At 71.4% G+C, this 114,221-nt stretch carries 94 protein-coding genes, 1 tRNA gene and 1 pseudogene (2 of these 96 running past the window's edge); 49 read left to right on the top strand and 47 right to left on the bottom strand.

Translation table 11 applies throughout. The annotated features are described in order from the left end of the window. The 7 genes from DK427_RS07090 to DK427_RS07060 form a co-directional block, all read left to right on the top strand. A protein-coding gene (locus tag DK427_RS07090) for a flagellar hook protein FlgE (RefSeq protein ID WP_342772543.1) crosses the window boundary here: on the top strand, window positions 1-1,679 show its 3' portion. 289 nt of this gene lie to the left of the window's left edge; the window shows 1,679 of its 1,968 coding nt (coding positions 290-1,968); its start codon lies off the left edge, out of view; its stop codon occupies window positions 1,677-1,679. Between the two features lie 41 nt (window positions 1,680-1,720). Continuing rightward, a complete protein-coding gene (gene flgK, locus DK427_RS07085; RefSeq protein WP_109950646.1) occupies window positions 1,721-3,622 on the top strand; it encodes a flagellar hook-associated protein FlgK in 1,902 nt (633 codons plus the stop codon). 3 nt (window positions 3,623-3,625) lie between these two features. Next, window positions 3,626-5,716 carry a hypothetical protein gene (locus DK427_RS07080; protein WP_109950645.1) on the top strand — a complete coding sequence of 697 codons (2,091 nt, stop codon included), beginning with the start codon at window positions 3,626-3,628 and terminating at the stop codon, window positions 5,714-5,716. A 194-nt stretch (window positions 5,717-5,910) separates the two neighbouring features. After that, complete coding sequence (gene tsaA, locus DK427_RS07075; RefSeq protein WP_109950644.1) at window positions 5,911-6,408, top strand: tRNA (N6-threonylcarbamoyladenosine(37)-N6)-methyltransferase TrmO; 498 nt, start codon at window positions 5,911-5,913, stop codon at window positions 6,406-6,408. Beyond that, window positions 6,405-7,448 (top strand): iron ABC transporter substrate-binding protein, encoded by a 1,044-nt coding sequence (locus DK427_RS07070; RefSeq protein WP_109950643.1) that lies wholly within the window; start codon window positions 6,405-6,407, stop codon window positions 7,446-7,448. The genes tsaA and DK427_RS07070 overlap by 4 nt, the downstream gene beginning before the upstream one ends. Beyond that, window positions 7,445-8,452: a FecCD family ABC transporter permease gene (locus DK427_RS07065; protein WP_109950642.1), complete on the top strand. Its 1,008-nt coding sequence runs from the start codon at window positions 7,445-7,447 to the stop codon at window positions 8,450-8,452. Before DK427_RS07070 ends, DK427_RS07065 begins: the two co-directional genes overlap by 4 nt. Next, complete coding sequence (locus DK427_RS07060) at window positions 8,449-9,225, top strand: ABC transporter ATP-binding protein (RefSeq protein WP_425452564.1); 777 nt, start codon at window positions 8,449-8,451, stop codon at window positions 9,223-9,225. The genes DK427_RS07065 and DK427_RS07060 overlap by 4 nt, the downstream gene beginning before the upstream one ends. A gap of 289 nt (window positions 9,226-9,514) precedes the next feature. Here the strand turns inward: DK427_RS07060 and DK427_RS07055 are convergent, their stop codons facing one another. The 5 genes from DK427_RS07055 to dctP form a co-directional block, all read right to left on the bottom strand. Then, window positions 9,515-10,543, bottom strand: a complete 1,029-nt coding sequence (locus DK427_RS07055; protein ID WP_109950640.1) for a 5-oxoprolinase subunit C family protein — start codon at window positions 10,541-10,543, stop codon at window positions 9,515-9,517. Beyond that, on the bottom strand, window positions 10,540-11,280 hold the full coding sequence (locus DK427_RS07050; protein ID WP_109950639.1) for a 5-oxoprolinase subunit B family protein: 741 nt from the start codon (window positions 11,278-11,280) through the stop codon (window positions 10,540-10,542). Before DK427_RS07050 ends, DK427_RS07055 begins: the two co-directional genes overlap by 4 nt. A 163-nt stretch (window positions 11,281-11,443) precedes the next feature. Further along, window positions 11,444-12,796, bottom strand: a complete 1,353-nt coding sequence (locus DK427_RS07045; protein WP_109950638.1) for a TRAP transporter large permease — start codon at window positions 12,794-12,796, stop codon at window positions 11,444-11,446. Then, on the bottom strand, window positions 12,793-13,500 hold the full coding sequence (locus tag DK427_RS07040; protein ID WP_109950637.1) for a TRAP transporter small permease: 708 nt from the start codon (window positions 13,498-13,500) through the stop codon (window positions 12,793-12,795). The genes DK427_RS07045 and DK427_RS07040 overlap by 4 nt, the downstream gene beginning before the upstream one ends. Further along, window positions 13,497-14,519, bottom strand: coding sequence for a TRAP transporter substrate-binding protein DctP (gene dctP, locus DK427_RS07035; RefSeq protein WP_109950636.1), 1,023 nt, complete (start codon window positions 14,517-14,519; stop codon window positions 13,497-13,499). Before dctP ends, DK427_RS07040 begins: the two co-directional genes overlap by 4 nt. A 197-nt stretch (window positions 14,520-14,716) precedes the next feature. Between dctP and DK427_RS07030 the strand changes: the two genes are divergently transcribed. Next, window positions 14,717-15,373 carry a GntR family transcriptional regulator gene (locus DK427_RS07030; RefSeq protein WP_109950635.1) on the top strand — a complete coding sequence of 219 codons (657 nt, stop codon included), beginning with the start codon at window positions 14,717-14,719 and terminating at the stop codon, window positions 15,371-15,373. A gap of 13 nt (window positions 15,374-15,386) precedes the next feature. Here the strand turns inward: DK427_RS07030 and DK427_RS07025 are convergent, their stop codons facing one another. From DK427_RS07025 to DK427_RS07015, 3 genes are read right to left on the bottom strand one after another with little or no spacing between them, the layout of a single operon-like run. Then, window positions 15,387-16,508, bottom strand: a complete 1,122-nt coding sequence (locus DK427_RS07025) for a glycosyltransferase family 4 protein (RefSeq protein WP_245930829.1) — start codon at window positions 16,506-16,508, stop codon at window positions 15,387-15,389. After that, the gene (locus DK427_RS26990; RefSeq protein ID WP_109950633.1) at window positions 16,505-17,539 is read right to left on the bottom strand and encodes a glycoside hydrolase family 5 protein; all 1,035 of its coding nucleotides are present in this window, start codon (window positions 17,537-17,539) and stop codon (window positions 16,505-16,507) included. The genes DK427_RS07025 and DK427_RS26990 overlap by 4 nt, the downstream gene beginning before the upstream one ends. Then, entirely contained in the window at window positions 17,526-18,938 is a 1,413-nt protein-coding gene (locus DK427_RS07015) for a lipopolysaccharide biosynthesis protein (protein WP_162559719.1), read from the bottom strand. Before DK427_RS07015 ends, DK427_RS26990 begins: the two co-directional genes overlap by 14 nt. Before the next feature lie 285 nt (window positions 18,939-19,223). Here DK427_RS07015 and DK427_RS26985 point away from each other — a divergent pair, with 285 nt between their 5' ends. The 4 genes from DK427_RS26985 (at window position 19,224) to DK427_RS06995 (ending at window position 24,407) form a co-directional block, all read left to right on the top strand. Next, window positions 19,224-20,030: a WecB/TagA/CpsF family glycosyltransferase gene (locus DK427_RS26985; protein ID WP_109950631.1), complete on the top strand. Its 807-nt coding sequence runs from the start codon at window positions 19,224-19,226 to the stop codon at window positions 20,028-20,030. Between the two features lie 20 nt (window positions 20,031-20,050). Next, complete coding sequence (locus tag DK427_RS07005) at window positions 20,051-21,886, top strand: serine aminopeptidase domain-containing protein (protein WP_245930828.1); 1,836 nt, start codon at window positions 20,051-20,053, stop codon at window positions 21,884-21,886. A gap of 22 nt (window positions 21,887-21,908) precedes the next feature. Then, the gene (locus tag DK427_RS07000) at window positions 21,909-23,003 is read left to right on the top strand and encodes a glycosyltransferase (RefSeq protein ID WP_162559718.1); all 1,095 of its coding nucleotides are present in this window, start codon (window positions 21,909-21,911) and stop codon (window positions 23,001-23,003) included. A 222-nt stretch (window positions 23,004-23,225) separates the two neighbouring features. Next, window positions 23,226-24,407: a site-specific DNA-methyltransferase gene (locus DK427_RS06995; RefSeq protein ID WP_281276980.1), complete on the top strand. Its 1,182-nt coding sequence runs from the start codon at window positions 23,226-23,228 to the stop codon at window positions 24,405-24,407. 21 nt (window positions 24,408-24,428) lie between these two features. On the opposite strand, the gene DK427_RS06990 is transcribed toward DK427_RS06995, so the two are convergent. Both DK427_RS06990 and DK427_RS06985 read right to left on the bottom strand, forming a co-directional pair. After that, window positions 24,429-25,280 carry a formate/nitrite transporter family protein gene (locus DK427_RS06990; RefSeq protein WP_245930827.1) on the bottom strand — a complete coding sequence of 284 codons (852 nt, stop codon included), beginning with the start codon at window positions 25,278-25,280 and terminating at the stop codon, window positions 24,429-24,431. Window positions 25,281-25,326: 46 nt separating this feature from the next. Continuing rightward, the gene (locus tag DK427_RS06985) at window positions 25,327-26,067 is read right to left on the bottom strand and encodes a competence/damage-inducible protein A (protein ID WP_109950626.1); all 741 of its coding nucleotides are present in this window, start codon (window positions 26,065-26,067) and stop codon (window positions 25,327-25,329) included. Window positions 26,068-26,158: 91 nt separating this feature from the next. On the opposite strand from DK427_RS06985, the gene sfsA reads away from it, so the two are divergent. After that, the gene (sfsA, locus tag DK427_RS06980) at window positions 26,159-26,875 is read left to right on the top strand and encodes a DNA/RNA nuclease SfsA (RefSeq protein WP_109950625.1); all 717 of its coding nucleotides are present in this window, start codon (window positions 26,159-26,161) and stop codon (window positions 26,873-26,875) included. A 36-nt stretch (window positions 26,876-26,911) separates the two neighbouring features. Here the strand turns inward: sfsA and DK427_RS06975 are convergent, their stop codons facing one another. Continuing rightward, on the bottom strand, window positions 26,912-27,739 hold the full coding sequence (locus DK427_RS06975) for an FkbM family methyltransferase (protein WP_109950624.1): 828 nt from the start codon (window positions 27,737-27,739) through the stop codon (window positions 26,912-26,914). Between the two features lie 129 nt (window positions 27,740-27,868). Between DK427_RS06975 and DK427_RS06970 the strand changes: the two genes are divergently transcribed. Further along, the gene (locus DK427_RS06970) at window positions 27,869-28,633 is read left to right on the top strand and encodes an alpha/beta fold hydrolase (RefSeq protein WP_109950623.1); all 765 of its coding nucleotides are present in this window, start codon (window positions 27,869-27,871) and stop codon (window positions 28,631-28,633) included. Window positions 28,634-28,757: 124 nt separating this feature from the next. Here the strand turns inward: DK427_RS06970 and DK427_RS06965 are convergent, their stop codons facing one another. From DK427_RS06965 to DK427_RS06935, 7 genes are all read right to left on the bottom strand, one after another. Further along, window positions 28,758-29,633, bottom strand: coding sequence for an RNA polymerase factor sigma-32 (locus DK427_RS06965; protein WP_109950622.1), 876 nt, complete (start codon window positions 29,631-29,633; stop codon window positions 28,758-28,760). 342 nt (window positions 29,634-29,975) lie between these two features. Further along, entirely contained in the window at window positions 29,976-30,572 is a 597-nt protein-coding gene (locus tag DK427_RS06960; protein WP_109950621.1) for a CarD family transcriptional regulator, read from the bottom strand. Between the two features lie 462 nt (window positions 30,573-31,034). Further along, window positions 31,035-31,373 (bottom strand): ferredoxin FdxA, encoded by a 339-nt coding sequence (fdxA, locus tag DK427_RS06955; protein ID WP_109950620.1) that lies wholly within the window; start codon window positions 31,371-31,373, stop codon window positions 31,035-31,037. Between the two features lie 222 nt (window positions 31,374-31,595). After that, window positions 31,596-31,922, bottom strand: a complete 327-nt coding sequence (locus DK427_RS06950) for an RNA-binding S4 domain-containing protein (RefSeq protein ID WP_109950619.1) — start codon at window positions 31,920-31,922, stop codon at window positions 31,596-31,598. 42 nt (window positions 31,923-31,964) lie between these two features. Further along, window positions 31,965-35,381: a helicase-related protein gene (locus DK427_RS06945; RefSeq protein WP_204165282.1), complete on the bottom strand. Its 3,417-nt coding sequence runs from the start codon at window positions 35,379-35,381 to the stop codon at window positions 31,965-31,967. 120 nt (window positions 35,382-35,501) lie between these two features. Beyond that, complete coding sequence (locus tag DK427_RS06940; RefSeq protein WP_109950617.1) at window positions 35,502-35,810, bottom strand: hypothetical protein; 309 nt, start codon at window positions 35,808-35,810, stop codon at window positions 35,502-35,504. A gap of 4 nt (window positions 35,811-35,814) precedes the next feature. Further along, window positions 35,815-36,744 carry a DUF3108 domain-containing protein gene (locus DK427_RS06935; protein ID WP_109950616.1) on the bottom strand — a complete coding sequence of 310 codons (930 nt, stop codon included), beginning with the start codon at window positions 36,742-36,744 and terminating at the stop codon, window positions 35,815-35,817. A 306-nt stretch (window positions 36,745-37,050) separates the two neighbouring features. Here DK427_RS06935 and rpmB point away from each other — a divergent pair, with 306 nt between their 5' ends. Next, window positions 37,051-37,356 carry a 50S ribosomal protein L28 gene (gene rpmB, locus DK427_RS06930; RefSeq protein WP_109950615.1) on the top strand — a complete coding sequence of 102 codons (306 nt, stop codon included), beginning with the start codon at window positions 37,051-37,053 and terminating at the stop codon, window positions 37,354-37,356. 326 nt (window positions 37,357-37,682) lie between these two features. Here rpmB and DK427_RS06925 read toward each other — a convergent pair whose 3' ends face one another. From DK427_RS06925 to DK427_RS06895, 7 genes are all read right to left on the bottom strand, one after another. Next, complete coding sequence (locus DK427_RS06925) at window positions 37,683-37,994, bottom strand: ETC complex I subunit (protein ID WP_109950614.1); 312 nt, start codon at window positions 37,992-37,994, stop codon at window positions 37,683-37,685. Between the two features lie 211 nt (window positions 37,995-38,205). Beyond that, window positions 38,206-38,958: a gamma-mobile-trio protein GmtX gene (gmtX, locus tag DK427_RS06920; RefSeq protein WP_109950613.1), complete on the bottom strand. Its 753-nt coding sequence runs from the start codon at window positions 38,956-38,958 to the stop codon at window positions 38,206-38,208. A 9-nt stretch (window positions 38,959-38,967) separates the two neighbouring features. After that, the gene (locus DK427_RS06915) at window positions 38,968-41,250 is read right to left on the bottom strand and encodes an AAA family ATPase (protein ID WP_109950612.1); all 2,283 of its coding nucleotides are present in this window, start codon (window positions 41,248-41,250) and stop codon (window positions 38,968-38,970) included. Continuing rightward, the gene (locus tag DK427_RS06910) at window positions 41,247-41,777 is read right to left on the bottom strand and encodes a hypothetical protein (protein ID WP_109950611.1); all 531 of its coding nucleotides are present in this window, start codon (window positions 41,775-41,777) and stop codon (window positions 41,247-41,249) included. Before DK427_RS06910 ends, DK427_RS06915 begins: the two co-directional genes overlap by 4 nt. 2 nt (window positions 41,778-41,779) lie before the next feature. Beyond that, a complete protein-coding gene (locus DK427_RS06905; protein ID WP_109950610.1) occupies window positions 41,780-44,956 on the bottom strand; it encodes a VPA1269 family protein in 3,177 nt (1,058 codons plus the stop codon). A gap of 6 nt (window positions 44,957-44,962) precedes the next feature. Then, complete coding sequence (gene gmtY, locus DK427_RS06900) at window positions 44,963-46,414, bottom strand: gamma-mobile-trio recombinase GmtY (protein WP_109950609.1); 1,452 nt, start codon at window positions 46,412-46,414, stop codon at window positions 44,963-44,965. Window positions 46,415-46,874: 460 nt separating this feature from the next. Then, a tRNA-Pro gene (locus DK427_RS06895) sits at window positions 46,875-46,951 on the bottom strand. 245 nt (window positions 46,952-47,196) lie between these two features. Between DK427_RS06895 and DK427_RS06890 the strand changes: the two genes are divergently transcribed. Further along, window positions 47,197-47,904 carry a glutathione S-transferase N-terminal domain-containing protein gene (locus DK427_RS06890; RefSeq protein ID WP_109950608.1) on the top strand — a complete coding sequence of 236 codons (708 nt, stop codon included), beginning with the start codon at window positions 47,197-47,199 and terminating at the stop codon, window positions 47,902-47,904. 178 nt (window positions 47,905-48,082) lie between these two features. Here DK427_RS06890 and DK427_RS06885 read toward each other — a convergent pair whose 3' ends face one another. The 4 genes from DK427_RS06885 to DK427_RS06870 all read right to left on the bottom strand — a co-directional run bounded on the left by DK427_RS06885 (window position 48,083) and on the right by DK427_RS06870 (window position 54,100). Next, window positions 48,083-48,949 (bottom strand): MBL fold metallo-hydrolase, encoded by an 867-nt coding sequence (locus DK427_RS06885; protein WP_109950607.1) that lies wholly within the window; start codon window positions 48,947-48,949, stop codon window positions 48,083-48,085. Window positions 48,950-49,096: 147 nt separating this feature from the next. Next, complete coding sequence (locus DK427_RS06880; RefSeq protein ID WP_109950606.1) at window positions 49,097-52,309, bottom strand: efflux RND transporter permease subunit; 3,213 nt, start codon at window positions 52,307-52,309, stop codon at window positions 49,097-49,099. 107 nt (window positions 52,310-52,416) lie between these two features. After that, window positions 52,417-53,580: an efflux RND transporter periplasmic adaptor subunit gene (locus DK427_RS06875; RefSeq protein ID WP_109954050.1), complete on the bottom strand. Its 1,164-nt coding sequence runs from the start codon at window positions 53,578-53,580 to the stop codon at window positions 52,417-52,419. A gap of 199 nt (window positions 53,581-53,779) precedes the next feature. Then, on the bottom strand, window positions 53,780-54,100 hold the full coding sequence (locus DK427_RS06870) for a rhodanese-like domain-containing protein (protein WP_109950605.1): 321 nt from the start codon (window positions 54,098-54,100) through the stop codon (window positions 53,780-53,782). Between the two features lie 253 nt (window positions 54,101-54,353). Here DK427_RS06870 and ggt point away from each other — a divergent pair, with 253 nt between their 5' ends. From ggt to DK427_RS06845, 5 genes are all read left to right on the top strand, one after another. Continuing rightward, window positions 54,354-56,126 (top strand): gamma-glutamyltransferase, encoded by a 1,773-nt coding sequence (gene ggt, locus DK427_RS06865; protein WP_109950604.1) that lies wholly within the window; start codon window positions 54,354-54,356, stop codon window positions 56,124-56,126. Between the two features lie 144 nt (window positions 56,127-56,270). Then, window positions 56,271-57,044, top strand: coding sequence for a lysophospholipid acyltransferase family protein (locus DK427_RS06860; RefSeq protein ID WP_109950603.1), 774 nt, complete (start codon window positions 56,271-56,273; stop codon window positions 57,042-57,044). A gap of 135 nt (window positions 57,045-57,179) precedes the next feature. Next, complete coding sequence (locus DK427_RS06855) at window positions 57,180-57,617, top strand: hypothetical protein (protein ID WP_109950602.1); 438 nt, start codon at window positions 57,180-57,182, stop codon at window positions 57,615-57,617. A gap of 131 nt (window positions 57,618-57,748) precedes the next feature. Beyond that, window positions 57,749-58,858 carry a DUF2125 domain-containing protein gene (locus tag DK427_RS06850; protein ID WP_109950601.1) on the top strand — a complete coding sequence of 370 codons (1,110 nt, stop codon included), beginning with the start codon at window positions 57,749-57,751 and terminating at the stop codon, window positions 58,856-58,858. A 100-nt stretch (window positions 58,859-58,958) separates the two neighbouring features. Then, complete coding sequence (locus DK427_RS06845; RefSeq protein WP_162559717.1) at window positions 58,959-60,167, top strand: acyltransferase family protein; 1,209 nt, start codon at window positions 58,959-58,961, stop codon at window positions 60,165-60,167. Between the two features lie 21 nt (window positions 60,168-60,188). Here DK427_RS06845 and DK427_RS06840 read toward each other — a convergent pair whose 3' ends face one another. Together DK427_RS06840 and hisC are read right to left on the bottom strand one after the other, a co-directional pair. Then, complete coding sequence (locus DK427_RS06840; RefSeq protein ID WP_109950599.1) at window positions 60,189-61,118, bottom strand: prephenate/arogenate dehydrogenase family protein; 930 nt, start codon at window positions 61,116-61,118, stop codon at window positions 60,189-60,191. Continuing rightward, entirely contained in the window at window positions 61,111-62,229 is a 1,119-nt protein-coding gene (gene hisC, locus DK427_RS06835) for a histidinol-phosphate transaminase (RefSeq protein WP_109950598.1), read from the bottom strand. The genes DK427_RS06840 and hisC overlap by 8 nt, the downstream gene beginning before the upstream one ends. Window positions 62,230-62,502: 273 nt before the next feature. Between hisC and DK427_RS06830 the strand changes: the two genes are divergently transcribed. From DK427_RS06830 to DK427_RS06820, 3 genes are all read left to right on the top strand, one after another. After that, window positions 62,503-64,194: a methyl-accepting chemotaxis protein gene (locus tag DK427_RS06830; RefSeq protein ID WP_425452561.1), complete on the top strand. Its 1,692-nt coding sequence runs from the start codon at window positions 62,503-62,505 to the stop codon at window positions 64,192-64,194. Between the two features lie 115 nt (window positions 64,195-64,309). Then, window positions 64,310-65,614 carry an MFS transporter gene (locus DK427_RS06825; protein WP_109950597.1) on the top strand — a complete coding sequence of 435 codons (1,305 nt, stop codon included), beginning with the start codon at window positions 64,310-64,312 and terminating at the stop codon, window positions 65,612-65,614. A 26-nt stretch (window positions 65,615-65,640) separates the two neighbouring features. Continuing rightward, window positions 65,641-66,531: an amidohydrolase family protein gene (locus DK427_RS06820; RefSeq protein WP_109954048.1), complete on the top strand. Its 891-nt coding sequence runs from the start codon at window positions 65,641-65,643 to the stop codon at window positions 66,529-66,531. A gap of 31 nt (window positions 66,532-66,562) precedes the next feature. Here DK427_RS06820 and DK427_RS06815 read toward each other — a convergent pair whose 3' ends face one another. Then, the gene (locus DK427_RS06815) at window positions 66,563-67,240 is read right to left on the bottom strand and encodes an RraA family protein (protein WP_109950596.1); all 678 of its coding nucleotides are present in this window, start codon (window positions 67,238-67,240) and stop codon (window positions 66,563-66,565) included. A gap of 95 nt (window positions 67,241-67,335) precedes the next feature. Here DK427_RS06815 and DK427_RS06810 point away from each other — a divergent pair, with 95 nt between their 5' ends. Beyond that, a complete protein-coding gene (locus DK427_RS06810; protein WP_109950595.1) occupies window positions 67,336-68,652 on the top strand; it encodes an MFS transporter in 1,317 nt (438 codons plus the stop codon). A 19-nt stretch (window positions 68,653-68,671) separates the two neighbouring features. Here DK427_RS06810 and DK427_RS06805 read toward each other — a convergent pair whose 3' ends face one another. Then, complete coding sequence (locus tag DK427_RS06805; RefSeq protein WP_109950594.1) at window positions 68,672-70,195, bottom strand: D-alanyl-D-alanine carboxypeptidase family protein; 1,524 nt, start codon at window positions 70,193-70,195, stop codon at window positions 68,672-68,674. A 263-nt stretch (window positions 70,196-70,458) separates the two neighbouring features. On the opposite strand from DK427_RS06805, the gene queE reads away from it, so the two are divergent. After that, the gene (queE, locus tag DK427_RS06800; RefSeq protein WP_109950593.1) at window positions 70,459-71,091 is read left to right on the top strand and encodes a 7-carboxy-7-deazaguanine synthase; all 633 of its coding nucleotides are present in this window, start codon (window positions 70,459-70,461) and stop codon (window positions 71,089-71,091) included. A 90-nt stretch (window positions 71,092-71,181) separates the two neighbouring features. Here queE and DK427_RS06795 read toward each other — a convergent pair whose 3' ends face one another. After that, window positions 71,182-71,730, bottom strand: a complete 549-nt coding sequence (locus DK427_RS06795; protein ID WP_109950592.1) for a GNAT family N-acetyltransferase — start codon at window positions 71,728-71,730, stop codon at window positions 71,182-71,184. A gap of 148 nt (window positions 71,731-71,878) precedes the next feature. Next, window positions 71,879-73,045, bottom strand: a complete 1,167-nt coding sequence (locus DK427_RS06790) for a type III PLP-dependent enzyme (RefSeq protein ID WP_109950591.1) — start codon at window positions 73,043-73,045, stop codon at window positions 71,879-71,881. Window positions 73,046-73,828: 783 nt separating this feature from the next. Between DK427_RS06790 and DK427_RS06785 the strand changes: the two genes are divergently transcribed. Then, on the top strand, window positions 73,829-74,329 hold the full coding sequence (locus DK427_RS06785) for a GNAT family N-acetyltransferase (protein ID WP_109954047.1): 501 nt from the start codon (window positions 73,829-73,831) through the stop codon (window positions 74,327-74,329). Window positions 74,330-74,412: 83 nt separating this feature from the next. On the opposite strand, the gene DK427_RS06780 is transcribed toward DK427_RS06785, so the two are convergent. Next, window positions 74,413-74,652: a hypothetical protein gene (locus DK427_RS06780; protein WP_109950590.1), complete on the bottom strand. Its 240-nt coding sequence runs from the start codon at window positions 74,650-74,652 to the stop codon at window positions 74,413-74,415. 297 nt (window positions 74,653-74,949) lie between these two features. Here DK427_RS06780 and DK427_RS06775 point away from each other — a divergent pair, with 297 nt between their 5' ends. The 3 genes from DK427_RS06775 to glcF all read left to right on the top strand — a co-directional run bounded on the left by DK427_RS06775 (window position 74,950) and on the right by glcF (window position 79,118). Beyond that, window positions 74,950-76,392, top strand: coding sequence for a lipopolysaccharide biosynthesis protein (locus tag DK427_RS06775; RefSeq protein ID WP_109950589.1), 1,443 nt, complete (start codon window positions 74,950-74,952; stop codon window positions 76,390-76,392). Window positions 76,393-76,510: 118 nt separating this feature from the next. After that, window positions 76,511-77,686, top strand: a complete 1,176-nt coding sequence (gene glcE / locus DK427_RS06770) for a glycolate oxidase subunit GlcE (protein WP_109950588.1) — start codon at window positions 76,511-76,513, stop codon at window positions 77,684-77,686. A 91-nt stretch (window positions 77,687-77,777) separates the two neighbouring features. After that, entirely contained in the window at window positions 77,778-79,118 is a 1,341-nt protein-coding gene (glcF, locus tag DK427_RS06765; RefSeq protein ID WP_109950587.1) for a glycolate oxidase subunit GlcF, read from the top strand. A gap of 21 nt (window positions 79,119-79,139) precedes the next feature. Here the strand turns inward: glcF and DK427_RS06760 are convergent, their stop codons facing one another. After that, window positions 79,140-80,114 (bottom strand): MBL fold metallo-hydrolase, encoded by a 975-nt coding sequence (locus DK427_RS06760; protein ID WP_109950586.1) that lies wholly within the window; start codon window positions 80,112-80,114, stop codon window positions 79,140-79,142. A gap of 84 nt (window positions 80,115-80,198) precedes the next feature. Between DK427_RS06760 and DK427_RS06755 the strand changes: the two genes are divergently transcribed. The 4 genes from DK427_RS06755 to DK427_RS06740 all read left to right on the top strand — a co-directional run bounded on the left by DK427_RS06755 (window position 80,199) and on the right by DK427_RS06740 (window position 83,626). Next, on the top strand, window positions 80,199-80,975 hold the full coding sequence (locus tag DK427_RS06755) for an AraC family transcriptional regulator (protein WP_245930826.1): 777 nt from the start codon (window positions 80,199-80,201) through the stop codon (window positions 80,973-80,975). A 50-nt stretch (window positions 80,976-81,025) separates the two neighbouring features. After that, the gene (locus DK427_RS06750; protein ID WP_109954046.1) at window positions 81,026-82,135 is read left to right on the top strand and encodes a branched-chain amino acid ABC transporter substrate-binding protein; all 1,110 of its coding nucleotides are present in this window, start codon (window positions 81,026-81,028) and stop codon (window positions 82,133-82,135) included. A 224-nt stretch (window positions 82,136-82,359) separates the two neighbouring features. After that, window positions 82,360-82,635 (top strand): translation initiation factor IF-1, encoded by a 276-nt coding sequence (gene infA / locus DK427_RS06745; protein ID WP_066922146.1) that lies wholly within the window; start codon window positions 82,360-82,362, stop codon window positions 82,633-82,635. 70 nt (window positions 82,636-82,705) lie between these two features. Next, window positions 82,706-83,626 (top strand): DMT family transporter, encoded by a 921-nt coding sequence (locus tag DK427_RS06740; protein ID WP_109950584.1) that lies wholly within the window; start codon window positions 82,706-82,708, stop codon window positions 83,624-83,626. 6 nt (window positions 83,627-83,632) lie between these two features. Here the strand turns inward: DK427_RS06740 and DK427_RS06735 are convergent, their stop codons facing one another. Further along, window positions 83,633-83,938, bottom strand: coding sequence for a hypothetical protein (locus DK427_RS06735; RefSeq protein WP_109950583.1), 306 nt, complete (start codon window positions 83,936-83,938; stop codon window positions 83,633-83,635). Between the two features lie 113 nt (window positions 83,939-84,051). Then, on the bottom strand, window positions 84,052-84,804 hold the full coding sequence (locus DK427_RS06730; protein ID WP_109950582.1) for a class I SAM-dependent methyltransferase: 753 nt from the start codon (window positions 84,802-84,804) through the stop codon (window positions 84,052-84,054). A gap of 112 nt (window positions 84,805-84,916) precedes the next feature. Between DK427_RS06730 and DK427_RS06725 the strand changes: the two genes are divergently transcribed. The 6 genes from DK427_RS06725 to DK427_RS06700 all read left to right on the top strand — a co-directional run bounded on the left by DK427_RS06725 (window position 84,917) and on the right by DK427_RS06700 (window position 90,160). Next, the gene (locus tag DK427_RS06725; RefSeq protein WP_109954045.1) at window positions 84,917-85,522 is read left to right on the top strand and encodes a sulfite oxidase-like oxidoreductase; all 606 of its coding nucleotides are present in this window, start codon (window positions 84,917-84,919) and stop codon (window positions 85,520-85,522) included. Beyond that, a complete protein-coding gene (locus DK427_RS06720) occupies window positions 85,515-86,246 on the top strand; it encodes an FAD-binding oxidoreductase (RefSeq protein WP_204165281.1) in 732 nt (243 codons plus the stop codon). The genes DK427_RS06725 and DK427_RS06720 overlap by 8 nt, the downstream gene beginning before the upstream one ends. 104 nt (window positions 86,247-86,350) lie before the next feature. Further along, window positions 86,351-87,604, top strand: coding sequence for a glutamate carboxypeptidase (locus DK427_RS06715; RefSeq protein WP_109950581.1), 1,254 nt, complete (start codon window positions 86,351-86,353; stop codon window positions 87,602-87,604). Between the two features lie 76 nt (window positions 87,605-87,680). Continuing rightward, window positions 87,681-88,361, top strand: a complete 681-nt coding sequence (locus DK427_RS06710) for a haloacid dehalogenase type II (RefSeq protein WP_109950580.1) — start codon at window positions 87,681-87,683, stop codon at window positions 88,359-88,361. 170 nt (window positions 88,362-88,531) lie between these two features. Next, window positions 88,532-89,380, top strand: coding sequence for an FkbM family methyltransferase (locus DK427_RS06705; protein ID WP_109950579.1), 849 nt, complete (start codon window positions 88,532-88,534; stop codon window positions 89,378-89,380). A 168-nt stretch (window positions 89,381-89,548) separates the two neighbouring features. Continuing rightward, complete coding sequence (locus DK427_RS06700) at window positions 89,549-90,160, top strand: CatB-related O-acetyltransferase (protein WP_109950578.1); 612 nt, start codon at window positions 89,549-89,551, stop codon at window positions 90,158-90,160. Between the two features lie 345 nt (window positions 90,161-90,505). Here the strand turns inward: DK427_RS06700 and DK427_RS27635 are convergent. From DK427_RS27635 to DK427_RS06670, 6 genes and pseudogenes are all read right to left on the bottom strand, one after another. Continuing rightward, window positions 90,506-91,159, bottom strand: a pseudogene (locus DK427_RS27635) (transposase family protein); the annotation flags it as partial. 308 nt (window positions 91,160-91,467) lie between these two features. Beyond that, window positions 91,468-92,454 carry a glycosyltransferase family 8 protein gene (locus DK427_RS06690; RefSeq protein ID WP_109950576.1) on the bottom strand — a complete coding sequence of 329 codons (987 nt, stop codon included), beginning with the start codon at window positions 92,452-92,454 and terminating at the stop codon, window positions 91,468-91,470. Window positions 92,455-92,475: 21 nt separating this feature from the next. Then, the gene (locus DK427_RS27325) at window positions 92,476-93,372 is read right to left on the bottom strand and encodes an LbetaH domain-containing protein (RefSeq protein WP_162559715.1); all 897 of its coding nucleotides are present in this window, start codon (window positions 93,370-93,372) and stop codon (window positions 92,476-92,478) included. Next, window positions 93,369-94,559 (bottom strand): acyltransferase family protein, encoded by a 1,191-nt coding sequence (locus DK427_RS06680; RefSeq protein WP_109950575.1) that lies wholly within the window; start codon window positions 94,557-94,559, stop codon window positions 93,369-93,371. The genes DK427_RS27325 and DK427_RS06680 overlap by 4 nt, the downstream gene beginning before the upstream one ends. A 69-nt stretch (window positions 94,560-94,628) precedes the next feature. Further along, window positions 94,629-94,898: a hypothetical protein gene (locus tag DK427_RS06675; RefSeq protein WP_109950574.1), complete on the bottom strand. Its 270-nt coding sequence runs from the start codon at window positions 94,896-94,898 to the stop codon at window positions 94,629-94,631. A gap of 236 nt (window positions 94,899-95,134) precedes the next feature. Next, a complete protein-coding gene (locus tag DK427_RS06670; RefSeq protein ID WP_162559714.1) occupies window positions 95,135-96,439 on the bottom strand; it encodes a polysaccharide biosynthesis/export family protein in 1,305 nt (434 codons plus the stop codon). A gap of 218 nt (window positions 96,440-96,657) precedes the next feature. Between DK427_RS06670 and DK427_RS06665 the strand changes: the two genes are divergently transcribed. Next, the gene (locus tag DK427_RS06665; protein WP_162559713.1) at window positions 96,658-97,785 is read left to right on the top strand and encodes an alginate lyase family protein; all 1,128 of its coding nucleotides are present in this window, start codon (window positions 96,658-96,660) and stop codon (window positions 97,783-97,785) included. 252 nt (window positions 97,786-98,037) lie between these two features. Then, complete coding sequence (locus DK427_RS06660) at window positions 98,038-99,990, top strand: M10 family metallopeptidase C-terminal domain-containing protein (RefSeq protein WP_109950571.1); 1,953 nt, start codon at window positions 98,038-98,040, stop codon at window positions 99,988-99,990. Window positions 99,991-100,045: 55 nt separating this feature from the next. Here the strand turns inward: DK427_RS06660 and DK427_RS06655 are convergent, their stop codons facing one another. Together DK427_RS06655 and DK427_RS06650 are read right to left on the bottom strand one after the other, a co-directional pair. After that, entirely contained in the window at window positions 100,046-101,290 is a 1,245-nt protein-coding gene (locus DK427_RS06655; RefSeq protein ID WP_109950570.1) for a glycosyltransferase family 4 protein, read from the bottom strand. 14 nt (window positions 101,291-101,304) lie between these two features. Next, window positions 101,305-102,618, bottom strand: a complete 1,314-nt coding sequence (locus DK427_RS06650) for a nucleotide sugar dehydrogenase (protein WP_109950569.1) — start codon at window positions 102,616-102,618, stop codon at window positions 101,305-101,307. Window positions 102,619-103,247: 629 nt separating this feature from the next. Here DK427_RS06650 and DK427_RS06645 point away from each other — a divergent pair. From DK427_RS06645 to DK427_RS06620, 7 genes are all read left to right on the top strand, one after another. Then, a complete protein-coding gene (locus DK427_RS06645) occupies window positions 103,248-104,702 on the top strand; it encodes an undecaprenyl-phosphate glucose phosphotransferase (protein WP_109950568.1) in 1,455 nt (484 codons plus the stop codon). Between the two features lie 65 nt (window positions 104,703-104,767). Continuing rightward, window positions 104,768-106,255, top strand: coding sequence for an O-antigen ligase family protein (locus tag DK427_RS26120; protein WP_162559712.1), 1,488 nt, complete (start codon window positions 104,768-104,770; stop codon window positions 106,253-106,255). After that, window positions 106,215-108,566, top strand: coding sequence for a GumC family protein (locus tag DK427_RS06640; RefSeq protein WP_162559711.1), 2,352 nt, complete (start codon window positions 106,215-106,217; stop codon window positions 108,564-108,566). Before DK427_RS26120 ends, DK427_RS06640 begins: the two co-directional genes overlap by 41 nt. Further along, on the top strand, window positions 108,563-110,785 hold the full coding sequence (locus tag DK427_RS06635; protein WP_109950566.1) for a polysaccharide biosynthesis tyrosine autokinase: 2,223 nt from the start codon (window positions 108,563-108,565) through the stop codon (window positions 110,783-110,785). Before DK427_RS06640 ends, DK427_RS06635 begins: the two co-directional genes overlap by 4 nt. Before the next feature lie 23 nt (window positions 110,786-110,808). Continuing rightward, on the top strand, window positions 110,809-111,987 hold the full coding sequence (locus tag DK427_RS06630) for a glycosyltransferase family 4 protein (protein WP_109950565.1): 1,179 nt from the start codon (window positions 110,809-110,811) through the stop codon (window positions 111,985-111,987). Window positions 111,988-111,995: 8 nt separating this feature from the next. Further along, window positions 111,996-113,507, top strand: a complete 1,512-nt coding sequence (locus tag DK427_RS06625) for an oligosaccharide flippase family protein (protein WP_162559710.1) — start codon at window positions 111,996-111,998, stop codon at window positions 113,505-113,507. Window positions 113,508-113,518: 11 nt separating this feature from the next. Further along, window positions 113,519-114,221, top strand: partial view of a glycosyltransferase family 2 protein gene (locus tag DK427_RS06620; protein WP_162559709.1) — the 5' portion only. The gene runs 227 nt beyond the window's last position; only the first 703 of its 930 coding nucleotides appear in the window; the start codon lies at window positions 113,519-113,521; its stop codon lies off the right edge, out of view.

Here is a 114,221-nt window from a genome sequence, read left to right as displayed (position 1 = left end):
GCGTGCGGTGCCCGCTCAACCCTCGGCACGGCATCGCGCGTCCGCTGCACGGACAGGTCAATTCAGCCGAGCGATCGGCAGATTCTGCCGGCCCACGCGGCCCGTCTCGTCGACCGCCCGATGCTCGTGCCAAATATTACAACAGGTTAGGGTCTGGTACGGATCTTGGTATCACTGCTCCTCGACAGTGGCATACAGCTCGGAGATCACCGGTCGTGGACATCTTTTCCGCACTGCAGACGTCGGTCTCCGGACTCAAATCGCAGTCCTACGCCATCGGCAACATCTCGGGAAACATCGCGAACTCGCAGACGACGGGCTACAAGCGCATCGACACGAGTTTCGTGGACCTGATCGCGGACCAGACTCCGGGCCGTGAATCGGCGGGCTCCGTCTTCGCGCAGGCGCGGCTCACCAACGCGATGCAGGGCAACGTCATCGCGACGCAGACGCCGACCAACATGGCGATCCAGGGCGACGGCTTCTTCGTGGTGCAGAAGCGCACCGGCGACGCCAACGGTCAGACCGCCTTCACGGGCACCGACATCTTCACGCGCCGCGGCGACTTCTCGATCGACAAGGAAGGCTACCTCGTCAACGGCGGGGGCGCCTACCTGCTCGGCCAGAACATCGATCCCGCCACCGGCCAGTCCAGCACGCAGCAGCCGATCAAGCTCGCGCAGACCACGCTGGCCGCGAAGAAGACCAACACGATCAATTACGGCGCGAACCTGCCGCTCGCGCCGGTGACGGCGACCTCCGCCATCACGAAGAACTACCTGTACCAGGCGAACGGTGCCACCGACGCCGCGAAGGCGACCGCCCTCGCCACGCAGGTCGTCATTCCCACCAATGCCGGCGAAGGCAAGACTTCAGCGACGCCGCTCTCCATCGCCAACAGCACCGCAGATCCGAAAGCCGTCTCGAACTTCATCGACGGCAGCGTCTCGGGACCGAAGATCACCGTGTACAGCGGCACGGGGGCGCCCCTGTCGCTCAATACGCGCTGGGCCAAGGTCCAGGACGCCCAGGAGGCCGGTCCGTCGAACACACCGCCGAAGAAGGACGCGGTCTGGAACCTGTTCTACGCCGCCGACACGACGAAGGCGGAGAGCGACACGACCTGGATCAATGCCGGGACGGCGGTGACCTTCGACGGTTCGGGCAAGCTGATCCAGCCGGCCGACGGCATCCTGCCGATCAACAACATGAAGATCAACGGCGGCGACGTCGGCAGCGTCAACATCAAATTTAATGCCTCGACCTTGACCCAGTTCGCCTCCTCGACCGGCGACGTGCGCACGGATGCCCTGAGCCAGGACGGCTACGGCGTCAGCACCATCAACGACGTGTCGATCACCTCCGAGGGCAAGATCGTCGGCACGTTCTCGAACGGGTCCGTGGTCACGCTGGCGAGCGTGGCGATCGCCCGCTTCACCAACCCGGACGGCCTGAGCCCGGATTCGCAGGGCAACTACAAGGCCACCGACGATTCCGGGCCGCCGCTGGCGGGCCTCGTCGGGTCGAGCATCCAGGGCGGCAGCGTCGAGCAGTCGAACACCGACATCGCCGACGAGTTCTCTAAGATGATCGTAACGCAGCAGGCCTACTCTGCGAACACGCGCGTCATGTCGACCGCCCAGCAGATGATGTCCGACCTCATCAACATCGTCCGCTGATCCTGCGGCAGGCTTGAGGGCGGGCGACGGGAGCGGAGGCGATGGGACTCGACGCGGTCAACACGGCGACGGCCGGCCTGCGGGCGACGCAGGCCTCGATCGCCCTCGTCTCGCAGAACGTCGCCAACGCGGGTACGGCGGGCTACGTCAAGCGCAGCACGAGCCCGGTCGCCCAGGGCCTCAACAATGCCGGGGTGGCGACCGGCGCGATCACGCGCAATTTCGACCTCGCCGCCCTGAAGCAGTTGCGCCTGGAGACGGCGGGCTCCGGCTACACCGGCACCAAGGCCGACATCCTCGGACAGCTCGAGAAGCTCTACGGCGTGCCCGGCGACGCCACGGCGCTCGACGGCGTGCTCAACGGCTACACGCAGTCGCTGCAGACGCTGGCGATCAACCCGACCTCGGCAGCGGCGCGCAGCAGCGTCGTCGATGCCGCCCAGGCGCTCGCCACCAAGATCGGCGGCATCGCGCAGGGCGTGCAGGACCTGCGCACCGGCATCGAGAACACGCTGACCGGCCAGGTGCAGGACGCGAACGCGCTCCTCGACAGCATCGCCCGGCTGAACGTGCAGGTGCAGACGGCGGGGGACGGCGGCACCCGCGCCGCGCTGGAGGACCAGCGCGACCAGCAGATCAACAAGCTCGCCGGCTACATGGACCTGCGCGTCACGAGCGAGCGCGACGGGTCCGCAACGGTGATGACCGCCTCGGGCATCACCCTGGTCGATCGCGGGGTCGCCGCGGGCCTGAGCTTCGACGGGCGTCCGACGCTCACCGCGAATGCCAGCTACGACCCGCCCGAGACGCGCAGCGTCGGCACGCTGATCGCCACCCTGCCGGGCGGGGCCCGGATCGCGCTGAGCGACGAGGGCCGGCTCTCCGCCGGCACGATCGCGGCGAATCTCGAACTGCGCGACACCCTCCTGCCCCAGGCGCAGCGCCGCCTGGACGATCTCGCGGCGGGCCTCGCCACCGCCACCACCGGGCGGACGGTCGCCGGCACGGTCGCGACGAACCCGCTCACGAACCGGGAGGAGACGACGCTCGACCTCTCCGGCATGAAGCAGCCGGGCGACCGGATCACCCTGCAGGTCACGGGCCCGGACGGCGCCAGCCGCAACGTCATCCTGGTCGCCTCGGCGTTCGACTCCAAACCCCAGGCCGCCGCCCTCAGCGACGACGCCACCGCCTTCGTCCAGACCGTCCGGATCACGCCCGGCACGCCGCCCTCCCTCCAGGCGATCAAGGACGCGCTCGGCGGCCTCTCGGACGCGGCGACCGCGCGCGGCTACCCCGCCGCCGCCGTCCCGAGCCTCGACGCGGCCGGGACCGCGGGCGCGCTCACCCTGTCGGGCGGCACGGGCTGGCGGGTGGTCGGCGGCACGGCGAGCGTCACGGTCCCGCAATCGATCTCGGACGCGCAGACCTACCCGGAATTCGCGCTGTTCGTGGACGGCAGCGCCAAGGGATTGTTCACCGATTCCCTGGACAACGGCGCCCAGCGCACGGGCTTCGCGCAGCGCCTGGCCGTCAACCCGGTCGTGAAGGCGGACACCGCGGTGCTGACCGCCCTGGGCGGAAGCGCCACGGGCGCCGACGCGACGCGGGCGAACTTCGCCTACGGCGCGCTGACGCAGACCGAGCGGACCTTCTCGTCCTCGAGCGGCATCGGCGGCCTCGCGGCCCCCTACAGCACCACGCTGGTCAAGTTCGCCCAGGACGTGATCGCCGCGCAGGGCTCGGCCTCGGCGCAGGCCCAGACCATCGACAGCGGCCAGGGCGTCGCCCTCTCGGCGGCGCAGAGCCGCTTCGCGGAGGGCGCTGCGGTGAGCATCGACGAGGAGATGTCGAACCTCATCGCCCTGCAGCAGGCCTACACCGCCAACGCGCGCGTGCTCACCGCTGCGCGCGACATGCTCGATACCCTGCTCCGGATGTAGCGCATGACCACGCTCCGCCCCTACGCCGCCGGCGCCTACGTGACGCAGCGGAACACGCAGCAGATCCTCGACCTCAAGAACCAGCTCGGCACGCTCACGACGCAGCTCTCGACGGGGCGCACAGCCGAGACCTACGGGGGTCTGGGGGTCGGGCGCACCACCAGCCTCACGGCGCACGCGACGCTGAGCGCGCTCGACGGCTACGACGCGGCGATCGGCTACGGCCAGACCCGCGCCCAGCTCGCCACCAGCAGCCTCACGGCGGTGATCAATTTCGGCACCGAGCTGAAATCGAACCTCGCAAACGGCCTCGTGCGCAGCTCCAGCGGCACGATCAACAGCGCGACGCTCGCCCGCAACGGCCTCGACGCCGCGGTCGACGCCCTGAACCAGACGGGTGCCGGCATCTACATCTTCGGCGGCCGCGACAGCGAGACGGAGCCGGTCGTCGATACGCAGACGATGCTCAACGGGGACGGCACGAGGGCCGGGGTCGCCAAGCTCGTCGAGCAGCAGCGGAATGCCGATCTCGGGGCGGACGGGATGGGCCGGCTCGCCACGACGCCCGTCGCCACGACGCCCGTCGGCACGACGTTCACCCTCCGCGAGGACACGAACGCGGAGGTGCGCGCCAATTTCGGGTTCACGCTCGTGGGCGCGCCGGTGACCACCGGCACGGCGCTGACCGCCAGCTACACGCCCGCCGACACGACGGCGAACCTCACCGCCCCCGTCGGCGAGGGCCAGCGCTTTCGCGCGCTCGTCCAACTCGCCGACGGCAGCAGCCGGTCTGTCGAGTACTACGCGACGAACGGGACCGCCCCCTCCGGCACGACGGCCTTTCCGGTCAGCGGAAACCTCGCGACCGACACCACGAAGCTCGCAGCCCTGCTGCCGTCCGGCGCCAGCCTCACCGGCGTCCAGTCCGTCACGCCGCAGGTGACCTTCGATGCCGAGCCCAGGGAGGGGCAGAGCTTCCGCGTTGTCGTGAACCAGCCGGACGGCAGCCAGAAGACGATCGACTTCCACGCGACCGCCCAGCCCGGCCTCGGCGATACGACCGCGTTCGCGCTGCCTCTGCCCGGCGCCACGGCGGCGGAACGGCAGGCCGCCGCCGCGACGCAGCTCCAGCGTCTCCTCGCACCGGGAACCCTGGCCAGCGTCCAGAGCGCGCAGACGGATGCGGCCGGGGCGATGCTGAAGAACGCGGCCGGAGAACCGATTCCCCTGCTCCGGCTGACCTTCGCGGCCGGCAGTCCCGCGACGGTCCAGATCGGGCTTCTGACGACGCAGCCCGCCGTGGGCGACAGCATCACGCTCAAGCTCGCCCTGCACGACGGCACCACGACCTCGATCACCCTGACGGCGCGGGCGAGCGGCACGCCCGATAAGCCCGGGACCTTCGCGATCGACGCCGCCGGCCCCGCCGCGACCGCCGGCAACCTCAAGGCCGCGCTCGACGCCGCCGTGAAGCTCGCCTCCGGATCGAGCCTCACCGCCAGCGCCACGGTGCGGGCGGCGGCGGACTTCTTCGACGGCTCGTCCATCCCGGGACTCGCGGCCCGGCGGATCAACGACACCGGGACCGGCTACACGCAGACGCCGCAGGACACGACGGTGCAATGGTACCGGGGCGAGGACGCCGCGACCGACCCGCGCGCCACCGCGACGGTGCAGACCGGCGCCGGCAGCACCGCGCAGATCGGCGCGCGGGCGAACGAGGCGCCGCTGCGCGCGGTGCTGGCCGGCATGGCGGCGGTCGTGCTCGGCACGCCCGCGAGCACGGACCCGGATTCCAACGCGAAGTGGCAGGCCATGGCCGACCGCGCCTCCACGCTCGTTCGGGCGGTGAGCACCAGCCCCAGCATCCAGGAGATCGTGACCGATCTCAGCCTCTCCAACACCGCGATGAGCAACGCCCAGACCCAGAACCGCGCCACCCGCAACATCATGGAGAACGCGATGGCGGGGGTCGAATCGGCCGACACGACCGAGGTCACCACGAAGCTCCTCGACCTGCAGAACCGTCTCCAGGCAAGCTATCAGGTCACCGCGACGCTCTCGAAGCTCTCCCTCGTCAACTACATGTCGTGATCTCGATCCCGACCATCGGGATCGCGAGCGCGAACGTCGGGCGGATCCACGCCCGCGGCGCGGCCGGTCCGCGCGCTTCCCATCGGCCGGACCGAGCGGCTATAGAGGCGACCCGTGCGCGTGCAGGCGCCGCCCACGGGACCGCGAGCCGGGATGCCGGCCTCACGGCCGCGCCGGATCGGGGAGTGCTGGGGATGGTGCGCCTGAACGAGATCCGGGCCGGCGAGGTCGCGGTGGACCTGCCGCCCGCGACCGATGCGGGCCTCATCTTCATCGGCACCATCCGCACCCCCTGGACCGACCGGCTGGCCTGCCCGCGCCAGGGCCGGCTCGACGGGCCGCTCTGCCGCCTCGAGATCGCCGAGCCCTTCGCCCCGGCGCTCGCCGGGCTGGAGCAGTACGCGGAGGTCGAGGTGCTCTACTGGCTCGACCGCTCGCGGCGCGACCTCGTGCTGCAGAGCCCGCGGCACGACGGCAGCGCGCGCGGCGCCTTCTCGCTGCGCTCGCCGGTGCGTCCGAACCCGATCGGCACGGCCCGCGCCCGCCTCGTCGGGATCGAGGGCGCCACCGTCCTCGTGCAGGGGCTCGACTGCCTCGACGGCACGCCGCTCATCGACCTCAAGCCCGACCGCTGCGCCTTCACCCCGCTCGCCCCGCCCCAGCCCGGCGATTTCGAGACGGGCCCGGCATGAGCGGGATTCCCGGCGCGCCATCCCGACGCACGCTCCTCATCGGCGCGGCCGCGCTCGCCGCGGGCGGCGCGCGCGCGGCCCCCGCGACCCTGCGCGACGCCACCGGGCGCGACCTGCCCGTGCCGGCCGCGGTCGCCCGCGTGTTCCCGGCCGGGCCGCCGGCCGCGATCCTGCTCTACACCCTGGCCCCCGACCTGCTCCTCGGCTGGCCCCGCGCGCTGCGCCCGGACGAGCGCGCGCTGCTCCTGCCCGAGATCGCCGCGCGGCCCGAGATCGGACGCCTCACCGGTCGCGGGAACACCGCGAACCTCGAATCGGTGCTGGCGCTCGCGCCCGACCTCATCCTCGACGCGGGCTCGACCTCGGAGACCTACCTGTCGCTGGCGCGCCGCGTCGAGGCGCAGACCGGCGTGCCCTACGCGCTCCTCGACGGAGCGCTCGCGCGGACGCCGGAGACCTACCGGGTGCTCGGCCGTCTCCTGCGGCGCGAGGCGGCGGGCGAGGACCGGGCCGCGGCGGCGCAACAGATCCTCGACCGGGTCGCGACGCGGGTCGCGACCGTGCCGGCGGAGCGGCGCCCGCGCGTCTACGCCGCGCTCGGACCGCGCGGCCTGCAGACGGGGCGCGGCGGCGCGATCAACGTCGAGAGCCTGGATCTCGTGGGCGCCCGCAACGTCGCGGGCGAGGCGAGCGGCGGGCTGGCGACGGTCTCGGTGGAGCAGGTGCTCGCCTGGGACCCCGACGCGATCGTGGCGACCGACGCCCGCTTCGCCGCGGGCCTGCGCGGCGATCCGGCCTGGGCGTCCTTGCGCGCGGTCCGGGAGGACCGGGTCCACCTCGCGCCGCACCTGCCCTTCGGCTGGCTCGAATCGCCGCCCTCCGTGAACCGCCTCCTCGGCCTGCTCTGGCTCGGGCACTGCCTCTACCCGAACCTGTTCCCGGAGGATCTCGCGGCCGAGACCCGCGCCTTCCACGCCCGCTTCTACGGCCGGCCGATCGACGCCGCGGAGGCCGCCCGCATCCTCGCGGGGCAGGGATGAGCCCGCGCGCGGGGCTCGCTGCGGCGTTGGCCTTCCTTCTCCTGGCGGTGCTGCTGGCGCTCGGCGTCGGGCGCTTCCCGCTCTCGCCGCTCGATCTCGCCCGCGCGCTCTGGGCCGGCCTGACGGGCACGCCCTCCGGGCTGCCGCCCGCGACGGGCGCGGTGCTGTTCCAGGTGCGCGGCCCGCGGGTGCTGGCCGCCCTGCTCGTCGGCGCGGGGCTCGCCGCCGCCGGCACCGCCTTCCAGGGGCTGTTCCGCAACCCGCTCGTCTCGCCGGACCTGCTCGGCGCCTCGTCCGGCGCGGCGCTCGGGGCCGTCGCCGGCATCCTGCTCGGGCTGCCGATCCTCGGCATCGAGGCCCTGAGCTTCGCGGGCGGGCTCGGCGCGGTGGCGGTGGTCTACGCCATCGGCGCCACCTTGCGCGGTGGCGACGCGGTGCTCACCCTGGTCCTCACGGGGATCGTGGTCGGCTCGCTGCTCGGGGCCGGCATCGGCCTCGCCAAGTACCTCGCCGATCCCTACAACCAGCTGCCCGCCATCACCTTCTGGCTCCTCGGCAGCCTCGCGGGCATCGGCCTCGGTGACCTGCTGCCGCTGGCCCTCGCGGTGCTCGCCGGCACCGCACTGCTGCTGGCGCTCCGCTGGCGCATGAACGCGATGTCGCTGCCCGACGAGGAGGCCCGCGCGCTCGGCGTCCCCACCGGGGTGCTGCGGGCGGCGATCGTGGTGGGTGCCACCCTGGTGACGGCAGCGAGCGTCGCCGCGGCGGGGATCGTGGGCTGGGTCGGCCTCGTCGTGCCCCACCTCGCGCGCCTCCTCGTCGGCCCGAGCTTCCCGCGCCTCCTGCCGACCGCCGCGCTCCTCGGCGGCGGCTTCCTCCTCCTCATCGACACGCTCGCGCGCACGATGGCCCCGGTCGAGGTGCCGCTCGGCATCCTCACGGCGGTGGTCGGGACGCCCTTCTTCATCGCGCTGCTCGCGCGCACCCGCGGCGGATGGTCGTGACGGAGGCGGCCCCGGTCCTCGCGGCGTGCGGACTGGTCGTGGGCTATCGCGGTCGGCGCGTCGCGGGAGCGATCGACCTCGCCCTCGTGCCCGGCCGGGCCCTGGCGCTGCTGGGCCCGAACGGCGGCGGCAAGACCACGCTGCTGCGCACCCTCATCGGCCTGCTGCCGCCGCTCGCGGGCGAGATCCGGCTGGAGGGCGCCCCGCTCGCCGCCCACGCCGTCGCCGAGCGGGCGCGGCGCATCGCCTACGTGCCGCAGGCGGGGGGACAGGCCTTCGGCTTCAGCGTGCGCGAGACGGTGCTGATGGGGCGGCTCGCCCACCAGCGAGCGCTCGCGGGGCCGGGTCCCGCCGACGTCGCGGCGGCCGAGGCCGCGCTCGCCCGGCTCGGGATCGCGCATCTGGCCGAGCGTCCGGTCACGCAGGTCTCGGGCGGCGAACGCCAGCTCGCCCTGATCGCCCGGGCGCTGGCCCAGGCCCCGCGGCTCATCGTGCTGGACGAGCCGACCGCGAGCCTCGATTTCGGCAACCAGGGCCGGGTGCTGGCTGAGATGCGGGCGCTGACAGGCGCGGGCCTCGCGGTGCTGTTCACCACGCACGACCCGAACCAGGCGCTGCGCCACGCCGACGACGTCGCGATGCTGGCGGACGGGCGCCTCGTCGCGAGCGGCCCCAGCGCCCGCACGATCAACCGCGCCAGCCTCGCGACGCTCTACGGCTGCGCCGTCGAGGAGGTCGCGGGCGGCGGGCGGCAGGCCTTCCTGCCGGGCTGAGGGGCGGCCTGTCGGATCCCCGGCCCCAGAGCGGTGTCGGCCGCCAGCTTCGGCGCGGTGCCACGGCAGCCTGGAGACTCAGGGCTGCGTCCGCACCCGCGGTCCCGATCATCCCGTGGCGAGAGCCCGGCTTCCGAAGTTCATGGCCTTGTCCCGCAAGAGCACCGACGGATCTATCGATACGTGCGCAACCCACAGGGCGTAATACGTTCGCTCACCCGAGCAACCTCGCGGCGAGACTGGAACGCCGCGAGCCGGAGGCGATGTGCGGGCCCCACCCGAAGCGGGCTCAGCCGACGACGCCGTCGATGAGGTTGCGGCCGAGCAGGAACTCGGAGCTGAACGCGGTCCGCACCACCGGCTCCAGGACAACCGGCGGCTCCAGCGCGGCGGCCTCGGCCCGGCGCGCCTCAACCGCCTCGGCGTGGCTGACCGCGCGGAAGCGCAGGCGCGTGCCGGCCTGGCCTTGAGCGAGGCGGCCGAGATCGGCCCCGATCACGGTGGCGATCTTGGGGTAGCCGCCGGTCGGCTGCCGGTCGGCCATCAGGACGATCGGCAGACCCTGGCCCGGCACCTGGATCGCCCCCGGGGCGACGCCGTCCGAGACGATGTCGTGCCCCCGCGCGTGGACGAGCGGCGTGCCGTCGAGGAAGCAGGCCATGCGGTCGCCCCGCGGGCTCACCGTCCAGTCGCGGTCGAGGAAGGCCGCGACTTCGGCGGGCGCGAACGCGTCGTCCTGCGGCCCGAGCACGACCCGGATCGTGCCGGGCGGCCGGTCGAGCCAGGGCGCGCGCAGCATCGCCGGCTCGCCGAGGGCGGCGCGGGCCTCGGCGACGGTGAGCCCGTCGCCGGGTGCGAGCGCGCGCCCGTCGAGGCCGCCGAGCCGCGAGCGGGTATGGGTCGCGGTCGAGCCCAGCACCGGCGGCACGTCGATGCGCCCGGCCACCGCGAGGTAGCACCACGCGCCGGACCGCCCGGCGCGGATCGAGAGCGTCGTGCCGGGCCGCAGGGTCAGCGCGACGGCGGGCGGCAGGGCCCGGCCGTCGCCCTCGATCCGGAAGGCGCCGCCGGCCAGCGCGACGTCGAGGGGCGCGCCCTCGGCGGCGACCGTGAGGCCGCCGAGCCCCACCTCGATCGCGGTCGCGCCCGGAGGATTGCCGAGCGCGCGGTTCGCAGTCGCGTGCGCCAGCGGGTCCATCGGCCCGGCCGGGGTGATGCCGTAGCGCATGGCGCCGTAGCGGCCCCGGTCCTGCAGGGTGGCGCCGCCCCCGGCCGCGGCGATGCGCAGGACGGGCGGCCCGGACGCGGCCCCGCTCACGCGGCCCTCCCGGCGACGACCTCGCCCGCGGCGGCCCGCCGCTCCAGGCCGGCGAAGGCGGCCGCGTCCACCGGCTCGAACCGGATCGTGTCGCCGCTCTCGATCAGGAAGGTGGGCGCGCGCTCCGGTGCGAACAGGCGCTCGGGGGTGCGGCCCACGACGTACCAGCCGGTCGGCATCGGCACGGTGCCGATGGCGGCGAGCCCGCCGCCGATCATCACCGCCCCCGGCGGGTGCGGCGGGCGCGGGCTCGGCCGGCGCGGCAGGGCGAGTGCCTCGGGCAGGCCGCCGAGATAGGCGAAGCCCGGAGCGAAGCCGTACATGTAGACCCGGTAGGCGGCCCCCGCGTGCAGCGCCGCCAGCTTCGCCGCCGCGAGCCCCGCCAGGGCGGCGGCCTCCTCGATGTCCTCGGCGAGCGCCGGATCGTAGCAGCAGGGCATCGTCCAGAGCCGCCCCCTCCCCCGCAACGCCCCGCGCCGCGCGAGCCGGTCCTCCACTGCCGCCACGAGGGCGTCGCGCGCGAGGACGAGCGGGTCGTAGTGGATCATCAGCGAGCGGTAGGTCGGCACCGTCTCGGCGAGGCCCGGCGGCGGGTCGGCGGCGAGCGCGGCGTCGAGGGCGAGAACCCGGTCGTTGATCGCGGGATCGACCGAGGCGCCGAACTCCACCACCAGCGCCGCCTCGCCCGCGTCGAGGAAGCGGGGCGGGCCGGGCGGTTCGGGATCGGGTGTCGTCATGAGGCGCCTTCGCGGGGACAGGTCCGGACCCGGCCGGGTCCGCCCGGCGCTCGGACGCCGGGCGAAGCCCCATCCTGCCCGCTCGCAGGCCGCGCGTCATCGCGGCGAGCGGATCCAGGCGCTCGCGCATCCCTCCCCCGCGGGCGGAGGAGGGATGCGCCCCCTACCGCGTCGTGGGCAGGAGGGTGTCGGGCAGCCACATGGCGATGCCGGGCACGAGGCAGAGCACGAGGATCGCCACCGCCATCAGGATCACGAAGGGCAGCGTGCCCCAGATGATGTCGGAGAGCGGGATGTCGGGCGCGATGTTCTTGATCACGAAGATGTTCAGGCCCACCGGCGGGTGGATCAGCCCCATCTCCATCGTGATCGTCATCACCACGCCGAACCAGACCAGATCGAAGCCCGCCGCCTTCAGGGGCGGCAGGATGATCGGCGCCGTCATCAGGATGATCGAGACCGGCGGCAGGAAGAAGCCAAGCGCGATCACCAGCGCCAGGATCGTCAGCAGCAGAAGCCAGGGCGAGAGCTGCATCGCCACGATCGCGGCCGCCGCGGCCTGGGAGATGTGCAGGTAGCTCATCACGTAAGCGTAGAGCAGCGACATGCCGATGATCAGCATCAGCATGGTCGATTCGCGCAGCGTCGCCGTCAGGATCGGCCCGACATCCTTCGTGCGCCAGACGCCATAGATGATCGCGATCAGGCCCAACGCCAGCAGGCCGCCGAGCCCCGCCGTCTCGGAGGGCGTGGCGTAGCCGCCGTAGAGCGCCACCATCACGCCCGTGAGCAGCACCACGAAGGGCAGCACCCGCGGCAGCGTCGAGAAGCGCTCGGACATGCTGTAGCGCTCCTCCGCCAGGATCGGCGAGGCCGGCCCTCCGGCCGCGTAGGCGGCTTTCGCCACCTGGTACTCGTGCCGGAAGCGGTAGACCGACCAGGCGGCGAACAGCCCGACGAGCAGCAGGCCCGGCCCGATCCCGGCGAGGAACAGCCGGCCCAGCGACTGCTCGGCGGCCACCGCGTAGAGGATCATGGTGATGGAGGGCGGCAGCAGGATGCCCAGCGTGCCGCCGGCCGCGATGATGCCGGCGGCAAATCCCGGCGAGTAGCCGCGCTTGCGCATCTCCGGGATGCCGGCCGAGCCGATGGCCGAGCAGGTGGCGGGCGAGGAGCCGGCCATGGCGGCAAAGAGCGCGCAGGCGAAGACGTTGGCGATGCCGAGCCCCCCGGGGATGCGGTGCATCCAGGCGTGCATGGCCGAGTAGAGGTCCTGGCCCGCCTTCGAGCGCCCGATGGCCGCGCCCTTGAGGATGAAGAGCGGGATGGAGAGGAGCGTGATGGAGGCCATCTCCTCGTAGACGTTCTGGGCGACCGTATCGAGGGAGGCGCCGGGCATGAAGGCCAGCATGAAGACCAGCGCCACCGCGCCCAGCGCGAAGGCGATGGGGATGCCCGACAGCATGGCGGTGAGGGTGGCGCCGGCATAGAGGGCGCCGATGGCGGCCACGCTCATCGCTTGGCTCCTGCGTTGGGGTTGGCTGCGGCGACCGTGGTGCCCATGGGATCAGGCCCCTGCGGTGTGAGGTCGGGGCGGGCGCGCTGGTCGCGGTTGATGTCGGCGGCGACGCCGATCTTGGGCTCGGCCCAGCCCGCGGCCCGCGGCCCGCGGGCCAGTGCGGCGACGACCTGCAGGGCGAGTTGCAGGCAGAGCAGGCTCATCCCCAGCGCCATCAGGGTGTAGGGGATCCAGAGCGGAGGTCCCCAGGTCGATTGCGAGACCTGCCCGTCGACCCAGGCCTCGTGGTCGAGCGCCCAGCTCTTCCAAGTGAAGAACAGGCAGAAGGCGAGGCTGACGCAGTCGACCAGGATGAGGCGGACGCGGTTGACGGAGGCCGGCAGGAGGCCCGTCAGCGCCTCGATGGCGACGTGCCCGCGCTTGGCCTGGACGGCGGCGGCGGAGCCGAAGGTGGCGCCGATGATAAGGAAGACGGCCATCTCGTCCTGCCACTCGGTGGGCTCGTGCAGGACGTAGCGGATGAGGACGGAGTAGCTCAGCACGAGGCAGGCGGCGACGAGCGCCAGCCCACCGAGGCCGAGGATGAGGCGGTTGAGCAAGCCGATGGCGTGCTCGACGGCGCCGAGGAGGCCGGGTGCGCGCGGGGCGGAGCCCGCCGGCACCTCGGCGGCGGCGGAGGCCGCGTCGAAGCCGTGGCTCACGACACCTGCTCCGCAAGCTTCAGGAGTTCCGCGCAGGTCGCGCTCTTGTTGGCGTAGTCTTTCCACGCCGTGTCGCGCGCGATGGTCCGCCAGCGGCCCATCGTCGGCTCGTCGAGGTTCTGCACCTTGGCGCCGGCCTTGCCGAACAGCTCCTCGACGCGCGTGTCGTCGGCCTTGGCACCCTCCTGCCCGAAGGATTCCAACTCCGCACCGACCGCCATGATCAGGTCCTGTTGGTCCTTCGGCAGGCGGTCGAACACGATCTTGGACATCATGATCGGCTCCAGCATGAACCAGTAGGAGCGCTCGCGGCCCGAGGTCAGGGACTTCGACAGCTCCTCCAGGCGGAACGAGATCAGGCTGGTGGAGGAGGTGATCACCGCGTCGCAGGCGCCCGTCTGCATCGCCGCGTAGGACTCGTTCGAGGGGATCGAGAGGGTCGCGGCACCCGCCTGCTTCATCATCAGGTCCATCTCGCGCGAGCCCCCGCGGACCTTCAGGCCCTTGGCGTCCTCGGGCGCGTAGAGCGGGCGCTCGCGGCTCGCGACCCCGCCGGCCTGCCAGACCCAGGAGACGAGGACGATGCCCTTGGCCTCCAGGATCTCGGTGAGCTTGCGGCCGACCGGGGCCGCCTTCCAGGCGAGCGCCTGCTGGTAGGAGGTCACCAGCGCCGGCATCAGGCCGATATTGGTCTCCGGCACCTCGCCGCCCGCGTAAGGGCTGGGATAGAGCGACAGGTCGAGCGCGCCTTTGCGCATGGCGCCGAACTGGGCGTTCGTCTTCATCAGCGAGGAGCCGGGATAGACCTGCACCTCCAGCGCGCCCTTCGAGCGCTCGGTCACCGCCTTCGCGAACTTGCGGCACATCCGATCGCGAAAATCGCCCTCGTCGATCGTGCCGCCGGGGAACTGGTGCGAGATCTTCAGCGTGGTCGCCGCCTGGGCCGCGCCCAGCCCGAAGCGGAGGAGGGCCGGCGCGGCAAGGCCCGCGGCGAGCAGGGTACGGCGTGTCGGCGTCATGGGCTTCTCCCGCACCGCACAAAGGCGGATCTGTATTTATTGCAGCGCGTCACGTATATTTGATACGCTACTTGATATGGAAGAAAGACCGTCTTGTATATTTTGTCAACGCATCCCTAAGATGGAGTCCCGGTCCAGTCGCGTCGGCAGATTCGCGACGGAAGCGGCTCGAGGGGCGTCGATCAGGAGCGGCTGGAATGAGCCAGGCACAGCGTCTCCGGCAGGTGATCGAGGAGGAGATCGTGGCGGGGCGGCTCGCCGCGGGCTCCCGGCTCGACGAGGTGCAGCTCGCCGAGCGCTTCGGCGTCTCGCGCACGCCGATCCGGGAGGCGCTGCTCCAGCTCGCGGCGACGGGCCTCGTGGAGACCAAGCCGCGCCGGGGCACGGTGGTCAGCGCACCCTCGGCGGACCTCCTGCTCGCGATGTTCGAGACGATGGCCGAGTTGGAGGCGGCCTGCGGGCGCTTCGCGGCGCGCCGCCTCGTCCCGGCGGACGAGGCGGCGCTGCGGACGGCGCTCGCCGCCTGCGCGGCGGCGGCGGCCTCGGGCGACACGGAGGCCTATTACGCGGAGAACTACACCTTCCACACGGTGATCTACCGGGCGAGCCGCAACGCCTTCCTGAGCGAGCAGGCGCACACGCTGCACCGACGGCTGGCGCCCTACCGGCGGCTGCAGTTGCGGGCGCGGCACCGGCTCGGTCAGTCGCTCGCCGAGCACGAGGCCGTGGTGGCGGCGATCCTCTCCGGCGACGCGGCGACGGCCGCCGAGCGCCTGCGCGGCCACGTGGTGGTGCAGGGCGACCGCTTCACCGACCTGATGATGAGCCTGCGGGCGATCGGCGACGCGGCCTGATCGGAGCGGAGCGTCAGGCCGCCCGCCGCACCGCGGCGTAGGTGTCGAGATAGCGGGCCGCGACCCCGGCCCAGGCGTAGCGGGCGAGATCCTCGGCGGGCGGATGCCCCCGCGCGGCGAGCCCCGCATAGGCCCCCCGCACCGCCCGCGCCGCCGCGTCCGGATCCGAGAAATCGCAGAGCGCGATGCCGGGATGGCGGGCGGCGAGGTCCGTGAAGGAGGCGTTCGGGTGGACGACCGGCACCAGCCCGGCGCTCATCGCCTCGATCAGAGCGATGCCGAAACCCTCGTACTCGGAGGCCGAGACGAAGAGGCTCGCCCCCCCGATCAGGGCCCGCACCCCGGCGGCGTCGAGCCCGGCATGGACGCTGACCGCCCCGGCGAGGCCCGCCTCGGCGATCCGCGCCTCCAGGTCCGCGACGGAGAGGTCGGAGGGCACGCCGACGATCCGGAGCTGCCATCCGGCCTCCTCCGCCCGGAGCGCCCGCATCAGCGCGATCAGCCGGTCGAGGCGCTTGTTGTGCGAGAAGCGGCCGAGCGTCAGCAGGGTCCGGCAGGGGGCCGGGCTCGCGGCGCCCGCGAACTTGGCGAGATCGACGCCGTTCTCGATCACCGGCACGCCCCGCGGCACGATCGCGGCGAACTGGCGCGCGTCGCTGTCGCTGCAGCCGACCACGGCGCCGTAGGCGCGGGCGGAGAGCCGGGTCGGGCCGTGGAACCAGACCCGCTTGAGCCCGGCATGGGCCTGCGTGTGGAAGAAGCCGCCATGGGTGGTGGCCACGAGCGGCAGGCGGTGCAGCGGGCGCGTGAGCGCGAGCGCGTCGAAGAAGAAGTCGATGGCGTGGACGTGGACGATGTCGGCGCCCTTCAGCCGGCCGAGGAAGCCCGGCGCCAAGGGATAGCGCGACGAGCCGCGGAACGGCAGGCGCTCGACCGCGATGCCGTCGATCCGCTCCCGGGCCGCAAGCCGCAGGCCCGGTTCCGAGAACAGGCGGTCGAGGGTCAGGACCCGGACGTCGTGGCCCAGGCGCACCTGCTCGCGGGCGAGATTGGCGACGAAGTCCTCCAGGCCGCCACGGTTCGGCAGGAACTGGCGGACGACGTGCAGGACGGCGAGGCGGTCCGGGCCGATCACGGGCGGCCCCCGCAGCGCGGCGCGGCGCGGGCGGCGGCCTCGATCACGGCCGAGACCGGGCCCGCGCCCGGCTCGATCCGGAAATGGTAGGCGGGCGGCCACCAGTTGCCCGCGCCCCAGGCCGCCCAGCCGACCCATTGCGCGGGATGGGCGTTCACGTGCGCAAGGACGGCGGCCAAGTGCTCGGGGCAGCCGGCCTGCGCCGAGGCGCCGACCTCGCCGAGATAGGCCCGGACCCGGTTGCGCGCGAGCCAGCCCGTCAGGCGCTCGACGGCCTGCAGGGCGTCGGCACCGCGCGGACAGGCGGCCGAGGTGCCCGAGAAGTCGGCGTCGAGATACTGGTGCACGTCGTAGGCCGCGTTCTCGCCCGGATCGACGAGGTGGAGCATCGTGCGGGCATTGTTGCCCAGCGGGGTGTCGGATTCCCAGCTGTGCGCGCCGGTCCAGCTCGTGCCCGGCACCAGCACGAGTTGGCGGGCGCCCGCCTCCCGGATCGCCGCGACCGCGGCGTTCGCGGCCGGCAGCCACTCCGCCACCGGGATGTCGTGCGGCTCGTTCATCAGCCCGAAGGCGACGAAGGGCTCGCTGCGGTAATGGGTGGCGAGCCGGCGCCAGACATCCGCGAAGGCGGCCGCCGTCGCCGCGCCCGTGCCGATGCGGTCCGGCCCGTAATAGGCGAAGTTGTGGAGGTCGATCACCGTGCGCAGGCCGGCGAGCTTGGCCGAGACCACCGCTGCGTCGAGGCGCAGCAGCTCCGCCGCGTCGAGGGGCTCGCCGAGCCGGGGCTGCAGCCGCTCCCAGCGCACGGGCAGCCGCACGCCCGTGAGGCCGAGGGCGCCGAAGCGCGCGATCGTCCGCACCGAGGGGTAGGCGTAGTCGGTCGCGTGGCGGCCCGGCACGGTGCCGAATTCCGGCCCGCTCAGGTTGACCCCGCGCAGGCAGGCCGGCTCCGCGGCCCGCGCTCCCGCCCCGCCGAGCGCGAGGCAGAGGCCGAGCGCGGCGGCGCGGCGCAGGGGCTCAACCCGCCGCATGCGGTGCGGCCTGGGCTGCGACCTGGGCTTTGACCTGGACCGGGGCCCGGGGCGCGGCCTCGGGCGCGCGTCGTCCGCGCGTGCCCGGCAGCGACCACAGGATGGACGTGGCCATGTTGTCGATGCCCCAGCGCCGCCGCACCCAGACGACCACCAGCAGGTTGTAGCCGAGCGTCAGCGCGAGGTTCGCGCACGCGACCCCGACGATGCCGAGAACGTCGGCGAGGCCGCAGAGCACGAGCCCGTAGATCGAGAACAGGACGGCGTTGCTCACGAGCAGGAAGCGCTCCCCGCCGCCGATCATCAGCAGGGACACGCCCGGACCGAAGAAGGCGGCGGCCACGGAGGAGATGCAGAGCACCAGCAGGACGTCGAGATGGGCGACGAAGTCCGGCTTGAACAGGGCCAGCGCGTAGGGTCCCACCACGAGCATGCCGAGCGCGCCGACGACCGAGATCAGGAAGCTCGCCAGCGAGAGGCGGCTGATCAGGCGCTGCAGCCCCGACCAGTCCGCGGCCTGGATCCGCGCCGCGACCATCGGCAGGCCGACCGTGTCGATGGCCGCAACCGGCAGGAGCAGCAGCGTCGCGTAGCGCAGGGCGACGAAGTAGAAGGCGGCCTCCTCCATGCCGAGCACCGCGCCGACGATCACCGTCTCCAGATAGAGGGAGACCGCGTGCAGGGCGTTGTTGGCGGTGAAGAACAGGCTCTGTGAGCGCCAGGCCGCCCGCTCCTCCGGCGCGGCCCGCGCCCCGCCCGGCCGCAGGTCGGGACCGTGCAGGCGGGCGAGGTGGACGGCCTGGAAGGCGGTGGCGGCGACGAGCAGCGCGAGGACCAGCTCCATCGCCTCCGTCGCCCCGTAGAGGATGCCCGCGATCGAGCCGAGGCAGAGCACCGCCGCGCAGCCGCCCCGCCAGACGATCTCCCGGGGCAGGAGCGCCAGGGCGAAGCGGCGGTGGATGCGGAAGAGGTTCTGCAGGTACTCGCTCACCGCGAACACCGCCGCGAAGGCGAAGGCGAGATGGAGGCGGTCGTAGGGGTCGGGCAGGCTCTGCTCCGCCACGACGACCACCGCGCCCACGCCCAGGAGGAGCGCCAGCGCGCGGCCGAGCCAGACGAGGTTGTGGCGCACGAGCACGCCGTTGGCGCCCGCCGCCGTCCCCTCCATGCGGTAATGCTTCAGCAGCAGGTTGTGCTGGCCGAGCACGGCGACGAGGCCCAGGCCGCTGCCGATCGAGAACAGGAAGACGTAGACGCCGTACTCGTAGGTGCTGAGCAGGCGGCTCGCCGTCAGCAGGGTCACGAAGCCGAGGATCGCGCTGCCGAAGCGCGTGAGGAAGGCCGTGGCGAAGTGGCCGGACAGGGCCGAGCGCCGGATCGTTGCGACGAGCTTATGCATCGGGACGCCAGCGTCTCCGTGTCGGGTGACCGCTCGGACGCGGCCCATTCCGTTACGGGTATCACCGGCCGGGCTAGCGGGGGATTAACAGGACATCCCGAAAAACGGTGCCATCCATCACGTCTTCGACAAGGCCTTGGAATGGCACGACAGGTCATTAACCACGGCGCGCAGTAATCAGTCTCACAAGCTCCGGGATAAGCTCTCTTCTACCGACGGACGGCTAGATTGCGCGGAACAGACCGCCCCGCAACGCGCCGTCTTACGGCGGCATCGGAGAGAACGATGTCCGAGTCCCAAGCCGATCCCGGCACGTGGCCGGGCGACCGCTTCGAGATCGACGCGGTCGCCATCCGCGACCTGTCCCGCGCCGCCGCGTTCGAGCAACTGCGCGCCGCCATGAACCAGGGACAGCAGGTCGCGCTCGGCTTCTGCAACGCCAACATGCTGCTGAAGGCGCTCTGCTCGGCGAGCTACGCGTCGACGCTCAAGAACCTCGTCCTTCTCAGCGACGGGATCGGACTCGACCTCTGCTCGCTCTTGTTCCGGGGCCGCTTCTTCCGGGAGAATCTGAACGGCACGGACTTCGTCCCGGCGCTGCTCGGGGGCGATGCGCGGGGGCGGACCCTGTTTCTCCTGGGGGCCAAGCCGGGCATAGCGGAAGCTGCGGCGCGCAAGCTCGCCCTGCTGTATCCCCAGCACCGGGTGGTCGGCACCCGGCACGGCTACTTCGCGCCCGCCGAGACCGACGCCGTGATCGCCGAGATCAACGCGGCCGCGCCGGACATCCTGCTGGTGGCGCTCGGCAACCCGGATCAGGAGACCTTCATCGCCGAGCACGCGCACCGGATCGACGCGCGGCTCCTGATGGGCGTGGGCGCGCTCATCGACTACACGGCGGGCGCCGCCGTGCGGGCGCCCGCGCCCGTGCGGTTCCTGCGGCTCGAATGGCTCTACCGTCTGCTGCGGGAGCCGCGCCGGCTCGGGCGCCGCTACACGATCGAGGCCGCCCTGTTCCTCAGCCTGATCGTCCGGCTGCGGCTCGCGACGCTGCTGCGGGCACGCCGCGCCGCGGCGCTGAGCACGTCCTGACCGGATCGCGGAGCCGTCCCGTGCCACAGACCGACGCCACGCCCTCCTGCCCCGGCGCGGATCCGGAGATCCCGGTCGCGATCGAGGGGCTGCACGGTTGGTTCGCACCCGGCTCGCGCCGTCGCGGGGTCCTGCTGTGCGGAACCTACGGCTTCGAGCAGCTCTGCGCCTACCGGTCCTGGCGCGACCTCGCGCGGACGATCGCGGGCTCGGGATGCGCCACCCTGCGGCTCGACTATCCGGGCCAGGGCGATTCGGTGGACGCGCGGCCGGAGGAGGACGAGGTCGCCGCCTCGATCCGGGCGATCCGGCGCGGTATCGCCTTCCTGCGGACGGAGGCCGGCGCGGACGAGATCGTGCTCGTCGGCCTGCGGCTCGGCGCGACGCTCGCGGCGCTCGCCGCGCGCGAGGGCGGCGTCGATCGCCTCGCGTTGCTGGCGCCCTTCGCCACCGGCAAGTCCTACCTGCGCGAGATGGCGATGCAGGCGCGCCTGCTCGACATCCTGCCCGACAAGACCCCCATCCCGCAGCCGCCCGGCTCGCTCCTCGTCGGCAGCTTCCATCTTGGGGCGGACACGCTCGCCGCGCTGAAGCGGATCGACGTCGTGGCGGAGCCGGGGGCCGCGCCCCCGCAGGTGCTGCTGCTCGGCGCCCGGACGGACGCGCTCGCCGCGTATTACCGCGGTCTCGGCGGCGCGGTGGAGACGGGCGAGTTCCCCGACCTCACACAGCTCGTCTCGGACCCGCTCTTCGCCAGGGCGCCCGAGGCGACCTTCGCGGCGGTCCGGACCTTCGCCTGCGCGGGCGCGTCGCCGCAGGCGGCGCCCATTCGGCCGAGGCCGTCCTTCTGCCGCATCGCGGGCGATGGCTGGCTGGAAGAGACCGCGCGGTTCGGACCGGGTCTCGCGGGCACCCTGTGCGAGCCGCAGGGCGCCCAGCCGGGAGCACCGGCCGTGCTCTTCGTCAATTCCGGCCGGAACGTACGATCGGGCCAGGGCCGGCAGACGGCGCAGCTCGCCCGCAGGCTCGCCGCGGCGGGCATCGCCTCCCTGCGCTTCGACGCGCGCGGCATCGGCGACAGCGCCGACCAGCCCGCCGGCGGCGTGCCGATCTACGCCGAGGAGGCGGTCGACGACGTGCGCGCCGCGCTCGGCCACCTCGCCGCCCGCCAGACCGGGCCCCTCGTCGTGCTGGGCACCTGCAGCGGCGGCTATCTCGCCTTCCGCGCGGCCTGCGACGACGCCCGACCGGCGGCGGCGGTCCTGGTCAACCCGTTCTGCTTCGACCTGAAGCCCGGCACCGACGTCGAGGCGATGATCCGCGACGCCTTCCGCGGCACCGTGAGCTACGCGGCGCGGGCGCGGCAGGGCCGGTTCTGGCGCCGGATCCTGAGCGGCGAGATCCGTCTCGGGGCGGTGGCGCGGGCGATCTGGCGCGACGTGCGAGCGATCGCGGCGCGCGTGGTCGCGCGGCTGCTGCCCGGCCGCGACACCGTCAACGGCCGGATCGCCCGGCTCCGCAGCCGCGGGGCGCGGATCAAGCTCGTCTACAGCGCGGGCGACATGGGCATGCCCGCCCTGCGGGCCCATCTCGGCTCGCCCTCCGGCCGCGCGGCTGCGCGGCTCACGCGCCGGCTCGGCTACCCGGTCACGGTGCTGGACGGCGTCGATCACAGCCTCAGCATGCCGGCCGATCAGGACCGCCTGTTCGCGATCCTGATGCAGGTTCTGCAGGACGTCCGCGAGCAGGCCGGCCTCGCCCGCGCCTCCGACCGGCGGCCGAGCCACGGGCAGGGGGAGGCCCGGGCGCGCTCGGGCAGGCACGGCGCGGCATCGGCGGGTGCGGTGCTGGTTTAGGTCTGGCGGGCGGGAGCGGCCGATGACAGGCGGAACCATGGTCGGGCAAGGTACGGCCCACGGCACGGCACAGGACGCCGCGCCGGCTTCATCCGCCCGCGCCGCGCAGGGCGCGGCGGACCGCGCCGTGGTGGCGGTCACGGGCCGGCCCGGGGCGCGCTGCGGGGTCGCGGACTACGCCGACAAGCTCCGCGCCGTCGTCGCCGCCCGGGGCGTCGATGTACGGCTGGAGCGCCTGCCGCGCTGGTCGCTCGGCGCGCTGCTGCGGATCCGAGCGCGCTGCGGGCTCGGCGGGCGGGGCGTGCTGCACATCCAATACCCCTCCCTGGACATGGGCAATTCCCCGGCGGTCGGCCTCGCGCCCCTCACGATCGGCGGCAGGCGGCTCTACCTGACGCTGCACGAGTTCTCGATCTTCGGGCGGGCCCGGAAGCTCTACATGCTGCCCTTCGCCCTCTCGCGCGCGACGGTAATCTTCTCGAACGCCTTCGAGCGGGCCGCCTTCGAGCGCTTCTTCCCGATCCGCCGCTGCCGAACCGATGTGGTGCCGATCGGATCGAACATCGCCGTGGGCGCCCCCGCCCCGGAGCGGGCGCGGGCGCTCGTCTATTTCGGCCAGATCGGCCCCGGGAAGGGGCTCGAGGCGTTCCTCGACGTGGTCGGGCGGCTACGCGCCGCGGGCGAGGACCTCGACGCCGTCGTCGTCGGCTCCGCCCCGGACCGCGCCTGCCCGGTTTTCTGGGAGGTCGCGGAGCGGGCGGAGGCGCTGGGCCTGCGCCTCGTGCTGGACGCCGAGCCGGACCGAGTGTCGGAGGAGCTGTCGCGGGCGCGCGTCGCCCTGCTGCCCTTCCCGGACGGGGTCAGCGAGAAGCGCGGCTCGGCCATCGCCTGCCTGGAGCACGGCCTGGCCGTCGTCACCACCCATTCGGACAAGACGCCGGACTGGCTCCGGGACGCCACCGTCCGGCATGTCGGTGTCGCCGAGACGGCGGAGCGGGTCCGCACCCTCCTCGACCGCCCCGAGGCGGCGGCTCCGGACCTAGACGCGGCGCCCTTCCGGGCCCTGCGCTGGCCCGACATCGCCGAGCGGCACGCGCAGCTCTACGGCTTCCGCTGAGGGGGAGGCCGGCGGACGGGACCACAGAGGCCAAGACCGGCGAGACCCGGAAGAGAAGCGCAAGATACGGGACAGCACAGGATCGCCCGACGGTCCGCGTTGCGCGGGCACCCGGCAAAATCTGCAGCCCCAGATCGGGACACGAACCGGAAATACAGCAAACCCGGCCTTTACCCTGTCGGCGGCATGGTCCCCTGGTCAGTCGCGTAACCGGTGTTTGCCATGGCTTCCCCGCGTACCGTGGTCGCTGGCGCACCCGCCCGGAAACAGGTCTCGCGTACCGGGCGGACGCCGGCGCCACGGATGGGTCTCGTACCCGCCCAGCGCCTACCCCTCGACGAGGTTCTCATCGGCGACTGCGTCGCCCGGATGAACGCCCTACCGGCGTCGTCCGTCGACTGCGTCTTCGCGGACCCGCCCTACAATCTCCAGCTCGGCACGGCCGGCCTGCTCAGGCCCGACCAGAGCCGCGTCGACGCGGTCGACGACGACTGGGACAAGTTCGATACGTTCAGCGCCTACGACGCCTTCACGCGCGAGTGGCTCTCCGCCTGCCGCCGGGTGATGAAACCGAACGCGACCCTCTGGGTGATCGGGTCTTACCACAACATCTTCCGGGTCGGGAGCGCGTTGCAGGATCTCGGTTACTGGATCCTGAACGACATCGTCTGGCGCAAGGCCAACCCGATGCCGAACTTCCGGGGAAAACGCTTCACCAACGCCCACGAGACTCTGATCTGGGCCTCGCGCTCGGCCGAATCGAAGGGCTACACCTTCCACTACGAGGCGCTGAAGGGGGGCAACGAAGACCTCCAGATGCGCTCGGACTGGTTCATCCCGCTCTGCACGGGCGAGGAGCGCCTGAAGGACGCGGACGGTCAGAAGCTGCACCCGACGCAGAAGCCCGAGGCTCTGCTCGCCCGCACGCTCCTGTCCGCGACCAATCCCGGCGACGTGGTGCTCGACCCGTTCTTCGGCACGGGCACCACCGGCGCGGTGGCCAAGCGCCTCGGGCGCCGCTTCATCGGCATCGAGCGCGAGGAGGCCTATGCCGAGGCCGCGCGCGCGCGCATCGCCGCGGTGACGCCGCTCTCGCAGGCCGCCCTGATGGTGGCGCCGGCCAAGCGCGCCGAGCCGCGGGTGCCCTTCCTCAGCGTGATCGAGGCGGGCCACGTCCGGCCCGGCGAGACGCTGACCGACGAGCGCCGCCGCTTCAAGGCGACGGTGCGTCCGGACGGCCAGCTCGGCGTCGGTCCGGTCGCCGGCTCGATCCACAAGATCGGCGCCCTGGTCCAGGGCCTGCCCGCCTGCAACGGCTGGACCTTCTGGCACGCCGAGCGCGACGGCCGCCCGGTGGTAATCGATGCCTTTCGCGAGCGGATGCGGGCGGCGATGGCCGGCTGAGACGACCAGACGCGGCGGCCTTCAGGCCTTCCCGTCCGCTTCCTTGCCCTCCTCGACCTCGGGCGCGACCTGCCCGAAGTTGAGGACCGCCACAAGGGCGACGCCGCCGAAGACGTTGCCCAGCAGCGTCGGCACGAAGAAGCGGAACGCGTAATCGTGCAGCGAGGCCGCGCCCGTCATCACGAGGTAGAAGGCCTCGACCGAGCCCGCCACGATGTGCTCCAGGCCGCAGAGCGCGACGAGCCACGTCATCAGCACGATGACGAGGGTCGCGGCCGTGCCGGTCGCGGGCAGGATCCACACCATCAGCGCGATGATCCAGCCGGCGAAGATCGCCTTGACGCAGGTCGGCCAGAAGTCGAACGCGACCGTGAGGTGGCTGATCTCCGCGAAGGCCGCGTGCAGCTCGGGCGGGAAGGCACCCGCATGGACGATCACCGCGGCGACGGCCGCGGTTGCCAGAACGTTGCCGGCGAGCACGATGGCCCAGAGCCGGGCGAGGCGCCACGCGGTCTTCGGCGTGCGGTCGTGCAGCAGCGGCAGCACCGGCGTGATGGTGTTCTCGGTGAACAGCTGCTGCCGGCCCAGGATCACCACGAGGAAGCCGACCGCGTAGCCCATGCTGCTCAGGGCCTTGGACCATTCCGCGGCCGGCAGGTGCGCCTTCAGCGCCCCCGGCACGATCAGCGACAGGGCGATGCTGAGGCCCGCCGCGAAGGCCGAGAGGAACAGGGCACCTCCGTGCCGGCGCAGCTCCTGGTCTCCGTTGCGGCGGATGACCTCGTGCAGGACGTAGGCGTCGGGCCGCCCGATCGAGCGGACGATGTCGTCGAGCGCCTCGCGCTCGTCCGCGCCCTCGCCCCGCTCGCTCATGCCGCCTCCCCCGCTCGCCGGTTGCCCCATCCAGGAAAGGTGCGCGTCAGGCGGAAAGTTCGGCCACCAGCGTCTCGATCTCGGCGCGGGCCGCACCGAGCGCCGCCGCGTCCTTGGTCCGGACCACGATGCGGTTCCGGAAGCCGCCCTGCGTCATCGACGGGTAGGAGCCGATCGACACACCCGGATGCCGACCCGCGATCTCGCCGAGACGGGCGGCGTAGGTGCCCTCCGCCAGCCCGCCCGCCTCGATCGTCTCGGAGAGGACCGGCGCGCCGCGGGCGAGCCCCGGCCCGATCTGGTCGAGCATCGCCTGCATGATCGACGGCACGCCCGCCATGACGAAGACGTTGCCGATGTGGAAGCCCGGCGCCTTCGAGATCGGATTCGGGATCAGGTCCGCCCCGTCCGGGATCCGGGCCATGCGCAGGCGCGCCTCGTTCAGGTCCTCGGGCTTGTGCCGCTCCAGGAGCATCGCCCGCGCCCGCGGATCGACCGCGATGCCGACCCCGAAGGCCTCGGCCACGCAATCGGCCGTGATGTCGTCGTGGGTCGGCCCGATCCCACCGGTGGTGAACAGGTAGGTGTAGCGGGCGCGAAGCTGGTTCACCGCCTCGACGATCGCCGCCCCGACATCCGGCACGATCCGCACCTCGCGCAGGTCGATGCCGATGGCCGTGAGGTAGTCGGCGATGGTGCCGATGTTCTTATCCTTCGTGCGCCCGGACAGGATCTCGTCGCCGATCACGAGGATCGCGGCGGTGACGGCGTCTGGATCTGTGCTCATGCGGCCCTCGGGATGATCCGGCGCAGATAGCGCGCCGGAGAGCCCGCGGCCACGGCCTTCCCGCGGGCGCGCGTGCACCGTAAGCGGGGGCATGCAGTTCCCCTCCCCCCTCGTCGAGGGCCGGCTGGTGCGGCGCTACAAGCGCTTCCTCGCCGACGTCGCGCTCCCCGACGGCACCGAGCTCACCGCGCACTGCGCCAATCCCGGCGCGATGCTGGGGCTGGCCGTGCCGGGCGCCCGCGTCCTGCTCTCGGTCTCCGACAACCCGGCGCGCAAGCTCCGCCATTCCTGGGAGCTGGTGGAGGCGGACCTGCCGGGCGGCCCGCAATGGGTCGGCATCAACACCGCGCGCCCGAACCACCTCGTCGCCGAGGCCTTCCGCGCGGGCCTCCTGGGGCCGCTCGCGGGCTACGACGCGCTGCGGCCGGAGGTGCGCTACGGAACGGCGAGCCGGGTCGATTTCGTGGCCTCGGGCCCCGGCCGGCCCCTCGCCCATGTCGAGGTGAAGAACTGCCACCTGCTGCGGACGGCGGGCCTCGCCGAGTTTCCGGACTGCGTGGCCGCCCGCAGCGCCCGGCACATGCGCGAGCTGGCGGCGGTCGTGGCGGCGGGCGGGCGCTCCGTGGTGATCGTGGTGGTGCAGATGCGGGCCGACGCCTTCGACGTCGCCCGCGACATCGATCCGGCCTTCGACCGGGCCTTTCGCGAAGCGCGCGCGATGGGCGTCGAGACCTATGCCTACCGCTGCGCGGTGGGCCCGGACGGCGTCCGCATCGCCGAGCCGATCCCGGTGGTGACGCCGCCCTGAGCGCGGCTCCCTTCCCCCTCGGCGGGGGAAGCGGAATCACGCCCGCTCGAACACCACGTTGAGCCGAGTGCGGATCAGTTCGCGGTAGCCATGGGCTTCCAGGAGTCGCGGCAGGTCGAGTTGCCACTGGTCGGTGCCGTTCTCGACGAGGAGCAGCCTGGGCAGCAGCGCCGCCGGAGCCTCGCGCAGATAGGGCTCCAGGATCAGGTCCTCGGCGCCCTCCACGTCGAGCTTCACCGCGTCGATCCGCTCCAGCCCCTCGGCGCGCACGAGGTCGAGCAGCGTCACTGCCGGCACGCGGATCTGCGCGCCCTCGTTGGTGCCCACGATCTTCAGGCTCGATTCGCCGCGGTTGCGCGGATCGATGAACAGCGTCAGTTCGCCCGCCTTGTCGGCCACCGCGCAGGCCACGGCCTTGACCGTGTGGAACGGGTTCTGAGCGATGTTGTAGCTCAGCCGGTCGAACACGTCGGGCTGGGGCTCCACCGCGACGATGCGGGCGGATGGGCCCGCGAAGGCCGCCACGAACAGCGCGTAGGCGCCGATATTGGCGCCGATGTCGAGGAACACGCAGGCGGGGCCGAGGCGTTCGCGCAGCACCGCGCGCTCGGTGGGGTCGAAGAACTGCGGGGTGAAGAGCACCTTCTTCTCGCAGTTGTTGTTGTAGGGGTGCAGGCGCATGCGCGCGCCGTAGCGCTCGACGTCGAGGGGCCGGCCGCCCAGCAGGGAGATCGCGAGGCGGCGCAGGAACAGGGCGACGCGGCGCCCACCCCAGCTCTCGGCCGGGATGCTGGCGGTGCGCCGGGTGATGGCGGCCACGAGGCCGGTCGGGGCGTAGGTGCCGTAGGGCGGGGTGTCGGTCATCGCGCGGCGTGATGACAGCCGAACCGCCCGGCCGCAAGCATCCGCGCCGATCATCCGAGCATTGCGGGCGTGGCCCGCGCCGTTCTAAGCCGGCCCGACGAGAGCCTCAGAGGACGCGGGCGGCACAGGATGCAGAGCTTCGATTCGGACGGCGTGCGGATCGCCTATATCGACGTGCCGCCGGAGAGCGGGACGGGCGCGCCCGTGCTGCTGATCCACGGCTTCGCCTCGAACCACGCGGTGAACTGGGTCAACACGCTCTGGGTGCGGACGCTCACCCAGGCCGGCTACCGAGCGATCGCGCTGGACAACCGCGGCCACGGCGAGAGCGAGAAGCTCTACGACCCCGCCCTCTACGGCTCCGACCAGATGGCGGGCGACGCGGTGCGGCTCCTCGACCATCTCGGCATCGAGCGGGCCGACGTGATGGGCTACTCGATGGGCGCGCGCATCACCGCCTTCCTGGCGCTCGACCACCGCGCCCGCGTGCGCTCCGCGCTGCTGGGGGGCCTGGGGCTGCACCTCGTCGAGGGCCGCGGCCTACCCGCCGGCATCGCCGAGGCGCTGGAGGCGCCGCCCGGCACGCCGGCCCCGAACCCGACGGCCGCGGCCTTCCGCACCTTCGCCGAGCAGACCCGCAGCGACCTGCGGGCGCTCGCCGCCTGCATGCGGGGCTCGCGCCAGACCCTCTCGCGGGCGGAGGTCGCGCAGATCGAGGTGCCGGTGCTGGTCTCCACGGGCACGCTCGATACGGTCTCGGGCTCGGGCCCGGCGCTCGCCGCGCTGCTGCCGGATGCGCGCGCTCTGGAGATCCAGGGCCGCGACCACAGCACCGCGGTCGGCGCCAAGGAGCACCGCGAGGGCGTCCTGGCCTTCCTGGCCGCGCGGGCCTGAGGGAACCCGGCTCCCCGCTCGGGGAGAGGGCGTGACAGGCTTGAAGACACAAGGCCCTGACCGAACGAGAACGGGCTCCGCCTCATCGAGGCGGAGCCCGTCTCATGTCCGGAGCCCGGACGGCTCAGCCTACGTAGGGCACGCCCGTCTCGGCTGGGAATTTCTCGGCCAGCGCCCGCCGGAGCTTCTCCAGGGCGCGGTTCTCGATCTGGCGCACGCGCTCCTTCGAGATGCCGAGCCGGTGGCCGAGCGCCTCAAGCGTCGCCTGATCCTCGGCCAGACGCCGCTCGCGCAGGATGCGCAGCTCGCGCTCGGAGAGCACGCCCAGCGCCTGCTGCAGCCAGCCGAGGCGCCGCTCGCCGTCGACGGCCGCCGAGACCGTCTCGTCGGGGAGTGCCGCGCCGTCAACGAGGAAGTCCATGCGCTCGGAGGAGACCTCGCTGTCCTCACCCACGGGGGCGTTCAGCGACATGTCGGGGCCAGAGAGGCGTGCGTCCATCAGAGCCACGTCCTCGCGCGACACGCCGATGGCGGTGGCGATGCGGCGGTGGATCTCGTCGCCGACGCGCTCCTCGGTCGACTGCATGAGCCGGGCGCGCAGGCGGCGCAGGTTGAAGAACAGCGCCTTCTGGGCCGACGAGGTGCCGCCACGGACGATCGACCAGTTGCGCAGGATGTAGTCCTGGATCGAGGCGCGGATCCACCACGTGGCGTAGGTCGAGAAGCGCACGTCCCGCTCCGGCTCGAAGCGGGCGGCGGCCTCCATCAGGCCGACATGCCCCTCCTGCACCAGGTCGGCCATCGGCAGGCCGTAGTGACGGAAACGCCCCGCCAGGGCGATGACGAGGCGCATATGGGCCGAGATCAGGCGGTGCAGGGCACGCTCGTCGCGGTTCTCCTTCCAGCGGACCGCCAGACCGCGCTCTTCTTCCCGGGCCAGGAAGGGCGCCTCCATCGCGGTGCGAATGAATTGCCGCCGGATACCCGCGATTTCCGCCATCCCCGCCTGCCTCTGTTATCGAGTGCTGATGCGGCGCCGCGCCCATTGAGGCAGCGCGCGCGGCGCCGCCGGGCCGATGCCAGGCATGTCCACAACGGTGTGGTGCGCGCGAAGGTTCCGACGAAAAGGCAGGTTCGGACGGCCGATCGGACGATGATCGGCGACAGGGGCGGCGCGAGCACGCCGGCGGCAGGCCGTCAAGCGACGGGCCTCACCGAAATGTGCTTCGATTCCGGAATGACCAGCCCGAGACGGCGCCGGAGCGCCAAATTTTCGACATGAAAAAGGCCCGGCGCGTCGCGCCGGGCCTCGAAACACGTCGATCCGCTGCGGCGGGATGCCTCAGGCGGCCTCCTCCTGCAGGTCGTCGCCATCCGTCTCGGCGTCGCTCTCGCCCTCGGCCTCTGCCTTGGCACGACGGGGAGACTTGGCGAGGCTCTGCTCAATCAGCTTCAGCGCCTCGGTCTCGGTGATGCGGTTGACCGACGAGATCTCGCGCACGATGCGGTCAAGGGCCGCCTCGTAGAGCTGGCGCTCGCTGTAGGACTGTTCGGGCTGGGCCTCGGAGCGGTAAAGGTCGCGCACCACCTCGGTCACGGAGAGCAGGTCGCCCGAGTTGATCTTCGCCTCGTACTCCTGGGCGCGGCGCGACCACATGGTGCGCTTCACCCGCGCGCGGCCGGTGAGCACGTCGAGGGCCTTCTTCACCACCTCGGGCTCGGAGAGCTTGCGCATGCCGACGCTGTTGGCCTTCGCGGTAGGCACGCGCAGGACCATCTTGTCCTTCTCGAACGAGACGACGAACAGCTCCAGCTTGAAGCCGGCGACCTCCTGCTCCTCGATCGCGGTGATGCGGCCGACGCCGTGAGCCGGGTACACTACGGCCTCGCCGGTCTTGAAACCCTGGCGGCCTGCCGTCGTCTTCTTGGCTGTCGTCATGCGAGAAGGGCCTCCGAACATCGCGCGGGGATTTTTTATGATCCGCGCCGAACCGTTTCACCCGGGGCGGGACACCCGGCTTCGTTCACCGTCCGCCGGCTCGCGCTTGAGGCGCCACGGCAGATCCCAGGTGCGCCGACGACATGCCAGGACAGAGCGGCCGCGAAGGGAACGAACCTTCGACGGTCGGTCGTCTGCAACCTCGATCCAGAGAATCCGGAACTGCGTTTTCAGGGCGCGGAGGAAGCACGTCAGGCACGAGCGACGGCAGGCCCATTGTGTATCACAATCGGCACGCCGAATCAAAGCACTGGCGGCTAACGGACGCGCTGCGGCGGGTCCGTCCGGGGAGTTGTGCACGGTGTCGCGGCGGTGTCGCCCGAGGCCGGCGCAGCCCTGCCGCGCGCGACCCGCATGACCCGGCGGGGATGAATCCCCCGCGCCGGACGATAGCGCCGCGGCTCAGTCGCCCGAGCCGGGATTGGGCGAGAAATGGGCCTCGAACTTGCCGGCCTTACCGTCCCACTCCTTGGCGTCGGACGGAGCGTCCTTCTTCTGGGTGATGTTCGGCCAGGTCTTGGCGTAGTCGGCGTTCAGCTTCAGCCAGGTCTCGAGGTTGCCTTCGGTATCGGGCTTGATCGCCTCGGCCGGGCACTCGGGCTCGCAGACGCCGCAATCGATGCACTCGTCGGGATGGATGACGAGCATGTTCTCGCCTTCGTAGAAGCAGTCCACCGGACAGACCTCCACGCAGTCCATGTACTTGCACTTGATGCAGTTGTCGGTGACGACGTAGGTCATGGGCTGAAATTGGTCCCTGGTCCGCGCGCTCCGCGACAGCGGTGCCGGTGCGCGACGGCGTGTGGCGCGTCTTCTGCCGGACCGGCCGTCGGGCGGCCCAGGCGCGCGCGAATGCTTCTAGAGAGCCCCGAGGGCCCCGTCCGGATGCGTCTAGCGGCTGCCCAGAGGGCTGACAAGCGCGCCGGGCCGTCGCGGTGCGCCCCGGCCGCCCCTGTGACCCGCTTACAATGATTCCAGGGAGGAATCGGGGAACGAGTCGGGGGCGGATTCCCCGGACGCATCGGGCGCCGAGAGATCGGCGTAGAGGCGCCTCGCCTCCGGCGCCGGCCCGCGGCGCTCGCCCAGCGCCAGGATCCGCACGCTCATCGTGGCGTGGGCGGCCGCAACCGTCACCACGTCGCCGACGCAGACGCCCTTGGCGGGCGCCTCCGCGCGTTTCCCGTTGATCCGCACGTGGCCGTCGCCGACGAGGCGCGCGGCCAGAGAGCGCGTCCGGGCGAAGCGCGCGAACCAGAGCCACTTGTCGAGCCTGAGTTGGCCCGCCTTCACGGCACGGTCCCAGGCTTCACCGGACGGAGCCTCCCGCGCGCCTCACCGCTTGTCGCCGCCCCCGGTTTCGAGCTGCGCCTTCAGGGCGGCGAGCTTGGCGAAGGGCGAGTCGGGATCGGGCTGGCGCTCGCGGCGCGGCGGGCGCTGGTCGGGCCGCGGGCCGGCATGGCGCTGGTCCTCGCGGCGGTCGTCGCGCCGCTCGGGACGGCCGCCCTCGAATCGGTCGCGGCGGGGACCGCGCTGCTCGTCGCGCCCGCGCCGCTCGCCTTCGGGCCGGTCGCCGCGGGGCGGCCTGCCGTCCTGGGCGCCTTGCGCACCCTGGCCGCGGTTCTGGTCGGGACGGCGGTTGCCGTAGGGACGCTCGCCCTGACGTTCACCTTGGCGCTGCTCGGAGCCGCCCTCGCGGCCGCGGCCCTGGCCGCCGCGCGGGCGCTGGCGCTGATGGGCCGGGCGCTGGTGGCGCTGCAGGTGCCAGACCTCGACGACGGCCGGCTCGGCAGGCTCCGCCGCCGCATCCTCGGAGGCCGCGGCCTCCGCGGTCTCGGCCGGGGCGCCCTCGTCGGAGGCGGCCGCGTCGGCATCTTCCTCGGCCGCCGCTTCGGCAACGGCTTCGGCAACGGCTTCGGCCGGGGCGCTGTCGGCCTCCGGAGCGGGTGCCTGGGCAGCCGCTTCGGCGGACTCCGCGGCGGCGGGCTCGGCCTCGGCGGCCGGGGCGGGCTCCGCCGGCTCGCTCGCCACGGTCTCGGCATCCGGGTTGTCGGCGGGCGCATCGGCCGGAAGGGTCCCGGCAGCGGGCTCGGAGGTCGTCTCCGAAATCGCGTCGGCGGCCGTGTCGACAGAGGCATCGGCCGCCTCGGACTCAGCGGCGTCCGCGCCGGCCGTCGCCTCGGTGGCGGTCTCGTCCGCATCCTCGGCCTTCGCCGGCACGGGCTGGGCCGGGGTGGTCGCGGCGGCGGGCAGGAGCGGCACGGTGATGGCCGGGCCCGGGCGGCTCTCGGCGACGTAGCCCAGCGACTTCAGGATCGAGGCGAAGTCCTCGCCCGAGCAGCCGACCAGCGAGGTCATGCCGACGGTGGCGACGAAGCCATCGTTGTCGGCGGCCCCCGGGGGTGGGGCGCCCGGCGTGGTGCCGGGGCGGTAGGACACGGCCGGGCGGATCAGGTCGGCCAGCCGCTCCAGGATGTCGACGCGCACCGCGCGCTCGCCGCAGACGCGGAAGCCGGCCGCCCGGTAGAGGCCCTTGGCGATCTCCGGATCGACCTTGATCGAGGTGCGGCCGGAGCCAGCCAGATGCGCGATCTCGTCGAGGCCGCGCTGGTCGAGGCCGCCGTTGCGCAGGGCCCAGAGCTGTGCCGCGAGCGTGCGCGGGGCGGGCTTCAGGAGGGCCGGCAGGAAGATGTGGTAGGCGCCGAAGCGCACCCCGTGGCGGCGCAGCGCCCCGCGACCGTCCTGATCGAGGGTGCGCATCTCGTGCGCGACCTTGGCGCGCTCCAGCACGCCCAAAGCCTCGACCACCTGGTAGCCGATGCCTTTGGCGAGCCCGGTGAGGTCGGCGGCCGTCTCGATCTCCATCAGCGGCCCGAGGAGCCGCACCACGTAGGCGCGCAGCCACGCGTTGAGGCGCACCTCGACCTTCTCGCGGGCGGGGCCGGCGAGGCTCTCGTCGGCGAGCAGCCGGATCTGGGGGCTGAAGAGCTTGTCGCCGGGGGCGAGCTTGGCCACCGGCGCGCCGGTCCAGCGGATGGTGCCGTCGTGCGAGAGCACGAGCGCGGCGTCGGCCGCGGCCGAGAAGCGCTCGGCCCGCGCCTCGATCTCGCCGGAGAGCGCCTTCTCGGCGGCGCTCCTCAGGGTCTTGGCCTCCTGCCCCTCGGCGCTGGCATCCGGCACGAACAGGAATCCGTGCAGGTGGCCGACATGCTGACCCTCGACGGTGACGTCACCGTCGGCGGTGATCTGGGCTTCGAGCATCGTGTTCTCTCTCAGGCGCCGCATCAGGACGCTGGTGCGCCTGTCGACGAAGCGGCTCGCGAGGCGCTCGTGCAGGGCGTCGGACAGCCTGTCCTCTACCCGACGCGTCTCGCCCTGCCAATGTTCTGGGTCGCGCAGCCAATCGGGCCGATTCGCGACGAATGTCCAGGTCCTCCCCTGCGCGATCCGGCGCGAAAGGGTCTCGATGTCGCCGTCGGTCCGGTCGATCATCGCGACGTGCTCGGCGAACCACTCGTCCGGGATGCGGCCGGCCATGCCCCGCATCAGAAAGCGGTAGAGCTGGGCCACGAGATCGGCGTGAGTCTGCGGGTGGACCTTGCGGTAATCCGGCACGCCGCAGACGTCCCAGAGGCGGCGCACCGCGGCCGGGCGGCTCGCCAGGTCCCGGATGTCGTCCTCCTTCATCAGGATCTCGAGCGCCTGCTGGTCCTCGCCCATCGGCGCACGGGTCAGGCCCTGCTCGTGGGGGTGCTCGTCGAGGCTCGCCTGGAGCGCCTCCAGCGAATCGAAGACGAGGTCGGGGTTGCGCCACTGAAGGATGCGCACCGGGTCGAAGTCGTGCGCTTCCAGACGCTCGACCAGTTCCTGCTCGAATGGCGGGCAGCGGCCGGTGGAGCCGAAGGTGCCGTCCGAGGTGTGGCGGCCCGCGCGCCCCGCGATCTGGCCCATCTCGGCGGGCGTCAGCTTGCGGAAGCGGGTGCCGTCGTACTTCCAGTTCGCCGCGAAGGCGACGTGGTCCACGTCGAGGTTGAGGCCCATGCCGACCGCGTCGGTGGCGACGAGGTAGTCCACGTCGCCCGACTGGTAGAGCTCGACCTGGGAGTTGCGGGTGCGCGGCGAGAGGGCGCCCAGCACCACCGCGGCCCCGCCGCGCTGGCGCCGGATCAGCTCGGCGATGGCGTAGACCTCCTCGGCCGAGAAGGCGACGATGGCCGAGCGGCGCGGCAGGCGGCCGATCTTCTTCTCGCCGGCAAACGTCAGCTTCGACAGGCGCGGGCGGGTGGTGGTGTGGACGTTCGGGATCAGCGAGCGGACCAGCGGCTCGACCGTGCCGGAGCCGATCAGCAGGGTCTCCTCGCGCCCGCGCTGGTAGAGCAGCCGGTCGGTGAAGACGTGGCCGCGGTCCATGTCGGCGCCGAGCTGGATCTCGTCGATGGCGACGAACGCCACGTCGAGGTCGCGCGGCATCGCCTCGATGGTGCAGATCCAGTAACGTGGCCGGTCCGGCTTGATCTTCTCCTCGCCGGTGACGAGGGCGACCTTCTCGGGGCCCACCTTGGCGACGACCCGGAGATAGACCTCGCGGGCGAGCAGCCGCAGCGGCAGGCCGATCATGCCCGTCGGGTGCTGGAGCATCCGCTCGATGGCGAGATGCGTCTTGCCGGTGTTGGTGGGCCCCAGCACCGCCGTGACGCCGCGCGCGCGGGCCTGCGGTGGGAGGGAGCGGCGGGACGGCTGGAAGAGGGCCAAGGAGCGGGCGATGTCCCTTCGGCGCGGACGGCCGGTGCGGCGGGCTTGAGGCCACACGCCACGGCGGCGCGGCCCTCGGACGATCCCGTGCGCTGCGCCCGTTGCCGGAGCGCGGAGGGATCAGGGTCCCCGCCGGAACCGATCCTCATATGGGGTGCCGGGTCTCCGCGCGCCACCGTACGGATCCGTCCCGAGGCCCGGCACACCGTAGACGTCCAAGCGCACGTCCGGGCGCGGCCCGTCGAGGTCGGCGCAGAGGGTGTCGGGCACCGCCACCAGCGGCCCGCGGCGGCGCGGCCGGCCCTCCGTCACCTCGGCGGAGGAGTAGGCGTTCCCGCCGCAGGGGCTGCCGGCTTCCAGAGGCTGTGCCGCGGCCGGGAGGCCGGCGAGGAGCAGAAGGGAGGCCGCGGCGGCGGGAACGCGGCGCACGGGTCTATTGCGCGTCGAGGCTCGCGACCGAGCCGGTCTGGGCGGGGCCCGCGCCCTGGGGGGCCGCCTCGGCGACGGCGCCGGCGCGGTTCCAGCGGGTCGCCTCGATGATGTTGGTGCCGACCGTGGTGCGGACCGAGATCCGCAGCGGCACGAGCACCCGCGTGCCCTCGACCGGCGCGAGCCAGACCGACATGTCGCGGTTCTCCTCCATGAAGCGCACGCCCGGCCGGTCGGGCCGGTGGCCGGCGACCGCTTGGTAGCGGGCGTTGCAGACGAGGACCGGGCCGGCATAGCCGGGCTTCCCGACCGAGCGGGTCTCACTGTAGCTCAGCACGACGTTGAACCGGGTTGCGCCGTCGAAGACCGGCAGCGTGCGATTGCAGTTCTCCGGGTCGGTCAGCTCGCCGCGGGCGTGGGCCGGCATCACCAGCGCGCTCACCGGGTCCATGATGCCGCGCTTGTTGGCCGCCGTGATCGGCACCCGGTCCTCCATGTCGAGGAGCGGCGGGATCACCTCGGACTGGGTGACGTTGCCGGAGCGGAGCGCCATGCGCACCGCGATGCCGGCATTCGCCGTTCGGGTGGCGATGGCGAAGGTGTTGGGCTGCGGGCTCGCAGCAAAGGTACCGGACGCTTGGGCCGAGCCCTGGCCGCCCGTGATGGCGCCGACGAGGCCGGTGAGCACCGCCGAGACGTCGGCGCGGTAGCGCGGCCCCTCGAAGGAGCCGGCGAGGCGTGCCGTACCGATCGGCAGGCCCGCGAGATTGATGCCGTAATCGACGGCGAGCGTGGCGGGCGCCGCCCCGCGGTGGCGCCGGGGCGCGGCCTCGGCGATCGCGGCCGCGCCGACGAGGCCCGCGCCGACGACGCCGGAGAGGAGAAACTGCCCGATACGGCGGGCCTGCGCGGTGCGGAGGGCTGGCGCGAACATGGTCCGGTTACGATCCTCGACGCTCGCCCGGACAGGTCCGGCGAGATCCGATTTATCCCCAGCCCATGGTTAACAGACCGTTGGACCCGTGATAGCGCCCGGCAGCCACAGGGGCGGCTTTCCGCGCAGCTTTCCGTGCCCTTCGCCTTGACGGCGGCGGGGCACCTCCCCTATAGGCTCGCGCCTTCTACAGGACTCCGCTGGACCTGGAATCACGCTTGGGCGTGGCCCGCGGCGCGCGCGCCGCTCGGTCATTGAGGTCCGAGTACTGACCGCCCACGGAACGATACGGGATAGATTGAAGCCATGGCGCGCCGCTGCGAACTCACCGGCAAGGCCGTTCAGGTCGGCCACCTCGTGAGCCACTCGAACCGCAAGACCAAGACCCGGTTCCTGCCGAACCTCTGCAACGTCACCCTGCAGTCCGACGCGCTCAACAAGAGCGTCCGCCTGCGCATCACCGCCCACGCGCTGCGCTCGGTCGAGCACCGCGGCGGCCTCGACGCCTTCCTGATCAAGGCCGGCGAGACGGACCTGTCGCAGACGGCCAAGCTGCTGAAGCGTGAGATCCACAAGAAGCTCGCCGAGACCGAGACCCAGGCCGCCGCCTGATCCTCTCCGGCTCCTCGGAGCGCACGAAAAAGCCGCCGCGCGGGTCGCCCCGCCGGCGGCTTTTTCGTGTGTGGATCGGACATGGCGGAGAGCGGCGGCGCCGGAGCGAGGCGGCGCATCGATCCCAAGGGGATCGACCCGATGGTGAGGGGGCTTGTCCGGAAGAGTCCTCTCCGTCGAAGCCCCCTCAATGCCGCTCCGGCTTCGCCTCCGCTTCCTGTCTGCACGACCGAGTGCAGACAGGCCTCTCCCCGCGCGCGGGGAGAGGGGCAACCCGCGGACTCCGGCGCCGAGCTATCCTGAAGGGGGGCGAGGCGTGCTGCGCCTCAATGCGTCCAGGGCGCCGTGCGGTTAAATTTGAAATTGTCGGAGTACGACAGGCCCTTGCGCACGACCGTCTTGTGCGGCTCCTCGACCCGGTAGCTGATGCCGGCGCGGGTGGCGTAGGCCACGGCCTCCTCGCGGGTCTCGAACTCGAGCTTCACCTGCTGGAGCATGTCGCCGGAACTCGTCCAGCCCATCAGCGGGTCGGTCTCGCGCGGGCCGGTCTGGTCGAATTCAAGGATCCAGACCTTGGTACGGGCGAGCCCCGACTGCGACGCTTCTTTCGAGGGCTGGTAGATACGGGCGCTCGGCATGGCGGCTGGGATGGCTCCGGACACGAATGAGAATGGTCGGGGCGATAGGATTCGAACCTACGACCCCCTGGTCCCACTATTAGCCCCGAACGGGGTGTCACATCCAGGGGGTCTTGAGCGAGCTACGGCGGCATTTGGCATCACCGTTCGCTCATTTTCAATCGGCTACACCGCCGCCGCTCGCCCCTGCCCCCCCTTCATACGTCACACCTCACACTCCCGAGGCTAGCTGGGTCAGGACTTGCCTTAGAGCATCAACAAACCCGGGTCGTGCAATCTCGATATCCAACGCGTCGACGAGAGCCCCATGCTCGTTCGCGCGCCACTTCTTCGTGGTCATGTTGCTGTCGCTGATGAAGTGCTCGAGAGCTTCGCGACGCGACCTCGACAGTTTGATGGCTCCGGCCTCGTTCGGCGTCAAAGCCTGGGCCGGCATGCTCAGAGCCGTAGGGATCGGCGGCGCTTCCCGCGCGATCTGGTTCTTCAGGAGGTTCACCTGGTTCCGCAGGCTCGCGCAATCATGCAGCAGAAGCCGGACCTGATTGCGAGCCGACGGATTGTCGATGGCTGCCAGCAGGGCATCCTCTCTGTCTGAGGCTGGCTCAAGCGCAGCCTTCGGTTTCTCGACCTCGCCGGCGAACAGCTCGATGAGCGCTCGGTAATCCGCGCCGTTCGCGTTCCTGATGGTCTGCGTGGTCGGACCGCCACAAGCAGCCGTCCGGTTGCCTACTGTCGCAACGCGGTAATCCGCAGATCGAGCACGGGCTTGGCCAATAAGAACCCATGCAAGGTTTCTGAGCTGGCGGACCTTCGTAGGGCTGGACGTTCGCGAGAGGATCTCGCGGAAGCGCTCGAGTGTCCGCGGGTGGCCAGCAAGGGCACCCTCAGGCTCGAAGGCGTCCGGCACCTGTTCGGTCAGCATAAGATCCGCTGAAGGCTGCGGCAGCTGGAACTCGTTGTCCATCGTCACTCCCTACGCTGCGGTACTCATTGGGGGTCGATTGAGGTCGATGCGCAGGCTGCAGATCCTCCTCTCGTATGCCGGTATGCGACCTAGAGCCGCCGTCAGATCGTCATGTCTGCCGACGAAGACGGCTTGCTCCTCTGCACGGGTGAGCGCCGTGTAGACCCAGGTCGGATCGATCCAATCGCCATCACTGATGGGGATTACGACACGACGCGCTTGGCTACCCTGGGCACGATGCGCGGTGACGGCATAGCCGAGGCTCAGTTCAACGAGCCGCTCGCGCTTGAACAGCAAGTCCCGGTCGACACCTTCGAACCGCGCCGTGAGACTCCGGTCGTCCTCATCGATAGCCACGATCCTCCCCATGGAGCCGTTGCGGAGCCCTCGCTCATAGTCGTTGCGCAGGTGGACAACCGGCTCGCCGACAGCGAACCACTGGTCCAGCCAACCTTTCACACTTCGTGCCTGAGTGCGGCCGACGTGCGCGTCATGAAAGCGCGTGTTCAAGCTCAGCACGGAGCCTGTCCCGCGTACGTTCAGCGCGGCCACTACGAGCAGATCTGCGAACGTGCCGGTCGGGTCCAGGGCATCCACTGCCTCAAGTACGGCTGCGTCGATCTGCTCTCTTCCACACGAGAGCAAGAAGACCCCGGCTGCTGCTCCCGAGAAACGCGGGAGGTTAGGCACGCTCCGGGCTCTCACCGCTGCAGCTACGCGCGGAATTCCGGACGCCTCCGATTGCCGATGGATGGTCGTCAGCGTCGCCGTGATCCGCTCAAGTTCGACCAAGCGGTGGAAGCAGACCCCGAAACTGACCGGCGGGAGCTGGAACGGGTCGCCGACGAGGAGCAGCCGGCACCCCTCCGGCATGGCTTCGAGGATCTGATGCATCTCCCCAAGGCCGATCATGGAAGCCTCGTCGAGAATGAGTAGCGTGCGCTCATCGAGCAGCGGAAGCTCCGCATCGGTGTCAGCCCTGCTCCCGGGCGTCGACCAATGTGTCGCCCCGCCTGATCTCTTCCGGAGGCCGAGCAGAAGGCGATGGATCGTCAGGGCCGGGCGGCAGCCGCTCCGGGCTCTCCCAGTCCCCTCTGTCAGCCGGAGCGCCGCTTTGCCCGAAAGCGCAGCCATCTCGACGCGACCGCCGAGCCCCTCCCATATCTCGACGATGCTGCGGCAAGTGCTCGTCTTGCCTGTCCCGCCCCCGCCGACCAAACAACTCAGTGCGCTCCCGAGGACCTTCCGGACGGCCTCGCGTTGCTCAGGGTGCAGCGATTTTCCTCCGACGGTCCTGGCTGCCAAGCGCATCTCCAGGATCGACGGATCAGGCACCAGGACGGATCCCCGTACCTCGATGCCATGCACCATCCTGTGGAAGCGAGCGGCGATCTCCTCTTCCATCATCGCGCAGCCGGGTGAACGCCAGACGTCACCGCCGTCGATGACAGCGCGGTTTCGGACGGCAGCCGCGACGATGATCTCGGCCATCTCGGACGACGGATTGCAGCCTAGCCGTTCAATGACGGCGCTGACGAAGGCCTGTTTGGGTGCAGCCGTATCGCCCTTGGCCATAATCTTGCGCATCGCGGCGTCAACGGCCCCGACCAGCCTTTCGGGCGCGAGATCGGCATCCGTTCCGGGATCACGGTTCGCCAGGATGCGCCGGCCGACCTTGTCGACCATGCGCCACGGCAGGACGCTGGCGAGGACGTACGGGTTGCCCCGAAGGATCTCCGGGGCATCAGCCCCCATCAAGGATACGATGGTTCGAGCGACTCCGGCATCCTCGATGCCCTGCTCGTCCAACCAGGCCGTAGCCGTGTACTCGCCCACCAGCCTCTGCCAGTTCAGGGTGATGTTGGCAGCGATACGCGCGGCCAGATAGGGCCTCTTCGCGTCCAAGGCTTCCGCGATGTCCTCGACCAGGGCACCTCCGGAGAGGGCCTGGCCTAGATCGCGGCCGTAGCGTTCCGCCAAGCGCCGCGCCCGCACGGGACCGACGCCAGGAAGGGTGCAGAGCCAAGAGACCACCAATGCATCTTTCGGAGGAAGGCGTCGACAGCCAGCCGTGGTCGCATGGAGTTGCCACCCGTAGACGGCATGGCTCCGCCACTCGCCGGCGACCTGCCAAGAGCCTCCGACCTCCAGTTCGATCCCTTGCCCCGTCACCACGACGCGTACGACGTCTCCCTTCGCGAGGCGAAGCGAGAAGATGACGCCGCCCGAGAGATCGCTGAGCACGGATGCAACAACGCCTTCGAGCGTCGCCTCGTGTGCAGCCCCGCTCATCGCACGGGATCCGTGCGCAGGAGTGTCCCTGTGCGCTGGAGGTGCAGCAGCCTGCTTCTGAGACTGGCGTTCTCAGCCTCCAACGCAGCATTCCGTCGGGCAAGGTCGGCGATCTGCGCTCGCGCTTCCAGATGGCCCTCCGCCTGCCGCTTCGCCTCCGAGCGCTCCTCGGCGAGACGACGGCGCACCGCACCGTCCTCGATCTCTCCGAGCGCCCTGCTACCGATGGGCTTGAGGCCCTGTGCTTCTGCGACGATGTTCACGGGACCCGAGAGCTCGGGCTTCGTGAAGAAGTGCTGTTGGTGGCTCTCCAGCACCCGTGTCACCTGGCCGGAAGTCTCTGCCAGGGCAGCTTCGCGGGCAATGAGATCCCGGACGAGCTGGCGCACGTTGACCTTCCCGTCCGGAAGGTGAGGCAAGGTCGGGACCCGCCGGGCCGCTGGCGTCAACTGCCACTCGGCTGCGAGATCGTCGAGGTAGGGCTCCAGCACAGCGAAGATCACCGGGATAATGGAGGGCTGCGCCATTCTCAGACCTCCGCGACGGCCGTGTGTCCCAATGCCAGGGCAGCATTCGGAGCTTCGATCATCACCGCCCGCTGAACGGGACGTCCGATCTGCCGCTCAATCAGGGAGACCGTCTCATCCAGTAGGCCGAGTTCCTTCAAGCGAGCCTCGCCGCTCATGAGCTGACCGAGTTTGTCGCGCGACATCCGCCTCCGCAGGAGGTCGGAGGCAGCGTCGAGGGACGCCTTGCTGACCTCATCCGAGAGGCCGACATAGACTGGCTCAAGCCCGTTGCGCATGAGCATGCGGTTGAAAATCTCTTTCCGCCTCAGGTTCGCCGTCGACCAATTGATGGAGTGGTAGAAGCGCGCCGTCCGGCAAATCTCATCGACGAGCTCGAACTCGGGCACCTCGACATAGTTGATGCCGATTCCGGCCCCCTCAGGCGCATTGACGATCAGAGCCGGTCCCGCCGGGCTTGCCTCTTCGCCAGCGGTAACCTCACGACGCGCGATGGCCACGGCCTGCTCCACCAAATTGTGGTAGGCATGCATCGTCTCCGCGCAGACATCGAGTTCGCCCATGGCGTCCTCAGCTGCGCTGGCTGCCCTAACCAGTTCGGCATCCTGCTCCGGACGCGAGCTTTCCCCAGCATCCTCTGCGGCGATGCGGATAGCCCTAAGCCGCTGCTCGGCTTGGGTACGTGAGCGCCAAGTCTTGGATCGCTCTGCCGCTTCGAAGCTGGTCTCATTCAGCTTTGCGACCAGCCCAGGCAGAAACTGGTGGCCCGTCACGAAGAAGCGACAGAGGGCGCAGTTGCCGGTGCCGCCTCTCACAGGGCCATAGTACTTCCTGTCACGCTGATCGACGACCGCATACCCACCTTCGTGGCAGCGGGTGCGACCGTTGGGGCAGATGCCGTGGTCCATCCACTGCCAGATGGCTGGCTGCGTTCTCTTCGCCGTCTCGAGCCCTTGCATAGAGTTAAAGGCAGTCCGGAGCGAGAGCTCGTTGACCGACAGCGCCTTGATGAAGGTCGCCATCTCGGCCTGTGCCTGATCGTCGGCCTTCACCCGCGCATTGCTGAGAACTTCGCTTACATGCCCGATGTCTAAACGCGCATAGTAAAGTGTCATCAGGATGCTGGCGTGACCTGCAACCAGCTTGCTCAAAATCTCGATGGGCACGCCTGCCTTAGCGAAGGCGGTCAGGCCTGTCACGCGCAACGAATGCAGGTCGAAGATCGACGTTGCCGGAACCCGGCCGGACGGCTCCTCCCGCCAGCTATCAATGATTTGGATCTTAGATCCATCTTGATTGCGGATCCCCCGACGCTGGAGCTCCATCTCCAATTCAGCGCAGAGGTCGTTCCAGAATAAGCGGATACGTCCGTGCGTCACAGGTGCGGCACGTAGGTCGCTCGTTGCATCACGAAACAGGTAGTAGCGTGCTGGCGTATTAGCGACCACGTCCGAACTCGCATCACGTGCGTCGGGTAGTTGCTGGAACGGCGTCGGTGTCGATAGCGGATTGTAGCGCAGCTGCCACTCACGCAGTTCCAGCACCAACCGAATGACCTGCTCGTTCTCCCATGGAATCACGTAGCCACGATCGACATCGCCGACGCGGTCCTGTGTCTTGTTGGTGTTGACGTAGACGCCTGTGAACCACGTGGTCCGCTCTGGGTCCCAGATGCGGCGTAGGACGCCTTGGTCCTCCTTAGAGGCGGCGACACCGCATCCATTCTTCACCCACGTCCGAGAAACTGCGTCGAGGACCTCGCGGTCACCCTCGCCGCTATCCAGCATCCGGATCTGATGAGTACGGAGCGGCAGATAGAGCTTGAGCAGCACGAGGAAGGCGCGCACTGGATTCCAGACGTTCGCCGGCTTCCCTGTTGTGGGATCAGGGACACGCAGCCAATCCGTGCTGGCGAACGTCTCTTTCGGCCAACGGAAGTTGTCCCGCGTGATGATCTCTTGAAGGATGGTCACCCAAGCCACAGGCATCGCAAGCCGATGCGTCTGGCCGCCATAGTAGGAGCGAGAGGTCGGGATAGCCTCCTGAGGTATGGGGTTGACGAACCCCCGCACGCGGTACCGAACCCCCTCGTCGCTGACCGTACACAAGGTGTCGAGAGCAAACTCGAAGAATGCATGCGTCTTAGCAATCGTCTCATTCTTCTTGTCCGCGATATAGATCAGTAAATCACCGGCCAGAGAATAGTCAGATTTCATAAAATCAATCGGATCTCGCGCGACATAAGGATGGGAGATCAGAAAGTCGAGCAGGTGATTCGCTGCAACGATGTTTGCAGTGAGACGCTTCCGAGCCCTGATGCTCGCAATCCAATCCGTGGCGAGCTTACGCCAAGGCTCAACCGCACGATCCTTTAATACCGCCCAGGCAAAGGTCGGATCGGCCCGACTGGTGCTGCGGCGGCCGGGAGCCGTCGATCCCTCTGCCACGAGCGCATGCTCGGCGGCCACACGCGGTCGAAGGATCTCGTTGATGTTGCCGGTGAACCCGTCGGAGCCCGCACCTCGATTCAGGGCGTAGATAGCCTCACGGAAGGCCCAGTACTTCCGGTCATCGGTTGGCGCAAACTCGGCGTAGACGCGGGCAATGCTCTCGTCGATGGTAAGATCGGGGGCGTAGGGGCCCACCGTCACAACAGCCCGGATCGCCCAACGAGCGACCAAGTCGACGTTGTTTTCCGCCTTGGCGCGGGCGTGACGCCTGACCCGCTCCTGCAACGCGGCAAGATCGGCCGATGTCGCTACCGTCACCGGCGTGGACTGATTGCGGTAGATAGGATTGAATAGTGTCTCGCCACCGCGCACGAAGTTGCGCGGGAAGAGGATCACGCCCTGCACGTAGAGGTGTAGGCACAGGAGGACAAAATCCGCCTGCTGGAATTGGCGAGCCAAGAACGCATCGTATGCGGCATCTAACGCGACGACAAATTCGTCCCGTGTTGCGGCCATACTAAGCGAGGCAAGTATGTTCATTGCCCCCAGCCGGGTCCGTTGCTTGCCCCGCATCAGATTGGAGATGTTAACGGCAGCCGCTGCAGAACCAGAGGCGTTGAACGGCTCAAGAACACTGAGGAGGACATCATCGGCCGCGACGAACAAAGGCGCATCACCCTTGCGCTCGCGCGCAACCATGATCGGCGGCAGGCTTGAGGTGCATCCCATCGTCGCTCAGATCCCGGCCAGAAAAGGAAGTTCGACGCGCTCCTGCCGCGACACAGCCTGATCCAGGACGCGGTGAACCTTGTCCGCATCCGGCCGGGTGTAAATTGCGGTGCTCTCCGGCGACTTGTGATGCATTGCCTTCTGGATCACGACGCGATCCACACCGGCATCCGCGAGGATCTGTCCGTAGTGGTGCCGTAGTCCGTGCGATGTGCCGCCTGTCTCCTTGACAGGCTGGACGCCTACCAAATTGATCGCTCTAGCCAGCTTTTTGTCATATTGCTTGATGGTGTATGGGCTTCCTACAAACCGGCCGCTGTGATTAACGAACAGAAAAGGACTGTCGGTTTGAGGCCTCACGTCTCTGACGTAAGTCCTGTACAATCCCCAGAAGATTTTGCCCCACCAAGCCGGAAACCACTGCACCTCCATGTAGAAATCTCCAGCCTTCTCCCTGACGAGTAGCGGATCCTTCCACCCGGCAAAGAGGTGCTTCGAGCCGACCTTATGGCGCGGGCAAAGACCCTTGCTACGCAGGAACTCCTCTCGCGAAGTCACACGCCATTTGCGTTCGACCGCGCTGAAGAAGCGATACTTTCCCTCGCTCGGATGATGGACGCGAACGAGGGCAGAGCCCGGTGATCGCGGATCATCACGGACGTCATCAAGATAGAGGTGGAACGGCTCCGACTGCCTGAGCCCGCCAGCTCCCTGTAGGATCGCGATCATCATGTCGCGCACGTGGACACGGCGATGCGCCGGGCCACGAGCGCTATGCCGTGGCACGGCGAAACCCATCCTGATCAGGTCGGAGAACTTCTGGGGCGGGAAGTAGGGCGGCCGAACGGGATCAACACGCGGCCGACGCCTCATCGCAACATCACGAGAGTGAGCTGCGCGATCCCACGCCGCCTGTCGGTCGCCGATATGACGAAGTAGGGAGCGCCTGTTGCCGATGTCCCAGGCTCGGAACTGGGCTAAGCGCTGCGCCCAGTCGGCCGATACCCATGGATTGAGAGGCTCGTTGCCATGGCGCTCGACACAGTAATCTGACAGCCATGTGAGGCGCTTGACGTGAGCGTCGGCCACATCGAACGAGAGCTTGGGCCAGAATAGGCCCGTTTCGTCCGTACCGTCAGGCTGGATGGTGCCGCATAGAAGCGCCTCGGCGAAATCCGAGAGGATCTCATGTTGCCGGCCGCCTCCAGCATAAACGTGCCCACGCTGACGAGCGAAATCGTAGAACAGGCCAAAGGCCTGGGCATAGCCGCGTTGCCAACTCCGGCTCTTCTGTCGGTTCCTTGGCGCTAGAAACCAGTCCAGGAGGACTTGCGAAACCCCTTCCTCTGTGATCAAAACACGGACTGATGAACCTTGCGGCGTGGAAATAGGATAGTCGCAGCTAACGTGATGCAGCGGGCTAATATGGCGCTCCGCGTCCATCTGCGAGATCTCCATGAATCATTTCGGCACACGAGATCGTCCCGATAATAGACGGGTCTGGTCTATCGTGCCGATTTGAAACATCTGGTTGAGGGGAAAGTTAGCGTGGCAAATAGCGCGCCAATCAGTCGAGCGCGAGTAAAAATGCCAGCCTTTTCCAAACGAGTCGTTGCCCGCCTGGGAATATCCAAGATAAATTTTGCTCTGACAATAAGAGATATTTAACTATCTCGCAGCTGGCTGCGCAGCGTTGTGTATAGCACGTCCTGAGGTCGCAGCGGGAGAGATGCAAGGCACACGCAAGCGGCGAAGCCCCCTATTCCCGTCGCACCCAGAATAAAGAAAAGCGGATTATTCTCGGTGAGGCTGGTCGCTCGCAGGGCTGCAATCGAGGCGGATGTCCTCCGGCACACCTCTGGTCGCATCGCTCCCAAGACGTGACCGCGCGCTTCCGTCGAAGGTGGAACTGGGAAATTGGTCGGGGCGACACGACTCGAACGTGCGACCTGATGGTCCCAAACCATCCGCTCTACCAGGCTGAGCTACGCCCCGATGTTATGGCGCACTGTGAGGTATCACACTCCTAAGCGCCTGAACCTAAATACATAGTACCCTTAGCGGGGGGTATAAGTCCCGAACCAGGTGCGCTACCAGACTGCGCTACACCCCGCCACGCCGCTGTTTCTAAGGATTCCAGGCTCCGGCGGCAAGGGATGCGCCGTGACGGAAACCGCGGCTTGACCGCACGATCCCCGCGTCCCACCTCGCCTCCCGAGGGGCGGACGCTGAGGATCCCGATGATCGATCTCCACTACTGGCCGACGCCGAACGGCCACAAGGTCACGATGCTCCTGGAGGAGACCGGCCTGCCCTACCGGATCCATCCGGTGAACATCGGCGCAGGCGACCAGTTCAAGCCCGACTTCCTGGCGATCGCCCCGAACAACCGCATGCCGGCGATCGTAGACCGCGAGCCGGCGGGCGGCGGCGCGCCGGTCTCGCTGTTCGAGTCGGGGGCGATCCTGCTCTACCTCGCCGAGAAGACCGGTCGCTTCATCCCCGCCGACATCCACGGCCGGGCCGAGGTGCTGCAATGGCTGTTCTGGCAGATGGGCGGCCTCGGGCCGATGCTCGGCCAGAACCACCATTTCACGCAGTACGCGCCCGAGAAGGTGCCCTATGCGATCGACCGCTACGTCAAGGAGACCAACCGACTCTACGGCGTGCTCGACCGGCGGCTCGTCGACCGCGCCTTCGTGGCGGGCCCCGACTACTCGATCGCCGACATGGCCTGCTACCCGTGGATCGTGCCGTACGAGAAGCAGGGCCAGAACCTCGACGACCACCCGAACCTGAAGCGCTGGTTCGCGGCGATCCAGGCGCGGCCCGCCACGCAGGCGGCCTACGCGAAGGGGCCGGAGGTCAACCCGAATCTCGGCCAGACCATGAGCGAAGAGGCCAAGAAGGTGATGTTCGGCCAGACAGCGGCGAACACGAAGCGCTGACGGTCGATCAACCCTCCCCCCTCTGCGGAGTGAGGCGGGAGAGGGGAACCACGTCGCAGAAAGGGGCGTGGCCTTCATGCAGGGCCGAGCCCAACCCTGAAGCGGGGCTCCCCTCTCCCGACCCGGCCTCCCGGCCGGCCCACCCTCCCCCGCAGAGGGGGGAGGGAGAGCGTCGGAGCTATCGCCGCAGCGTCTCCAGCAACACCGGCGCCGCGTGCGGGCGCGTCGCCAACATCCCATCGATCAGCGCCAGAACCTCGGCCCGGCCGCAATTGGCGGCCGGCTCGAAGGGCGTCCAGGTCTGGATGAAGTCGAGGCGCTCGAACACGTCGCGGTAGCGGCGCAGCTCCGCCACGGTCAGCGGCACGCCGCGCACGAAGGCCTTGTGGGCCGAGATGGTGCGTGCCCGGCGGAAGTCGTCCGGCTCCAGCTCGAACTTCAGCGCGTCGCCGCAGAAGCAGATCTTGCGTTTGCGGTCGAACAGCACGGCATGGCCGTCGAAATGGCCGGCGGTGCGGTGAAGTTCAAGCCCGGGGATCGGCTCCAGAAAGTCGTCGTAGGGCCAGGAGACCTGGAGCGCCGCGCTCCAGGTGAAGTCGGCCGCCGGCAGGCACAGCTCCGGGTCGAAGCGGTCCTGCAGCTGCACCAGCGCGCCATAGGCGTGGGGATGCGAGGACGAGAGCACCTGCATGCCGCCGAGCTTGGCGATCTGGTCGAGGGCCGCCTCGCTGAAGACCGGACAGCCCTCGAAGCCCATGTTCCCGTGATCCGTCTGGATCAGGTAGGCGGACGGACCGATCCCCGAGACGGGCTCGTTCCAGAAGCGCCAGACGCCCGGCTCCAGCTCCTCCCAGTGGCACGGGAAGGCCTCTTGCGCCTCCCGCTCGGTGCGGAAGCGCCAGCCGTCCTGCGGCACGACGTGGCGGGCGTCGAGGCACATCGGGCAGGACGCGGGCGCCTCGAAATGGCGCTGCCAGAACCCGCAATTGTCGCAGGTGTAGGCGGGCAGCTTCAGGGCGCCCGCGAAGGGCAGGTAACCGGGCACGGGCGCTTCCTCGCGGATGAACGGGTCGTCGCCTGCGGTATCAGGCGCCTCGCCTGAACGCAGCCCGGACGAGATGGGGCGGCGCCGACAAAAAACCCGCCGGCCTCGCGGCCGGCGGGTTCGGATCGGTGGGTCTCCGGGACGGCCCTAGTGGGCCGGGCTCGGAGTCCCGTGCCCGTCGCGGTCGGGCGCCTCGCCGTGCGGGCGCTTGCCGCGCTTGCGCTCGATCCAGAGCACGAGGCGGCGGATCACCACGTAGAAGACCGGCGTCAGGAACAGGCCGAAGAAGGTCGCGCCGATCATGCCGAAGAACACCGCGGTGCCGAGCGCCTGGCGCATCTCGGCGCCCGGGCCGGTGGCGATGACGAGCGGCAGCGTGCCCAGGATGAAGGCGAAGGCCGTCATCAGGATCGGGCGCAAGCGGAGCTTGCAGGCCTGCACGGCGGCCTCGACCGGACCCTTGCGCTCGTTGTTCTCGATGTCGTGCGCGAACTCCACGATCAGGATCGCGTTCTTGGCCGCCAGGCCGATGAGCACGATCAGGCCGATCTGGGTCAGGATGTTGTTGTCCTGCCCCCTGAGCTGCACCCCGAACAGGGCGGCGAGCACACCCGTCGGCACCACGAGCAGGATCGCCATCGGCAAGGCCCAGGACTCGTACTGGGCGGCCAGCACCAGGAAGACGAGGAGCACGCCGAGCGCGAAGACGTAGATCGCCGTGCCGCCCGCCGCCTTCTGCTGGAAGGCGATCTCGGTCCAGTCGTAGGCGTAGCCGTCCGGCAGGCTCTTCTTGGCGATCTCCTCCATCGCGTCGAGCGCCTGGCCGGTCGAGATGCCGGGCTTGGCCACGCCCTGCACGGGCACCGAGTAGTAGAGGTTGAACCGCTGCACGATCTGCGGGCCCGAGATCTCCCGGATGGTCGCGAGCGTGCCCATCGGCACCAGGGCGCCGGTGGAGGAGCGCACCTTCAGCTGCTCGATGTCCTGCTTCGAGACGCGGAAGCGCGCGTCGCCCTGCACGCGGACCTGATAGATGCGGCCCAGCGTGTTGAAGTCGTTGACGTAGGCGCCGCCGAGCGCCGCCTGCACGGTCGAGAAGACGTTGCCGAGCGGCACGTTCAGCATGCGGGCGACCGTGCGGTCGATGTCGAGGTAGAGCTGCGGCGTGTCGTTGCTGAAGGTGGTGAACACCCGCTGCACGTCGTTGCTCTGGTTGGCCGCCCCCAGCATCTCCCCGACATTGGCCAGCAGCGGGCCGATGGCCGAGCTCTGGCGGCTCTCCACCTGCATCTTGAAGCCGCCGCCCTGGCCGAGGCCGCGCACCGGCGGGGGCGGGATCACGATGACCCGGGCCTCCTGGATGTCGGCGGTGGCCTTGATCACGTCGCCGGTGATCACCGCGGCCGAGCGCCCCTGGGCGGCGCGCTCCTTGGCGCCGGCCAGCGTGATGAACATCACGCCCGAGTTCGTGGTGTTGGTGAAGGTCGCGCCGTCGAAGCCCGCGATGATGACGGTGTTCGTGACGCCGTCGATCTTGCGCGCGGCGGCGGCGGCCCGGTTCACCACCTCGGTGGTGCGGTCGAGCGAGGCGCCCGACGGCAGCTGCACGACGCCGATCAGGTAGCCCTGGTCCTGGTCCGGGATGAAGCCCGTGGGTGTCGTCTGGGCGAGGTGGAGGGTGCCCGCGATCACCGCCGCGTAGACGAGCAGCATCGCGATGAGCCCGACCATGTAGTTGGTCAGCCCGTAGATCGTGCGCGAGTAGGTGTGCGACAGCCAGTCGAAGCCGCGGTTGAACAGGTCGGCCAGCCAGTTGATGAAGCGCGTGAGGAAGAACTTCGGCTTGGCGTGCGCGTGGTGCGGCTTGAGCAGCAGCTTGCAGAGCGCGGGTGAGAGGGTGAGCGAGTTGAAGGCCGAGATCAGCGTCGAGGCCGCGATGGTGAGCGCGAACTGTTTGTAGAACTGGCCCGAGATGCCGGGGATGAAGGCGGTCGGGATGAACACCGCCGCCAGCACCAGCGCGATGGCGATGACGGCGCCGCCGACCTCGTCCATCGTCTTGTGCGCGGCCTCGCCGGGGGAGAGCCCCTCGGCCATGTTGCGCTCGACGTTCTCCACCACGACGATCGCGTCGTCCACCACGATGCCGATGGCCAGCACCAGCCCGAACAGGGTCAGGTTGTTGAGCGAGAAGCCGAAGGCCGCCATCGCCGCGAAGGTGCCGACAAGCGAGACGGGGATCGCCAGCACCGGGATCAGCGCCGTGCGCCAGCTCTGGAGGAAGACCAGCACCACGATGACCACGAGGCCGACCGCCTCGAACAGGGTCTTGTAGACCTCGTGGATCGACTCCTCGATGAACTCCGTCGGGTTGTAGGCGATGCGGTACTCGACGTCCGGCGGGAAGTTCTTCTTCAGGTTCTCCATCACGTTGCGGACGGAGGCCGCCGCCTCGAGCGCGTTGGTGCCCGGGCGCTGGAAGGCGCCGATGCCGACGGCCGGCGTCGCGTTGAGGAAGGAGTTGGTGGTGTAGTCCTTCTGGCCCATCTCCACGCGGGCCACGTCCTTCACCCGCACGAGGCGCCCGTCTGAGGCCTTGACGATGACCTCGGCGAACTCCTCGGGCGTCTGGAAGCGTCCCTGCGACTGCACGATGAGCTGGAAGGCCTGGCCCGTGGCCGCCGGCGGCGAGTTCAGGGCGCCGGCCGCCACCTGCACGTTCTGCTCCTGCAGCGCCGTGGTGACGTCGGAGGTGGTCAGGCCGTAGGCGGCGAGCTTCTGGGGATCGAGCCAGACGCGCTCGGCGTACTCGTTGCCGCCGAAGATCGAGATGTCGCCGACGCCGTCGAGGCGCAGCAGCTCGTCGCGGATGTTCAGGTAGATGTAGTTGGCGAGGTAGTTCTGGTCGTAGGTCTTGTTCGGCGACAGGAGGTGCACGACCAGCATCAGGTCGGGCGAGGCCTTGCGCACGGTGACGCCGAGGTTGCGCACGTCCGGCGGCAGGCGCGGCTGGGCCACCGAGAGCCGGTTCTGGACCAGAACGTTCGCGATATCGAGGTTGGTGCCGACCTTGAAGGTGACGGTCAGCAGCATGTTGCCGTCGTTCGTGGAGAGCGACGTCATGTACAGCATGTTGTCGACGCCGTTGACCTCCTGCTCGATCGGCGTCGCGATCGTGGCCGCCACCGTCTCGGCGTTGGCGCCCGGGAAGGAGGCGCGCACCGTCACGGTCGGCGGCACGATCTCGGGATACTGCGCGACCGGCAGCGTCTCGTAGGCGACGAAGCCGAGCAGCAGGAAGATGATCGAGGTGACCGAGGCGAAGATCGGCCGATCGACGAAGAAATGGGCAAAGCGCATCGGTCAAACCTCTCGGCCGGCGCCCCGGAAGGGCCCATGCCTCGCGTCACCTGCGGATGGGGCCGGGACCGGCCCGCGGGGCGTCCTGCCCCCCGGGCCGGCTCCGGTCAGCTCTTGCTCGGCGGCAGCGTCTGCATCTCGGGCGTCACCTTGGCGCCGGGGCGCACGCGGGCGAGGCCATTGATCACCACGGTCTCGTCGCCCTTCAGGCCCTCGCGGATCACCCGGTAGCCGTCGACCTTGGGCCCGAGCTTGACGTCGCGGGCCGACGCCGTGCCGTCCTCGGAGACGAGGTAGACGATGCGCTTGTCCTGGTTGGCCGAGACGGCCTCGTCGGGCAGCAGCACGCCCCGGAACGGCTTGGTCGCGGGCATCGAGACGATGCCGAACAGACCCGGCTTGATGAACCCGTCCGGGTTCTCGACGGTCGCGCGCAGCAGCACCGTGCCGGTCTGGTTGTCGACGCGGTTGTCGACGAAGTCGAGCGTGCCCTTGCGGGTCGGCTTCTCCTCGCCGGTGAGCGCGATCATGATCGGCACGCCCTTGCCGCGCTGGGTCTGGCCCATGCCGATGTTGAGGCTGTTCTGGTACTTGAGGAACGACTTCTCATCGACGGTGAAGCCGAAATAGATCGGGTCGAGCGAGACGATCGTGGTCAGCATCGTCTGGTCGGTGATGACGATGTTGCCCTCGGTGACGAGGCGGCGGCTGATGCGCCCGTCGATCGGCGACTTCACTTCCGTGAAGTCGTAGTTGAGCTGGGCGTTGCGGAGCGCGGCTTCCGCGCTGTCCACGTCCGCCTGCGCGGTCTGCGAGGCTTGCCGACGCTGGTCGGTGACCTGCTCGGAGATGTTGCCGCCCCGCGAGAGCGTCTGGGCGCGCTCGAGGTCGGTCTGGGTGAAGGAGAGCCGGGCCTTGGCGGAGGTGAGCGCGGCCTGGGCCTGCTCCAGCGCCGCCTTGTAGGGCCGCCGGTCGATCACGAAGAGCACGTCGCCCTTCTTCACCGTGGCGCCGTCCGTGAACTGGATCTTGTCCAGGTAGCCGGTGACGCGGGCGCGCACCTCGACGAACTCGATCGGGTCGAAGCGGCCGGTATACTGGTCCTGCTCAACGATCTCGCGCACCACCGGCTTGGCGACCGTGACCTTCGGCGGCGGTCCGCCGGGGGCCTGGGCGTGGGCCGGCACGGCGCCGGCCAGAGTACCGGCCAAGGCACCGGCAGAGGCGAGAACGAGAAGGCTGGAGAGCCGGCTGCGCAGGGCAGGATGCATGACGAGGTCCCTGAGCATCGGCCGGCGGCGCGCGGTGCGGTGCGCGGGCAGGATCGATGCGTGGTCAGAGGAGGCTGGGCGGGTCAGCGGGGTTCGAGGGACGCGGACCTTCACAGTCTTGTGGGCCCCTAGTCCCTCGCGCAGTTCAGAGTTGTGCGGCGGCGCACACGGCACATGCGCGGCGAACGCGCCGCTCGGACTATTCAACGGCTTCACCGGCCGCGTACCAGTCCTTGAAGCCGCCACGATAATGCGCCTCGATCGGCAGGCCGGCCTGCTGCGCGGCGCGGAGCGCGTGCACCGAGCGCACGCCCGCGGCGCAGACGAAGACGGGCCGGCGGGCATCCCCCTCGACCAGGGCGGCAAGCGCCTGCGGATTGAATTCCGAGAGCGGGTGGGTGACGGCACCGGGGATATGGCCGTCCGCGTATTCGTGGGCTTCGCGCACGTCGATCAGCAGCAGGCTGCCGTCGGCAAGGCCCTGCTTGACCGCATCGCGATCGAGGTCGACCACCCGCATCCGCACTCCTCCGGTATCCGGCGCGACCGGGCGCCTCTGCGCCGTCGGAACGCGCCGGGCGCGCGGACGGCGGAACTTGGCTTCCACTTGGCTTTCGCGGTGGAATCCGCTTTGGAATCCGCCGGCTGACGCTTTCCCTTATTCGTCAGCCCGGCGCCGCGCAACATGGCCCTGCCTGGACGCGCCCCCAGGCCGCACTATCACGAACGCGTCCACCACCCCGTCCTCTCGCCCGTGGAGCCGACCGCCAGCCATGCCGCGCCGCGCTCGCGCCCTCTCCGTTCTCCTCGCCGGTTCACTGGCCTGTCTCCTGGCCGTGCCGCTGCCGGGCGCCTCCCCTCGGGCTCAGCCCGCCCGGACCGCGGAGGCGGTGCCGATCCCCTCGGACATCGCCCGTGCCCTGCCGCCGCTCGCGCAGAGCGGCATGGTGTCCTCCCAGGAGGCGCGGGCGACCCGGATCGGCGTCGATGTGCTGAAGCGGGGCGGCAACGCGGTCGATGCGGCGGTGGCTGTGGGCTTCGCGCTCGCCGTGACCCTGCCGCAGGCGGGCAACCTCGGCGGCGGCGGCTTCATGCTGGTGCACCTCGCCGAGCGCAACGAGACGGTGGCGATCGACTACCGCGAGACCGCGCCGCACGCCGCCACCGCCGACATGTTCCTCGGCCCCGACGGAGCGCCCGACCGGGCGGCCTCCACCCGGGGCGGCAAGGCGGTCGGCGTGCCGGGCACGGTGCGGGGCTTGGCCGAGGCGCACCGCCTCTACGGCTCGGGCAAGCTCACCCTGGCGGAGCTCATCGCGCCGGCCGAGCGGCTCGCCCGCGAGGGCATCGGCGTCGAGGGGGGCCTCGCCGATTCGCTGCCCCAGGTCGCCGGGATGCTCGGGCGCTGGCCCTCGACCCGGGCGGTATTCTTCCACGGGGACCGGGTGCTCGCCCGCGGCGAGACCCTGGTGCAGACGGACCTTGCCGACACGCTGCGGACCATCGCCGAGCGGGGGCCGGACGCCTTCTACACCGGCCCGATCGCCGAGAAGATCGTCGACGCGGTGCGGCAGGCCGGCGGCATCATGACGACCGACGACCTTGCCGGCTATCGGGTGAAGCGGCGCGAGCCGGTGCGCGGGACCTATCGCGGGCACACGATCGTCTCGATGCCGCCGCCCTCCTCGGGCGGCATCCACCTGATCGAGATCCTGAACGTTCTGGAGGGCTTCGACCTCGCCGGCATGGGTGTGGGCAGCGCCCAGGCCTTCCACACGCTGGCGGAGGCGATGAAGCCCGCCTACGCCGACCGCGCCACCTATCTCGGCGATCCCGACCGAGTGAAGGTCCCGGTGCGGGGGCTGCTCGCCAAGGCCTACGCGGACACGATCCGGGCGCAGATCAACCCGGAACGGGCGCGCCCCGCCGACGCCGTGCGGGCCGGTGACCCGGCCCCGTACGAGTCCGACCAGACCACGCATTTCTCGGTGGTGGACGCGGCCGGCAACGCGGTCGCCAACACCTACACGCTGAACTTCTCCTACGGGATCGGCCTGGTCGCCGCGGGTACGGGCGTGCTCCTCAACAACGAGATGGACGACTTCTCCGCCAAGCCCGGCGCGCAGAACGCCTACGGGCTCGTCGGCAGCGACGCCAACGCCGTGGCGCCGGGCGCGCGGCCGCTCTCCTCGATGACCCCGACCTTCCTGTTCCGGGACGGCCGGCTCCTCCTCGTCACCGGCAGCCCCGGCGGCAGCCGCATCATCACCACGGTGCTGCAGGTGATCGTGAACCTCGTGGATTTCCGCATGAACCTCGCCCAGGCGGTGGATGCGCCGCGCGTCCACCACCAGTGGCGGCCCGATGTGCTGCTCGCCGAGGAGGGCATCTCGCCCGATACCCTGGCGCTCCTGCGCGCCAAGGGCCACGCGGTGAAGGTCGGTCCCACCACGGGCTCGGCGAACTCGGTGATGCGGCTGGACGACGGCCTGCTCGCGGGCGCCGCCGACCCGCGCCAGCGCAGCACGCTCGCGGACGGCTACTGAGGCCGGAGTTCGGCTTCGCCGAGCCGGGCCCTGCCCGGGACCTGCGAAAGGTCCTAGACCTTTCGAAACCGTGACCCTGGGACGGCCTCCGTCTGTCCCCCGGCGCGAAGCCGGGCTAAAGGGGGCCGCTCTGCACAGGTCCCCATGCTCGCGCTCCGCTCCCTCGCCTTCAACCTCTGCTTCTATGCCGCCACCGCGGTGATCGCTCTGGGCTGCCTGCCGGCCCTGGTCTCGCGGCGCACGGTGCTCGGGGTCGCACGGCTCTGGGGGAACACCACGATCTGGCTGCTGCGGCACGTGGCCGGCATCCGCGTGGAGTTCCGCGGCCTGGAGAACATCCCGCCGGGACCGCTCCTCGTCGCCGCCAAGCACCAGTCGGCCCTGGAGACGCTGGCGCTCTGCACGGTCTTCCCGGAATTCGCCTACATCCTGAAGCGGGAGCTGCTCTTCATCCCGGTCGTCGGCTGGCACCTGTCGCGCGGCGGCATGGTGGCGATCGACCGCTCGAAGGGGAATCGCGCCATGAGCCTGATGAACGCAGCCGCCGCGGACGCCATCGCGCGCGGGCGCCAGCTCATCATCTTCCCCGAGGGCACGCGGCGGCCGACCAACGCGCCCCCCGTCTACAAGCAGGGCCTGTCCCACCTCTACGCGGCGCTCGGCGTGCCCTGCCTGCCGACCGCCCTCAACACGGGCCTGTTCTGGCCCCGCCGTGGCTTCCTGCGCCGGCCCGGCACCGCGGTGATCGAGTTCCTGCCGCCGATCCCGCCGGGCATGGCCCGCGCCGCCTTCCAGGGCGAGGTTCTGGAGCGGATCGAGACCGCCTCCAACGCGCTCCTCGACGCGGGCCGGGCCGAGCTCGCCGCCAACGGCCACCCGGTGCCGGAGCCCGGCTCCTCGGCCTCGCGCACCGCCTGACGCGGGCTCCGGGCGCGCGAACGGCGCTCGGTGTCGCAGCCCGGCCGTCTTGTGGATAACCCCCGCCATCGCCATCTCCTGCGTAGGATGCGTCGCGCTTGACGCCTGTGGATGACGGCGGATAAACTAGAACAAATGGCGAACAAACGAGCCCTGTCCTGGTCGGCCGCCCTCCGCGACCTGAAGGACGATCGCACACGGAGACAGGACGTGCGGGAAGAACGTCTGAGGACGACGGCCGGGCTGCGGGGCAGCCCGGCGCTCGCGCTCTCGGCCTGGCGCGGCCGGTCGGGCCGGCGCTACGTGGTCGGCGTGCACGCGCTGAACGAGCCGGCTCTCGACGAGGTCGGGGCCGCGGTGGTGCTGGCGGTGCGCCGCGACACCGCCGGCATCGCCGAACTCGTCTCGGTCGCGACCTCGGGCGAGAGCCCGCGCGAGCATCTCGGCCGCACCTGGCTCGCCCGGATGCGCGGCCATGGCGCCACCGAGATGCACGTCCACCGGCTCGCCGAGGACGAGGCCGAGCGCGCGGCGATCGCCGACGACCTGAGCACCGACACCCCGCGGGGCTGAGTGCGGGCTTGAGAATCCCCGCCTGACATCCGGGGCGCGCGTCCTAGATCCGTGCCCGTCCCTCTTGCATCGCCGCCCGCCCCGCGGGACAGGCCGCGGGAGGTGCAGGGCCGGTGACGGAGAGGGCGGGCATGGCGCAGGGCTCGGGGCAGGCGGATATCGTGCGGGACCGGCGCGGCGGGCTGCGCGGCTCGCGCCTCGGGCTGTTCCTGCCCTTCATCCTCCTGGCCGTGGTCGCGCTGCTCTGGACCGCCGGCTGGTTCTACCTGCGCGACCGCGCGGGGCGAGAGATCGACGCGTGGCTCGCCCGCGAGGCCGCTGCCGGCAGGACCTGGACCTGCGCCGACCGCTCGATCACCGGCTACCCGTTCCGGCTGGAGCTGCGCTGCGCCTCGGTAGCGCTGGCCCGCGCCGATGGCGGCTTCACCCTCGGGCCCTTCACGGCGCTCGTGCAGGTCTACCAGCCGCGCCACGCCCTGTTCGAGGCGACCGGCCCGTTCCGGACCCGGCAGGGCGACCTCGCGGGCGAGGCGAGCTGGACGAGCCTGCGCGGCAGCTTCCACGGCGCCGCGGACGGGTTCGTGCGCGCCTCGCTGGCGGTCGATGCGCCGCGGGTCACCGTCTCCGGGCCCACCCTCGACCGACCCGTCGAGGTGGCGGGCGAGCACCTCGAACTCCACGCCCGACCGACGCCGGGGCGCTTCGACGCGGACGGCGCGGTGGATACCAGCCTGCGCTTCACCAAGGCCCGCTCGGCCGAGGCAAACGCCCTGATCGGGAACGCCGATCCGGCCGACATCGCCCTCGACGCCACGCTGACGAAGGCCGTCGTCCTGCGCACCGGCACGCTGGCGCGCGAGTTGGAGATCTGGCGCGAGGCCGAGGGCCGGCTCGAACTCGCCAACCTCGCCGTCAACAAGGGCGACCGCCGCCTCCAGGCCAAGGGCACGCTCGGCCTCGACGAGGGACACCGCGTCGCGGGCCAGCTCGATCTGCGAGCGGCCGGCCTGGAAGCCCTGGTCGGCAGCCTCGTCGGCCAGCGCTACGGCGCCGACCGGGGTGCGCTGGTCGGGGCGCTCGTCGGCGGTCTCCTGGGCTCGGTGCGGACGCCCGGCACGGACGGCGCGCCGGCCGGCGGCGAATCTCCCCTGAAGCCGCTGCCGCCGCTGCGCCTCGGCGACGGCCGAATCATGCTGGGTCCCTTCACCGTCCCGAACGTGCGGCTCGAGCCGCTTTACTGACGCAACCGGACCACACCGGCCGCCGAAGCGCCCGACCCCGGGTTGCGCGGCGGCGGGTGCCCGGTCACGCTGATCCCTCTGGTTCATCGGGGACGCACGCGTGTTCGGTCCGGTCGCGGACATCCTGCTCTGTGGCGCGCTCGCCTACGCCACCGCGCTCGTCGCTGGGCACGGCCTCGCCCGCGCGGGCTTTCCGGTCCCTGCGGACGGCGAGCCCTCCATCGACGGCCTGCGCGGCCTGCTCGCCCTGGCGGTGCTCGTCCACCATTTCGCGATCTGGATTTCCGTGGCGCGCGCCGGCGCGGCCTGGGCGACGCCCGCATCGCTGCCGCTGCACAATCTCGGCGCGGGCAGCGTCGGGCTGTTCTTCATGGTGACGGGCTACGTCTTCTATCCCCGCATCCTCGGCGGCCTGCGCGGGCTCGACCTCGGCCGCCTCTATCTCGGCCGTCTGTTCCGGCTCTACCCGGCCCTCGTCGCCTCGGTCCTGATGATCCTCGGCCTGATCCTCTGGCGGACCGGCGGGGCGGACGCCCGTCCGCTCCACGAGGAGGCGGCGGCGCTGCTGCGCTGGCTCGCCTGCGCGGGCACGCCGCCGCTCCTCGGCGAGGCCGAGAGCGGGCGGATGAACGCCCACGTGCTCTGGTCGCTGCGCTACGAGCTGCTGTTCTACATCCTGGTGCTGCCGGCCTGCTGCGCCGCGATGGACCGGGTGCGGGGCCGGGCGCCGACCTGGTGGGTGCCGGCGGGGCTCCTCGTCGGGGCGCTGCTCCTGCGACCGCTGAAGAACGTCCTGCCGCTGATCGGCTATCTGCCGCTCTTCGCCGTCGGCATGCTGGCCTACGAGGTGCGGCTGCGCGAGGGCCTGGCCGCCCGCCTGCGCGGCCCGGCCGCCGCCGGCCTCGCCATAGCCGCGCTCGTCCTCGCCGCGACCACGCAGGTCGTGTCGGGCAAGCCCGCCGCGCTCGCGCTCTACGGCGCCTTCTTCGTCTGCGTCGCCTGCGGGAATGATTTTAGTGGGCTGCTGCGCTCGCGCGGCGCGCGGGTGCTCGGCGCCTGCTCCTACGGCGTCTACCTGCTGCACGGGCTGGTGCTGAGCGCGCTCTTCGTCGATCTCGCGCCCATCACCGGAATGGTCCCGATCGGGCTGCTGCCACTGCTGATCCCGGTCGCGGCTCTCGCCGCAATCCTGCTGGCGGCCTTCGTCCATCTCGCGGTCGAGCGGCCCGGCATCCGGGCCGGGCAGGCCCTGACGCGGGCCTGGGAGCGCGGGCCATTCCTCGGTCGACTGCGGCCGCGGGCGGCCTGAGCGGTCCTCCGGCCCCGCTCCTCAACCCTCCTTGCGGCGCCCGAAATCCGGCTCGGCCGTCTCCTGGCCCATCGCCACGATGCCGCGGCGGATCGCGCGGGTGCGGGTGAAGAGCGCGTGCAGCGCCTCGCCGTCGCCCCAGCGGATGGCCCGGGCGAGCGCGGCCAGATCCTCGTTGAAGCGCCCGAGCATCTCCAGAACCGCGTCCTTGTTGGTCAGGAACACGTCGCGCCACATGGTCGGATCGGAGGCGGCGATCCGGGTGAAATCACGAAAGCCGCCGGCCGAGAACTTGATCACCTCGGATTGGGTGACCTCCTCGAGGTCGGCTGCCGTGCCCACGATGTTGTAGGCGATCAGGTGCGGCACATGGCTGGTGATGGCGAGCACGAGGTCGTGGTGCTCCGGGCTCATCGTCTCGACGATAGCGCCCAGGCCCTCCCAGAGGCCGCGCACCCGCGCGACCGCCGCCTCGTCCGTGCCCTCGGGCGGGGTCAGGATGCACCAGCGGTTCTGGAACAGGGTGGAGAAGCCCGCATCGGGCCCCGAATACTCGGTGCCCGCCACCGGGTGGCCCGGCACGAAGGCCACGCCCTCGGGCAGGTGCGGCGCGACTGCGGCCACCACCGAGCCCTTCACCGAGCCGACATCCGAGAGGATCGCGCGGGGTGCGAGATGCGGCGCGATCTCGGCCGCGACCGCGCCCACAGCGCCCACCGGCACGCAGAGGATCACGAGATCGGCCCCCGCCACGCCCTCGGCCGCGTCGCCCGTGACCTGATCGGCGAGGCCGAGGTCCCGCACGCGCGTCTGGACGGCCTCGTCCCGGTCGATCGCCACGATGGTTTCGGCCAGCCCGTAGCGGCGGGCGCCGCGGGCGATCGAGGAGCCGATCAGCCCGAGGCCGACGATGGCGAGGCGCCCGAGCGGCGCCGCTCCCGCCTCAGGCATGCGCGCCCCGCTGGAAGTCGCGGAGCGCGCCGAGGAAGGCCGTGTTGGCGGCCTCGCTGCCGACCGTGACCCGCAGGCAGTCCGGCAGGCCGTAGGAGGCGACGCGCCGGGTGATCACGCCGCGGCCCGACAGGAAGGCGTCGGCCGCCGCCGCCGAGCGGCCGGGCTCGTCGGGGAAGTGGACGAGGATGAAGTTCGCCACGCTCGGGGTGACGGCGAGGCCGAGCGCCCGGACCTCCTCGGTGAGGCGGGCGAGCCAGGCGTCGTTGTGGGCGACCGCCGCGGCCACGTGGGCGTCGTCCCCGATCGCCGCCGCGCCCGCCCGGATCGCCGCCGCCGAGAGGTTGAACGGCCCGCGGATGCGGTTGACCGCGTCGGCCACGTGCGCGGGCGCCACCATCCAGCCGATCCGCAGAGCGGCGAGCCCGTGGATCTTCGAGAAGGTGCGGGTCATCACGACGTTGTCGGCCTCCAGCACGAGGTCGAGCCCGGAGCCGTAATCGTTGCGGCGGACATACTCCGCGTAGGCCCCGTCGAGGACGAGGAGCACGTGGGGCGGCAGGGCCATGTGCAGGCGGCGCACCTCCTCGAAGGGCAGGTAGGTGCCGGTCGGATTGTTGGGGTTGGCGATGTAGACGATCTTCGTCCGCTCGCTGATGCGGGCGATGAGCGCGTCGACGTCGGTGGTGAGGTCGCGCTCGGGCGCCACCACCGGCACGCCGCCCGCCGCCAGGATGGCGATGCGGTAGACGAGGAAGCCGTGCTCGCTGAACAGGCCCTCGTCGCCGGGCGCCAGATAGGCGTAGGCGAGGAGCGAGAGCAGCTCGTCCGAGCCCGCACCGCAGACGATCCGGGCCGGGTCGAGGCCGTAGCGCTCCGCGATCGCCGTGCGCAGCACGGTCGCGCTGCCGTCTGGGTAGAGGGCGAGGTCGTCCAGGGTCGCGCGCGCCGCGGCGATCGCGGCCGGGCTCGGGCCCAGCGGCGTCTCGTTCGAGGAGAGCTTGTAGACCTTATGACCGCCCGGCGCGCCGCTCTTGCCGGGGACGTAGGCCTCGATCGCCGCGACACCGGGGCGCGGCACGGGGCGGGTTGGGAGCGAAGCGGTGGGCATGGTGGGGCGTTCGGCTCGGGCGGCTGGGACGCGCCGCTCGGACGCGCCCGTCGAAGAGGCTCGTCTACAGCATTTTGGCGCCCGATGAAGCCCGCTCCTGCGGCAGGGCCCCGACCCGCCGAGCGCCTATCGGTGCGGCACGAAGATGACAGAATGTGCGGTCTTGAAGCCGGCAAAGCCCGGGCTTGCGAGGCGATTAAGGATTGCCCGCTACGATCTGGATGGAGTCAGAAGCGGGCCGCCCGAATGCGACCGGCCCCGGGATCTACAGGAATGACCATGTCGGGACTGCGCACCATCGGTGCCAAGGTCGGGCTCGGCCTCGCGATCATGTTCGGCCTCGTCGCGGCGCTCGGCGCGCTGTCGGTGCGCGAGTTGCGCGCGGTCAACGGCGAGGCAGCCGAGCTGCGCGACACCCACCTGCCGGCCACCCAGATCCTCGGCAAGATCCAGGTTCTGGTGCTCCGGCAGCGCGTCAACGGGGTGCGGATCATCTCGGCGGACACGCCGGAGCTGCGCGCCGACGTCCAGGCGACCGTCGACAAGCGCGACCGCGAGCTCACCGACCTGCGTTCCGCCTATCGCGCGCTCCCCGCGACCGCCGAGGCGCAGGCCCTCTTCGCGGCCTACGAGCGTGAGTGGGAGGCCTACCAGGGCCTCCAGGCGCGGATCGCCGCCATTGCGGCTTCCGGCGACCGGGACGGCGCTCAGAAGATCTACATCACCACCATGTCGACCGGGATCGGCAAGGTACTGGGCGAGCTGCAGAAGCTCGTCGAGCTGAACGACGGCTACGCGGGCGCCAGCGGCGACCGGGCCCGGGCCGTCTACGAGCGCGGCCTCACTTTCACCCTCCTCCTCGTCGGCCTCGTGGTCGCGGTGATCGCGGCGGCCATCCTCGGGCTCGTCCTGCATGTGGGGCGGCCGGCGCGGCGGATCACGGACGCGATGAACCGCCTCGCCGGCGGCGAGACAGGGCTCGCCATCCCGGGGGCGGGCCGGCGCGACGAGATCGGCGCGATGGCCGCGGCCCTGCAGGTGTTCCGCGACAACCTGATCCGCACGCGCCAGTTGGAGGAGGAGACGGCGCTCGCCCGTGCCGGCGCGGAAGCACAGCGCAAGGCGGCGATGCGCGAGATGGCCGACGGCTTCGAGCGCGCGGTCGGCGGCATCATCGGCACGGTCTCGTCGGCGGCGAGCGAGCTGCAGGCCACCGCCCAGAGCATGGCGTCCACCGCGCGGGAGACGGCCGGCCAGTCCGTCTCGGTCGCGGCGGCGGCCGAGCAGGCGGCGGCCAACGTCACGACGGTCGCGGCGGCGGCCGAGGAACTCGGCGCCTCCGTCTCGGAGATCGGCCGGCAGGTCGACGGCTCGGCCGGGCTCGCCGAGGCGGCGGTCGGCGAGGCGGAGCAGACCTCCGCCCTCGTGCAGGAGTTGAGCAGCGCGACCGCCCGCATCGGCGACGTGGTGGCGCTGATCTCGCAGATCGCGGGCCAGACGAACCTGCTGGCCCTGAACGCGACGATCGAGGCGGCGCGGGCCGGCGAGGCGGGGCGCGGCTTCGCGGTGGTGGCGGCCGAGGTCAAGGAACTCGCCAACCAGACCGCCAAGGCGACCGAGGAGATCACCCAGCAGATCGGCCGGATCCAGGGCTCGACCGGTCAGGCGGTGAGCGCCATCGGCGGCATATCGGCGCGCATCCGCGAACTCAGCGGCGCCGTGACATCGATCGCGGCGGCGGTGGAGGAGCAGGGCGCGGCAACCCAGGAGATCGTGCGCAACGTGACCCAGGCCGCGGCCGGCACGGACGAGGTGACCACGAACATCGCGGGCGTGGCCACGGCCTCCGAGGAGACCGGGGCCGCCGCCGCCCAGGTGCTCGGCGCGGCCGACGAGCTGTCGCGCCAGTCCGAGCACCTGAACGCCGAGGTCGGCCGCTTCCTCGCGACCGTGCGCGCCGCCTGAGGCGCCGATCCCTGAACCTCCCGAAGGATATCAAGTCCCCGGGAGGCAACCAGGCATCCGGTATTCCAACGCGTCGGCGCCGTGCTACGCATCCGCATCATCGGCGGGAGGCGGCATGAGTTCGGCGACGGGGCCCGGTGGGGCGGGGATCGAGCGGGTCGCGATCGACGACGCGAGCCTCGGCGCCTTCTACCGGAGCATGAATCCGACGGAGCGCCACACCTTCTGGGCCTGTGCCGCGGGCTGGGCGCTCGACGGCATGGACTTCATGATCTACCCGCTGGTGATCGGCACGATCATCGGGCTGTGGCAGGTCGAACCCGGCACCGCGGGGCTCGCCGCCACCGTGACGCTGCTGGCCTCGGCGCTCGGCGGCTGGCTCGCGGGCTTCGTCGCCGACCGGATCGGCCGGGTGCTGACGCTCCAGATCACCATCCTCTGGTTCTCGTTCTTCTCGCTCGTCTGCGCCTTCGTGCAGAACTTCGAGCAGCTCCTCGTCGCCCGCGCGCTCCTCGGGCTGGGATTCGGCGGCGAGTGGGCGGCGGGCGCCGTGCTGATGGGCGAGACCATCCGGGCGCAGTATCGCGGCCGCGCGGTGGGCACGGTCCAGTCCGGCTGGGCGATCGGCTGGGGCATGGCGGTGCTGGCGCAGGCGGTGCTGTTCACGTGGCTGCCGCCCGAGAGCGCGTGGCGCTGGATGTTCGTGATCGGCGCGTTCCCGGCCCTCCTCGTGTTCTACCTGCGCCGCTACGTGCGGGAGCCCGAGGTCGCCGTCGAGGCGAGAGCGCGGGCCGCGGCCTCCGGCGACCGGCCGCGGATCTGGGAGATCTTCTCCGGCCCGATCCTGAGGACCACGATCCTGGCCTCGCTCGCCTCGGCCGGCTGCCAGGGCGGCTACTACGCCATCACCACCTGGCTGCCGCGCTTCCTCACCACCGAGCGCGGCCTCTCAGTCGTCTCCTCGACGGGCTACCTCGCGGCGCTGATCATCGGCTCGTTCGCCGGCTACCTCGTCGGCGCCTGGCTCGCCGACCGGCTCGGGCGGCGCCCGCTCTTCCTGATCTTCTCGCTCGGCGCCATCGCGGTCATCCTGGCCTACACGCAGCTGCCGCTCTCGAACGCGGTGCTCTGGGTTCTGGGCTTCCCGCTCGGCTTCTTCGCCTCGGGCTACTTCTCGGGGATGGGCGCCTTCCTCACCGAGCTCTACCCGACGCGCCTGCGCGGCTCGGGCCAGGGCTTCTGCTACAATTTCGGCCGCGGCGTCGGCGCCCTGTTCCCGGCGCTCGTCGGCTACCTCTCCGCCGGGGTCGGGCTGGCGGGCGCCATCGCGATCTTCGCGGCCATCGCCTACGGGGTGTTCTTCGTGGCGGCCTTCGCGCTGCCCGAGACGCGGGGCCGCGTGCTCCATGCCGAATCCTGATGTCGACGCCTGAGCCGGAGGCCCGCATGAGCGAGACATCGGACGCGAGTCCCCCCTGCCCCGCCCCCGATCCGAGCCCGCGCGGCCCGACGCGCTACCGGGTGCCGGCGGGCGCGGTCGACACCCACGCCCACGTCATCGGCCTGCCGCCCGCCTACCCGCTGGTGCCGGAGCGCAGCTACACCCCGCCCGCCGCGCCCGGCGAGCGCTACCTCGCGATGCTCGACGCGACCGGCATGGCCAACGGCGTGCTGATCCAGGTCAGCGTACACGGCACCGACAACCGGCGCATGGTCGAGACCCTGCGGGCAAACCCCGAGCGCCTGCGCGGCGTCGCGGTGATCCCGCTCGGCCTGCCCGACCGGGAGTTGGCCGACCTCAAGGCGGCGGGCGTGGCGGGCCTGCGGCTCAACGTGCTGTTCGGCGGCGGCGTCGGCTTCGCGGATCTGGAGGCCTACGGCGCACTCGCCCGTGAGATGGGCTGGCACCTGCAGTTCCTGATCGACGCCCGCCAGATGCCGCCGCTGGCCACCCGGCTCGCGCGCCTGCCGGTGCCCTTCGTGGTCGATCATATGGGCCACATGCCGACCTCGGCCGGGCTCGACGATCCGGGCTTCCGCACGCTGGTCGATCTCGTGCGCGACGGGGCCTGGGTGAAGCTGTCGGGCGCCTTCCGCACCTCGGTCGCGGGCGCGCCCTTCGCCGACACGATCCCCTTCGCCCGCGCGCTGCACGCGGCGGCGCCCGGGCGCTGCCTCTGGGGCTCGGACTGGCCGCACGTCGCCGCCTGGGCCGGGCCGCCGCGGATCGGCGACCTGCTCGACCTCGTGGCGGACTGGATCCCGGACGAGGCGGACCGCCGCCGGTACTTCGTGGACAACCCGCGCCGGCTCTACGGCTTCTCCGATCCGGGCTGAGACTGAGGCGGATCCGGGCTGCGCCGCGTCCTCACGCGCCGTCCCCGACCGCCGCTGCGATTCCGAAAGTCTCGCGGACCGAGCGGCCGGCCGCGAGGCTCGCCTCCCACTCCGCCTCCCGGGCGAGCTTCGCCTCCGCGTCGCCGATGCGGTCCCGCGCCGTCTCCGGCGCGAGCGCGACGAGTCCGTCGTCATCGCCGATGATCAGGTCGCCCGCGGCGACGAGCCGGCCGCCGACGACCACCGGCGCGTTCACCGCCCCACGCTCGGCGGAGGCCGGGCCGCGGGGCGTGATCGCCCGGGTGAAGACCGAGAGGTCGGCCCAGCCCGCCAGCACGCCGACGTCGCGGATCGCTCCGTCGCAGACGAGGCCGACCCCGCCCCGGCGGCGCAGGTGGCCGCCCACGATCTCGCCGATCATCGCGGTCTCGGACCGGCCGCCCGCCGCGATCACCAGCACGTCGCCCGGGCCGATCCGCTCGACCGCGTGCAGCACCGCACCGAAATCCGGCGGCTCACAGAGGGCCGTGACCGCCCGACCGAACAGGCGCGGCTGGCGCCCCGGCGGGTTGAGCGGCCGGATCGCCGGGTCAATCTGGTCGGCCCCGCGGGCGAGGTCGGCCGCGACCGCGACCGGCACCGCGCGCCAGCGCGCGATCTCGGCCTCACTGAGTCCGCCCTCGGGCACGGCGTGAATCGTGACGGGCATCGGATCTCCGCTTCGTCGGCGGTCAAGCTGCGGTAAGAGGGCGCGACCGGGCCTCACGCGCCGGGCCCGAAGCACGACGCGAGGCGGACCATAGCATGACGGGTGCGGCGAATTCCCTGGACGCGGCCCTCGCGCGGGTCGGGACCGGCCGGTTTCAGGCCCGCCTCCTGGCGATCTTCGGCCTCGTTTGGGCGGCCGACGCGATGCAGGTGCTGGCGATCGGCTTCGCGGCCCCGACGCTGGCAACGTCGTTCGGCATCCCGGTGCCGCAGGCGATCCAAGTCGGCACCGCCTTCTTCCTCGGCATGATGCTCGGGGCCTGGGGCTTCGGGCGTCTCGCCGACCGGGTCGGGCGGCGCGCGGTCCTGATCGGCACCGTGCTGGCGGACGCCGCCTTCGGCCTCGCCTCGGCGCTGGCGCCCGACTTCGCGAGCCTGTTGGCCCTGCGCTTCCTCACGGGCGCCGCGGTCGGCGGCACCCTGCCGGTGGACTACGCCGCGATGGCCGAGTTCCTGCCGGCCGCCCGCCGCGGGCGCTGGCTCGTCCTGCTCGAAGCGTTCTGGGCCGTGGGCACCCTGGCTCTCGCGCTGGTGAGCTGGGCGGCTGCCGCCTGGGGCGGTCCGGACGGCTGGCGCTGGATCTTCGCGGCCACTGCCCTGCCGGCGCTCCTGGGCGTGGGCCTGCGCTTCTGGGTGCCGGAATCGCCCTACTTCCTCTGGCGCCGGGGCCGGCTCGACGCGGCCGACAGGGTGCTCGCCCGGATGGCGGCGGCGAACGGGCGCCCCTTTACGGCGGGCACGCTCCGGCGCGAGCCCGAGGCGGGCCCACCGCCGCGCCTGCTGGCGGCGCCCCTGCGGCGGCCGTTCCTGCTGATCCTGGCGGTCTGGCTCTTGGTCTCGATGGCCTATTACGGGCTGTTTGTCTGGCTGCCGGCCCAGCTCGCGGCCTCGGGGCTCGGCTTCCTGCGGGCGCAGGGTTTCCTCGTGCTGGTGGCGCTCGCTCAGCTGCCGGGCTACGCGCTCGCCGCCTACGGGGTCGAGCGCTGGGGGCGGCGGCGCACGCTGATCGGCTTCCTGCTGACGGCGGCAGCCGGCTGCTCGCTCTACGTCGCGACCGTCGATCCGCTGGTGATCTCCGGCGCGACCCTGCTGATGAGCTTCGCCATGCTCGGCGCCTGGGGCGCGCTCTACGCCTTCACGCCGGAGCTCTTCCCCACCGCCGCGCGCGCCACCGGCATGGGCGCGGCCGGGGCGCTGGCGCGGGTCGGGGGGCTGCTCGCCCCCTCGGCGCTCGGGCTCGTGGTGGCGGTGAGCTTCGCGGCGGCGATCGGGCTGTTCGCGGTGCTGCTCGCGCTCGCCGCCCTCGCGGTCGCGGGGATCCGCGAGGAGACGCGCGGCCGGATCCTCACCTGAAGGCGCCGCGCGCCCTCCCCTACTCGTCCGCCTTCGGCTTCGCCGGCTTGTTCGCCGCCTTGGCCTGCTGCGCGGGCTTAGAGGATGACTTGGCGACGGGCTTGTGCGCCGGCTTCGCCTTGGCCGCCGGGATCACGGGCGTGTCGGCCGCCGTGGAGGTGTAGGCGGTCGCGCTCTGCGGGATGCCGCCGGATTGCGGCTTGCGCGCGGCGGCCTTCTGCGCGGGCGCCGCCTTGGCGGCGACGGCGGCGGGCTTCGGCTTCGCCGGGGCGTTGGCCGCCGCGCTCGCCTTGGCCTCCGCGGCGCGCTCCTTCGCCTGCGCGAGCTTGGCGGCGCGAGCCTCCTTGGCCGCCTCGCGCTTGGCCTTGGCGGCCTCGAGCTTGGCGGCGCGGGCTTCCGCCGCCGCATTCTTGGCGGCGTTCTCCTGCTCGGCCAGCAGGGTCTGGCCCTCGGCCGGGCTGCGGCCGATCCAGACCGCGATCGGCTGAAGCGGCGCCCGCGGCGGCAGCGTGCGGTTGCGGATCGCCGCGGTGCTGAAGGCCGCCATGGCGGCGGCCGGCGAGGCGGCGGCGGTCTGGCCCATGAACTGCGCGATGGCGCCCTCGGCGCCGTTGCCGGCGATGGCGCCCGGGCCCTCGTCGATCGCGGGCGCCTTGCGGCCGCCGCAGATGAAGGGCCGCATGTCGGGCGGCGCCGCGCTCGCCGAGGCCGGCAGCGCGTCGAGGCTCGGGCTGGTCCACCCGGCCGACTGGGTGAAGGCGTAGTCGAACAGGTCGGCCGTCTTCAGGTCGCGCTCGCGCGCGCTCGGCTGGCCCATCACCACCGCGATGACCCGGCGTCCGTTGCGGGTAGCGCTCGCCACCACGTTGAAGCCGCCCGAGCAGATGAAGCCGGTCTTCATGCCGTCGGCGCCTGCGTAGCGCCCGAGCAGGCCGTTGTGGTTGGCCATCACGGACTTGCCGAACTGGATCGCCGAGATCGAGAACAGGTCGCGGTGCTGGGGGAAGTCGCGCATCAGCGCGCGGGCGAGCACCGCCATGTCGCGGGCCGAGGTCCATTGCCGGGCGTCCGGCAGGCCGTTCGGGTTGTACCAGCGGCTCTCGTGCATGCCGATGCGCCGCGAGGTCTCGTTCATCATGTCGGAGAAGCCCTCGACGGAGCCGCCGAGGCTCTCGCCGATCGCCCAGGACACGTCGTTGGCCGACTTGACCATGATGATCTTGAGGGCGTTGTCGAGGGTGAGCTGCGTGCCGGGTCGGAAGCCCATCTTCGAGGGCGGCTCGGCGGCCGCGGCCGGCGAGATGGTGATCAGCGTGTCGAGGGAGGCGCGCCCCTGCCGCACGAGGTCGAGGGCGACGTAGGCCGTCATCAGCTTGGTGATCGAGGCCGGGTACCAGGGATCGGTCGCCGCCTGCCCGTAGATCACCTTGCCGGTCTCGGCATCGACCAGCAGGATCGGCGCCGTGGCGGCCTCCGCCGCTCCGACCAGCACCGCGAGCGCCGCGACCGCGCCGGCGAAGCGCTTCAGAATTCGATTCGACATCCGGCCTGACTTCGGTGTGGAACGCCGCGGCAGCGCCTGAGACCCGCTGTCCCTTCCGCACCGCCGAAACACGAGGGCGGAGGTAGGACGGTCAGCGCGGTCCGGCGAGCCCGGTCGATCGGATCTGCACCCCGGAGCCGTTCAACGCGGCCACCGTGGCGAGAGCATGGCGCGCCCGCGATGGCGCATCCAGGCCGGGACGCTTATCTGCAGGTCTTGTGCACCGCGCAAAGGGTCGAGCGCGGGAGCCGAACGGCAGGACGATGGCGTACGCGGTCAAGGAACTCTTCCACACCCTCCAGGGCGAGGGCGCGCAGGCGGGCCGTGCGGCGGTGTTCTGCCGTTTCGCGGGTTGCAACCTCTGGTCGGGCCGCGAGCAGGATCGCGCCACCGCTGCCTGCCGCTTCTGCGACACGGATTTCGTCGGCGTGAACGGGCCGGGCGGCGGCCGCTTCGCCGAGGCCGACGCTCTGGCAGACGCCATCGACCGGACCTGGGAGGGCGGCGCCCACGCCCGCTACGTCGTCTTCACCGGCGGCGAGCCGCTGCTGCAGCTCGATGCGTCCCTGATCGCGGCGGTCCACGCGCGCGGCTTCGAGATTGCGGTCGAGACGAACGGCACGGTGGCGGCCCCCGATGGCATCGACTGGATCTGCGTCAGCCCGAAGGGCGCGAACCCGCTGGTCCAGCGCTCCGGCCACGAGTTGAAGCTGGTCTACCCCCAGCCCGAGATCGACCCGGCGACGCTCGCCGACCTGCCCTTCCGCCACCGCTTCCTCCAGCCGATGGACGGGCCGGCCGGGGCCGAGAACACGCGCGCGGCGGTGGATTACTGCCGCCGCGACGCGCGCTGGCGCCTGTCGCTGCAGACGCACAAGATCCTCGACATTCCGTAGGGGCTCGTGCCGCGCCTCCCCCTCTGCCCTTGGGCGGGGAGAGGGGATCCGCGGGCGTCCGCGGCCATCATCCGGACGACCCTTCAGCCCTTACGCAGCGCGTCGTCGCGCCACCTCGGCGAAGGTCTCGACGGCCGGCACCGGGGCGGGCGCGCCGGTCGCTCGCAGGATACCCGCGGCGCCGGCGAGCGCGCCCGAGCGCAGTTCCAGCCCGAGGAAGCGCTGACGCTCGAATGGCCCCGGCATGGCAAGATCCTGCGCCGCCGCCCCGTCGAAGCCGAAGCGGGCGTAGTAGGGCGCGTCGCCGACGAGCAGTACCGCCCCGTGGCCGAGCGCCTCCGCGCGGCCGAGCGCCGCCTGCATCAGCACGCTACCGAGTCCCTGGCGCTGGATCGCCGGATCGACCGCGAGCGGGCCGAGGAGCAGCGCCGGGCAGCCGCCCGCATCAACGTTCCACAGGCGCACGGTGCCGACGAGCCGGCCGGCGCGCGTCGCCGTGAAGGCAAGGCCGCGCGTGGGGACACGCCCCTCGCGCAGGCGCTCGGAGGTCTTGGCGAAGCGGTTCGGGCCGAAGCAGGCGTCGAGCAGGCGCTCGCGCGGCGCGACGTCGGCAGCGTGCTCGGTGCGGATCTCGATCATGACCGATCATCCCCGGGATCGATGAATGGGGCGTGGACACGAGACCGGCCGGGCCGCGGAAGGCGGCCGGACGGGGATCTGCAAGGCTTTGCAGCGTGGGGTTCGAGAACCCGCCTGCATCGGCGCGCGTTCCGCGCGCCGATGCAGGTCAGATCACGATCTGGCGTAGGGGCGGGAAGCCGTTGAAGGCCACCGCCGCGTAGGTCGTGGTGTAGGCGCCCGCGCCCTCGATCAGCACCTTGTCGCCGATCGAGAGGGAAACCGGCAGCGGGTAGTGCTGCTTCTCATACAGAACATCGACCGAGTCGCAGGTCGGCCCGGCGATGACGCAGGGGGACATGCGGTCGGCGTCGTGCTCCGTGCGGATCGCGTAGCGGATCGACTCGTCCATCGTCTCGGCCAGCCCGCCGAACTTGCCGATGTCGAGATAGACCCAGCGCACCTCGTCCTCGGCCTGGGACTTCTTCGAGACCAGCACCACTTCCGCCTCGATCAGGCCGGCATTGCCGACCATGCCGCGGCCCGGCTCGATGATCGTCTCCGGGATCTGGTTGCCGAAATGCTTGGTGAGCGCGCGGAAGATCGCGTCGCCGTAGCTCTCCACGCCCGGCACCGCCTTGAGGTACTTGGTCGGGAAGCCGCCGCCGAGATTGACCATCGACAGGCCGATGCCCCGGGTGGCGCATTCCTGGAAGATCGTCGCGGCCGAGGCCAGCGCCCCGTCCCAGGCCTCGGTGTTGGCCTGCTGCGAGCCAACGTGGAACGACACGCCGTAGGCGTGCAGGCCCGCGCGATGGGCGTGCTCCAGCACGTCGACCGCCATCTCGGGCACGCAGCCGAACTTGCGCGAGAGCGGCCAGTCGGCGCCCGCGCCGTCGCAGAGGATGCGGCAGAAGACCTGGATCTCGGCCGTCTCGACCGCGGCGGCCTCGGCCGCGCGCGCGATCTTGTCGGCCTCGACCTCGCAATCGACCGCGAACAGACGGATGCCGAGCTTCAGCGCGCGGACGACGTCGCGCTCCTTCTTGATGGTGTTGCCGAAGGAGATGCGGTCGGGCGAGGCGCCGGCGGCGAGCGCCATCTCGATCTCGGCGACGGACGCCGTGTCGAAGCACGAGCCCATCTCGGCCAAGAGGCGCAGCACCTCGGGAGCCGGGTTCGCCTTGACGGCGTAGAACACGCGGGTGTCGGGGAGCGCGCGGGCGAACGCCGTGTAGTTGTCGCGCACCACCTCGAGGTCGAGCACCATCACCGGACCCTCGTCCTGGCCGAGGTCGCGGCGCACGCGCAGGAAGTCGCGGATACGATCGGTCATGAGCGTTCCCCAGCAGATATCGTCTGCGCCCGGTCACGCGGGCGCATGATGTCGATCATGACGGCCGCAGGCGGCCGTCGGCGTCAGGGGGCGATGCGTCGCGTCATCCGCACGCGTTGGAGACGCGCGGACATACGCGGGCGCAGAGCACCCGGAAGCTGCCGTGGATTGGTATGGGGAAACCCCAACCGCACGCCGGGCAAGGATAAACAAGCCTCTTCGGTGTCGGCCTTTGGAGGGCCGACGAGACCAAAAAAGCCCGTTCGTCGTTGCTTTAAGCTGCGTCCCCCGTGGAGAGCGGGGTTCGCCGGTTTCGCCTCCGGCTGTCGGTTGTTGTCGGGGTCTGGTGTCGCCACCCGGATGCCGGCCGTAGGGATCCACCCTTGCGACCATCGATCCTTTAAGACCCCTGGCGGCTGTCCGGCAGTTGACCGGATGCCCACCAACCGACACGCGGCCACAGGCACGTGCGAAATTGGGCAGGGGCGATATACGGCCGCGTCAGCCTGCGCACAAGGCACCGGGCTGTGATTTCCGGGCGCAACCCACCGCCGTGGCAGGCTGTTGCACAAACGACGCGCCGTGGCCGCGCGGGCTTCCCAAACGGGCGGCGCGCGGGCATGTCCTCTGCGGCTACGTACGTAAGTGATCCCGATCGGCCGAGCGGTCCGGCCGGGACCGGCGCACGCCCCGGAGCTTGAGCGAATTCATGGCCTGCCCGACGATGCCGCCCCGCCGCCCGATCCGACCCGGGGCTTCCCGGTGAGCGCGGCCCGCTCGCACATGGCGGCGCGGCCGGCCAGCGCCGGCACGGAGGAGACGGCGGCGCACATCGTCCTGCGCCCGGCCCGGCGTGCCGACCTCGACGCCCTCGTCGCGCTGGAACACGCCGCCTTCGCCACCGACCGGGCCGAGCGCCGGGCGATCCGCCACGCGATCGATTCGCCCACCATGAGCGTCGTGGTGGCGCTTGCCCTGGAAGGCGGCGAGGAGGTTCTGGTCGGGGCGGCCGTGCTGGAGCGGCGGCGCGCGAGCCGCATCGCTCGGCTCTCCTCGATCGCCGTGTCGCCCGCCCGCGGCGGTCTCGGCATCGGCGGCACGCTCCTGGGTGCGGCGGAAGCCGAGGCGAGCGCCCGGGGCTGCGACCGCCTGCGCCTGGAGGTCCGGGCCGACAACGGCGCCGGCATCCGGCTCTACGAGCGCCGGGGCTACACGCGCTTCGCCGTGCGGCCGGATTATTACGAGGATGGGATGGAGGCCTGGCGCTACGAGAAGGCGCTTTAGGCTCCCCTGAACGAGGTCATTCCCCTCTCCCCGACCGCGGGGAGAGGGGAAGCCGTGTGTTCGCTGCGGCGATCGCACCCGCCTCAGTCGCAGCTCTCCTTGGTCACCGTCTTACGGTCGCCGTACTCGTTCGTCTTGGTGACGGTCTTCGAGGCACAGCCGTCGCTGGTCTCGCGGGTCTCGACGGTCTTGCGCTCGACGGCGGGCCGCTCGACCACCACCGTGTCGGGAGCGTCGCGGCGGATCACCGTGGTCTCGGCGCTCGCGGCCTGCGGGAGGAGGCTGGCCAGGACGATCGCGGCGGCCGGAACGAGAAGGCGCATGGGGCTTGCTCCATGAGAATTGGGATGCCCAGGAACGGCAAGCCTCGCCTTACGGTTCCGGAAGTCTCGAGTCCGCGACCCCGACGCCCGCAACCGGTGGGGATCCGACGCTCCCCAGCGCGATCGGCGACGTCGTGACCGGCCAAGCGACTGGCCAAGTGACTGGCCAAGTGACTGCGAGGTGACCGGCGGAGCCGCGACCAGGGAGACGACAATTAGGACATTCTTGGCGACTCGCCCGCTAGCACCGACTTCGTCCCGCCCCCGGCCGGTGCGGGAGCCGAGCGGGGCTGCCCGATGGCTGTGATCGTCGCCTTCGTCCTGAACGCCGGCCTGAGCTTCGGCCTCGGGCTGCTGCTCGCGATGCTGCTCGGGCCGGCCGATTTCGGCCGCTTCGCGCTGGCGACGGCGGGCGCCATCGTGCTGAACACCCTGGTGCTGGAATGGCTGCGCCTCTCGGCGACGCGGTTCTACTCGGACCGGGTGCGGCTCGACGCGCCCTGGATCCGGCACAGCCTCGACCGAGCCTACGGCCTGATCGGCCTTGCGCTGATGGCGGCGGCGGCCGTGGCGCTGGCCTTCGGCTACCGCGAGGGACCGGACGGGCGGGCCGCGATGCTCGCCGGCACGATGGTGGCGGCGGTCGGCAACGGCGTGTTCGACTATCACGCCGCGCTGGCCCGCGCCCGCTTCGACGGGCGCCTCTATCTCGGCCTGATGGCGGCCAAGAACGTCCTGGCCTTCGTCGGCATGGCGGGGGCCGCCTGGTTCCTCGTCCATCCGGCCTGGGTGCTGGCGGCTGCCGGCATTGGCCCGATCCTCTCGGTGCTGATGCTCTACGGCCCCCTGCGCGATCCGGTCTCGGCCCCGGTCGGCGCGCGGATCCGCACGACCTGGCGCCAGTTCCTGGCCTACGGCCTCCCGCTGATCGCCGCGACCGCGATCTACCAGCTCCTGCCCTTCCTCAACCGCGGCGTGATCGCGGCCCACGCGGGCTTCGCCGAGGCCGGCTACTTCGCCCTCGCGGCGGATGTCGCCGGCCGCAGCATCACAACGCTGGGCACCGCGCTCGACCTCCTGCTGTTCCAGTTCGCGGTGCGCGCTGAGGAGCGGCACGGGCGGGCGGCGGCCGAGGCGCAGGTGGCGCAGAACGTCGCGGTGGTGGTGGCGCTGCTCATGCCCTGCGCGGTCGGATTCTGGGCCGTACTGCCGGCGATCCAGGGCCTCGTCGTGCCCGAAGCCTACCGGGGACCCTTCGGCTTCTACGCCGGGCTGCTGCTGCCGGGCCTCTTCGCCCTTGCGATCATGTTCTACGCGCTCAACCCGGTCTTCCAGATCCGCCGCCGGACGCTCCCCGTGATCGCGGCGGCCGGCGCCGGGCTCGCCGTCAACGGCCTTGGCCTCCTCGTCCTGCCCGGCCTCGTCGGGCCCGCGGGCGTGCCGCTTGCGCAGACGCTCGGCCTCTGCACCGGCTGCGCCTGGCTCGGCTGGCGGGCGCTCACGGGTCCCGACCGGCTGCGCCTGCCCTGGGGGTCGCTCCTGGCGGCAGCGGCCGCAAGCCTCGCCATGGGGCTGGCGCTCGCGCCGCTGCGCCATCTCGATCCGGCCCGGGCGCTGGCGCTCCAGGTGCCGCTGGGCATCGCGCTCTACGGCGGCCTCGTCTGGGCCTTCGACATCGCCGGGCTGCGGCGGATGGTCGAGGGGGCGCTGCGCCGGGCGCCTGCCGTCCCGGCCGAGTGAGGGCCTTTCCGCCCCGCGATGCAGCCTGCGCTTGAATCCCCGGTATTCTCCCGCCTGATCCTGTCCTAAGAACGCTTCAAGAGTAGCGGCGAAAGCCGTGGCGTCAGGGCAGGAAACGATGGGTTCATACGAGCCTCGCGACGAGGACGAGGCGACCGCTATGGTACGCGAGGCCGCCGCGCGCGGCGCGCGGCTGCGGCTCGTCGGCGGCGACACCAAGGCCCGGCTCGGCCGCCCGCCCCAGGACGAGGCCACGCTCTCGGCTCGGGCGCTCTCCGGCATCACCCTGTACGAGCCCGCCGAGATGGTGGTGGCGGCCCGCGCCGGCACGCCGCTCGCCGAGGTGCAGGCGTTGCTCGCCTCCCGCAACCAGATGCTGCCCTTCGAGCCGATGGATCACCGGGCGCTGCTGGGCTCAACGGGCAAGCCCAGCTTCGGGGCGGTGGCGGCGATCAACAATTCCGGGCCCCGCCGCATCAACGCGGGCGCAGCGCGCGACAGCCTGATCGGCGTGCGCTTCGTCAACGGACGGGGCGAGGCGATCAAGTCCGGCGGGCGGGTGATGAAGAACGTCACCGGCCTCGACCTCGTCAAGCTGATGGCGGGCTCCTGGGGCACGCTCGGCCTTCTCACCGAGGTGACCTTCAAGGTGCTGCCGGTGCCGGAGCGCGTGGCGACGCTCGCCTTCGCGGGCCTCGACGACGCCCGGGCGGTCGAGGCGCTCTCGGCCGCGCTCGGCTCGCCCTTCGAGCTGACCGGCGCCGCCCACCTGCCGGCCGGGCTCGACGGGGGCGAGGCCCGCACCCTGATGCGCCTCGAAGGGTTCTCGGACTCGATCGACTACCGGCTGGGCGAGCTGCGCCGCCTCCTCAAGCGCTTCGGCGCGCCGCAGGTGGTGGAGGCCGCCGACCTCTGGGCCCGGATCCGCGACGTCGCCCCCTTCGCGGGCACGGGCGCGGCGGTCTGGCGCCTCTCCACCGCACCGACCCGCGGGCCGGCGCTCACTGCCGCGATCGCCCGGACACTGTCGGCCCGCTGGTACTACGACTGGGGCGGCGGGCTCGTCTGGCTGGAGACCTCGGCCGAGGGCGATGCGGGCGCGGCCGCGATCCGTGCGGCGGTCAAGGCGCAGGGCGGCCACGCCACGCTGGTGCGCGCGCCGGACGCCGTGCGCGCCGCCGTGCCGGTGTTCGAGCCGCTCGCCGAGCCCCTGATGCGGGTGACGCAGGGGATCAAGGCCGCCCATGACCCGGTTGGATTGTTCAACCCGGGCCGAATGTACGCGGGCGTCTAGAGCATCGTCCCGAAAGCCGGCAACCACCTTTCGGGACGATGCTCAGGGATTTGGCCGCCCCGGCCGGGGCGAGGCTTTGGGACAAGGAACCGTGCAAACCAACTTCAACCCCGCCCAGCTTGCCGACCCGGCGATGGCGGCCTCGGAAAAGATCCTGCGCACCTGCGTGCATTGCGGCTTCTGCACCGCGACCTGCCCGACCTACCTGCTGCTCGGCGACGAACTCGATTCCCCGCGCGGGCGCATCTACCTGATCAAGGACATGCTGGAGGGCGGCAAGGCGGCCTCGGCCGAGGTGGTCAAGCACGTCGACCGCTGTCTCTCCTGCCTCTCCTGCATGACGACCTGCCCGTCCGGGGTGCACTACATGCACCTCGTCGACCACGCCCGCTCGCATATCGAGAAGACCTACCAGCGCCCCACCGACGACCGTCTGATGCGGGCGCTGCTGGCCTTCGTGCTGCCGCACCGGGGCCGCTTCCGGCTGGCGCTGACGGCGGCCAAGCTCGGCCAGCCCTTCCGCGGCCTCGTCGCGCGCCTGCCCCGCGTCGGCAACCGGCTCGCCGCGATGCTCGATCTCGCGCCCGACGCGCTGCCCCGCGACAACCCGACGAACCGGTCGGGCAGCTTCCCGGCCGCGTCCGTCGGCACGACCCGCCGCCGGGTGGCGATGCTGCGCGGCTGCGCCCAGAGCGTGCTGCGCCCGGACTTCAACGAGGCGGCGATCCGCCTGCTCAACCGCCACGGCGTCGAGGTGGTGCACGCTACGGAGGGCTGCTGCGGGGCGCTGACCCACCACATGGGCAAGGACCACGCCTCGCACGCCCAGGCCAAGCAGACGATCGACGCCTGGACCGCCGAGATCGAGCGCGGTGGCCTCGACGCGATCCTGGTCACGGCCTCCGGCTGCGGCACCACGATCAAGGATTACGGCTTCATGTTCCGGGACGACCCGGCCTACGCCGAGAAGGCGGCCCGGATCTCAGGCCTCGCCAAGGACGTCACCGAGTACGTGGCGGCCCTGGGCCTGATGGAGGCGGTCGTCGAGACCGATCTCGTGGTGGCCTACCATTCGGCCTGCTCGATGCAGCACGGCCAGGGCATCCGCACCGAGCCGAAGGCGCTCCTGAAGCGGGCGGGCTTCACCGTGAAGGACGTGCCGGAGGGTCACATCTGCTGCGGCTCGGCCGGCACCTACAACATCCTGCAGCCCGAGATCGCGGCCAAGCTCCGCGACCGCAAGGTCGCCAACATCGAGCGCACGCGCCCCGACCTCATCGCCACCGGCAACATCGGCTGCGCCACCCAGATCGGGAAAGGCACCGACATCCCGATCGTGCACACGGTCGAGCTGCTCGACTGGGCGACCGGCGGGCCGAAGCCCGCGGCGCTGGAGCGGGTGCGGCGGGAGACGCTGGTCGCCGCGGAGTAGCGGCCGACCCGGAGCGGCTAGTCAGAGCAGTTGGTAGGTCACCGGGATCCAGCGGTAGCCGGTCCCGGCCCGGACCACGTAGCCGAGGGAGGGGAAGCTGGTGTGGTAGCCCGCGACCAGCAGCCCCTCGCGGGCGGCCATGTCGTAGATCCGCTCCCGCGTCCGCGCGCCCTCGGCCTTATCCATGTCGAACAGGGCGTGCCAGCCGGGTTGGGCGAGCGACGCGACCTCGTGGTGGGCGCAATCGCCCCAGACGAGCAGGCGCTTGCCCTGGCTCTCGACGTGGTAGGCGAGGTGGCCGGGCGTGTGGCCCGGGGCCGCCAGCGCGCGGATTCCCGGCACGATCTCGTCGCCGTCCGCCACGAGGCGGGCGCGCTCCGCGAGCGGCAGGAGGTGGCTGCGGAAGACCTGCGCTGACCGGTAAGCGTAATCCTCCGGCGGCGCTCCGAGGCGCTCGGGGCTCCGCCAGAAATCGAACTCCGCGGCGCCGATGACGAGGGTGGCCCCGGGGAAGGCGGCGCGCCCCGCCTCCATCAGGCCGCCGATATGGTCGGTGTGTCCGTGCGTCAGGACCACATGGGTGATCGTTTCGGGCTCGACGTCGACGGCGCGCAGCCGCGCCGCGAGCCGCCCGCCCGCAGGCCGCGGCACGAAGCCCACGGCGCCGTTGCCGGTGTCGAACAGCACGCGCTCACGCCCGGTCTCGACGAGGACGGGCGTGAAGCCCGGCTGGAATCGGTCCGGCGGCAGCCGGTTCTCGCGCATCAGCTGCTCGACCTCGGCCCGTGGCCGGTCCTCGCCGACGATCGGCCAGGGTCCGTCGATCAGGCCGGCCGCGTCGAGGAGCATCGTGACCGTGAAGGCCCCGAGGGCGAACCGGTAATGCGCCGCCGATTCGAGCCCGGGCGGAGGCGTCTGCGCACCGGCGCGGGTCGAGGCGCCCAGGAGCGCGAGCGGCACGGCCGCCGCGAGGTGGCGCCGGGTCAGGTCCGTCATCGTCCGATATCCTCCCGCGCGGCGACCGGCTAGGATCGGGCCGCACCGCTCCGGACGATGAGAGCGGAAAGGTGGGGGGCGTGCTTGTACGAACCTGCTGCGCCGCGCGAGGCGGCCCTCGGCCCGGTCTGGCATGTGGCGGGGCCACACACCTTCTTCGCCGGGCCGCTGCGCTACAACGCGGCGCACCAGCACGGCGCGCCGGTCTTCCTCGCCGGGCTCTACGGATCTTTCCGCATCCGGGTGCAGGGCCAGGACTGGGTCCGGTGCCGGACCGCCCTCGTTCCGGCGGGCGTCCTGCACGAGCTCGATGTCGGCGGCGCGCCCCTGGGCGTCCTCTACCTCGAACCCGGCGCGACCGGCCCGGACGCGCTCGTCCCGCTCCTGAGCGGAACAACGGAATCCGGCGGCGCCCTCCTGGGCGCGGGCGGCGAGATCGGCCCGCTGCGCGCTCTCTGGGAGGCCCAGGACGCCCCGCTCTGGGCCGGGGAGTCGCTCGCCGATCTCACGGCCTTTTCCGGGCGGCGGGGCGCCGGTGCCCGCGATGAACGCATCCTGCGCGTCGTCGCGCGCCTCACCGCCCGTCCCGATCCGGACCAGTCGGCCGCGCGCCTCGCCCGGATGGTCGGCCTCTCGGAATCGCGCCTGCAGCACCTGTTCACGCGCGAGGTCGGCGTACCCTTTCGGCGCTACCGCGCCTGGGCCCGGATGCGCCGGGCGATCGAGGCCGTCGTGGCAGGGGCGAACTTCACGGGGGCGGCGCACGCCGCCGGCTTTGCCGATCAGGCGCATTTCGCCCATGACTTCCGGCGGACGTTCGGGGCCCCGGCCTCCGGCAGCCTGCTCGACATCCGACGCTGACGCGGTGCCGACGCGCCGCGGCCGGCGTCCAGGGAGGATCGATGCCCATCATGGCATTTCGCGCCGCGCGCCGCCTCGCGCTCCTCATGACGATCCCCGCCGCGCTACCCGCCGCCGCGCAGGCGCCCGCGCCGGTCAAGATCGGCCTCTCGGCCCCCCTCACCGGGCCGGACGCCGCCTTCGGGCAGGGGCTGCGTGCGGGCGCCGAGCAGGCGGTGGCCGAGATCAACCGGGCGGGCGGCGCGGGAGGGCGGCGGCTCGTCCTGGTGGTGGCCGACGATGCGGGCGACCAGCGCCAGGGCGCGGCGGCCGCCCGCAAGCTCCTCGGCGAGGGCGTGCGGCTCGTGGTCGGCCCGCTCGAATCCTCGGTCGTGGCCGCCGCGGCGCCGCTCTACGAGGCGGGCGGGGCCGTCGTGGTGACGCCCGGGGCGAGCTACCCGGCGCTGACCGCGCAAGGGTTGTGGAACCTGTTCCGCCTCGCGCCCGGCGACGCGCAGCAGGGCGCGGCGGCCGGCGCCTGGCTCGCGGGCCGCGAGGGTCCGGTGGCGATCGTGCACGACCGCTCGACCTTCGGCCGCGGCCTCGCCGACGCCGTGTCGCGCACCCTGCGGGCCCGCGGCCGTCCGGAAGCGCTGTTCGAGAGCCTGCCCCGCGGCAGCCGCGAGGCGGGCGACCTCGTCGGCCGGCTGAAGGCGGCGAACGTGCGGGCGGTGTATTTCGGCGGCTTCGGCGCCGAGGCCGCCGTGCTGGCGCGGGCGATGCGCGAAGCCGGGCTCGACACGACCCTGGTCGCGAGCGATGGCATCCGCGACCGCGACTTTGCCGCCGCGGGCCCGGCCGCCGAGGGCACGGTGATGACAGTCCTGCCCGACCGCCGCGCGCCGGAGCCGCGCGGCAAGGCGCCTTCGCGCGGACCCGAGGCGAGCCTCGTCGCGGGCTCGGCCTACATGGCGGTCGAGGTTCTGGCGCAGGGGCTGGCCCGCGCCCGCAGCCCGGACGGACGGCGGGTGGCCGAGGCCCTGCGCGCGGCTCCGGTCCGCACGAGCCTCGGCGAGGTCGCCTTCGACGGCCGCGGGGATCCGGGGAGCGATGCGGTCGCCCTGCGGGTCTGGCGCCGGACGCCGGACGGGCGCGTGGATTACGCCGGCAACGAGCCCTGAGACAGCGGCGCGATTCCTGTCGAGGAAGGCGGGGCTTGCGGCCGTGGGCGGCCCGCATGCCTTGCCGCAGGGCGCGGCTGCGATTACATCCGGGCGCGTCTGCCGACGTTGCGGACCGATCCGTCGCGGATCGGAAGCGCCGCGGCGACGTTTTAATCGATCGAGCCAGAAGACGCATGCATGCCGGAACGCCTGTTTCCAGACGGTCCGACTGGAGAAGGTGAATGGCAAAAGAAGAGTTGATGCAGTTCGACGGTCTCGTTCTCGAGATCCTGCCCGACGCGCGCTACCGGGTCCAGCTCGACCAGGGGCACGAGATCGTGGCCTACACCGCCGGCAAGATGAAGAAGAACCGCATCAAGACGCTGGCGGGCGACCGCGTGACCGTCGAGATGTCGCCCTACGACCTCGAGAAGGGCCGCCTCGTGTTCCGCCACAAGGACGAGCGCTCCTCCGGTCCCCGCCCGCCCATGCGCGGCGGCCAGTTCCGCCGCCGCTGAGCCCGCGCTGAGCACGCCCGCCGCGGCCGGCTCCCGGGCGGGCCGCGCCTACCTGCTCCTCCTGTTCACGATGCTGGTCTGGGCCGGCAACGCGGTGGCGGCCCGCTGGGCACCGGGGCAGGTCTCCCCCCAGGCCCTCACCACCCTGCGCTGGTTCTTTCCCTGCGTGATCCTCGCGGCGATCGCGCGGCGCCACGTCATGGCGGATCGCGAGACCCTGCGGCGCCACTGGGGCCGCATCCTCGCCATGGGCGCGATCGGCTACACGGTCTACGCGAGCCTGTTCTACGCCGCCGGCGCCTATACGGGCGCGGTCAACATCGCCCTGCTGCAGGGGGCGATCCCGGTGCTCGTCCTGATCCTGAACTTCCTGGCCTACCGGCAGCCGGTCTCCTGGGGCCAGGGTCTCGGCGTCGGCATCACGCTGGTCGGCACGGGCGTCGCCGCCTCGCATGGCGACCTCGACATCCTGCGCACCCTCGCCTTCAACCGCGGCGACGTGCTGATGCTGGTCGCCTGCCTGCTCTACGCGGGCTACACGGTCGCGCTGGCGACGCGTCCGAAGGTCTCGGCCCTCGCCTTCTTCGCGGCGCTCGCGGGCGCGGCCTTCGTCACCTCGCTGCCGCCGCTCGCCGCCGAATGGGCGGCGGGCCGCCTGCTCTGGCCGACAGCCGCCGGCTGGGCGATCGTCACCTACGTGGCGCTCGGCCCCTCGCTCGCGGCGCAGCTCACCTTCCTGACCGCCGTCGAGATGATCGGCCCCAACCGGGCCGGCCTCTTCGTGAACCTCGTGCCGATCTTCGGCGCCGGGCTCGCGGTGCTGATCCTGGGCGAGCCCTTCGACGGCGCGGACGCGCTGGCGCTGGCGCTGGTGCTCGGCGGCATCGCCTGCGCCGAGCGGCTGCGCCCGCGCGGCGCGCCGCCGGTCCTGCCGCCCGAGGAGATCGTCACGCCCCGGCCGCAGAGCGGCGCCCATGGCGACCGGGGCTGAGACCGCCTACTCGCAGACGCGCACGCGGCGGAAGTAGACGTCGCCGTAGGCGTCGATGTAGCGGCGGCGCTCGAAGTGGCAGACCGGGCCGACGACCTCCTCCTCGACATAGACCGGCCGCGGGGCGCGGTAGACCGGCTTGCCAGGATAGTACGGGTCGGCCGCCGCGGCGCCGAGCGCACCGCCCACCGCGAGACCTCCGAGCACGCCCAGAGCCGCGGCCCCGCCGGGACCGATGCCGTCGCGGGCCTGGGCGGCCGGTGCGGCGACGAGACCCCCGACGACGAGGGCGATTGCGAGACTGCGAACCATCTTGGCTTGTCCTCTGGACCGGCCGCACTGATTCTCCGACGGGCGTCCGGCTTCTCCGCGAGAACAGCCCTGCTTTTGGGGCAATTCTTCGGCGGCGGTTTCGGGCTGCCGGATCACAGGCGCGCGAGGCGCAAGGACAGGGGCCAGCGCACGCGCCGGCGCGCCTCCGGCGGGCCCCAGACGGCAGCGAGGTCCCGCGCGAAGTCCGGTAGCGGGCTCGTGCCCAGGGCGGCCTCGGCTCCGCGGAGCGCCGACCACGTGCCGGCATAGCCGACGAGATCGTCGAGGCTCCACGCGGCCTCGATCGCGAGGTCCGGCGCGGGCAGCTCCGCGAAGGGGAACGGCAGGGTGCGGTAGCCGGCCTCGACATGGGCGCGCTCGGGCGGCCAGTAGGGCCCGACCACCCGCGTGTAGAAATGCCGCAGCACCTGCTCCGCCTGCCCGTCCAAGTGGAGGACGCCGTAGGAGATCAGCGCCAGCACCGCGCCCGGCCGCGCGACGCGTCGCGCCTCGGCGTAGAAGGCCGGCAGGTCGAACCAGTGCGCGGCCTGGGCTGCCGTGATCAGGTCCACGCTCGCGCCCGGAAGCCCGCTCGCCTCCGCGGGCGCGACCCGGAAGTCGATCCGTGGGTGCGGCGGGGCCTCGGCGATCTGCGCCGCGCTCGCATCGGTTGCCACGACCCGCGCGAAGGGCTCGGCCAGCAGCCGGGCGAGCTGTCCGTTGCCGCAGCCGCAATCGAGGGCAAGGCCGCGCCCCGGCGCCAGTTCGGCCAGCGTTGCGGCGAGCGCCGCCGGGTAGGTTGGGCGGTGCGCCGCGTAGCCGGAGGCGGCCGCCGAGAAGTGGTCCTTGAAGGGGGCCTCGCCCATCGGTGCCTCGGTGCGTTTCGGGAACTTCGGTCGCGCCGGACCGTAGCGCGCTTGACGCGGAAAGCCGAACCGACTTGGAACGGGCGGATCATCCGCGAGCATGGAGGCCGGCTTGGCGACACGAGGCTTCACCGGGCGCCGCCCGCCCGAGGCGACCCGCGAGCGGCTGCCCCCGGGGCAGTACCTGACCGACGACTTCCCCGTCCTGCAGATCGGCCCCAACCCGCCGGTCGATCCCGCCACCTGGCGCTTCACCCTGCGGGAGGGCGCGCGACCGATCCGCTCCTGGTCCTGGGAGGAGTTCGGCGCCCTGCCGCGCACGCGCTGGAGCGGGGACATCCACTGCGTCACCAAGTGGTCGAAGTTCGACACGGCCTGGGAGGGCGTGAGCTTCGACGACCTCATGGCCGCCGCCGGCATCGCGGCGCCGACCGATTTCCTGCTGGCCGAGGGCTACGACGACTACACCACCAACGTGCCGGTGGCCGATCTCGTCGGCGGCAGGGCGATGGTGGCGACCCACTACGACGGACGGCCGATTCCGGCGGACCACGGCGGCCCGGCGCGGCTCCTCGTGCCGCACCTCTACTTCTGGAAGAGCGCCAAGTGGGTGAAGGGCCTGCGCTTCACACAGAAGGACGAGGCCGGGTTCTGGGAGCTGCGCGGCTACCACATGTACGGCGACCCGTGGCGCGAGCAGCGTTTCGACGGTGACTGAACCCGATGCATCCCTGCCTTGGACCGCGTGGCGGGAGGCCCCGATCACCGCGGTCGCGCCCGTCACCCCGAGGGTCAAGAGCTTCCGCCTCGCGGTCGATTTCGCGGATCGATTCCGGGCCGGCCAGCACGTCGACCTGCGGCTGACCGCCGAGGACGGCTACCAGGCCCAGCGCAGCTACTCCATCGCGTCGGCCCCGGAGGCGGGCGGCACGATCGAGCTGATGATCGAGGCGCTGCCCGACGGAGAGGTCTCGGGCTTCTTCGCCGAGGTGGCCGCGGTCGGCGACGCGATCGAGCTGCGCGGGCCGATCGGCGGCGCCTTCGTCTGGGGCCCCGAGGATGGCGGCCCGCTGCTCCTCGTCGGCGGCGGCTCCGGCGTGGTGCCGCTGCTGGCCATGCTGCGCCTGCGGGCGCTGGCCGCGCCGGAGGTGCCCTGCCGGCTGATCTACTCCGTGCGCGGCCGGGCCGAGGCGATCGCGCTGGCCGAGCTGGAGACCCGCGCCCGCGACGAGCGGGGCTTCGGGCTGAGTCTCCTCACCACCCGGGAGGGCGCGGGCCGGCGCATCGACGCGGAGGCGGTCGCGGAAGCGCTCGCCGATCTCGGAAACCCGGCGCACGTCTTCGTCTGCGGCTCGAACCCCTTCGTCGCCGCCGCCGCCGATCTGCTGCTGGGGGCCGGGATCGCGCCGGGACGCATCCGCACCGAGCGCTTCGGCGGGTGACAGAGCGGATAAAACCCCGCGCGCCGTCCCGGCCCAGCCTTGCCTCCGCGCCCGGGGCGGCGTTGGTTGCGCCGGCCTTGGCTCACTCAACCGCAAGGAGATCCATGACTCGACGCCTCGCCCTCGCCGCGCTCGCGCTCCTGCCGCTGGCGGCAGCGCCCGCCGCTGCCGCGGAGCCCGACCCGACCGTGCTCGCCGCCGTGAAGGCGCAGGACAAGCCGCTGCGCGCGACGCTGGCCGAAATCGTCAACGTCGATACCGGCACGGGCCAGGTGCCCGGCCTCAACACGGTCGAGGCGATCCTGCGCACGCGCCTCGAGACGCTTGGGGCGACGGTCGAGACGCGCCCGGCCCCGGCCTTCGGCGGCAACACCCTGATCGGCCGGATCAAGGGATCGGGCACGGCCAAGCTGATGCTGCTCGTGCACTACGACACGGTCTTCGGCGAGGGCGAGGCGGGCAAGCGCCCCTACACGGAGCGCGACGGGCGCGCCTACGGGCCGGGCGTGGCCGACGCCAAGGCCGGCATCGCCATGATCCTGCACACGCTGGCCGCCCTGCAGCAGATGAGGTTCACCGGGTTCGGCGAGATCACCGTGGTGTTCAACCCGGACGAGGAGCGGGGTTCCCGCGGCTCGCGGGACGTGATCCGCGAGGTCGCGGCCGGCCAGGACGCGGTGCTCTCCTTCGAGCCGACCTTCGCGGATGAGGCGGTCGATGCCGCCACGATCGCCACCAAGGGCATCAACTACGCGAGCCTCACCGTGAAGGGCCGCTCGGCGCATGCGGGCGGTGCGCCGGAATCCGGCCGCAACGCCGTCACCGAACTCGCCCACCAGCTGCTGCAGTTGCAGGATCTCGGCGACAAGCCGAAGGGCACGAGCCTGAACTGGACGGTGGTCTCGGGCGGCACCAAGCCGAACATCATCCCCGATCAGGCCAAGGCCGAGGGCGACATGCGCTACTTCGAGGCTTCGGAATACGACCGCGTCCTCGAGCAGGCCCGCAAGATCACCGAGACGCACCGCGTCCCCGACACGCAGGTGACGTTCGAGCTGGCGAAGGGCCGCCCACCGCTGCCCGTGAACTCGGCGACGCGCACGCTCGGCGAGGCGGCGCAGGCGATCTACCGCGAGGTCGGCGGCGACCTGAAGCTCGTCGAGATCGGCGGCGGCACGGACGCGGCCTACGCCTTCCAGCCCGACAGCCCGGCCAAGCCCGTGGTGCTCGAATCCCTCGGCGTGGTCGGCGGGCGCTATCACAGCCCCGATGAGTTCGCGGTGCTCGACAGCCTGACCCCGCGCCTCTACCTCGCGACGCGCCTCGTCATGCAGCTCTCGGGCAAGGCTGCCCGCTGAGGCGACCGTAAGAGCGATCCTCTGGCGGGCCGCCGGGCCCGCCCCACATCCGGGGCCCCGACCGCGGAGCCCCGCCATGACCCGAGATCTTCTGGCCGAGACGGACGCGGTGCTGTTCGACGCCTACGGCACCCTGTTCGACGTGCACGCGGCGGTGCAGCGCCACGCCGAGGCGATCGGGCCCGACGCCGGCCATCTCTCGGAGGTCTGGCGCAACAAGCAGCTCGAATACAGCTGGGTGCTCGGGCTTGCCGGGCGCTACCGCAGCTTCTGGGACCTGACGGAAGCCGCCCTCGACCACGCGCTCGCCCTGCATCCGCGGGTGGACCGCGGCTTGCGCGAGAGTCTCCTCGACGCCTACCGCGACCTCGACGCCTACTCGGAGGTGCAGGGCGTGCTGGCGCGCCTGCGCGCCCGGGGCCTGCGGACCGCGATCTTCTCGAACGGCGATGCCGCGATGCTGGCCCGCGCCGTCGCCTCGGCGGGGCTGCGGGAGCACCTCGACGCCGTGCTCTCGGTCGATGCCGCACAGACCTTCAAGACGTCGCCCGCCGCCTATGCCCGGGCGGTGGAGCAGGCCGGCGCGGAAACGGACCGCGTGCTGTTCTGCTCCTCGAACCGCTGGGACATCGCGGGCGCCACCGCCTTCGGGCTGCGCTGCGCCTGGATCAACCGCAAGGGCCTTCCCGACGAGTACGCGGACCTCCAGCCGGCGGCGGTGCTGGCGGATCTCGCGGGGCTGCTACCGGACGCCTGATCCCCGGCCGCGTGCCGGCCTGCCAGCCTCACAAACCAGCCAGCTAAGCAGTACGGCCAGCAAAACGCCTGCGCGGCATGACGTTTGCTTAACGGGATCTGTCCTGCGCAAAGTCCTGCACAGGTCGAGTCGACACCTGGATCCTGCCAACGCAATCATGGGTCAGAACAATGATGTTCCCGATAGCCATCGGAGCTCAGCGCTCGGCCAAAAAAGATTCCTTACTCATCGACAAGATTAAAACGTACCTATCCCGGAAGTTCATCTACAAAGGCATCTTCGATCGTGTGCGCGTGATGGTCGAACAAGGCCAGCCGGCGCGCGTTCTCGAGTGCCGTTCGGGCATCTCGAAGATATCGATCCTCGAAGCGTTCCAGCGGCGGGAATTCGAGCTGCCCAGCGCGTCCTTCGAGGCGCGCGCGGAGGCCTTCCTGCAGGCGGGGCGACGGGCGGGCCGGCGGCCCCTGATCATCGACGCCGGCGCGAATGTCGGCGTCACGGCCCTTTACTTCAAGTTGCGATATCCGGACGCAACCATCGTGGCGATCGAGCCGCAGGACGAAAACTTCGCGCTCCTGCAGAAGAATCTGGACGGGCTCGACGGGGTGCACTGTCTCAAGGCCGCCCTGCACAGCAGCGCCGACCAGGGGCTCGCCATCGTGCAACCCGCGGGGCTCGGCAACGATGCCTACAGGATGCAGGGGACCGCCCCGTCGGCGGGAAACGCTCGGGACGATGCGCGCGTGGTCGGCACGATCACGACCTGCACGGTTGCCGGCATCGTCGGGCAGTTTCCAGGCTGTTTTCCGTTCGTGCTCAAGGTCGACATCGAGGGACACGAGAAGGAAGTCTTCGGCGGCGACACCGCGTCGATCAACCGCTTTCCGGTCATCTTCCTCGAGCCGCACGACTGGATGCTGCCCGGCGAGCAGACATCACGAACCTTCGCCGCCTTCTCGGCCCAGTTCCCGCGCGACCTCGCGATCTCCGGCGACAAGCTGGTCTCGCTGCAGATCTGAGGGCGCCCGCCCTCGAGCCTCTTCGGAGAGGCGACGGGACCGTGATAGGGTGCGGGGATTGCGAGGCCGGCAGTCACTGCGCGCGGTCGAAGCCCCCTCGCGCGCCGGGCCGACAACCGTCGCCCCTTGCGCGGCAACCGATCCACCACGCAGCCGACGACGGGTACCATGCGGATCCCAAATCGCGTCTTCGACCGGTACGTGGTGCCGCGCATGCGGCACGCCGAGATGGAGAGCGCGTATCTGCGCGCGCAGTTCCGGGAGCGCTACGACATCGCGGTCGGGCTCTACTCCTACGGGTGCTTCGATCGCTGGCGCATCCCGCCCGGGAGCCGGATCGGCCGGTACTGCTCCTTTGCCCGGTCCGTGCGCATCCTCGACGCCAACCACCCGATCGACCGGGTCTCGACCCATCCCTTCCTGTACGACCGGCATTTCGGCATCGTCGACGCGGATCAGGTCACGCGGACACCGGTGGTGGTCGAGGACGACGTCTGGTTCGGCCACAACGCCATCGTGGCGCCCGGCGTCGGGCGCGTCGGCCGGGGCGCGATCATCGGGGCCGGGGCGGTCGTGACGCGACCGGTCGCGCCCTACGCGATCGTCGCCGGGGCACCCGCCCGGCCGCTGCGCGACCGTTTCGACGCGGCCACGATCGCGCGCCTGGAGGCGAGCCGCTGGTGGGAGCAGGACCGACACGCCCTGAAGGCCTTCCTGCGCGCCGAGGGCCTCGACGGCCCGCTCACGCGGGAGCACGCCGCCGTCCAAGCCTCGGCCTGATCGGCCCCGCTCACGCACATCGACGTCGGAAGAGGAAGCCGGAGGGGCGGAGGCGACGGCGCCCGAACCCTCTCGATCAGGGATCGTTCTCGACCGCAATGCCGGAGTAGGCCGCCGATGCGAATGCAGATCGGCTCAGAGCACGACGGCCGTGGCGGAACGCTACGGCGCTCTTCGTAATCCAAGGCTCATGGCACAAGCCCTAGGGCCGCCCCCGATCGCGCTGCGATCGACAACCGCCCCGAACTCCTGCTGCGACGCGGGCGCGTGCGCCGAACCGGCGTCCATCGCAGCAGAGAATCCTCTGGCGCCGGAGCGCTGGGCGTCCGCCCGGACGATCCGGCGGTGTTCCAGCGCATGGGTATCGCAAGCGCGCGTAAAGGCGTGCGCGGCGAAGCACGAGTCGTGATCGGTGAGGACGTGGGTGACCCGCGACGGGAACGCCTCCAGGGCCTCCTTCAGGAAACCGACGGCGCTCGCGGTCGTCTCATCGTCCTTGAGAGCGAGGTGGGCGCAGCGGGCGGCGTGATCGACGGCCACGTAGAGGAAGCGTCCGCCATCCGGTTCGTCCGTCGCCAGAGGCGTGACGTCGAACCTGACCCGGCCCGTCCCCTGGCCGCTCGCGTTGACGGGGCGGCGGCCGCGCTCGGCCTGCGGCAGCCGATTCAGACCCTCGGCCTTCAGGATGCGGTAGACCGCGTCGCGGTTGAGGTGAGGCAGGAACTGCGTGACGACCGCCGTCAGATCGTCGAGCGGGAAGCCGGTGGCACGGCGCACCGCGCAGACCATGGCGCGCTCCGCCTCCGTCGCCTTCCAGGGCAGCTTCCTTGGCCTGGCCGGTCGATCCTGACAATCGTCGGCACCCCGCTTGCGCCACTTGCGGATCGTCTCGGTCGAGACGCCGTAGCGCCGGGCGAGGACACTCGGGCTCTCGTTCGAAGTTGCGATCTCGGTCCGAACGGCCGGGGTCGTCCGTGCATTCGGATGGATTCCGGGCATCAGCAGGTCCTCCGCGTATCACTGCGGAGCCGCCGGTCCGGACGTGCCCCGCAACATCCCCATCCTGCAACGCACCAAAACCAGGAAGCGTTCCGGCCAGTATCGGCGATGTGTGACAATCAAGGCGGTAGGTGTAACAGCTCCCGCGAAGGAAATTATGCTTGAACAGACGCTGCTGCCCATTCGGCACATTGGACAGGTCGGACATAAAATCAACACATCGGCCCGCTTCGTCCACCGATATGTCTGTTTTTAGACGTGCGCCGTATCGCCTCAAGTAAACATACCGGTATAGCGCGGCGTCTTTTTCAGCATCCACCCTGGGCAAACAATCCTCGACGCCCTCCGGCCCAGTCGCGGACGAGGCGGTAGGCGCCGGGGAAATGCCAGCGCAGGCTGGTCTTGCAGTGCGAGACCCGCAGCGCCGGCCGGCGAGGAAGCCCGGGGAAGAAGCGCGTCCGGAACGTCTCGCCGAGAAGGTCGAGGCAGCGCAGGTAGTGCCGGCCGTAATGGATCGCGAACGGATCCTTCCAGGGCTTGTGCGGCGTCGTGTAGTGGATGACCGCCGGGTTGCGGCGCAGCTCGGCGAAGGCGCCCCGTTCGTAGCCGAGGTCGGCGGCGCGCAGGTCCGCGGCGCGCGGCTGGAAGTTCCAGCGCGGGTCGACGAAGCGGACGCGCCCGCGCAGGGTCAGGTTGAGGGCGTCCTGATCGAAGTATTTGAGGTTCGAACCCTCGCGCTGGATCAACCGCATCGTCGCGGCGGCGAGGTCCTCGGAGCGCCAGACCGCGAGGTTCATCAGGAGGACGCCGGCGTTGAAGTAGGGCTCGGCCTGCGCGAAGCCGAGGCTCGTCCGGTTGTCGCAGAACGGGTCCGGCACGGCCGCCGCTGCCCGGCCGGCGAGATCAAGTCGCCAGAGGTCGGCGAGATCGGCCAGCACGACGAGGTCGGCGTCAAGGTAGAGCACCCGGTCGTGCTCCGGCATCAGGTGGGGCAGCAGGAGCCGCGCGTAGGTTCCGGCCGAGATCGCCGCGCTGACGGGAAAGTCCGAGAAGCGGTCGAGGTCGATCGGGATGAAGCGGCAGGTGTCGGAGGGACGCCGGGCGAACAGCGCGCGGATCGTGGCGGCGCAGGAGGGATCGTCGCCGCAGTGGAAGATGCGGACGTCGAGGCCCAGGCTCTGGCCGCTGTTGAGGAGCGAGGCGACCGTCGTCACCGCGTGCGGGAAGAAGGCCCGGTCGATGCAGAGGGCGACGGCGATCCGGTCGGGACGGGTCTCAGTTGCGGCTTCGAGCATGTGCTCCCCCCGGGTTGACGATCAGGGACGCGGCGGCGCGGCCGGAGCCCGCGCGGCCGCGATCGCATCGAGCGCCCGCCGCGCCTCCGGGTCGGTGACGGGCCGGCGCATGGCCTCGCGCCAGCGCGCGAGCTCGGAGAGCGGCAGGCGCCACCACTGCGACGCGATCAGCGCCCGCCGGACCTCTTCGGGGAAGCGGTAGCGGACCACCCGGGCCGGGACGCCGACCGCGACCGCGAAATCGGGTACGTCGCGCGTGACCACGGCGCCCGCTCCGACCACCGCGCCGATGCCGATGCGGCGGCAGCCCGGCGTGATCACGGCGTACTCGCCGACCCAGGCATCGTGGCAGATCTCGAGCCGAGGCGGCGGATTGGGCAGGTTCTCGAAGGAACCGTAGCTGCCCTCGTAGAAGGCCGGGCTCGTGGCGATCCGGTCCAGCGGGTGGTTGAACGACCAGCAGGCGGTCTGGGCGATCGAGACGTAGCGTCCGACCCGCAGGCCCTCCCTCAGGTGCCAGGTGGGATAGAGCACCGAGCCGTACGAGTAGGCGCCGACGCTGACGCGGTTCCGCTCCCAGAGGACCTGCCGCAGGCTGTAGCTGTAGGCCGATCCGCCCTCCCACCGGCGCAGGCGCCAGACCCAGCGCGACGGCAGGCGCCGACCCAGCACCGCGAGAAGCAGGCGCAGGCGCCAGGACCGGCGCAGGCCGGGATCCGACAGGTCGGGGCCGGCGGCCTCGCCCGGCGCGGCACTTCCCTCCGAGAGCACGGCAGCAGTTGCCCGAAGGGAACGGAACGGGTCGCCCGCGCCCGGATCCGGCGCATCGGCGAGCGGGTCGCGCCCATCCTGCCCCGTGCGCCCCTCGGGCAACGGCGCCACGGGCCGACGAGCCGGGAAACGTGCGGGCGCGCTCATCGGCCGAGCACCTCGCCCGCATCGGCGAGCCGGGGCGCGAGCGCCGCCGGGGCCCGGCGCCCGGGTGGGCGCGGCCCGAAGCGGTGGCGCAGGCCGAGCACCGGCCGGGCGACGAGGATCTGCGAGAGCCACGCGAGGCCCAGCGTGGCCGCCGTGCCGCCGAGGCACATCACCAGCGTCTGGGCTCCCGAGAGCGCGTAGGCCGACCGAACGTCCATCAGGTACAGCCCGGCCGACAGCGGCACGAAGTGCCAGAGGTAAGCGCCGTAGGACACCTGCCCGATCCAGCGCAGCGGGCGCCACTCGAGAACGGAGAGCAGCGGTGCGCCGCGCGCGCTCGCGTAGAGGACGACGAAGAGGAGGCCGAGCGCGACGCCCTGCAGCGTGTAGCGCAGGGTCGCGCGGAACATCGGGTCGCGGATCGTCAGGGACAGGAGCATCAGAAGCCCCGCGAGGGCCAGCAGCGGCACGCCCCGGTCCCGGACCCGAACGAGCCAGGCGGGGAAGCGGGCGAACACCACGGCGAGCCAGGCCCCGTAGGCGATCGAGTCGAAGCGTGCATCGCTCGCCTTGTAGGTCCATTCGGGGTCGAAACGCCCGGAGGCCTCGACGACGGCGCGCCAGACCGGGCTGATCAACAGGACCGCGCTCAGGATCAAGAGGAGCCGGCGCGGCGCGCTCCCATTCAGGATGAGCACCAGCGGGAAGATGAGGTAGAAATGCTCCTCGACGGCCAGGGACCAGAGCGAGTGCCAGTCGGCACAGGTCTCGATGCACATGCCCTGGGCCAGATGATAGTAGTTCGTGACGTAGAACAGCGCCGCCAGCAGCTCGGCCGGGCGGATCACCTTGCCGAGCACGAGTGCGAGCGCTCCCGTGACCAGCACGAAGACCGTAAGTTCCGGCGCGAGCCGCAGGAAGCGCCGGACGTAGAAGTTGCGCAGGTCGATGCGCCCGCTCGCATCGCTCTCGCGCAGCAGCAGGGTGGTGATCAGGAAGCCGCTGAGGAAGAAGAAGATCGTCACCCCGAGGCCGCCGGGCACGATCCGCCCGAGCCCGTAATGGCCGAGCATCACCACGAGGACGGCGACGGCGCGGATCCCGTCGAGCCCCGGGATGATCGCGCGGCGGGTGAGGGCCTGGACCGCGGCCGGCGGCGCGGCGGGACGTTCGGTGTCGGTCTGCATCGGTGTCTCCCCCTGGCTGCGGGACACGCGGCTATCGAAACGGCCACATCGCGGATTCACATCGCGGGTTCAGCGGGAGCGGGTCTCGCGGAAGTCGCTCCAGCGCAGGCCGACGGCGCGCCGCGTGATCACGAGCCTCTCCGCGGCGGATTCGCCGGGCGGAGGTTCGCCGGGCGCGGCCGGCGCGGCATGCGCGAGGCGCTTGAAGTCGAGCCAGGTCGCGATGCGGTTGCCGCATCCCTCGCACTCGACCATCGTCGCGTCGTTGAAGTCGGCCGGCAGCCGGATGCTCGGGCTGCCGCAGGACGTGCAGGAGAAGGTGTTCGTGACGCCGGTCATGAGGCCTCCTGGGGGCGTGAGGGTGGGGCGCCCCGGGGACGACTTCAGTCGTCGATGACGGGAGCGCGGTCGGCGGCCTCGAGGAACAGCGCGAGGGCCGCGAGGTGGAGGATGGCGCAGATCAGCATGGCGGCGGCTCGGCGATGGATACCGCGGACGCGGTGCGCGCCATCCTGTCGACGAGGTCTTGGGACCGCCTTAACGCGGATCCCCGCCCCGGCCGGCGCCGCCGCGCGCTACTGCGTCGGCTTGAAATCGTACTCGACGCGCAAGGCCACCTCGACCGTATCGCCCGGCCGCAGATCAGTGTCCTCGTCGGCCGTGATCCGCTGGATGCGTGCCGGGTCGGCGCGCCGGATCACGGTGATCTGGGGGGCGCCGCCGGTGCCACGCACGAGTTGCGAGCGCACGACGCCGGTGTAGAGCAGCTTCTCGCCGGTGGCCTGAAGCTTGGCCCGCGTCTGGGCGAGCTTCACGTCCGAATCCTGCAGGTCGCGCAGCAGGTCGCCGCGACGCTGATCCTCCATCCGGTCGATGGCGCGCGTCGCGTCCTGACGCTCCTTCTTGGTCTGCTCGACCTGCACGCCGATCTGGAGTGCGCGCGTCGAGGAGAGCAGGCTCAGGCGCCGGGTTTCGAGCGAGCGGGTGATCGGCACGATGCCGCGCTTGTTCAGGTCGGCGATGCGCTCGATCTCGCTGGCGTCGAGCTTGGCCCCCTCCTCCTCCTTGACCTGCTGGTCCGTCATCGTCCGGATGCGGTCCTCGGTGAGCTTGAGGGCCTGGCGCAGGTGCGCACGCTCTTTCGTCACGTCCGCGTTGCGGGCGTTCAGCAGATCCTGCTCGTTGCGCAGGATCCGGTCGCGCACGGTGGCCGGGAGCGGCACCTCGGTCAGCGCCGCCTTGTCGATCGCCGGGCGCCCCTCGAGTTCCGCCCGCAGCCGTGCCGAGACCGCCTGGGCGCGGGCAAAGTCGGCCCAGAGGTTCTCGTACTCGCCCCTGAGGTCCGCGGTCTGCAGGATCGGACTCTCCATGCGGAAGCGCTGCAGGTCGTAGCCGCCGGCGAGCGATACCGCCTGCCGGACGCTGAGCCCCGCCCGGAAGGGCTGCTCGCCGGGCTTGGCGACGTCCCCACTCACATAGACCGGCCGGTACTCGGCCACGCTCAGCGTGATCTCCTCGCCCGAGATCGCCGTGAGGTTCTCGCGCCCGTCCTGGCCGCGGATCGTCAGGCTGCGGTGGGGCAGCAGGTCGCGCACCCGATCGCGAACCGCCCCGACCGTCAGACCGGCCGCCCGCACCTGACCGATCAGCGGAACGGCGACCGCGCCGTCGAGGTCGACGGTGAGCTTCTGCTTCAGGTCGGGAACGCCCGCGACGGAGAATTCGAGGCTGTCGCCGGGTTGCAGCAGGTACTCGGCCGCGGTTGCAGCCGATCCGAGGGTGGCGTGCAGCAGCGCGGCGAGGCCGAGGCACGCCGCCAGGGCCGAAGCGCGCGGGCGCCGGAGGGATGCACCGAAGGGGTCGGATCGCCTGTAGCTCAAGAGCAAAACTCCTCGCGAAGACAGTTGATACCCTTTGAAATTATCTGCCAATTACCGTATATCGCAAACTTGTATATTGATATACTTAGTATTTCACGATACATCAACCTCGATTCGGGTTGCCCCGATCTTCGGCGAGGGAGTGCGGCATGGGGTGCAGCGTGGACGGCGGGCGGATTTGGTCCGGATTCCGGGCCACGCGACCCACGAGGGGCGCGGTGCCGGGGCTCGTGCTTCTGCTCGCCCTCGGCTCGGCCTGCGGGGCGCGGGCCGAGGCGGGGCGCATCGCCTCCGGCTTCCTTCTCGACGAAGCCCGGAACCGGCTCGGCCGGCCGGCCGGCGCCTTCGCCTGCCCCAACCCGGTCGAGCCGCTCACCGACATGGCGCGCTTCCGCTCGCGTTACGATCCCAAGGATCCGACGCAGTCGCGTGTCGATCCCGAGCGCGAGCGCGCCGAGGCGGCCCGGGGAACCCGTCTCGCGAGCTTCGGCAACGGCCTCGCCCACCTGTCCGACCGCGCGGTGACGGCCCGTCCGCGCGATCCGGAGATCGCGCGCTGCGTCCTCCGGCACCTCGACCGCTGGGCGGAGGCGGGCGCGCTCCTCGGCAGCGCCGCCGACAACGACGAGCTCGGCCGGCATCAGGCGGTGATGACCCAGGCCTGGCAGCTCGCGACCTACGCGGCCGCGCTGCTCAAGATCGGCCCGGAGGGGCTCGATCCCGGCGCGCTGGCGCGCACCCGGGACTGGATCGGCCAACTCGCCCGCTCGGTCGTGGCCGAGTACTCGGTCGACAACCAATGGTCGCGCCACGGCGCCAACCACCTGTACTGGGCCGGGCTCGCGGTCGGCTACGCGGGTGCCGCCCTGCAGGATTCCGGCCTGCGGGACTTCGCCCTTCGGGCGCTCCGGCGTGGGCTCGCCGACATCGACGAGACCGGCGCCCTGCCGGCCGAGATCGGCCGAGGCAGCCGCGGCGCGATCTACCAGAACTTCGCGACCCTGCCGCTCGTCGCCCTGGTGCGCTTCGCCGACGCGAACGGCGTCGCGCTCACGCCGGACGAGGAGCGGGCGCTCAACCGGCTCCTGACCTTCGACGCGGCGCTCGCCCGCGACCCGGCCACGCTGGAGGCACGTACCGGCGTGCGGCAGGCCCCGGCCCGCGACCGCAGCTCGCTCGCCTGGATCGACATAGTGCTGCCCCGCCTGCGCGGGCGCGACCCGGCCCGGGCGGCGGATCTCGAGGACCTCGCCGCGCGCTTCGGCGCCCGTCCGTCCTGGCACGCCTTCCTGGGGGGCAATGCCGGGCTCGTCTACAACCCGGCCGACCAGAGACCGGAGCGCTGAGCCAGACGAGGCGCCGGACGAGGCGCCGGACGGCTGAACCCGCGGCAAGCGCGTCGGCGAACGGATCAATTGATCGGCCGGCGTTATCGTCTCCCTCACCAGCTCGGCCGCGGGAACGGGAGCGCGAGAAACAAGGTTGCACCCCTTAAGATACAGGCAACGAATGCCTCCTAGCGTCCGAATCGATACGAACGAAAACAACGCGGTCTCGCCGCCGATCCGATTTCGTTCGTCGATTAGGAAGTTGAAGCTATGTCTTCCCTCATCAGCGGCACGGCCGACGCCCTGCTCGACAGCATCACCGCCGCCAATCCGGCCCTCGCCGCCGTCGCGCGCCTTGCCGCAAGCCTGCCCGCCGCGCCCGTGACGGGCGGCCTGCGCTCGGTCGCGACGCTCGGCGCCGCGGACGGATGCTACTACAACGCCGCCCTCAAGACGCTCGTGGTCTACAAGGCCGGCGTCTTGCTGGACGGGATTGATTTCCGCGGCGTCAGCGTCCGCGTGGAGACCAACAACGTGACGGTCACCCGCTCGGCCTTCGACGCGGCGGCCGGCATGGCCGCGATCACCGGCGTCGCCGGCACCAGCGGGCTCACCGTCACAAACTCCACCTTCGACGGGCTGAAGCTCGACCGCGCCTACAACGACTTCATCATCGCCCAGGGTCGCAACACCACGATCACGGGCAACCGCTTCCTGAACGCCCCGAGCGACGCGGTCTACATCGAGAGCGGTACGGTCGCGAACAACTACTTCTCGGGCGGCGGCTACCAGACCGGCGCGCACGCGGACGCGATCTGGGTCGGCAAGACCACGGGCCCGGTCACGATCACCGGCAACCTCATCGACTGGCGCACCAAGCCCGACGCCAAGGTCGAGACCAACAACGCCGTGCGGGTCACGGCCGAGATGGGCGCGACCTCGGACGTCACGGTGAGCGGCAACGTCCTGCTCGGCGGCGCCTACACGGTCGCGGTCAGCGAGCTCCCCTACGACAAGGGCACGATCAGCAACGTCCGGGTGACGAACAACGTGGTGTCCGCAGGGCTCTACGGGCCGCTCGACCTCGTCACGCAACCGCCGGGCCTCGTCTACACCGGCAACGCCAACGCCGCCGGCCTCGGGCTGTCGCTCGCCGCGGCGACCGGGCCCGGCGTGGCGGAACTCCTCGCCGGCACCCGCGCCGTCACCGGCACGGCGGGCGCCGACGCGCTCGTCGGCAATGCGGGGCGCGACTTCATCCAGGGCGGCGGCGGCCAGGACTGGGTCTCGGCCGGCGCGGGCGACGACGTCATCGAGGGAGGCGCCGGGCGCGACTACCTCGCGGGCGGTGCCGGCAAGGACGTGTTCCTCTACCGCGGCTTCGATGTCGGCCGCGACCTGATCAGCGATTTCGAGCACGGCAGCGACCGCATCGACCTCGCGGAGCTGCCCGGCGCGCCCGCCCAGGCCGGGGCCTGGAGCTGGCTGGGCTCCGAGCGCTTCACCGGGGCGGCGTGGCAGCTGCGCAGCGTGGCCACGGCCACCGGCACCACCCTGCTGCAGCTCGACGCCGACGGCGACCAGAGGGTCGATCTCGAGATCGAGTTCAGCGGCCAGCACAGCTTCTCGGCCGCCGACTTCATCCTGGGCACGGCGGCGAGCGCGCCCAGCGCCCCGATCGTCACGGCCCCGATCGTCACCGCTCCAATCGTCACGGCTCCGATCGCCGCCGAGCCCGTCGTGCCGGCCTTGCCGCTCGTGCTCGGCACCGACGGCAACGACATCATCACGCGCACCGGCAGCGAGGCCGTGCGTGTCGTCGCCGGCGCCGGGGGCGACAGCATCCGCACGGGCTCGGGCGACGACGTGATCGTCGGTCAGGGCGGAAAGGACATCATCGTGACCGGTGCGGGCCGCGACCGGATCGTCTACGAGCAGGCCAGCGACAGCACCGTCTCGGCGCGCGACTACATCACCGACTTCGAGGTCGGCCGCGACCTGATCGATCTCTCGGCCCTGTCCGGGTCCGCGCCCGGGTTGCCGGCCCAGCTCGACTGGATCGGCGGCAACGCCTTCTCGGGACGGGCGGGCGAGCTGCGCGCCACCGGCACGTCCGCCGGCAGCACCCTGATCCAGGCGGATCTCAACGGCGATCGCACGGCGGACTTCGCGATCGAGCTCGCCGGCCAGAAGGATCTGACCGCCGCGAGCTTCGTGCTCTGACCGGATCGCGGCGGCCGGGCCGCCCGGTCGCCGCCCGGCGTACGGGACCGCCCGCTCACGCACGCCGGGACCCCTCCCCGGCCGGGTCGAGCGCCCCGGGCAGCGCGGCCGCGGCCGGCTGCGCGCCGAGCAGCCGGGCATAGGCCGCCAGGAGCTTGGGCTCCTCGTACTGCCAGGCGAGTTGCTCGCGCACGCGGCGGCGCCCGAACGCGCCCATCTGCGTGCGCCGCTCCGGATCGTCGAGCAGTTCGAGGACCTTGTCGCCGAAATCGGCCGGGACGGTGTTGCGTGCGTACAGGGAGGCGTCCTGCGCGGAGAAGCGCCCCTCCGTCAGGTCGAACTGCACGATCGGCTTGCCGAGCGCCATGTACTCCATGATCTTGTTCATGGTGGACTTGTCGTTCATCGCGTTCGGCCGGTCGGGATTCACGCAGACGTCCGACGAGGCGAGCGCGCTGAACAGCGTCGCGTCCGGGACACGGCCCGTGAAGGTGACGTAATCGGCCAAGCCCATCCCGGTGCAGGCCGCCTCGATCTCGGCGAGCGCGGGCCCGCCGCCGACCACGACGAACTGCACGTCGTGCCGCCCGCGGACCTCGACGACGTGCCGGACCGCCTCCAGCAGCAGGTCGAGCCCCTCCTGCTGGCCGATCACGCCGACATAGCCGACGAGATGGCGCCGCCCCTTGCGCCAGGCCGGGTCGGGCGGCGGCTCCTGGATGCGCGCGAGATTGGGCCCCGAGCGGACGACGTGCACCCGCTCCGGCGCCATGCCGCCGCGCTCGATCGCGATCTGCCGGTAGGAGTTGTTGGTGGCCAGCGACACGTCCGCGACCCGGAAGGTCAGCTTCTCGACGAGCAGCATCAGGCGCCAGCCCCAGTCCCGGCGGCCGAACTTGGCCTCGTAGAGCTCGGGGTTGATGTCGTGATGATCGAAGAGGAACTTCTTGCCGAAAAGCTTGTAGAAGCCGCCGATGAGAAAGATCAGGTCCGGCGGGTTGCAGGCGTGGATCACGTCGAAGCCGCGCTCGCGCAGGACCCGCAGGCTGAGCACGAACTCCCAGAACAGGGCGCTGGCGTATTCGACGAGGTAGCCGAGCGCGCCGTGCCCCTCGTGCGGCAGCGGGTGCCGGTAGACGTGGATGCCGTCGATCTCGACGTAGCGCGCCTCGGCGTCGCGCCCGGTCGGACAGATCACCGAGACGGTGTGCCCCGCCCGGCGCAGCGCGGTCGCCTCCGACCAGACCCGCCGGTCGAAGGGGACGGGCAGGTTCTCGACGATGATGAGGATGCGGGCCATCGGGCGCCGCCCCCCTACCAGAGGAACCCGTCGTAGGACTCGCCGAGCGCCTCGGCCTCCGTGAGGCGGGCGAAGTCGAGCACCTGCTGGCTCGGTCGGATCCGTTCGACGGCGGCGCGGTATTCCGGGGCGTTGGCCGTGACGACCACGGTGTCGGTCCCCGCAAGTGCCTCGTCGAGGTTGTCGACCATCAGCTCGGCCACGTGCGGGATCACCCCGTAGAGGTAGCTGCGGTTGGCGCCCGTCAGCTTGGCGAGTTCGACATTGCGGTCGAACACCTTGATCTGGCAGCCCTTGCCCAACAGGCGCTCGATCATGTCGAGATAGGGGCTCTCGCGCAGGTCGTCGGTGCCGGCCTTGAAGCTGAAGCCCAGGAAGCAGACGCTGCGGGCGCCCGAATCCAGGATCCAGTCGATGCCGCGCTCGATCTGCTCGCGGTTCGAGCGGGCGATGTTGGCAATCACCGGCAGGTCGAGGTCGCGCGAGACCGCGTGGTGGGCGAGCGCGCGGGTGTCCTTGGGCAGGCAGGAGCCGCCGAAGGCGAAACCCGGCTTCAGGTAGGCTTTCGAGATGTTGAGCTTGGTGTCGGCGCAGAACATCTCCATCAGCCGGTGGCTGTCGATGCCCTCCTTCTTGCAGATCGCGCCGATCTCGTTGCCGAAGGTGACCTTCAGAGCGTGCCAGACGTTGTCGGCGTATTTGGCCATCTCGGCGATCTCGAGACTCGTCCTGAAGACGGGCCCCGGCAGGCCGTCGTAGAGCGCGACGAGGCGCTCGGCCGTCTCGGCGTCCACCTCGCCGATCACGGTCTTGGGCGGGTCGTAGAAATCCGTGACCGCGGTCCCCTCGCGCATGAATTCGGGGTTGCTCGCGAGCCCGAACCGCTCGCCGGCGCGGCCGCCGGCCTCCGCCTCGAGGATCGGCAGCACGCGGCCCCGCACCGTCCCGGGCAGGACGGTCGAGCGCACCACCACCGAGTGATAGGTGTTCTTGCGCGCAATCGCCCGGCCGATCTGGCGCGCCACCCCCTCGACCGCCCGGGTATCGAGCGAGCCGTTCGGCCGGCTCGGCGTGCCGACGCAGATCAGCGAGAGATCGGTCTCGCGCGCGGCCTCCTCCACGTCGAGGGTCGCCCGCAGGCGCCCGCCGGAGACCGCGTCGGCAACGTACTCGGCCACATCCCGCTCGACGATCGGCGCATGCCCGCGCGACATCAGATCGACCTTCGTCTCGTTGAGATCGACCCCCACCACGTTGTGGCCCATATGCGCCAGACAGGCCGAGCACACGGTGCCGACATACCCAAGGCCGAATACACTGACGTTCATGCCGTGAAGTCCTTCTACTGGGAGGGGGCTTCGGCCGTGCGGAGACGCGGCCGCAACGCCCTGCCGGAGCGGCGCTAATCGCTGTATGTCATGGCGGGGACTAGTGCTTATGCGGGCTTGTATTGCACTGCGTTAACTATGCCTATGCGTGGCACCGGCCGTCAATTCCGGGATTAATAATTTGTTAATTCTGGGCTGCGCAAAATTTAGTCGTTTTGCGCGGTTGCGGGACGTCGTTGGCCGCAACAATACCGCACCCGCAGCATGAGCCTTGCTGCACCGCAAGACCGGCCCGAACCCGACGCGCGCTCCCGCACGAGCGCCGCGCGGAGGCGCACGGCCCAGCGCGAGAGACCGCACGCGCGGGATCTCCGGCGGGATCTCGGGACAGCAGGATCGTCGATCCGACAAGTCTAGAGAGCCGGCGCAGTGTCATCGGCGGGCTGCAGATCCGATGCGCCCGCATGCCAACAAGTCTTCGCAACTGCCTGCGCGAACATGTGCAAAACAGCCGCGAGCCTGTCCAAAATTTGACCTTTCCGTTCTCTGGCCAGCCGTTAACGTTCCGTTAGTTGTGCACTGCCGCGTAAGGCGGGCCCCAGGACTCTCGGACAGCAAAGGCCTGGCACATGGCGCTTTCCCTCGAGGATGTTCAGCACCCGGTCGTCCGGCTCGATCCGTCGAGCCGCCGCCAGCCTGCCGTTCACATCCCCGCACAGGTTCTGGGCGTCGGCGCCGCGCTCGCCGATTGGGTGGCGATCGCCCTCAGCGCCTGCCTCGCCGGGCTCGCCTACCGGGGTCTGACAGCGGTGCCGGCGGTCGGCGGCCGAGACGTGTACCTCGCCACCGGCGCGGTCTTCGCCTCGCTCTACGTGCTGCGGATGCACGGGCGCGGTCACTACGCCGTCGAACGCCTCACCATCCGTCCGGTCCCCGTCTCCGAGATGGTCTCCGCCTGGATCATGGTGATCGGCATCTGTGCCGGCCTCGCCTTCATCCTGAAGATCGGCGAGGACGTCTCGCGCGGCTTCTTCCTCATCTTCGCGGGCTCGGGACTCGCCGTGGTGGTAGGCCTGCGGGTCGGCGCGCAGTGGCTGTGCCGGCGCGCCGCAGGCTCCCGGATGATCGCCGACCGGCCGGTCCTGCTCCTGGGCGAGCGCGCCGAGGTGGGAAGCCACGGCCTGCACCGGCGCCTGCGCGAGTCCGGATACCGGGTGATCGACGCGCTCCCTTGCGAGTTCCGCTCAAAGGCCGAGGTCTCCGCCTGCGCCGCCGAGGCGATCCGCCGCTCGCGCAGTGAGCCGGTGGAGGAGATCCTGATCTGCGTGAACTGGTCGCGCGTCGACGACCTCGAGAACCTGCTGCAGTGCCTGCGCGTCCTGCCGCTGCCGGCGCTCGTGCTCGCCGACCACAAGGTCCGCAACCTGCTCGCCAAGCCCGTCACCCGGGTCGGGTCCGTGCTGGCGCTGGAGGTGCAGCGCAGCCCGCTGAGCCTCGGCGAGCAGGCGGCCAAGCGCACCCTCGACGTCTTGCTCGCGGCGGTCGCCCTCGTCCTGCTCTCGCCCCTGCTCGTCCTCGTGGCCGCCGCCGTGCGGCTGGAGAGCCCCGGTCCGGCCCTGTTCCGGCAGACGCGGATCGGCTTCAGCGGCCGCCGCTTCCAGATCTACAAGTTCCGCTCGATGCGCGTGCAGGACGACGGCCCGGTGATCCGGCAGGCGACCCGGGACGACCGGCGCGTCACCCGGATCGGCCGCCTGCTGCGCCGCACCAGCATCGACGAGCTGCCGCAGCTCCTCAACGTCCTGCGGGGCGACATGTCCCTGGTCGGTCCGCGTCCCCACGCGCTCGCGCACGACGACCAGTACACGCGGGTGATCGCGCCCTACGCCTACCGGCACCACGTGAAGCCCGGCATCACCGGACTGGCTCAGGTCAACAAGTGCCGCGGCGAGACCGAGACCGTCGACAAGATGGCCCGGCGCGTCTCCTACGACATCCAGTACATCAACCGCTGGAGCATCTGGCTGGACCTGCGGATCATCCTGCTGACCGCCGTCCAGGTCTTCAAGCACGACGCCTACTAGGGATCCTCCCGACCGCCGCCGGCCAGAACCGGCCCATCGCTTCCACCGCCCGCCGAGGAGACTTCGTGACAGCGCACGCCGCACACGGTTCGGCCCTCACGCCGCGCGTCCGCGCCGGATCGTGGACGCCGCCCGGCACGCAGGCGCCGCCCGGCACGCAGGCGCCGCTCCGGGCCCAGGCGCCGCTCCGGGCCCAGGTGCCGCTGCGGGCGCAGGCGCCGTTCTGGGCGGCCCTGATCCTGCTCGGCGCCTATCTGGGCCCCGCCGAGATGGCCGTGAAGGTCGGCATCGTGCTGACCACTCTGCGGCTCGCGCTGCTGATCATGCTGGCCTGGGCCGGGGCCGTGCTGGCGAGCCGGCTCGCGAGCGGGCGCTACGTCTTCGTGCTGTCGGACGGGCTGGTGCTGGTGCTGGTGCTCTGGATGGAGCTCGCACTCTACGCCACGACCGGCCCGGAGGCCGTCACCAGCGCCGTCGGGCTGCGCCCGGTCGAATTCCTCAGCGCCTATCTGGCCGGGCGCTTCATCTTCGGCCGGCGCGCGGGGATCGGGCCCTTCGTCCAGGTCCTCCTCGTCGTCGTCGGGCTGCTTGTGCTGCTCGGCCTCGTCGATCTCGCCGCCGGGGAGAACATCCTCGGGCGCCTCGCGCGCCAGTATTTCGGCGTCGACCGCAACGCCCTCTACATCACGCAGTACCGCATGGGCCTGCCCCGCGCGCGGGCGAGCTTCGAGCACGCGATCCTGTTCGGGACGTTCTTCTCGGTCTGCGCGCCGCTGCTCTACTACCTCTCGCCCGGGCGGCTCACCTGGATCGCAGGCCTCGGCCTGTGCCTCGCCGGCATCGTGCTGGCGCTCTCCTCGGCACCGATGCTGGCCTTCGGCATCTTCGCCGCGCTCGCGACCTTCGACCGCCTGCTCGACCGCGCCCCCTGGCGCTGGGCCGCCCTCCTGGTCCTCGTCGTCTACGGCATCGCGATGCTGCTCGCCTTCGTGGACGACCCGCTGCGGACCCTCGTCAACCTGTTCACGCTCGAGCCGGAGACCGGGGTCTACCGGTTCCTGATCTGGGAATGGGTCGCCTACAACCTCCAGCCGACGCCCTGGTTCGGCATCGGCCTGCGCGACTGGGTGCGGCTCTCCACCATGGTGTCGAGCGTCGACGCCCTCTGGCTCGGCCAAGCGCTCCACGCGGGCTATGTCGGGGTCGCGCTGCTCGCCCTCGTGATCGTGGGCGCCTTCTTCGCCTGGCCGGGCCGCGCCACGCCGCCACGGCGGCCCGACCCCGTCGTCGGGACGGCTGCCAAGGCGGTGACGATCGCGCTCGTCCAGATGATCTTCGTCTCGTTCACGGTGCATTACTGGGGCACCTGCTGGGCCTTCTTCGCCCTGCTGATCGGCATGCGGGCCGGCCTCACCGAGGCCGCGCGGCTCGATGCCGGGCAACCGGCCCCCCGCCCCGGTCCGGGCTTCGGCCCAGGTTTCCACCGCGGCCCGGCGGGGCCGGATCCCCGCCATGGACGCGCTCGCAGGGAGGCTCGCCGCGCCGATGCTTGACCGGACCCCCGGATCCTTCCTGGGCCGCGGCCGCCCGCTGCCCCCCGACGCCCCGAAGGTCAACGATCCCGGCGACGTCACCTACCTGATCGCGGTGGTGCGCCGCTGGCGGCGCCTGATCGGCGGGTTCGTGCTCGCGGGCCTCGCGGTCAGCCTCGCCTACCTGCTCCTCGCGACCCCGCAATACAGGGCGACCGCCCGCATCCTCATCGACTTCCGCCGCCTCGCCGACATCGGCCAGGACCAGTTCGCGATCAACAATCGGGTCAACGACGCCGCCGTCGAGAGCCAGGCGACAATCATGACCTCCGAGGGGGTGCTGCGCGCCGTCATCCGTGCGGAGAAGCTCGACGCGGACCCGGAATTCGCCGAGGACGGCAGCGCCCTCGACCGGCTGCTCGCGCTCGCAGGTCTCGCCGACCCGGCCGACGCGTCCCCGGCCGGGCGCGAGCGCCGGACGATCGAGGCGCTCGGCCGGCGCGTCACGGCCCAGCGGGTCGGCGTGTCCTACGTGGTCGAGCTGCGCTTCCTGTCGGCGGACGCCGCCAAGGCGGCGCGCATCGCTAACGCGCTCGCCCGGGCCTACGTGGACGACCAGCTCGCGGCCAAGCGGGAGGCCGCCGGCAGCGCCAACGGCTGGTACCGCGACCGGGTCGCCGAGCTGCAGGCCCAGGCCGGGGAAGCCGAGAAGGCGGCGGTCGCCTACCGGGGGGCCAACCGGATCATGCTCGCCGACGGCAAGTACGTGGACGAGCAGCTGCTGAGCGAGCTGAGCAGCCGCCTCGTCGCGGTCCAGGGCGAGCGCAGCGAGGCGGAGGCCAAGCTCGCCCGGATCGAGGCGATCCTGAGCGCGGGCGGAGCCGGCGCGGTCGCGGACGAGTTCCAGAACAACCTGATCACCGGCCTGCGCCAGAAGGCGGCCGAGATCCGGCGCCGCATGGCCGAGATCACCGCGCGCTCGGGCGGCGACCACGACGCGGTCGAGCGCGCCCGCCAGGACCTCCAGGCGACGGAGGCCTCGATCGCCGACGAGTTCCGCCGCATCGCTCAGGGCTACCGCAGCACCGCCGCGGTGGCGCGCCTCAACGAGCAGACGATCACCCGCGACCTCGAGGATCTCGCCCGGCGCTCGGCCGAGGCGCAGGGGGTGCGCGTGCAGCTCGCGCAGCTGCAGAGCGTGGCCGACACCTACAAGACCATGCGGGACAGCTTCCTCACCCGCTTCGCCGAGGCCGCGCAGGAGCAGACCTTCCCGGTCACCGAGGCGCGCATCATCAGCGGCGCCTCCGAGCCGAACCGGCCCGCGACCCCGAACTGGTACAAGGCCTTCGCGGCCGGCCTCTCGCTCAGCTTCGGCCTCGGCTTCGTCGTGGCCCTCGGGCGGGACGTGCTGACGCGGCGCGTGCGCGACCGCCGCCAGCTCGCCGCCGCCGTCGGCAGCCCCTGCATCGCGGTGATCGCCGACCTGCCCGCGCTCGCCGCGCCGCCCGCGCCCGGGCGGAACCCGATCGCGGAGGCGGCGCGCCTGCCCTTCTCGGCGCTCGCCGAGAGCCTGCGGGCCGTCCGCCTCACGGCCGACGCGCGCTTCGAGGGGACGGCGTCCGGCACGGTGCTGGGCCTCGTCTCGGCGGTCTCGGGCGACGGCGTGACCACGCTCGCGGGCAACCTCGCCACCCTCCTGGCGCGCAGCGGCAGCCCGACCCTGCTGATCGATCTCGACCTGCGCGGCCGAACACTCACCCGGCTGACGCGCGACACCGCCGCGACGGACACGGAGGCCGGCCTGCAGGACGTGCTCGACGGACGCGTGCCGATCAGCGCGATCGTGCGCCGTCAGCCGTCGGGCCTGCACGTCCTGCCGGCCAGCACCCACGCCGACCGGCTGCACCCCTCGGAGCGGATCGCCGCGCCCCAGCTCGCCAATCTGCTGGAGATGGCCCGCGCCGGCTACCGCTACGTCGTCCTCGACCTGCCGCCCATGCTGCCGGTCTCCGATGCCCGCGCCGCGGCCGCCCTCGTGGACGGTTTCGTGATGGTCGCGCGCTGGAACCAGACCAGCCTCGACGACCTGCAGGCCGCGGTCGCGCTCAACCCCGAGATCGCCGCCAAGCTGATCGGCGCGATCATGAACCGGGCGGATCCCGACGTGCTCGCGGTCTTCGACGACACCGTGCTGGACCGCAGCCTCACCTATCTGCGCCGGGCCCGCCGCCCGGAGCGCGAGGGAGCCGCCGGCCGGGCGCCGCGGCCTGAGCCCGAGTCCGAACACGCGCCCCAGACCGCCTCTGACGCCGGAGTCGAGACCCGATGAATTACCTCGACCGAGACCTCGTGAGCGTGCCCTACGAGGGGAGCGCCGCCGTCCAGCAGCCCCTGCAGAACCTCCTGCGCACGGCGCTCGGTGTCGTCCGCCGGGGCTGGCGCAAGATCGCGCTCGGAGCCCTGCTCGGGTTGCTGGTGGCCGCCGGCATCGGATACTCGCTGACGCCGCTCTACCGGGCGAGCGCCGAGATCTCGATCGACCCGCGCCGGCTGAGCGTCTTGTCGACCAAGGACGAGCGCAAGCGGCAGGAGCCGGTCTTCGACCCGGCCCGGGTCGACAGCCTGATGGAATCGGCCCGCTCCGACCGGACCGTGCGGGCCGTGGTGACGGCGCTGAAGCTCGACGACGACCCGGAATTCAACGGGACGCGAACCGGGCTCCTCGACGGCGTGAAGGCGTGGTTCGGCGCCGAGGCGGATGCACCCACACCCGAGGCGCGCTTCGAGGCCGCGGTCGAGTCGGTCGGCAGCCGCTTCAGCGCCGCGCGGATCGACAACACCTTCGTGTTCGAGGCGCGCTTCCTCGCCGAGACGCCCCGACAAGCCGCCCGCGTGGCCAACGGCTTCGCTCAGGCCTTCCTCGACGAGCAGGTGGGCGCCAACAGCGAGACCTCGGCCCAGGCAGCGGGCTGGCTCAAGGCGCGGCTCGACGAGGTCGGCGCGCAGGCGGCCAAGGCCGATTCCGCGGTGGTCGCGTTCAAGCGGGAGCACAACATCGCGGTCGCTGACGGCAAGTCCATCGACGAGCTCGCCCTCACGGCGATCGGAAGCCTGCTGACCGAGGCGGTGGGCAACACCGCGACGGCCAAGGCCAAGCTCGACCGGGTCGAGGCCGTGAACGCCCAGGCGCCCCCCGACCTCGCCGTCGCCGACGCCCTCACGAACGAGGTGATCACCAAGCTGCGCCAGCAATATCTCGACACCAATCAGCGCGTCGCCGATCTCGTCGCGCGCTTCGGCGCCGATCACCCGCTGGTCCAGCGCCTGCGGGCGGACGCGGAGACGACCCTCGGCTCGATCCGGAGCGAGCTGAAGCGCATCGAGGAGGTCTATCGCAGCGACCTCGCGATCGCCCAGTCGCGCGAGGCGGCGCTGCGGCAGAACCTCGCCCAGCAATTCGCCCGAACGAGCGACATCGGCCAGAATCAGGTCAAGCTGCAGCAGCTCGAGAGCACCGCCCGGACCACGCGGCAGGCCTACGAGGACTACGCCCAGCGCTACATCCAGGCAGTCCAGCAGCAGAGCTTCCCGGTCTCGGAGGCGCGCGTCATCACCGAGGCGAGCCCGCCCACCAAGAAGTTCTCGCCCAAGCGCACCCTCCTGATGGCGCTCGGACTCGTCGGCGGCGGCCTGATCGGCCTGTTCGCGGCGGTGGCGGCCGAGTTCTCCGACCAGAGCCTGCGCACCCGGCGCGACATCGTCTCGGCCTTCGGCTGCCACTGCCTCGGCTACATCCCGAGCACCGCGGCGGACGCCCGGATGGGCGGCCGGCTCCGGCGCGGGGCGCCCGGGCGGCTCGCCCTCGACCACGTCCTGCACAACCCCTTCTCGATCGAGGCCGAGACCCTGCGGACCGTGAAGGTCGCCGCCGACCTCGCCCGGGAGGAGGAGGGCGCGCGCGTCATCGGCGTGGTCTCGTGCCTGCCCGACGAGGGCAAGACCATGGTGGCGGCCAACCTCGCCCACCTGATCGCCCAGAACGGGGCGCGGGTGCTCCTGATCGACGGCGACCTGCGCAAGGCCGAGCTGACCGAGGCCCTCGCGCCGGACGCCCGCACCGGCATCGACGGCGTCCTCTTCGGCGGGGCCGACCTCGCCGACGCGGTGCGCACCTCGGCCAATCCCCGCCTCGACCTCCTGCCCGCCCGCACCGGGCTCGCCCAGCGCGACGGGCACGAGATCCTCGGCTCGCGGGCGATGCGCGACCTGCTCGCCGAGGCCGAGCGCGACTACGACTACGTGGTGGTCGACCTGCCGCCGATCCTGTCGGTGGTCGACGCCCGGGCGATGGCCCCGCTCCTCGACGGGGTCGTCCTCGTGGTCGAGTGGGGCGCCACCTCGCGCGAGGTGGTGGCCGACGCCCTGCGCTCCGCGCCCGCCCTGCACGACCGCCTGCTCGGCATCGTCCTCAACAAGGTCGCGATGCCGCACCTGCCCCGCTACGGCGACCAGGGCCACGCCTACGCCCCGGCCCGAATCGGCGCCTGACCCCAGAGAGCCCCGGACCCGTGATGCGCGTCGCCTTCCTCTCGTCCGGCCCGCCCGAGACCCGCGCGGCCTGGAGCGGGACGCCCTATTACTGCCTGCGGGCGCTGCGGCAGCATTTCGAGGCCGTCGAGCCGATCGGCAGCCCGCCGATGCGCGCGCTGCTGCAGGGCCTGCGCCGGGTCTCCGGCCCGGCCCGGATCGACCCGCTGCGCGAGCCGGTGCTGGCGCAACTCTACGGGCTCGCCCTGCGGCGCAGGCTCGAGCGCTTCCGGCCCGACGTGGTGTTCGGGCTCGCCAGCACGACGCAGCTCTACGGCCTCGTCGCGGACTTCCCCGTGGTCCACTGCTCGGACGCGACCTTCCGGGGGATGCGCGACTACTATCCCGACTGGTTCTCCGGCCTCTCGCCGCGCACGCTGCGCAACGGCGAGCGGCTGGAGGGCGCGGTGATCCGCGGGGCGGCCCTGTCGCTCTACGCCTCCGACTGGGCGGCCGACTCGGCGAGGCGCGACTACGGCGCGGCGCGCGCCCACGCGGTCCCGTTCGGGGCCAATCTCGACGCGCCGCCGCCGGCCGCCGATCCCCCGCGGGACGGCGTGTGTCGCCTGCTCTTCGTCGGCGTCGACTGGGTGCGCAAGGGCGGCGACCTCGCCCACGGCCTGCTGCTGGAACTGCAGGCCCGCGGCGTGCGGGCGGAACTCCACGTCGTCGGCTGCCCGGTCCCGGCGGCGCTCGCCGGCACGCCAGGCCTCGTCGCCCACGGCTTCCTGAGCAAGGGCGATCCGGAGGCGGCCGCGCGGCTGCGCGCCCTGTTCGGGCGGGCGAACTTCCTCGTCGTCCCGAGCCGCCAAGAGGCCTACGGCCTCGTCTTCTGCGAGGCCGGCGCCTACGGGCTGCCGAGCCTCGCCACCGCGACCGGCGGCATCCCGACGATCGTGCGGCCGGGGGTCAACGGCTTCCTGTTCGGGCTCGATGCGGACGCCGCCACCTACGCGGACACCCTGCTGGCGCAGTGGAGCGACCCGGCGGCCTATGCCCGCCTGCGCGAGAGCACCCGGGCGCGGGCCCGCGACACCCTCACCTGGGACAGCTGGGGGGCGGCGAGCGCCGCCCTGATCCGCGCCGCGTCGCGCCGCACGGAGCCCGCCCCAGCTGCGGCCCGCGCCGCCGCCGCGCCGGGGCTCGCCGGAGGCCGGGCATGAGGTTGGGCATGAGGCCAGGCACGCGGCGGGCGCCGGGGACGGCTCCGGGACCGGGCTCGCGCCTGCGCACGGGCGCGACGCTGCTGTCGGGCAACATGGCCGACATGCTGTTCCCGCTCCTGCGCAACATCGCGCTGGCGCACACCCTGCCGAAGGAGCAGTACGGCGTCGCCCTCTCGCTCTCGGTGGTGGCCGCCTTCGCCGAACTCGCCACCGACATCGGCATCCAGTACTCGGCCGTGCGCGGGCACGACGAGGCCGATCCGGAGGCGGTCTACGGCACGCTGCACGCGCTGGCGCTGATCCGCTCGACCCTGATCGCCCTGGTGCTGCTCGCCTCGGCCCCGCTCGTGGTGTGGGCGCTCGACGTGCCGGACGCGCTCTGGGCCTTCCTCCTCCTGCCGCTCGCGCCCTTCCTGCGCGGCTTCCAGAACCTCGGGGTCAAGGAACTCACCCGCACCTACGAGTTCTGGCCCGACGCCGCCACGACCGCCGCCGCGCAGGCCGCCTGGACCGTGATCGCCGTCGGCATCGCCCTGGTGAGCCGCGACTACGCCTGCATGCTGTTCGGCATCGTCGGGGGCGCGGCGGTCTCGGTCCTCGTCTCCCACCTCCTGGCCCGGCGCCGCTGGCGCCTTGCCTGGGACCGGCCGGTCGCCCGCGAGGCCGAGCGCTTCGGCCGTCCGCTGATCCCCAACGGGCTCGCAAACGCCTTCAGCATCATGGGCGACCGGCTGCTCGTCGGCAGCCTGCTCGGGGTCTCGACGCTGGGCCTCTACGGCAACGCCATGGGCGTCGCGCTGATGCCCCGCGGCCAGCTCCTCAAGTTCCTGACGAGCCTCTACCTCCCGGCGCTCGTGGCCGCCGGCAAGGCACACGGCCAGTCCCCGGGCCCGTCGGCAGGCAGGCCCGATCCCCGGAGCCTCCTCCTCGACCGCTGGGCGGCGTGGCTGTCGGTGGCCTCCTTCACCTACGGGCTCGGGCTGCTGGCGCTCGGCGTGCCGGTGATCGGCTTCGTGTTCGGCGCGGCCTACCGGCCGTCCCAGGGGCTGGTGAGCGCGATCGCGGTCGATGTCTGCATCAAGTCGCTGCTGGCCTTCCCGGTCGCGCCCTGCCTCGCGGGCGGCCAGACCGGCTTCCTGCTCCGGGGCTCGATCGCCGGGGCGGGCGCGGTGCTGCTCGCCGCGCTCAGCGTGCCGCTGCACGGCACGCTCGAAGGCTTCGTCGCGGCGCTCGCGGCGGCCGAGGGGCTGGTGCTCGCCTGGATCGTCCGGCGCAGCCTGCGCCTCCACCCGTTCACGCCCGCGCTCGCCTGGTTCCTGGTCCTGTTCCCGATCGGGGTCACCGCGGGCCTCGGCGCGGTGGCGGCGACCTGGCCGATGCCCCTGGCCGACTGGGTCGCGCTCTGCGTCGTCTGCGGGCTGGCGGGGCTCGGCGCCTACGGATTCGCGCTGCGCAGCCACGGCGTCGGCCTCCGCGACATGGTGCGGATGGGCGAGCCCGCGGGCGCGCTCGGATGAGGGAGGGGAGCATGGACCTCACCGGGCAGGAGCCCCGCATCTCGGTCGTGATGCCGCATCTCGACGACCTCGCCAACCTCGACGCCTGCCTCGCGCATCTGGCCGCCCAGCGGATGCCGCCGGAGCGCTACGAGGTGATCGTCGCCGACAACGGCTCGCGCGCCGGCCTCGCGGCGGTCGAGGCGGTGGCGGCCGGGCGCGCCCGCGTCGTCGCTGCGCCGGAGCGGGGGGCGGGCCCGGCCCGCAACGCCGGCGTCGCCGCCGCGCGCGGCGCGATCCTCGCCTTCATCGACAGCGATTGCCGGCCGAGCCCCGACTGGCTCGTCGCGGGCGAGGCGGCGCTGGCCGCGGACGGCGCGGCGTGGAGCGATCGGGCCGGCAGCGACGTGGTGGGCGGCGCCGTCCGGGTGATCGCGGCGGACGCGGCCGCGCCGAGCGCGGTCGAGGCCTACGAGCTGGTCTTCGCCTTCCGCAACGACCTCTACGTCCGCCGGAAAGGGTTCACCGTCACCGCCAACATGTTCGTCTCCCGCGCGGTCTTCGCCGCGGTCGGGCCCTTCGCCAACGGGGTCTCGGAGGACGTCGAGTGGTGCCACCGGGCGCGCGCCCTCGGCTTCCGCCTAGGCTACGCCCCCGCCTGCATCGTCGCCCACCCGGCCCGGCGGAGCTGGGACGAGCTCGCCCGGAAATGGCGGCGCACCACCCGCGAGGCGC

The organism is Methylobacterium radiodurans (genome assembly GCF_003173735.1).
Classification (GTDB): Bacteria; Pseudomonadota; Alphaproteobacteria; order Rhizobiales; family Beijerinckiaceae; genus Methylobacterium; species Methylobacterium radiodurans.
The sequence above is the reverse complement of the archived record's forward strand: the minus strand, read 5'-3'. Positions and strand labels throughout refer to the sequence as shown.

Coding starts and splice junctions, on each gene's coding strand:
- flgK (WP_109950646.1), top strand. CDS start 1,721: ATGGGACTCGACGCGGTCAACACGGCGACGGCCGGCCTGCGGGCGACG.
- DK427_RS07080 (WP_109950645.1), top strand. CDS start 3,626: ATGACCACGCTCCGCCCCTACGCCGCCGGCGCCTACGTGACGCAGCGG.
- tsaA (WP_109950644.1), top strand. CDS start 5,911: ATGGTGCGCCTGAACGAGATCCGGGCCGGCGAGGTCGCGGTGGACCTG.
- DK427_RS07070 (WP_109950643.1), top strand. CDS start 6,405: ATGAGCGGGATTCCCGGCGCGCCATCCCGACGCACGCTCCTCATCGGC.
- DK427_RS07065 (WP_109950642.1), top strand. CDS start 7,445: ATGAGCCCGCGCGCGGGGCTCGCTGCGGCGTTGGCCTTCCTTCTCCTG.
- DK427_RS07050 (WP_109950639.1), bottom strand. CDS start 11,280: ATGACGACACCCGATCCCGAACCGCCCGGCCCGCCCCGCTTCCTCGAC.
- DK427_RS07045 (WP_109950638.1), bottom strand. CDS start 12,796: ATGAGCGTGGCCGCCATCGGCGCCCTCTATGCCGGCGCCACCCTCACC.
- dctP (WP_109950636.1), bottom strand. CDS start 14,519: ATGACGCCGACACGCCGTACCCTGCTCGCCGCGGGCCTTGCCGCGCCG.
- DK427_RS07030 (WP_109950635.1), top strand. CDS start 14,717: ATGAGCCAGGCACAGCGTCTCCGGCAGGTGATCGAGGAGGAGATCGTG.
- DK427_RS26990 (WP_109950633.1), bottom strand. CDS start 17,539: ATGCGGCGGGTTGAGCCCCTGCGCCGCGCCGCCGCGCTCGGCCTCTGC.
- DK427_RS07015 (WP_162559719.1), bottom strand. CDS start 18,938: ATGCATAAGCTCGTCGCAACGATCCGGCGCTCGGCCCTGTCCGGCCAC.
- DK427_RS26985 (WP_109950631.1), top strand. CDS start 19,224: ATGTCCGAGTCCCAAGCCGATCCCGGCACGTGGCCGGGCGACCGCTTC.
- DK427_RS07000 (WP_162559718.1), top strand. CDS start 21,909: ATGACAGGCGGAACCATGGTCGGGCAAGGTACGGCCCACGGCACGGCA.
- DK427_RS06995 (WP_281276980.1), top strand. CDS start 23,226: ATGGCTTCCCCGCGTACCGTGGTCGCTGGCGCACCCGCCCGGAAACAG.
- DK427_RS06990 (WP_245930827.1), bottom strand. CDS start 25,280: ATGAGCGAGCGGGGCGAGGGCGCGGACGAGCGCGAGGCGCTCGACGAC.
- DK427_RS06985 (WP_109950626.1), bottom strand. CDS start 26,067: ATGAGCACAGATCCAGACGCCGTCACCGCCGCGATCCTCGTGATCGGC.
- sfsA (WP_109950625.1), top strand. CDS start 26,159: ATGCAGTTCCCCTCCCCCCTCGTCGAGGGCCGGCTGGTGCGGCGCTAC.
- DK427_RS06975 (WP_109950624.1), bottom strand. CDS start 27,739: ATGACCGACACCCCGCCCTACGGCACCTACGCCCCGACCGGCCTCGTG.
- DK427_RS06970 (WP_109950623.1), top strand. CDS start 27,869: ATGCAGAGCTTCGATTCGGACGGCGTGCGGATCGCCTATATCGACGTG.
- DK427_RS06965 (WP_109950622.1), bottom strand. CDS start 29,633: ATGGCGGAAATCGCGGGTATCCGGCGGCAATTCATTCGCACCGCGATG.
- DK427_RS06960 (WP_109950621.1), bottom strand. CDS start 30,572: ATGACGACAGCCAAGAAGACGACGGCAGGCCGCCAGGGTTTCAAGACC.
- fdxA (WP_109950620.1), bottom strand. CDS start 31,373: ATGACCTACGTCGTCACCGACAACTGCATCAAGTGCAAGTACATGGAC.
- DK427_RS06935 (WP_109950616.1), bottom strand. CDS start 36,744: ATGTTCGCGCCAGCCCTCCGCACCGCGCAGGCCCGCCGTATCGGGCAG.
- rpmB (WP_109950615.1), top strand. CDS start 37,051: ATGGCGCGCCGCTGCGAACTCACCGGCAAGGCCGTTCAGGTCGGCCAC.
- DK427_RS06925 (WP_109950614.1), bottom strand. CDS start 37,994: ATGCCGAGCGCCCGTATCTACCAGCCCTCGAAAGAAGCGTCGCAGTCG.
- gmtX (WP_109950613.1), bottom strand. CDS start 38,958: ATGGACAACGAGTTCCAGCTGCCGCAGCCTTCAGCGGATCTTATGCTG.
- DK427_RS06915 (WP_109950612.1), bottom strand. CDS start 41,250: ATGAGCGGGGCTGCACACGAGGCGACGCTCGAAGGCGTTGTTGCATCC.
- DK427_RS06910 (WP_109950611.1), bottom strand. CDS start 41,777: ATGGCGCAGCCCTCCATTATCCCGGTGATCTTCGCTGTGCTGGAGCCC.
- DK427_RS06905 (WP_109950610.1), bottom strand. CDS start 44,956: ATGGGATGCACCTCAAGCCTGCCGCCGATCATGGTTGCGCGCGAGCGC.
- gmtY (WP_109950609.1), bottom strand. CDS start 46,414: ATGGAGATCTCGCAGATGGACGCGGAGCGCCATATTAGCCCGCTGCAT.
- DK427_RS06890 (WP_109950608.1), top strand. CDS start 47,197: ATGATCGATCTCCACTACTGGCCGACGCCGAACGGCCACAAGGTCACG.
- DK427_RS06880 (WP_109950606.1), bottom strand. CDS start 52,309: ATGCGCTTTGCCCATTTCTTCGTCGATCGGCCGATCTTCGCCTCGGTC.
- DK427_RS06875 (WP_109954050.1), bottom strand. CDS start 53,580: ATGCATCCTGCCCTGCGCAGCCGGCTCTCCAGCCTTCTCGTTCTCGCC.
- DK427_RS06870 (WP_109950605.1), bottom strand. CDS start 54,100: ATGCGGGTGGTCGACCTCGATCGCGATGCGGTCAAGCAGGGCCTTGCC.
- ggt (WP_109950604.1), top strand. CDS start 54,354: ATGCCGCGCCGCGCTCGCGCCCTCTCCGTTCTCCTCGCCGGTTCACTG.
- DK427_RS06860 (WP_109950603.1), top strand. CDS start 56,271: ATGCTCGCGCTCCGCTCCCTCGCCTTCAACCTCTGCTTCTATGCCGCC.
- DK427_RS06855 (WP_109950602.1), top strand. CDS start 57,180: ATGGCGAACAAACGAGCCCTGTCCTGGTCGGCCGCCCTCCGCGACCTG.
- DK427_RS06850 (WP_109950601.1), top strand. CDS start 57,749: ATGGCGCAGGGCTCGGGGCAGGCGGATATCGTGCGGGACCGGCGCGGC.
- DK427_RS06840 (WP_109950599.1), bottom strand. CDS start 61,118: ATGCCTGAGGCGGGAGCGGCGCCGCTCGGGCGCCTCGCCATCGTCGGC.
- hisC (WP_109950598.1), bottom strand. CDS start 62,229: ATGCCCACCGCTTCGCTCCCAACCCGCCCCGTGCCGCGCCCCGGTGTC.
- DK427_RS06830 (WP_425452561.1), top strand. CDS start 62,503: ATGACCATGTCGGGACTGCGCACCATCGGTGCCAAGGTCGGGCTCGGC.
- DK427_RS06825 (WP_109950597.1), top strand. CDS start 64,310: ATGAGTTCGGCGACGGGGCCCGGTGGGGCGGGGATCGAGCGGGTCGCG.
- DK427_RS06820 (WP_109954048.1), top strand. CDS start 65,641: ATGAGCGAGACATCGGACGCGAGTCCCCCCTGCCCCGCCCCCGATCCG.
- DK427_RS06815 (WP_109950596.1), bottom strand. CDS start 67,240: ATGCCCGTCACGATTCACGCCGTGCCCGAGGGCGGACTCAGTGAGGCC.
- DK427_RS06810 (WP_109950595.1), top strand. CDS start 67,336: ATGACGGGTGCGGCGAATTCCCTGGACGCGGCCCTCGCGCGGGTCGGG.
- DK427_RS06805 (WP_109950594.1), bottom strand. CDS start 70,195: ATGTCGAATCGAATTCTGAAGCGCTTCGCCGGCGCGGTCGCGGCGCTC.
- queE (WP_109950593.1), top strand. CDS start 70,459: ATGGCGTACGCGGTCAAGGAACTCTTCCACACCCTCCAGGGCGAGGGC.
- DK427_RS06795 (WP_109950592.1), bottom strand. CDS start 71,730: ATGATCGAGATCCGCACCGAGCACGCTGCCGACGTCGCGCCGCGCGAG.
- DK427_RS06790 (WP_109950591.1), bottom strand. CDS start 73,045: ATGACCGATCGTATCCGCGACTTCCTGCGCGTGCGCCGCGACCTCGGC.
- DK427_RS06785 (WP_109954047.1), top strand. CDS start 73,829: ATGGCGGCGCGGCCGGCCAGCGCCGGCACGGAGGAGACGGCGGCGCAC.
- DK427_RS06780 (WP_109950590.1), bottom strand. CDS start 74,652: ATGCGCCTTCTCGTTCCGGCCGCCGCGATCGTCCTGGCCAGCCTCCTC.
- DK427_RS06775 (WP_109950589.1), top strand. CDS start 74,950: ATGGCTGTGATCGTCGCCTTCGTCCTGAACGCCGGCCTGAGCTTCGGC.
- glcE (WP_109950588.1), top strand. CDS start 76,511: ATGGGTTCATACGAGCCTCGCGACGAGGACGAGGCGACCGCTATGGTA.
- DK427_RS06760 (WP_109950586.1), bottom strand. CDS start 80,114: ATGACGGACCTGACCCGGCGCCACCTCGCGGCGGCCGTGCCGCTCGCG.
- DK427_RS06750 (WP_109954046.1), top strand. CDS start 81,026: ATGGCATTTCGCGCCGCGCGCCGCCTCGCGCTCCTCATGACGATCCCC.
- infA (WP_066922146.1), top strand. CDS start 82,360: ATGGCAAAAGAAGAGTTGATGCAGTTCGACGGTCTCGTTCTCGAGATC.
- DK427_RS06740 (WP_109950584.1), top strand. CDS start 82,706: ATGCTGGTCTGGGCCGGCAACGCGGTGGCGGCCCGCTGGGCACCGGGG.
- DK427_RS06735 (WP_109950583.1), bottom strand. CDS start 83,938: ATGGTTCGCAGTCTCGCAATCGCCCTCGTCGTCGGGGGTCTCGTCGCC.
- DK427_RS06730 (WP_109950582.1), bottom strand. CDS start 84,804: ATGGGCGAGGCCCCCTTCAAGGACCACTTCTCGGCGGCCGCCTCCGGC.
- DK427_RS06715 (WP_109950581.1), top strand. CDS start 86,351: ATGACTCGACGCCTCGCCCTCGCCGCGCTCGCGCTCCTGCCGCTGGCG.
- DK427_RS06710 (WP_109950580.1), top strand. CDS start 87,681: ATGACCCGAGATCTTCTGGCCGAGACGGACGCGGTGCTGTTCGACGCC.
- DK427_RS06705 (WP_109950579.1), top strand. CDS start 88,532: ATGATGTTCCCGATAGCCATCGGAGCTCAGCGCTCGGCCAAAAAAGAT.
- DK427_RS06700 (WP_109950578.1), top strand. CDS start 89,549: ATGCGGATCCCAAATCGCGTCTTCGACCGGTACGTGGTGCCGCGCATG.
- DK427_RS06690 (WP_109950576.1), bottom strand. CDS start 92,454: ATGCTCGAAGCCGCAACTGAGACCCGTCCCGACCGGATCGCCGTCGCC.
- DK427_RS27325 (WP_162559715.1), bottom strand. CDS start 93,372: ATGAGCGCGCCCGCACGTTTCCCGGCTCGTCGGCCCGTGGCGCCGTTG.
- DK427_RS06680 (WP_109950575.1), bottom strand. CDS start 94,559: ATGCAGACCGACACCGAACGTCCCGCCGCGCCGCCGGCCGCGGTCCAG.
- DK427_RS06675 (WP_109950574.1), bottom strand. CDS start 94,898: ATGACCGGCGTCACGAACACCTTCTCCTGCACGTCCTGCGGCAGCCCG.
- DK427_RS06660 (WP_109950571.1), top strand. CDS start 98,038: ATGTCTTCCCTCATCAGCGGCACGGCCGACGCCCTGCTCGACAGCATC.
- DK427_RS06655 (WP_109950570.1), bottom strand. CDS start 101,290: ATGGCCCGCATCCTCATCATCGTCGAGAACCTGCCCGTCCCCTTCGAC.
- DK427_RS06650 (WP_109950569.1), bottom strand. CDS start 102,618: ATGAACGTCAGTGTATTCGGCCTTGGGTATGTCGGCACCGTGTGCTCG.
- DK427_RS06645 (WP_109950568.1), top strand. CDS start 103,248: ATGGCGCTTTCCCTCGAGGATGTTCAGCACCCGGTCGTCCGGCTCGAT.
- DK427_RS06640 (WP_162559711.1), top strand. CDS start 106,215: ATGGACGCGCTCGCAGGGAGGCTCGCCGCGCCGATGCTTGACCGGACC.
- DK427_RS06635 (WP_109950566.1), top strand. CDS start 108,563: ATGAATTACCTCGACCGAGACCTCGTGAGCGTGCCCTACGAGGGGAGC.
- DK427_RS06630 (WP_109950565.1), top strand. CDS start 110,809: ATGCGCGTCGCCTTCCTCTCGTCCGGCCCGCCCGAGACCCGCGCGGCC.
- DK427_RS06625 (WP_162559710.1), top strand. CDS start 111,996: ATGAGGCCAGGCACGCGGCGGGCGCCGGGGACGGCTCCGGGACCGGGC.